General features: G+C 68.8%; 79 protein-coding genes, 1 tRNA gene and 1 pseudogene. 18 read left to right on the top strand and 63 right to left on the bottom strand.

Going from position 1 to position 82859, the window contains the following annotated elements; genetic code table 11:
• Positions 1-374: 374 nt before the first annotated feature.
• The 16 genes from N788_RS04965 to N788_RS05040 all read right to left on the bottom strand — a co-directional run bounded on the left by N788_RS04965 (position 375) and on the right by N788_RS05040 (position 14684).
• Complete coding sequence (locus tag N788_RS04965) at positions 375-2525, bottom strand: secretin N-terminal domain-containing protein (protein ID WP_034221825.1); 2151 nt, start codon at positions 2523-2525, stop codon at positions 375-377.
• A 27-nt stretch (positions 2526-2552) separates the two neighbouring features.
• Positions 2553-3179 (bottom strand): hypothetical protein, encoded by a 627-nt coding sequence (locus tag N788_RS04970; protein WP_034221837.1) that lies wholly within the window; start codon positions 3177-3179, stop codon positions 2553-2555.
• Positions 3176-3781 carry a hypothetical protein gene (locus tag N788_RS04975; protein ID WP_152560380.1) on the bottom strand — a complete coding sequence of 202 codons (606 nt, stop codon included), beginning with the start codon at positions 3779-3781 and terminating at the stop codon, positions 3176-3178. The genes N788_RS04970 and N788_RS04975 overlap by 4 nt, the downstream gene beginning before the upstream one ends.
• Positions 3778-4830: a hypothetical protein gene (locus N788_RS04980; RefSeq protein ID WP_034221843.1), complete on the bottom strand. Its 1053-nt coding sequence runs from the start codon at positions 4828-4830 to the stop codon at positions 3778-3780. The genes N788_RS04975 and N788_RS04980 overlap by 4 nt, the downstream gene beginning before the upstream one ends.
• Complete coding sequence (locus N788_RS04985; protein ID WP_034221845.1) at positions 4769-5848, bottom strand: type II secretion system protein GspK; 1080 nt, start codon at positions 5846-5848, stop codon at positions 4769-4771. Before N788_RS04985 ends, N788_RS04980 begins: the two co-directional genes overlap by 62 nt.
• Positions 5845-6438 carry a type II secretion system protein gene (locus tag N788_RS04990; RefSeq protein ID WP_034221848.1) on the bottom strand — a complete coding sequence of 198 codons (594 nt, stop codon included), beginning with the start codon at positions 6436-6438 and terminating at the stop codon, positions 5845-5847. The genes N788_RS04985 and N788_RS04990 overlap by 4 nt, the downstream gene beginning before the upstream one ends.
• On the bottom strand, positions 6435-6854 hold the full coding sequence (locus N788_RS13785) for a prepilin-type N-terminal cleavage/methylation domain-containing protein (protein WP_160171909.1): 420 nt from the start codon (positions 6852-6854) through the stop codon (positions 6435-6437). Before N788_RS13785 ends, N788_RS04990 begins: the two co-directional genes overlap by 4 nt.
• Complete coding sequence (locus N788_RS05000; RefSeq protein WP_051924377.1) at positions 6844-7263, bottom strand: prepilin-type N-terminal cleavage/methylation domain-containing protein; 420 nt, start codon at positions 7261-7263, stop codon at positions 6844-6846. Before N788_RS05000 ends, N788_RS13785 begins: the two co-directional genes overlap by 11 nt.
• Complete coding sequence (gene gspG / locus N788_RS05005; protein WP_034221851.1) at positions 7232-7681, bottom strand: type II secretion system major pseudopilin GspG; 450 nt, start codon at positions 7679-7681, stop codon at positions 7232-7234. The genes N788_RS05000 and gspG overlap by 32 nt, the downstream gene beginning before the upstream one ends.
• A gap of 19 nt (positions 7682-7700) precedes the next feature.
• Positions 7701-8897, bottom strand: a complete 1197-nt coding sequence (locus N788_RS05010) for a type II secretion system F family protein (protein WP_034221854.1) — start codon at positions 8895-8897, stop codon at positions 7701-7703.
• A gap of 4 nt (positions 8898-8901) precedes the next feature.
• On the bottom strand, positions 8902-10626 hold the full coding sequence (locus N788_RS05015) for a GspE/PulE family protein (protein ID WP_051924378.1): 1725 nt from the start codon (positions 10624-10626) through the stop codon (positions 8902-8904).
• A 76-nt stretch (positions 10627-10702) separates the two neighbouring features.
• The gene (locus tag N788_RS13790; RefSeq protein WP_051924379.1) at positions 10703-11386 is read right to left on the bottom strand and encodes an SAM-dependent methyltransferase; all 684 of its coding nucleotides are present in this window, start codon (positions 11384-11386) and stop codon (positions 10703-10705) included.
• Between the two features lie 3 nt (positions 11387-11389).
• Complete coding sequence (locus N788_RS05025) at positions 11390-12760, bottom strand: pyridoxal-phosphate dependent enzyme (protein WP_034221857.1); 1371 nt, start codon at positions 12758-12760, stop codon at positions 11390-11392.
• 119 nt (positions 12761-12879) lie between these two features.
• Positions 12880-13098 carry an HP1242/YdcH family protein gene (locus N788_RS05030; protein ID WP_034222050.1) on the bottom strand — a complete coding sequence of 73 codons (219 nt, stop codon included), beginning with the start codon at positions 13096-13098 and terminating at the stop codon, positions 12880-12882.
• Between the two features lie 267 nt (positions 13099-13365).
• A complete protein-coding gene (locus N788_RS14935) occupies positions 13366-14316 on the bottom strand; it encodes an OmpA family protein (RefSeq protein ID WP_034221860.1) in 951 nt (316 codons plus the stop codon).
• A 2-nt stretch (positions 14317-14318) separates the two neighbouring features.
• The gene (locus N788_RS05040; protein ID WP_034221863.1) at positions 14319-14684 is read right to left on the bottom strand and encodes a hypothetical protein; all 366 of its coding nucleotides are present in this window, start codon (positions 14682-14684) and stop codon (positions 14319-14321) included.
• 102 nt (positions 14685-14786) lie between these two features.
• Between N788_RS05040 and N788_RS05045 the strand changes: the two genes are divergently transcribed.
• Positions 14787-15920 (top strand): PilT/PilU family type 4a pilus ATPase, encoded by a 1134-nt coding sequence (locus N788_RS05045; protein ID WP_034221866.1) that lies wholly within the window; start codon positions 14787-14789, stop codon positions 15918-15920.
• A 9-nt stretch (positions 15921-15929) separates the two neighbouring features.
• On the opposite strand, the gene maiA is transcribed toward N788_RS05045, so the two are convergent.
• The 5 genes from maiA to hppD form a co-directional block, all read right to left on the bottom strand.
• Positions 15930-16598, bottom strand: a complete 669-nt coding sequence (gene maiA, locus N788_RS05050) for a maleylacetoacetate isomerase (RefSeq protein WP_034221868.1) — start codon at positions 16596-16598, stop codon at positions 15930-15932.
• A 145-nt stretch (positions 16599-16743) separates the two neighbouring features.
• The gene (locus N788_RS05055; RefSeq protein ID WP_034221871.1) at positions 16744-17739 is read right to left on the bottom strand and encodes a fumarylacetoacetate hydrolase family protein; all 996 of its coding nucleotides are present in this window, start codon (positions 17737-17739) and stop codon (positions 16744-16746) included.
• A gap of 28 nt (positions 17740-17767) precedes the next feature.
• Entirely contained in the window at positions 17768-18391 is a 624-nt protein-coding gene (locus N788_RS05060; protein WP_051924380.1) for a hypothetical protein, read from the bottom strand.
• Positions 18391-19686 (bottom strand): homogentisate 1,2-dioxygenase, encoded by a 1296-nt coding sequence (hmgA, locus tag N788_RS05065; protein WP_034221874.1) that lies wholly within the window; start codon positions 19684-19686, stop codon positions 18391-18393. Before hmgA ends, N788_RS05060 begins: the two co-directional genes overlap by 1 nt.
• A gap of 19 nt (positions 19687-19705) precedes the next feature.
• A complete protein-coding gene (gene hppD, locus N788_RS05070; protein ID WP_034221876.1) occupies positions 19706-20791 on the bottom strand; it encodes a 4-hydroxyphenylpyruvate dioxygenase in 1086 nt (361 codons plus the stop codon).
• 83 nt (positions 20792-20874) lie between these two features.
• On the opposite strand from hppD, the gene N788_RS05075 reads away from it, so the two are divergent.
• Both N788_RS05075 and N788_RS05080 read left to right on the top strand, forming a co-directional pair.
• A complete protein-coding gene (locus tag N788_RS05075) occupies positions 20875-21324 on the top strand; it encodes a MarR family winged helix-turn-helix transcriptional regulator (protein WP_034221878.1) in 450 nt (149 codons plus the stop codon).
• 14 nt (positions 21325-21338) lie between these two features.
• Positions 21339-22592 (top strand): threonine synthase, encoded by a 1254-nt coding sequence (locus N788_RS05080; protein ID WP_152560381.1) that lies wholly within the window; start codon positions 21339-21341, stop codon positions 22590-22592.
• A 123-nt stretch (positions 22593-22715) separates the two neighbouring features.
• Here the strand turns inward: N788_RS05080 and N788_RS05085 are convergent, their stop codons facing one another.
• From N788_RS05085 to N788_RS05095, 3 genes are all read right to left on the bottom strand, one after another.
• Entirely contained in the window at positions 22716-24332 is a 1617-nt protein-coding gene (locus N788_RS05085) for a peptide MFS transporter (RefSeq protein ID WP_034221879.1), read from the bottom strand.
• A gap of 98 nt (positions 24333-24430) precedes the next feature.
• Positions 24431-26014, bottom strand: coding sequence for an AbgT family transporter (locus N788_RS05090; RefSeq protein ID WP_034221881.1), 1584 nt, complete (start codon positions 26012-26014; stop codon positions 24431-24433).
• A gap of 61 nt (positions 26015-26075) precedes the next feature.
• Positions 26076-26942: a tryptophan 2,3-dioxygenase gene (locus N788_RS05095; protein ID WP_034221884.1), complete on the bottom strand. Its 867-nt coding sequence runs from the start codon at positions 26940-26942 to the stop codon at positions 26076-26078.
• A gap of 131 nt (positions 26943-27073) precedes the next feature.
• On the opposite strand from N788_RS05095, the gene N788_RS13795 reads away from it, so the two are divergent.
• From N788_RS13795 to N788_RS05120, 5 genes are all read left to right on the top strand, one after another.
• Positions 27074-31153 carry a DUF11 domain-containing protein gene (locus N788_RS13795; RefSeq protein WP_051924381.1) on the top strand — a complete coding sequence of 1360 codons (4080 nt, stop codon included), beginning with the start codon at positions 27074-27076 and terminating at the stop codon, positions 31151-31153.
• 116 nt (positions 31154-31269) lie between these two features.
• Positions 31270-32343 carry a pyruvate dehydrogenase (acetyl-transferring) E1 component subunit alpha gene (gene pdhA, locus N788_RS05105; protein WP_034221887.1) on the top strand — a complete coding sequence of 358 codons (1074 nt, stop codon included), beginning with the start codon at positions 31270-31272 and terminating at the stop codon, positions 32341-32343.
• Position 32344: 1 nt separating this feature from the next.
• A complete protein-coding gene (locus N788_RS05110; RefSeq protein WP_034221890.1) occupies positions 32345-33325 on the top strand; it encodes an alpha-ketoacid dehydrogenase subunit beta in 981 nt (326 codons plus the stop codon).
• Positions 33326-33334: 9 nt separating this feature from the next.
• Positions 33335-34717 carry a dihydrolipoamide acetyltransferase family protein gene (locus N788_RS05115; RefSeq protein ID WP_034221893.1) on the top strand — a complete coding sequence of 461 codons (1383 nt, stop codon included), beginning with the start codon at positions 33335-33337 and terminating at the stop codon, positions 34715-34717.
• Complete coding sequence (locus N788_RS05120) at positions 34717-35106, top strand: VOC family protein (RefSeq protein WP_034221896.1); 390 nt, start codon at positions 34717-34719, stop codon at positions 35104-35106. Before N788_RS05115 ends, N788_RS05120 begins: the two co-directional genes overlap by 1 nt.
• A 12-nt stretch (positions 35107-35118) precedes the next feature.
• Here N788_RS05120 and N788_RS05125 read toward each other — a convergent pair whose 3' ends face one another.
• Positions 35119-35439, bottom strand: a complete 321-nt coding sequence (locus N788_RS05125; protein WP_338022627.1) for a hypothetical protein — start codon at positions 35437-35439, stop codon at positions 35119-35121.
• 137 nt (positions 35440-35576) lie between these two features.
• Positions 35577-36761: pseudogene (locus N788_RS05130) on the bottom strand (tryptophan--tRNA ligase); the annotation flags it as partial.
• Positions 36762-36865: 104 nt separating this feature from the next.
• Between N788_RS05130 and N788_RS05135 the strand changes: the two are divergent.
• Complete coding sequence (locus N788_RS05135) at positions 36866-37651, top strand: hypothetical protein (protein WP_034221901.1); 786 nt, start codon at positions 36866-36868, stop codon at positions 37649-37651.
• 64 nt (positions 37652-37715) lie between these two features.
• On the opposite strand, the gene N788_RS05140 is transcribed toward N788_RS05135, so the two are convergent.
• From N788_RS05140 to N788_RS05200, 12 genes are all read right to left on the bottom strand, one after another.
• Positions 37716-37856 carry an entericidin A/B family lipoprotein gene (locus N788_RS05140; RefSeq protein WP_034221905.1) on the bottom strand — a complete coding sequence of 47 codons (141 nt, stop codon included), beginning with the start codon at positions 37854-37856 and terminating at the stop codon, positions 37716-37718.
• A gap of 99 nt (positions 37857-37955) precedes the next feature.
• A complete protein-coding gene (rocF, locus tag N788_RS05145; protein ID WP_034221908.1) occupies positions 37956-38876 on the bottom strand; it encodes an arginase in 921 nt (306 codons plus the stop codon).
• Entirely contained in the window at positions 38873-39271 is a 399-nt protein-coding gene (locus tag N788_RS05150) for a rhodanese-like domain-containing protein (protein WP_034221911.1), read from the bottom strand. The genes rocF and N788_RS05150 overlap by 4 nt, the downstream gene beginning before the upstream one ends.
• Positions 39272-39348: 77 nt before the next feature.
• On the bottom strand, positions 39349-41766 hold the full coding sequence (locus N788_RS05155) for a two-component system response regulator (protein ID WP_244444089.1): 2418 nt from the start codon (positions 41764-41766) through the stop codon (positions 39349-39351).
• Positions 41767-41774: 8 nt separating this feature from the next.
• Positions 41775-42209 carry a response regulator gene (locus N788_RS05160; protein ID WP_152560382.1) on the bottom strand — a complete coding sequence of 145 codons (435 nt, stop codon included), beginning with the start codon at positions 42207-42209 and terminating at the stop codon, positions 41775-41777.
• 68 nt (positions 42210-42277) lie between these two features.
• Positions 42278-48364, bottom strand: coding sequence for a PAS domain S-box protein (locus tag N788_RS13800; RefSeq protein WP_051924383.1), 6087 nt, complete (start codon positions 48362-48364; stop codon positions 42278-42280).
• An 18-nt stretch (positions 48365-48382) separates the two neighbouring features.
• Positions 48383-48458: transfer RNA gene (locus N788_RS05175), tRNA-Thr, on the bottom strand.
• Between the two features lie 32 nt (positions 48459-48490).
• Positions 48491-49147, bottom strand: a complete 657-nt coding sequence (locus N788_RS05180) for an SPOR domain-containing protein (RefSeq protein ID WP_034221920.1) — start codon at positions 49145-49147, stop codon at positions 48491-48493.
• A complete protein-coding gene (locus N788_RS05185) occupies positions 49144-49896 on the bottom strand; it encodes a type III pantothenate kinase (RefSeq protein ID WP_034221923.1) in 753 nt (250 codons plus the stop codon). Before N788_RS05185 ends, N788_RS05180 begins: the two co-directional genes overlap by 4 nt.
• Entirely contained in the window at positions 49893-50858 is a 966-nt protein-coding gene (birA, locus tag N788_RS05190) for a bifunctional biotin--[acetyl-CoA-carboxylase] ligase/biotin operon repressor BirA (protein WP_034221926.1), read from the bottom strand. Before birA ends, N788_RS05185 begins: the two co-directional genes overlap by 4 nt.
• Positions 50855-51466 carry a glycerol-3-phosphate 1-O-acyltransferase PlsY gene (plsY, locus tag N788_RS05195; protein WP_034221929.1) on the bottom strand — a complete coding sequence of 204 codons (612 nt, stop codon included), beginning with the start codon at positions 51464-51466 and terminating at the stop codon, positions 50855-50857. Before plsY ends, birA begins: the two co-directional genes overlap by 4 nt.
• Before the next feature lie 42 nt (positions 51467-51508).
• Positions 51509-53320, bottom strand: coding sequence for a DegV family protein (locus N788_RS05200; RefSeq protein ID WP_034221932.1), 1812 nt, complete (start codon positions 53318-53320; stop codon positions 51509-51511).
• A 155-nt stretch (positions 53321-53475) separates the two neighbouring features.
• On the opposite strand from N788_RS05200, the gene N788_RS05205 reads away from it, so the two are divergent.
• Both N788_RS05205 and N788_RS05210 read left to right on the top strand, forming a co-directional pair.
• Positions 53476-53730 (top strand): hypothetical protein, encoded by a 255-nt coding sequence (locus tag N788_RS05205; RefSeq protein WP_152560383.1) that lies wholly within the window; start codon positions 53476-53478, stop codon positions 53728-53730.
• A gap of 55 nt (positions 53731-53785) precedes the next feature.
• Entirely contained in the window at positions 53786-54541 is a 756-nt protein-coding gene (locus N788_RS05210; RefSeq protein WP_425476476.1) for a M90 family metallopeptidase, read from the top strand.
• Here N788_RS05210 and N788_RS05215 read toward each other — a convergent pair.
• From N788_RS05215 to N788_RS14940, 7 genes are all read right to left on the bottom strand, one after another.
• A complete protein-coding gene (locus N788_RS05215) occupies positions 54538-55884 on the bottom strand; it encodes an ATP-binding protein (RefSeq protein WP_051924393.1) in 1347 nt (448 codons plus the stop codon). The genes N788_RS05210 and N788_RS05215 overlap by 4 nt on opposite strands.
• Before the next feature lie 45 nt (positions 55885-55929).
• Positions 55930-56610 carry a response regulator transcription factor gene (locus N788_RS05220; RefSeq protein ID WP_034221944.1) on the bottom strand — a complete coding sequence of 227 codons (681 nt, stop codon included), beginning with the start codon at positions 56608-56610 and terminating at the stop codon, positions 55930-55932.
• Between the two features lie 48 nt (positions 56611-56658).
• Positions 56659-57045 carry a PepSY domain-containing protein gene (locus N788_RS05225; protein ID WP_034221949.1) on the bottom strand — a complete coding sequence of 129 codons (387 nt, stop codon included), beginning with the start codon at positions 57043-57045 and terminating at the stop codon, positions 56659-56661.
• 129 nt (positions 57046-57174) lie between these two features.
• Positions 57175-58086 carry an arginine deiminase-related protein gene (locus tag N788_RS05230; RefSeq protein WP_034221952.1) on the bottom strand — a complete coding sequence of 304 codons (912 nt, stop codon included), beginning with the start codon at positions 58084-58086 and terminating at the stop codon, positions 57175-57177.
• On the bottom strand, positions 58083-58571 hold the full coding sequence (locus N788_RS05235) for a YbhB/YbcL family Raf kinase inhibitor-like protein (protein ID WP_084695901.1): 489 nt from the start codon (positions 58569-58571) through the stop codon (positions 58083-58085). Before N788_RS05235 ends, N788_RS05230 begins: the two co-directional genes overlap by 4 nt.
• A gap of 37 nt (positions 58572-58608) precedes the next feature.
• Positions 58609-59586 (bottom strand): tRNA dihydrouridine(20/20a) synthase DusA, encoded by a 978-nt coding sequence (dusA, locus tag N788_RS05240; protein WP_034221956.1) that lies wholly within the window; start codon positions 59584-59586, stop codon positions 58609-58611.
• 70 nt (positions 59587-59656) lie between these two features.
• A complete protein-coding gene (locus N788_RS14940; protein ID WP_211250682.1) occupies positions 59657-59992 on the bottom strand; it encodes a DUF6522 family protein in 336 nt (111 codons plus the stop codon).
• Between the two features lie 148 nt (positions 59993-60140).
• Between N788_RS14940 and N788_RS05250 the strand changes: the two genes are divergently transcribed.
• On the top strand, positions 60141-60914 hold the full coding sequence (locus N788_RS05250; RefSeq protein WP_034221970.1) for an SDR family NAD(P)-dependent oxidoreductase: 774 nt from the start codon (positions 60141-60143) through the stop codon (positions 60912-60914).
• A 9-nt stretch (positions 60915-60923) separates the two neighbouring features.
• Here the strand turns inward: N788_RS05250 and N788_RS13805 are convergent, their stop codons facing one another.
• Both N788_RS13805 and N788_RS13810 read right to left on the bottom strand, forming a co-directional pair.
• On the bottom strand, positions 60924-61493 hold the full coding sequence (locus N788_RS13805; RefSeq protein ID WP_051924384.1) for a hypothetical protein: 570 nt from the start codon (positions 61491-61493) through the stop codon (positions 60924-60926).
• A 66-nt stretch (positions 61494-61559) separates the two neighbouring features.
• On the bottom strand, positions 61560-62039 hold the full coding sequence (locus N788_RS13810) for a copper resistance protein NlpE (protein ID WP_051924385.1): 480 nt from the start codon (positions 62037-62039) through the stop codon (positions 61560-61562).
• A gap of 134 nt (positions 62040-62173) precedes the next feature.
• On the opposite strand from N788_RS13810, the gene N788_RS05265 reads away from it, so the two are divergent.
• Positions 62174-62845: an energy transducer TonB gene (locus tag N788_RS05265; protein WP_034221972.1), complete on the top strand. Its 672-nt coding sequence runs from the start codon at positions 62174-62176 to the stop codon at positions 62843-62845.
• 70 nt (positions 62846-62915) lie between these two features.
• Positions 62916-63677, top strand: a complete 762-nt coding sequence (locus N788_RS05270) for a MipA/OmpV family protein (RefSeq protein ID WP_051924386.1) — start codon at positions 62916-62918, stop codon at positions 63675-63677.
• On the opposite strand, the gene N788_RS05275 is transcribed toward N788_RS05270, so the two are convergent.
• The 6 genes from N788_RS05275 to N788_RS05300 all read right to left on the bottom strand — a co-directional run bounded on the left by N788_RS05275 (position 63662) and on the right by N788_RS05300 (position 68957).
• A complete protein-coding gene (locus N788_RS05275; RefSeq protein ID WP_034221975.1) occupies positions 63662-64408 on the bottom strand; it encodes an HAD family hydrolase in 747 nt (248 codons plus the stop codon). The two genes, N788_RS05270 and N788_RS05275, sit on opposite strands and share 16 nt — an antisense overlap.
• The gene (locus N788_RS05280; RefSeq protein WP_034221978.1) at positions 64405-65004 is read right to left on the bottom strand and encodes a hypothetical protein; all 600 of its coding nucleotides are present in this window, start codon (positions 65002-65004) and stop codon (positions 64405-64407) included. The genes N788_RS05275 and N788_RS05280 overlap by 4 nt, the downstream gene beginning before the upstream one ends.
• 60 nt (positions 65005-65064) lie before the next feature.
• Entirely contained in the window at positions 65065-65943 is an 879-nt protein-coding gene (locus tag N788_RS05285) for a DMT family transporter (protein WP_034221981.1), read from the bottom strand.
• Positions 65944-65967: 24 nt separating this feature from the next.
• On the bottom strand, positions 65968-66378 hold the full coding sequence (locus N788_RS05290; protein WP_034221984.1) for a hypothetical protein: 411 nt from the start codon (positions 66376-66378) through the stop codon (positions 65968-65970).
• Between the two features lie 107 nt (positions 66379-66485).
• Entirely contained in the window at positions 66486-66956 is a 471-nt protein-coding gene (locus N788_RS14945; RefSeq protein WP_034221987.1) for a DUF4124 domain-containing protein, read from the bottom strand.
• A gap of 3 nt (positions 66957-66959) precedes the next feature.
• Positions 66960-68957, bottom strand: coding sequence for a S9 family peptidase (locus N788_RS05300; protein ID WP_084695898.1), 1998 nt, complete (start codon positions 68955-68957; stop codon positions 66960-66962).
• A 186-nt stretch (positions 68958-69143) separates the two neighbouring features.
• Here N788_RS05300 and N788_RS05305 point away from each other — a divergent pair, with 186 nt between their 5' ends.
• Both N788_RS05305 and N788_RS05310 read left to right on the top strand, forming a co-directional pair.
• Positions 69144-70799, top strand: coding sequence for an ABC1 kinase family protein (locus tag N788_RS05305; RefSeq protein WP_084695899.1), 1656 nt, complete (start codon positions 69144-69146; stop codon positions 70797-70799).
• Positions 70800-70927: 128 nt separating this feature from the next.
• Positions 70928-71404 carry a PA2169 family four-helix-bundle protein gene (locus N788_RS05310; protein WP_051924387.1) on the top strand — a complete coding sequence of 159 codons (477 nt, stop codon included), beginning with the start codon at positions 70928-70930 and terminating at the stop codon, positions 71402-71404.
• Positions 71405-71464: 60 nt separating this feature from the next.
• Here the strand turns inward: N788_RS05310 and N788_RS05315 are convergent, their stop codons facing one another.
• The 5 genes from N788_RS05315 to N788_RS05335 form a co-directional block, all read right to left on the bottom strand.
• Positions 71465-72295 carry an EcsC family protein gene (locus N788_RS05315; protein ID WP_051924388.1) on the bottom strand — a complete coding sequence of 277 codons (831 nt, stop codon included), beginning with the start codon at positions 72293-72295 and terminating at the stop codon, positions 71465-71467.
• Positions 72296-72306: 11 nt separating this feature from the next.
• Entirely contained in the window at positions 72307-72588 is a 282-nt protein-coding gene (locus N788_RS05320) for a putative signal transducing protein (protein ID WP_051924389.1), read from the bottom strand.
• Between the two features lie 80 nt (positions 72589-72668).
• Positions 72669-73406 (bottom strand): TonB C-terminal domain-containing protein, encoded by a 738-nt coding sequence (locus N788_RS05325; protein WP_034221990.1) that lies wholly within the window; start codon positions 73404-73406, stop codon positions 72669-72671.
• 189 nt (positions 73407-73595) lie between these two features.
• The gene (locus tag N788_RS05330; protein WP_034221992.1) at positions 73596-74306 is read right to left on the bottom strand and encodes a hypothetical protein; all 711 of its coding nucleotides are present in this window, start codon (positions 74304-74306) and stop codon (positions 73596-73598) included.
• Positions 74307-74566: 260 nt separating this feature from the next.
• Entirely contained in the window at positions 74567-74887 is a 321-nt protein-coding gene (locus N788_RS05335; RefSeq protein WP_034221994.1) for a putative signal transducing protein, read from the bottom strand.
• Between the two features lie 225 nt (positions 74888-75112).
• Between N788_RS05335 and N788_RS05340 the strand changes: the two genes are divergently transcribed.
• Positions 75113-75484, top strand: a complete 372-nt coding sequence (locus N788_RS05340) for an SH3 domain-containing protein (RefSeq protein WP_034221997.1) — start codon at positions 75113-75115, stop codon at positions 75482-75484.
• A 6-nt stretch (positions 75485-75490) separates the two neighbouring features.
• Here the strand turns inward: N788_RS05340 and N788_RS05345 are convergent, their stop codons facing one another.
• Positions 75491-76633, bottom strand: coding sequence for a fatty acid desaturase family protein (locus N788_RS05345; RefSeq protein ID WP_034222012.1), 1143 nt, complete (start codon positions 76631-76633; stop codon positions 75491-75493).
• A 4-nt stretch (positions 76634-76637) separates the two neighbouring features.
• Positions 76638-77738 (bottom strand): ferredoxin reductase, encoded by a 1101-nt coding sequence (locus N788_RS05350; protein ID WP_051924390.1) that lies wholly within the window; start codon positions 77736-77738, stop codon positions 76638-76640.
• 92 nt (positions 77739-77830) lie between these two features.
• On the opposite strand from N788_RS05350, the gene fabR reads away from it, so the two are divergent.
• Positions 77831-78469: an HTH-type transcriptional repressor FabR gene (gene fabR, locus N788_RS05355; protein WP_034222018.1), complete on the top strand. Its 639-nt coding sequence runs from the start codon at positions 77831-77833 to the stop codon at positions 78467-78469.
• Positions 78470-78512: 43 nt separating this feature from the next.
• Here the strand turns inward: fabR and N788_RS05360 are convergent, their stop codons facing one another.
• The 3 genes from N788_RS05360 to N788_RS05370 all read right to left on the bottom strand — a co-directional run bounded on the left by N788_RS05360 (position 78513) and on the right by N788_RS05370 (position 82614).
• A complete protein-coding gene (locus N788_RS05360; protein ID WP_034222021.1) occupies positions 78513-79037 on the bottom strand; it encodes a P-loop NTPase family protein in 525 nt (174 codons plus the stop codon).
• A 193-nt stretch (positions 79038-79230) separates the two neighbouring features.
• A complete protein-coding gene (locus tag N788_RS05365; RefSeq protein WP_211250683.1) occupies positions 79231-81651 on the bottom strand; it encodes a PAS domain S-box protein in 2421 nt (806 codons plus the stop codon).
• A gap of 180 nt (positions 81652-81831) precedes the next feature.
• Positions 81832-82614, bottom strand: a complete 783-nt coding sequence (locus N788_RS05370; RefSeq protein WP_034222025.1) for a TSCPD domain-containing protein — start codon at positions 82612-82614, stop codon at positions 81832-81834.
• Positions 82615-82859 lie beyond the last annotated feature (245 nt).

Consider the following 82859-nt stretch of genomic DNA (forward strand, 5'->3'; position numbering starts at 1 on the left):
TCGCGGAGACCAGCAGGCCGGCGATGGCGCCAGCAAGCAGCTTCTTGTTCATGGACATTTGTTTGTTACTCCCAAGCTTAGGAATTAATCGGAACAGCCTTATCCACCCGTGGACCGCCCAGCGCCCGCATACACGTGCCGGCGCCGACACCTGGACTGGTTGGTTGCTCCGGGAGGAGGGTCTTCTTGACCCCCTGCCCCGGCACAGCCCCCAGCCCGATTGCGCATGCTTTTGCACTGCACAGCCCCGGACGTCCGGCGATGCTAATACGGGGGTATTACAGGGTCAATGCTTGCCCTGCCATAACCGGAAACCATGCAGATCGCCCGCTCCGGGGCCGACGGACGGCTCCCGGGAACCGACCGTCGGGGGTTCAACGCTCCCCGTTCTCGAAGCGGCTTCGCACCGCGTCGGTGATTGCGCGGGCCTGGCTGGCATCCTCGATGACGTAGGGGGTGATCAGCATCAGCAGCTCGGTCCGGTTTTCCTGGTTTCGCGCGTTCTGGAACAGCTTGCCCAGCACCGGAATATCGCCCAGCCCAGGCACCTTGGAGACGCCCTGGGTCGTGGACGAGGAAATCAGCCCGCCCAGCAGCATGCTCTCCCCGTCCTGCAGGCTCAGGCTGGTCTGCAGGCGCCGGCTGAAGATGCTCGGCGAGGAAATGTCGCTGGTATTGGTCTGGGTCGCTTCGCTGACTTCCTGCGAGATCTCCAGGTCCACGCGCTGGCCGGAGTGCACCACGGCGCTGAGTTCGAGCAGCACGCCGGTCTTGCGGTACTGCACCTGCTGCAGGATCGAGGCGCCGCCGTTGCTCGGCAGGTCCGGCGCGGTCGCCTGGCTGGTGATGATCGGCACTTCCGAGCCGACGTCGATGCTGGCGCTCTCGCCACTCTTCACCATCAGCCGTGGCGTCGACAGGATGGAGACGCGGCTGTCCTCCGAGAACAGGTTGATCATCGCCCGCACCTGGCCCGAGGACGAGATCGGCGACCAGACCACGCCCGAGGTATTGGGCTCGGCGTCGGCATTGAAAGTCAGCCCGCCGCCGAAGTTGTTCAGCCCGACGTTGCGCAGCGCCCATTCGACGCCATGCTCGAACTCGTCGGTGAGGGTGACTTCGGCGATGGTGACTTCGATCACCACCTGACGCGCCGGCTGGTCCAGCCGGGCCAGTACGCCCTGGATCGCGCGCCAGCGCTGGGCGTCGCCCTGGAAGACGATGACGTTGCGCACCGGGTCCACGGCCAGCTGGCCGGCCTCGCTGGAGATCACCGACGCCTGGTTCGCGTTCCGGCTGCTTCCGGCCGTGCGTCCCGATGCGGAGCCGCCGGTGCTGCCGGTACGGCCACTGGTCGTCGGTTCGTTGCGGGCGGCGGTCTGCTGGTTGCCGCCGGACGGCGAGGCGCCCAACAGGGCCTGCAGCACCGGCAGCAGCGAATCGACCGTGGTGTGGCGCGCCGAATAAATGAAGACCCCACCGTCGCCGGCATTTTCGTCACTGGGCTGGTCGATGCGTTCGACCCAGTCGCGGGTCGCCGCCAGCGCCTGGTCGGACTCGCTGAAAACGATGAGCGCGTTCGCCGAGGGCACCGGCACGAAGGTCAGCACGCCCGAACCGCTGCCGCCCTGGCGCACGGAATAACCCTGGGCCGTCAGCACCGAGGTCAGCTCCTCGGCCAGCACATCGGCGCCGAGGTAAAGGGGATTGATGCGCAGCGACTTCTTGTTGCGCAGCGACACGCGGTCGAGCAGGGCGACCGCCTCCATCGCCGCCTGCACCGAAGCCGGCGGCCCGCTGATCAGCAGGGCGTTGGCCTCGATCATTTCGGTCAGGGTCACCTGCGAACCATTGCCGAACAGGGCGCGCACCTGGGCCGCGACCCGGCCCGGCTCGCTCACGTCCAGCGGCATCGCGACGAACACCGGGCGTTCGCCCGACGGCACCTCGGGCAGCGCGCGGGCGGTGATCAGGCGCGGCGGCTCGGCGGACTCTTCACCGCCGGGCAGGAAACGCAGCACGCCGCCGTCCTCGACCACGCGCACCTGGTAGCGCTTGAGCACTTCCTCGGCGATTACGTAGACGCGGTGCGGGGGCTCGGGCTCGACCAGGCGCAGGCTGACCAGCTCGCTGCGGCTGCGCACCGATTGGTCGATGTCCAGCGAGAAGCCCAGCACGGTACCGAAGACCTCGTTGATGAACGCACCCAGGGTGACGCCGTCCAGCGTCAGGGTGACCGGTTCGCTGGTGCGCATCTGCGGCAGTTCGCGCTTGTCCACCGTGCGCACCGGCGCCGTGCCCACCGTCGGGCCGGATTCGACCCGCGGCCGGCTGCGGCCGTCGTCGTCGTCGGCCGGCAGTTCGTCGGCCTGACTTTCGGCCTTGGGCGCGCGCAGCGGCTCCGGGAAAACCGGTGGCTGCACGGTCGCGCAGGCGCCCGCAAGGACCGCGACCAGGGCGGCGGCAAGGACCAGGCGCAGCTGGACCAGGCCGGGCGAACGCGGGGAATCGGGAGTTTGCTTCATGGAAATCAGAACCTGCATGGCTGGCGGTCAGCCCCCCGTGGACGACGGACGGCGGGACTTGAATTGATCGGAACCTGAATTCGGAACGGTCTGGCGGGCCCGGCGTTGACCGGGTTCGCGCTGGGGAACGCCCTGGGTGGCACGATTGTTGACGCGATTCTGCGCGCGATTGCTGGTGCGGTTGCCGCCACGGCGGTCCGGCGCGGCGTCCGGCGCGGCATCGACGATGTCCACCAGCAGCTCCCTGCTTTGGGGGGTGCCGGCGGCGTCGACCCACTCCACCCTGTCCGGATGGATGGCGGTCACCGTGCCGCCTTCCGCCAGGCTTTCGTCCTGGGCCACCCGCACGACCGCGTCGCCCTGGGTGAACAGGGCGAAGAGGCGATCACCGACGGCGACCACGCCGACCGGACGGGCCGTAACCACCGGCGCCTCCGGGGACGCCGCGGCGTCGCTGCCCCAGGGGGACCGGGCCGACCAAAGCGTCGCCGCGGCCGTCGTGTCGGTGGCCTCGATCGTCGGCAGCTGCCAGGACATCGCATCGCCGGCGCGCTCCGGCGCCGACGAGGGGCCCTTGCCCACGGCGAAATAGGCCAGGGCGCCGACCAGCAGGGGCGCCAGGAAAGGCAGTGTCTTGCGCAGGCCGGGCGTCATGCCGGATCTCCCTGGGCCGGCGCATCGGCGTCGACCCCGGCGGCCTTGCGGTAGTAGGCCCGGACCACCAGCGAAACCTGGGTCTGGCGGCCCTGGCTGATGTCCACGCGTTCGACCTGGATCCACGGCAGCCCGCCGGAAAGCGAATGGAGCAGCATCGACATGCGGCCCGGCGGCACCTGGGCGTCCAGGCGCGCAACGACCTGCCAAAGCGCCGGATGCCCGGGCACGTCGAGCGTGGTTTCGGCGCGCACGCGCGCCTCGGCCAGGCCGGCGGACGCCGCCTGCCCCGCCAGCCAGGCCTGCAGTTCGGCCTGGGCAAGTCCCGCGCTGGCAACCTCCGGCAAGGTGGCTTCAACGGCGGCCAGGGCGGCTTCGGCCTCGACCGCGCGCTCGGGCCAGGCCGATTCCCGGCCGGCCTCCTGCAGCCTCGCCAGCAGGTCGGCGTCGCGCGCGTACTGGGCCATCGTGGCGTCGCGGCCATCGGCCAGGCCGAACACGAAGTGCAGCCCAAGCACCACCAGCACGACCAGCGCTCCCAGGCGCAAGCGGCGGTTCTGGCGCCATTCGGCGATCATCTGCTCGAGGCGTGCACGCATCATTCTTCGCCGCCTTCACCCGGACGGGCCAGGTCGAAATCCAGCTGCATGCCGGCGCCGTTGGGCATCGGGTTGGCGGCGACATCGGCCAGCACCGGATGCGCCTGGAAGGCGGACACGAAGCGCCGGGGGTCGGCCTCGGCCGACTGCAGCCCGACCTGGAGGCGGTCGCCTTCCCGGCGCCATCCGACCAGACGGGTATCGGCCGGCAGCGGCCCGATGACCTCGGCCACCAGATGGTAGTCGTTGTCGGCGGCCGCCAGCGACTGGTAGGCCTGGATGCGCCGCATGGCCGCGTCGGCGCGCTCGCGGGCCTCGAGCAAGGGCGTGGCCTGCGCGCGCAGTTCCGCCAGGCGCTGGTCCAGCCGCCATTGGCCGAATCCCCAGCTCGCCTGGGCCGCCAGCTGCCAGCCCAGGCCCAGCGCCACCAGCCCGATGCCGGCGACCCAGGCCAGGCGCTCGAGCGCCGCGGGCGAACCCGGCAGCCCGGCCGGCCGGTCGCCCCAGGGGCGATCCGCCCAGGCGATGGCCTCGGGCTCGGGCACGACGACATCGTCGATGGCCAGGCCGGCGGCTCGCAGGAAACGCGCCCAGGCCGCGGTATCGGGACTGGCGGGCCACCATTGGCTCGCGCGCAGCTCGCCGTCGCGCCAGACCTGGCCCTCGACGCCGCGCATCATCGCCAGCAGCCTGGGACCATCGGCCGCGGGCGGTGCACGCAGCAGGGTCTCGGGAATCCAGCCGGCATCCCCCTCGAGCAGGCCGGCCGTCGGTTCCGGCCAGACCCAGGCGTGGGCCGTGCCGCCGGTCCAGGCCACGTGGTGCAGCGCACCCGGTGCCGGCTCCTGCCGGCGCACGGCGACGGCCGCCGCGGCGGCACGCTGCCGCGGCGCCAGCTGGGCGAAGTCCAGCCGCCGGTAGTGGCAGTCGGCACGCGCAACGACCCACTGCACCGGCCCCAGGGCGCCGCCGGCGTGCAGGACGCGCGCTTCAGGGTCGCCCAGTCGCCGCGTCGGCGAAAAGAGCGTGGTCAATCGTTCGCGGAGGGTCATCGGTATCAGGACGTGTGACTTGGTAAGCGGCGAGGAAAACCCAGGGCGCCTGGCCGTCGGCCATGGGCGTCAATCGTACATGGATGCGCCATGCGGCGCCGGAATCACCCCAGAGGGTCAGGCGCAGGTCATCGGAAGGCGCGTAGCGATAATCGGACACCGGATCGCCCGGCAAGACGACGCCAAGCAGGGACTGCACTTCGCTGCTCGACCGCAGCGCCGATTCGCGCCGGCGCTCGAGCAGGATCTCGCAGGTCGCCGGGCAGCCGGGCAGCACCAGCGGCAGCAGGTCGGCCGGCGCGGTGTTGAGGTTCAGCGGGCCGGCGTAGAAGGTCGTCGCCTGCTCGCTGGCGACCTCATGGCGCAGGCCGGAGCGTTCATCCCAGCCCAGCACGCGGTCCAGCTCGACCGGGGCCAGCAGGCGGCGATTGGGCGGCGGCGGCCGGCCGGCACGCTCGTAGTCGCGGGCTTCGGCGCCGTTGAGGTGCCGCAGGTCGTCGTGGTCGATGTAATCGAGCAGGGCATCGCGCAGGCGCGGCGCTTCGCCCTCGCCCACGTCCCAGGCGGCCAGCAGGCGATCGAGGAAGTCGGGGGTCGGCCAGGCGACGGACACCAGGCCGGCTTCGTCCTGGACCGCGAACCGGGTGCCGGCCAGCCCGGCGTAGGCGCTGCCGTCGAGCGCCAGCTCGCCGCCAATGGCGTCGCGGGAGAACGCACCGAATTCTTCCAGCCCGCGCAGGGCCCGCTGCTCCGCGCCCAGGGCCTGGACCGGCAGTCCGGCGACGGTCTTGTCGCGGGTGGCCGCCAGGTAGATGAGGGTTTCGCGGGTGCCGAGCATCGCCAGCTGCTGTTGGACCCCGGCGCGGTCGCGCTGGGCATCGGCCACCTGGTCCAGGGCCCATAGCGTCAGCAGTCCGGCGACGATGGCGATGGCCGCCAGCAGCCACAGCACCAGCGCCAGCACGAATCCGCCCTGCCCGGCCCGGGCGCGGCACCGGCGGTGGCCGCGAAGGCTCACAGGCCCACCGTCCCGGGATCGAGCGGCCGCAGCAGGATCGGCAGCCTGGGGTCGGCCAGCAGCGGCACCATCCAGTCCACGCTGCCGTCGGCGGTCAGGGCCCGCAGCCGCACCATGCGCGGCAGGACGATGCTGTCGTTTGCTTCGGGGATGAACCGGTCGGTCCATTCGCCGCCGGGTGCCAGGTATTCGAACCGTGCCTCGTCCAGCGGGCCGGGCATGACCGTGATGTCCTCCCACTCCGGGTCGGCGTAGTGCAGGGCGTGCCCGCCGTCCACCGGCTCGAGCCACCAGCGCACCCTCGCGACGCCGCGCGTGCCAACCGGCTGCAGGGTGACCAGCACCAGCGAATCGGCCCGCCCTTCCATGCGACCGAAGGCGTCGGGCAGGTCGGCCATCGCGCCGGCCACCGACTCGCGGAACCAGTGTTCCTGCAAACTCGACACCCGGGCCTCGGACTGATGCCGCAGCAGGCGGACGCGCAGGTCGAGCGACTGATGCAGCGCCTGCATCAGCAAGGTGACGATCAGCGCCACGATGACCAGGGTCACCAGCGCCTCGAGCAAGGTGAAACCGCGCGACCGGCTCACATCTGCACCGGCTGCCGGGCCTGGCGCCAACCGACGCGGCGCACCGGCAATTCGCGGCGCAGCACGTCGTCGTGCCAGAGCTCGAGCTCCAGTTGGTAAAGACCGACGTCATACAGCCCCGGCTCGAGGTAGCCGGTGGCGCCGGGACGGACCGGCTCGACCAGCTCGCTGGTCCAGCGCAGCTCGTAGTCGCCCAGCGGCACGCTGCCTTCCGGCGCCTGCATGGGATTGACCTGTTCGATCCAGGCCATGGCGTTGCGCAGTGCGGTGTCGTCCTCGCGCGCCTGTTCGGCGCGGTTGACCATCTGCACGGACTGGGTCATCGCCGCGAACAGCGCCATGCCGCCGGCCGCCAGGATCGCCAGGGCGACGATGGCTTCGAGCAGGGTGAAGCCGCGGACGCGATCAGGGCGCACGGGCAACTCCGCAGGCAGGCGCGAGCAGTTCGACGTCTTCGCTGGCTCCGCGACCTTGCACCCGCAGCACGCTGCCACGACACAGGCCGTTGGCCTCGACACGAATGGCTTCCAGGGGCGTCACCACCCAACCATCGGGCAGCGCCAGGTGCGCGGCCAGGGCGTTGACGTCGCCTTCGGCGATGTCGATGCGCCGGCCTTCGCTGCGGGCGATCCGCGGCAGGCGCTCGAGCTGGCGATGCACTTCGTCGCGTTCGCCGCTACCCGCGATCGCCTGGTAGGTGCGCTCCATGCGCGGCACCACCAGTGCCGTGACCATGGCCAGCAGGGCCAGCACGATCAGCAGCTCGAGCAGGGTGAAACCCTGCCGGGTCCGGTCAGCCGCGCGGAAGGAAACCGATGTCGGCATCGATGCCCTCCCCGCCCCGCTGGCCGTCGGCGCCGAACGAATAAAGCGCGAACGGCATGCCCTCGGCGCCGGGCATCGAGTACTGGTAGGGATTGCCCCAGGGATCGAGCGGCGCCGGCTCGTCGAGGTAGGGGCCGTTCCAGCGGCCGCGCAGGCGCTCGTCCTGCGGCGGGTTGTAGAGCACGTCCAGGCCCTGGCTGGCGGCGGGGAAACTGCCGACCTCGAGCCGGTAGGTTTCCAGCGCGCCGCGCAGCATCTTCACCTGGGTCTCGGCCACCTGCACCTTGGAGGTGTCCACGCGGCTGAACAGGCGCGGGCCGACCAGGCTCGCGATCAGGCCGATGATGACCAGCACGACCAGCATCTCGAGCAGGGTGAAGCCCCGGGAGGGTCGATGGGAGGGACGAATGTTTCGCATGGTGACTCCGTGTAACGCGTCAGAGGGGGACTTCGTTGACGCTGGTGATGGCCAGGATGATCGCCGTGACGATGGTGCCGATGACGATGCCGATCAGGATGATCGCCAGCGGCTCGACCAGCTGCAGCGAGCGCTTCATGCGGTCCCGGCCGGTGGTCTCGTAGAGCCGGGCCAGGGCCGCGAGCAGCTTGGGCAGCTCGCCGCTGGCTTCGCCGACCGCCACCAGGTCGTAACCGGTGGGATTGAGCGCCCGGTGCTCGCGCAGCGCCGCCGACAGCGTGGCGCCGCCCTTCACCGTGCCGGCGACCTGGGCCAGGCGGGCGCGGAGAAAGCCCAGGCGGACCGAGTTGGCGGCCAGTCCCAGGGCCCGGATCAGTTCGACCCGGCCGGTCAGCAGCGCCGACAGCGTGCTGGCCCAGCGCCCCACCTCCGCTTCGACCAGCCATTCGCCCAGCACCGGCAGCCGCACCGCGCGCTCTGCCAGCGTCTCGACCAGGTCGCGGCGGCGCAAGGCCGCACGCAGCGCCAGGGCCAGGGCCACCGCGCCGGCCGCCACCAGGTACCAATGGTCGGAGAACCAGACGCCGGCACCGATCGTCCATCGCGACAGCGTCGGCATGTTGTCGCCGTGCTGGGTGAGCAGGTTGCCGAAGCGCGGCACCACCCACAGGAAGATGATGGCGACCGCGGCGATGCCGGAGAACACCAGCACCGCCGGGTAGACCAGGGCCGAACGCATCTCGCTGCGCACGCGCTGGTCGTATTCGAATTGTTCGACGCCACCGCGCAGCGACTCGGCCAGGCGGCCGGTGGCTTCGCCGGCCTCGACCAGCTGCAGGAAATATTCGGGCAAGGGCAGCCGGGCCGCGCGGAAAGCCACCGAGAAGGGATCGCCTCGGCGCACGGCTTTCTCCATGCCGTCGAACACCCCGGTGATCTGCGGGTGGTGGCTGGACTTGGCCAGCGACGACAGCGCCGTCACCAGCGTCACCCCGGCCTCGAGCAGGGTGGTGAATTCCTGCAGCACCAGCTGCAGCTCGCGATGGGACGCCTTGCCGCGACGCCGGCGAATGCCGGATTCGGCCTGTTCGGCCAGGGACAGCGGCGTCAGCCCCTGGCCGGACAGCTGCCGCGCCGCCTCGCGTTCGCTGCGGCTTTCAACCACGCCGGAAACGGCCTGGCCGGATTTGTCGATGGCCTGGTACTTGAACTGCATGGGCTCAGGCGTCCGCGGCGATTCCGCCGGTGACGCGCACCACCTCGTCGACCGTGGTCAGGCCCTGGCGCGCCTTGAGCAGGCCATCCTGGCGCAGCGTGCGCCCGCCCTGGGCGTCGGCCAGTTGGCGCATCTTCTCCGCGGTGGCGCTTTCGAGCACCAGCTCCTGCATCTCGGGCGTGACATCGACCAGTTCGTAGATGCCCAGGCGACCGCGGTAACCGGTGCCGCGGCAGCGCGGGCAACCCACGGCGCGCACCCAGTTCGGCGCCGGCGCGCCGGCATCGAGCACCGGCGTGACCAGCCTTTCGACGCCCGGCAGCACGCTGGCCGGTTCGCAGCAGTCCGGACAGACCCGGCGCACCAGGCGCTGGGCCTGCACGGCGCGCACGCTGGTGGCGACCAGGAAGGGCTCCAGGCCCATGTCCACCAGCCGGGTGAAGGCGCTGACCGCGTCGTTGGTATGCAGGGTGCTCAGCACCAGGTGGCCGGTGAGCGCCGACTGCACGGCGATTTCCGCGGTTTCGAGGTCGCGGATTTCGCCGATCATGATCACGTCCGGGTCCTGGCGCAGGATGGCGCGCAAGGCCCGGGCGAAGCTGTAGCCGATGTCGGCGTTGGCCTGGATCTGGGTGACGCCCTGGACCTGGTATTCGACCGGATCCTCCACCGTGATGATCTTGCGGTCGCGCTGGTTCATTTCCTCCAGCGTGCCGTACAGGGTGGTCGACTTGCCCGAGCCGGTGGGACCGGTGACCAGCACGATGCCGTGCGGTTCGCGGGCCCAGCCGCGGAACATGCCCAGGTCGCGGGTGGTGAAGCCCAGGTTTTCCAGGCTCAGGTCCTGGCGCTCCTTGGGCAGCAGGCGCAGCACCAGCGACTCGCCGTGCACGGCCGGCACCGAAGAGGCACGGATGTCCACTTCCTGGCCGCTGACGCGGGTGCTCAGGCGGCCGTCCTGGGGCAGCCGTCGTTCGGCGATGTCCATGCCCGAAATCAGCTTCACCCGCGAGGCCACCGCCGGGTAGCGGCTCATCGGCAGCGTCAGCCGGGTGTGCAGGATGCCGTCGATGCGCAGCCGGACGTGGAAGACCTGGTCTTCGGGTTCGATGTGGATGTCGGAGGCGCGCTGGTCCATGGCCTGGGCCAGCACGTTGTTCACCAGCTCGATGACCGGGGCTTCCTCGGCCAGTTCGCGCAGGTGGCTGACGTCGTCGTCGCCGGCCTCGTCGCCGCCGCGCTCGGCGCGGGCGGCGAGGTCGAGCAGGCGGTCGAGGTCCTGGTTGCGGGCCAGTCGCCACTGCCAGCCCGGCGCGAGGCGGCGACCGAGGATCTCGTCCAGGGTCGGGTCGAGCGGGTCACGGGCGACGACCAGGACCTCGCCTTCGGGCGATTTCCAGCCGGCGACACCGTTGTCCACCCACCAGTCGGGCACCAGGCCGCTGGCCTCGGCGACGTCGTGCAGCGCCGCGGAATCAGCCGGCCACTCGGCGCCGTCGAGCATCGGCATGCCCAGCTGTTCGGACAACACGGGCAGCAGGGACTCTTCGGACAAGGCACCCAGGCGCACCAGGATCGACCCGATCCGGCCGCCGAACTGCTGCTGGAAGGCCAAGGCCTTGCCGATGTCGGCGCGCGTCGCCAGCTGGCGCTCGACCAGCAGGTCGCCGAGCCGGCGTGACGACGGCTGCAGCGCGGGATCAAGGGCGGTTGCAGGGGCTGGGGACATGGCTTCTTGCGGGTTCAAAGGCAGGCGGAGCATAGCAGTTCACCTGCGCCGGCCCGGGCCGGCGAAGCGGCGGCGTTCAGCCCCGGCGGTGCCGGAACGCCAGCATGCGCTGGGCCCTGGGATGGCCCCAGTCGCCGATGTCCTGAACCTGCAATCCACATAGACCCGCCATCCATTCGTATTCGGCTACCGACTGGTGAAACGGATCAAGGTCGTAATGCGTGCACACGCCGCCGGGGGAATGTTCGACCGGATCGGTCCAGGCCGGCCCCGGGGCGCCGAAATGGGTGGCGTAGAACACGCCGTCGGGCGCCAGGGCCGCCGCCACTTCCTTCAGGCAGCGCACGATGGCGTCCATCGGCAGGTGGGTGAACAGCGACAGCGCCAGCCCCCGGTCGAAGGGCTGCCCGAACCGGGAGATGCGGAAGCCGTCGTCGACCAGCAGCCGGGCGTCGCGGTCGGCCAGCCCCGCCAGCTCGAGTTCGCGGCGGCCGGCTTCGATCAGCGAGGCGTTGATGTCCAGGCCGTGGTACCGGCCCGGATCGAGATAGCGGACGAAATGCACGCCGCCGCGCAGCGCCCCGCAGCCCACGTCCACGAACCGGTGTCCCGGCTGCAGGCCCTGCGAACGCAGGAAATCCAGCTGCAGCCGGCCCAGTTCGTCCCACAGGCCGCCGACGAACTGGCGGTGCTCGCCGCGGGCGATCTCCTGCTCGGTCAGCTGCCGGCCGTAGAGGTTCATTTCGGTGCCGCCGGCCATGGCTCAGGCAACCCGTCGGCGCAGGTAGTTGAGCAGGTCGATGCGGGTGATCAGGCCCAGGAACCGCTTGCCGTCCACCACGATGGCCACCTGGCCACGGTCGAACACGGGCAGCAGCGCCTCCATCGGCTCGGTGACCTGCAGCAGCGTCAGCTCGGTGACCATGGCGCTGGCGACGGTGTCCTTGAAGCGCTCTTCCTTGCCGTAGACGTGCATCAGCACGTCCGACTCGTCGACGATGCCCACGATCGATTCGCCGTCCATCACCGGCAGCTGCGAGACGTCGTACATCTTCATGCGCTGGTAGGCCACGTGCAGGGTGTCGTTGGGACCGACCACCACCGTGTCGCGCTGGGCGTAGGGGCGCAGGATGAGGTCGCGCAGGTCGTTGTGGACCTCGCGCTCGAGGAAGCCGTTGTCGAGCATCCAGTAGTCGTTGTACATCTTCGACAGGTATTTGTTGCCGGTGTCGCAAACAAACACCACGACCTTCTTGGGTTCGGTCTGTTCGCGGCAGTACTTCAGCGCCGCCGCCAGCAAGGTGCCGCTGGAACTGCCGCCCAGGACGCCCTCCTTGACCAGCAGTTCGCGTCCGGCCAGGAAACTTTCCTTGTCGGAAATCGCGTAGGCCTTCTTCACCCGCGAGAAGTCGGAGATGTCGGGCAGGAAGTCCTCGCCGATGCCCTCGACCAGCCAGCTGCCGGACTTGGTGCTCAGCACGCCCTCGTTGATGTACTGGGTGAGGATCGAGCCGACCGGGTCGGCCAGCACCAGCTCGACGTTTGGCGCCACCTTGGCGAAGTAGCGCGACAGGCCGGTCATGGTGCCCGAGCTGCCGCAGCCGAACACGATCGCGTCCATGTCGCCGTTCATCTGCGCCCAGATCTCCGGGCCGGTGCCCTGCTCGTGCGCCGCCGGATTGTCCGGGTTGCCGAACTGGTTGATGAAGTAGGCGCCCGGGGTTTCGCTGGCGATGCGGGCGGCCATGTCCTGGTAATAGTCCGGATGGCCCTTGGCGACGTCCGAACGGGTCAGCACGACTTCGGCGCCCATGGCGCGCAGGTTGAATATCTTTTCCCGGCTCATCTTGTCCGGCACCACCAGCAGCAGCCGGTAGCCCTTCTGCTGCGCCACCAGGGCCAGGCCCAGGCCGGTATTGCCGGCGGTGCCCTCGACGATGAGCGCGCCCGGCTTCAGGTCGCCCCGGGCCTCGGCCGCCTCGATCATCTTCAGGCCGATGCGGTCCTTGATGGACCCGCCCGGATTCATGCACTCGAGCTTGAGGTAGAGCTCGCACACCCCGGTATCGAGGTGCTGGGCCTTGACCATCGGCGTGTTGCCGATGAGTTCGAGTACGTTGGCATTTGCCGTCATGGAAGGGAACCGGGCGGATTTTCGGGCCCTGATTCTAGCAGTGCGGCCTTCACGCGGTGCCCGGAGAGTGCGGGCGGCGGCGACCCGACGAGGTGGGCCGCCGCCGCCGCAGCGGTAACTCAGTGCCGGCGTTGGTCGAACATCCGGGTCAGGCGGTCCTTGGCGTTGAGCTTTTCTTTCTTCATGCGCGCCAGCGAGGTGTCGTCCAGGGGCAGTACGCCGAGTTCGGCGTCGAGCACCTTCTTGTCGAGTTCGCGGTGGCGGTGGTAGAGCTGCCGGAATTCCGGGTCGCTCTTCATCAGCGCATCGAGTTCCTGTTGCGGTTGCCCTTCAAACATCGGATTGACCTCCTCCATAAAACGCGAACGCCCCGGGCGGGAAGACCGGGGCGTTGCGGATCGAGACAGGGGTCAGGTCGCTTTCGCGGGCGGCGCCTCCACGCGACGCGCGCACATCCGGACCGGAGGCGACACGTTCGGCGGGGGCGAGGTCTGCTTTCATCGGCCTGGCTCTTGAAGTCCCGGTGGCATCAGGCCGCCGGGAATTTGAACCTACTCCCCCTGTTCGGGGGTCGCAACCCTCACTTCAAGTTATTGTTTCTACGACTAATTTACGATGACTTCGACCCGGCGGTTGCGGGCCCGGCCAGCGGCGCTGGCGTTGTCGGCGATCGGGCTGGACTCACCCTTTCCGGTGGCCCGCAGACGGCCGCTGTCGATGCCTGAATCGCTCAGGACGCGCATCACCGCCTCGGCCCGGCGCTGCGACAGCGCCTGGTTGGCGGCCGTGCCACCCTGGCTGTCGGTATGGCCTTCGATCCGCACCGTGCCGCTGCCGCCCAGACGGGCGGCCAGGGCCCGCAGGCTGGCCTGGGCCTGGGCCGTGAGGGTGGCGCTGCCGCTGCCGAAGGCGTCCCCGCCCAGCGTATAGATCTGGCGTCCGCCCTCCTGGCGCAGGGGCGGCGGCTCGGCGTCGGTGATGTCGTCGGCGGCGATGGCGGCGGCCAGCTCGGCCTCCTGGCGGGCCAGTTCGGCTTCCCGGGCCCGGGCGGCCGCCAGCTTGCGGGCCTGGGCGGTCTCGGCTTCCGCCGCCTCCAGGGCCGTCACGCGCGCCGTTTCGGCCTGGGCGAGCTCGCGTTCGATGGTCTCCTCGCGGGCCAGCGCCTGCAGGCGCAGCCGCTCCGACTCCCGGCGGGCCCGTTCGGCCTCGCGGCGGCTGGCTTCGAGCATGATCTGGTCGCGCTCGCGGTCGAGCTGGTCGGCCTGGCCGGCCAGCAGTTCGGCTTCGGCGGCCAGCCGGGCGGTTTCCAGGCGCACCCCGGCCAGGGCGAGCTTGTGCTCACGCTGGCTGCGGCGGGCGTCGCGGGCGTCGGCAAGGGCCTGCCGGGCCTGCAGGCGCTCGAGTCGGGCCAGGCCACCCAGCGAGGGGTCGGTTTCCAGCGACTGCAGCTCGGCCGCCAGCGCGGCGACGGCGTCGTCGTGCTCGTTGGCCGCGACCAGGGCAGGAAGCAAGGCCAGGCCGGCCAGCAGCAAAAGTGTCAACAGGCGGGCGCGCATGGTCAGTCCTCCTCGTTGACCAGCAGCCGCCGGCGCAGGTCGGCGTTGCGGGCGGCCCGGCTTTCCACGGACTCCCGGGCGGCGTCGAGCCGCGCCTTGGCGTGGGCCAGGTCGGCATTGGCGGCCGCGGCTTCGGCCAGCCGCAGCTTGTCGGACTTGCGCCGGGCATCACCGGCGGCCAACCATTGGCGGCGGGCCTGTTCCAGCACCTGGGCGGCTTCGCCACGCGGCTGGGCGGACTGGGCGGCGAGCACGGCGCGTTCGGCGGCAGCCAGCGCCGCATCAACCTCGTCGGCGGCTGCGCTGGTCGTCGCAAACAGGGAAACAAGCAGCAGTACGAGCAGCGCGGATTGGATTTTTTGCGGCATTAGTGTCATAAGGCGGACTCGCGGGTGAGCGTTTCGGCGAAGCCATTGTAGCCATGCCGGGCCACCTATCGGGACCGAACCAGGGGATCCAAGGATACTGACATGGACATCGGCTATTTCCTGAAGCTGATGACGGAAAAGAACGCGTCGGACATGTTCCTGACCACCGGCGCGCCCGTCTACATCAAGGTCGAAGGCAAGCTCTACCCGCTTGGCAATACCGGCCTGCCCGCCGGCATGGTCAAGAAGATCGCCTATTCACTCATGGACGAGGGCCAGGTCCCGGCCTTCGAGCGTGACCTGGAATTCAACATGGCGATCGCGGTCAAGGACACCGGGCGCTTCCGCGTCAACGTGTTCAAGCAGCGCGGCGAAGTGGGCATGGTGATCCGTGCGATCAAGTCCGAGATCCCGGGCATCGACCAGCTCAAGCTGCCGCCGGTGCTCAAGGACATCGTCATGGAGCAGCGTGGCCTGGTGCTCGTGGTCGGCTCGACCGGCTCGGGCAAGTCCACCACCCTGGCGGCGATGATCGACCACCGCAACGCCAGCACGACCGGTCACATCCTCACCATCGAGGATCCGATCGAGTTCCTGCACAAGCACAAGAAGTCCATCGTCAACCAGCGCGAAGTCGGCCTGGACACCCACGCCTTCCACAACGCGCTCAAGAACGCCATGCGCGAGGCGCCGGACGTTATCCTGATCGGCGAGATCCTTGATGCCGTGACCATGGAATCGGCCATCGCCTTCGCCGAGACCGGCCACCTGTGCATGGCCACCCTGCACTCGAACAACGCCGACCAGACCCTGGACCGCATCCTGAACTTCTTCCCGGAGTCGGCCCACAAGAACGTGCTGATGAACCTGGCCCTGAACCTCAAGGCGATCATCAGCCAGCGCCTGGTGGTCGGCAAGGACGGCAAGCGCCTGCCGGCGGCCGAGATCCTGATCAACACCCCGATGATCCGCGACCTCATCCGCCGCGGCGAGGTGCACGAGATCAAGGAAGCGATGGACAAGTCGCTGCAGGAAGGCATGCAGACCTTCGACCAGTCCCTGTTCCGCATGTACAAGGAAGGCAAGGTCGAACTGGAGGAGGCGCTGCGCAAGGCCGACTCCCGCGACGGCCTGGCCCTGAAGATCCGGCTTTCGGAAGGCGCCACGGGCGAACACGACCCCTATGCCGACATGTACGGCGGCGGCGGTCCCGGCAGCGAAACCCAGGGCTACTGAGGTCCCGGCTCAGCCGCCGGGCGGCGCGTCCGGCTGCTTTTCCGGCCGGGCCGCGTCGAACGCGTCCATCGAAAGGCACTCGGCCGTGATCCGGCGGATCGTCCGGTAGGGCGCCATGTCCACGCCGAATCGTTCGGCGTTGAAGACCTGCGGCACCAGGCAGCAATCGGCCATCGTCGGCACGTCGCCGTCGCAGAAGGCACCGGTGGACGGGTTGTCGCACAGGGTGTCCTCGAGCGCGTCGAAGCCCACCTTGATCCAGTGCCTGACCCAGGCCTCGCGCTCGGGCAGCGGCACGTTCCAGGTGTTCTCGAAAAACTGCAGCACGCGCAGGTTGTTGAGCGGGTGCATGTCGCAGGCAATCATGTGGGCGAGGGCGCGCACGCGCTGGCGGTCGCGGGCCGTGGCCGGCATCAGCGGCGGCGTCGGCCAGGTTTCGTCCAGGTACTCCATGATCGCCATCGACTGGCGCAGGATGCGGTTGCCGTGCAGAAGCACGGGCACCAGTTCCTGCGGGTTGAGGTCGCTCAGGGGCGGTTTGTGCTGTTCGCCGCCATCGCGCACCAGGTGCACCGGCACGGTCTCGAAGGGCATGCCCTTGAGGTTGAGTGCGATGCGCACGCGGTAGGCGGCGCTGGAGCGCCAGTACGAGTACAGCCGGATCGAGCCCGCGTTCATGGCGATTGCTCCCCTCCCCTCCTGCCTGGCCCAAGCATACGCCCGGCCGGCCTCCTGTGCGTAGGAGCGCCTTCAGGCGCGAATCTGTTCTTTGCCGGAGGCAAAGTCAAAAGATTCGCGCCTGAAGGCGCTCCTACAGTAATCTTCAGGCCTTCTGGATGCGCTGCTCGATGGCTCCGAAAATGCTGCGGCCATCCTTGTCGTTCATCTCGATGCGCACGGTGTCGCCGAAGGCCATGAATGGCGTGCTGGGCTTGCCGTCGCGCAGGGCCTCGACCGTACGCTGCTCGGCGAAGCAGCTGGCGCCCAGCGAGGTGTCCTCGTTGGCGACCGTGCCCGAGCCGACGATGGTGCCCGCCGACAGCGGCCGGGTCCTGGCGGCATGGGCGACCAGCTGGCTGAAGTCGAACTGCATGTCGACGCCGGCCTCGGGTGCGCCGAACCACTTGCCGTTGACGTGGGTCAGCAGCGGCAGGTGCAGCTTGTTGTCCTTCCAGGCGTCGCCCAGTTCGTCGGGCGTGACGAATACCGGGCTGAGCGCCGAACGCGGCTTGGACTGCAGGAAGCCAAAACCCTTGGCCAGTTCGCCCGGGATCAGGTTGCGCAGCGATACGTCGTTGACCAGGCCGACCAGCTGGATATGACCTGCGGCTTCGGCCGGGGACGCGCCCTGGGGCACGTCGTCGGTCACCACCACGATCTCGGCCTCGAGGTCGATGCCGTGGGCCTCGTCGGCCACCAGCACCGGATCGCGCGGGCCGTAGAAGCCGGCGCTGACCGCCTGGTACATCAGCGGGTCGGTGTAGAAGCTCTCGGGCACCTCGGCGCCGCGGGCCTTGCGCACGCGCGCCACGTGCGGCAGGTAGGCGCTGCCGTCGACGAACTCGTAGGCGCGCGGCAGCGGCGACGCCAGCTGGGTGAAGTCCACCGCGAACACCGGTTCGCCGTTCACGGTGTCCGGCGTGCCCGCTTCCAGCGCCTCATAGACGGCATTGAGCCGCGGCGCCAGGTTGGACCAGTCTTCCAGCGCCCGCTGCATCGTCGGCGCGATGCCGGTCGCCTTGACGGCGCGCGCCAGGTCGCGCGACACCACGATCAGCGTGCCGTCGCGGCCGCCTTCCTTGAGTGAACCCAGTTTCATTCCGTTACTCCTGTTGTCCCGGCGCAGCTCAGCTGCAGCCTTCCACGTAAAGAACTTGCGGCAGCTGGCCCATGCGCCAGCCGGTGATCGTGCCCGCCGGGTCGACTTCGAAAACCAGGCGGGTCTCGCCGTCCCCTTCGGGCGACACCACCAGGTAGCGACCGCCTTGGACGTACTTGTGCGGCATCTGTTCGACGCGCCCGGCGAAGGCCGCGACGACGTCGTCCGCCGATGCGCCGACCGTGAAGTCGCCCGGGGCCGCGAACCGGTCCGAGGCGACGTCGTAACGACGAAAGCCGCCTTCTTCCATCATGAAGGCCACGTCGTAGCCATCGGGCGGCACCGGATCGGGCATCAGGTAATAGCAGCTGGCGCCTTCGCCGGGCGGCATCGCATCCAGCGGATGACCCCAGGCGATGCGGACCTGTTCTTCATCGGCACCGAAGACCGCGGGCCCGAAGCCGCCAAAGTGCACGACCTCGGGGTCGTGGCGGACCACATGCGCGACGGCGGCCGCGGATGCGCTAACCGGCGCCGGGGTGGCTTCGACCGGCTCCGGCGGCGGCACCGCCGGCAGCGTCGGGGCGGGTTCGGCGCAGGCCAGCAGCGCAAGCGCCAGGGCGCCCGGCAGGATCGAACGCATCAGGCGCATCAGCGCTTCTCCGGATTGAAATGTTTTGCCAGGCCCTGCCAGCAGGCCTGGTAGTCGCGCTGGCGGTGGCCGGCGTCCAGGGCCTGGGCGGCGGGCCGGATGACCTGGCGCGATTCGAACATGAAGGCCATGGTGCCGGTGATGACGTCGGGCTTGGACAGGTCGGCGTTGGAGGCCTTCTCGAACGTCGCCGCATCGGGGCCGTGGCCGGTCATCGCATTGTGCAGCGAACAGCCGCCCGGCACGAAGCCTTCTGCCTTGGCGTCGTAGGCACCGTGCACCAGGCCCATGAACTCGCTGGCGATGTTGCGGTGGAACCAGGGCGGCCGGAAGGTGTCCTGGGCCACCAGCCAGCGCGGCGGGAAGATCACGAAGTCGATGTTGCTGGTGCCCTCGGTGTCGCTGGGCGAATGCAGCACCAGGAAGATCGACGGATCCGGATGGTCGTAGCTGATCGAGCCGATGGTGTTGAAGCGGCGCAGGTCGTATTTGCACGGCGCGTAGTTGCCGTGCCAGGCGACGACGTCCAGCGGGCTGTGGCCGATGTGCGCGCGCCACAGGCTGCCCTGGAACTTGGCCACCAGCTCGAAGTCGCCCTCGCGGTCTTCCCAGGCCGCCACCGGCGCCAGGAAATCGCGCGGGTTGGCCAGGCCGTTGCTGCCGATCGGCCCCAGGTCGGGCAGCCGGAACATGGCGCCGAAGTTTTCGCAGACGTAACCACGGGCCGCGCCGTCGGGCAGCGAAATGCTGATGCGCAGGCCGCGCGGGATCAGTGCGATTTCCTGCGGCTCGACCTCGAGCACGCCCAGCTCGGTGGCGATGCGCAGCCGGCCCTGCTGGGGCACGATCAGCAGCTCGCCATCGGCGTCGTAGAAATAGCGGCCGTCCATGTTCTTGTTGGCCGCGTACAGGTGCACGCCCATGCCGGTGCCGGCCCGGCAGCCGCCGTTGCCGGCCATGGTGAACAGGCCGTCGAGCCAGTCGGTCGGCGCCGAGGGCATCGGCAGCGGGCTCCAGCGCAGCTGGTCGGGGGTGACCGGACCCTGGCCGAAGTCGTTGTGGAAGCCGGCGTGGGCCAGCTCGGCGAACGGACCGTGCATCGCCGCCGGCCGGATCCGGTACAGCCAGCTGCGCCGGTTGCTGGCGCGCGGCGCGGTGAACGCCGTGCCGCTCACCTGCTCCGCATAAAGGCCATAAGGCGCCTTCTGCGGCGAGTTGCGCCCGACCGGCAGGGCGCCCGGCATGGCTTCCGTCGCGAACTCGTTTCCAAACCCACTCTGGTAGCTCAGGCTCATGGCGCCGTTCCCGTCCTGGTCAGAGCACGCCGCGGCGCATCTGGTCGCGTTCGATGGATTCGAACAGGGCCTGGAAGTTGCCCTCGCCGAAACCTTCGTTGCCCTTGCGCTGGATGATCTCGAAGAAGATCGGCCCGAACGCGTTCTGGGTGAAGATCTGCAGCAGCTTGCGCTGCTTGGTCTCTGGGTCGGCGTCGATCAGGATGCTGTTCTGGCGCAGGCGGGCGACGTCTTCGCCGTGTTCCGGGATGCGCTGGTCGATCACGTCGAAGTAGGTGTCCGGGGTCTCCAGGAACTTGACCCCCGCCTTGTGCATGGCTTCCACCGAGCTGTAGATGTCGTCGGTGAACAGCGCGATGTGCTGGATGCCCTCGCCCTTGTACTCGCGCAGGTATTCGTTGATCTGGCTCTTCTCGTCGCTCGACTCGTTGAGCGGGATGCGCACCACGCCGTCGGGCGCGGTCATCGCCTTCGACAGCAGGCCGGTCTTGGCTCCCTTGATGTCGAAGTAGCGGATCTCGCGGAAGTTGAACAGCTTCTCGTAGTAGTCCGACCACTTCTGCATGTTGCCCATGAACAGGTTGTGGGTCAGGTGGTCGATGAAGGTCAGGCCAAACCCCTTGGGGTGCTGGTCCACGCCCGGGATCGGCGCGAAGTCCGCGTACAGGTCGTCGCGGCCGTCGTCGACCAGGTACAGCATGCAGTCGCCGATGCCCTTGACCACCGGCGCGTCGACGGCGCGGGTGTCGGCGCGGTGGTCCTGGCGTTCACCGCCGTTGGCCAGCACGTGCTTGAGCACTTCGCCCGAGGGCTGCTTGAAGCGGATCGCGAAACCGCAGGCCGACGGACCGTGCTGGGCCGCGAAATCCGAAGCGAAGGAGTCGGGCGACTCGTTGAGCAGGAAGTTGATGGTGCCCTGGCGGAACAGGGTGATCGGGCGGTGCTTGTGCGTGGCGACGGCCGTGAAGCCCAGGTTGCGCAGGTACTGCGCCATCGACTCGCCGCGATCGGCCGGCGCGGCGAACTCAACGAATTCGAAGCCGTTGATGCCCATCGGGTTTTCGAAGGTGGTGGGCTGCATGCCCAGGTTGGGTTGTGCGCTCATGGGAAACCTCCGGAGGACCGCTTGCATGGGGAAGACGTCCGTTATAGTTTCACTTGAAACCATTTGCAAGCTGCGGAGCCGCAATGCCTGAACGCGACATCCTGGACCTGGAGCATTTCCTGCCCTACCGGCTTTCGGTGCTTTCGAACCGGATCAGCCAGGACATCGCCCGCCTGTACGCCGACCGCTTCGGGCTGGGCGTGACCGAGTGGCGCGTGCTGGCCGTGCTGGGCCGCTACCCGGGCCTGTCGGCCAGCGAACTGGCCGAGCGCACGGCGATGGACAAGGTCGCGGTCAGCCGCGCCGTCGCCAGCCTGCTGGCCGACGGCCGCATCACCCGCGACACCCACGACGCCGACCGCCGCCGGTCGGTGCTCGAACTCTCCGACGAGGGCCAGCGGGTCTACGCCGAGGTGGCGCCGGCCGCCCTGGCCTATGAGCGCCGCCTGCTCGCCAACTTCGCCGCCGAAGACCGCGCCGCGCTGTCGCGCCTGATCGATCTGCTGGGCGACGCCGAACAAAGCACCCACTGAAGGACCGTCCCCGCATGGGCTACCTGCGCTGCCTGCAAGGCATCGGTTCGGGCATTGAGTACCCGCCCGAGCCGCCGATGAACCTCGACCCGGCCGACGGCCGGCCGGTGCAGATGGTCCTGGACCTCGAGCGCCTGGCGCGAGAGAAACCCGGCGCCGCCTGGTACGACCCTGGCCGCCGCGACATGTGGCGTTTCGGCGCACTGATGCCGCTGGACATCGCCGACCCGGCCGATGCCGCCCACGTCGTCGCACTGGGCGAAGGCCACACGCCCCTGCTCGACTACGGCGACCACCCGGTCGCCGCGGCCGCCGGGCTGAAGCTGCAGGTCAAGGACGAAGGCCAGGCGCACCCCGGCTTCGGCGCCAATCCGACCGGCAGCTTCAAGGACCGCGGCATGGCCATGGTGGTGGCGATGGCCCGTCGCGCCGGGCTGCAGCGCCTGGCCGTGCCGACCCAGGGCAATGCCGGCGATTCGCTGGTGCGTTATGGCCTGGCCGGCGGACTGCAGGTCGTGGTGGCGATGCCCGACGACACGCCCATGCCCATCCTCGGCCAGGTGGCCGCGATGGCCCACCTGTACCCGGACCGGATCCGGCTCGAACTGGTGAAGGGCACGATCCGCGAGGCCGCCGCGAAGCTCAAGGCGGACTACTGGCCCCAGGGCTGGTTCAACTGCGCCACGTTCCAGGAACCGGGCTGGCGCATCGAGGGCAAGAAGACCCTGGGCCTGGAAATGGCCGAGCCACCGCCGGGCGAAAGCCGCTGGTCCCTGCCCGACGCCATCGTCTATCCCACCGGCGGCGGCACCGGCGTGCTGGGCATGTGGAAGGCCTTCGACGAGCTCGAGGCCCTGGGCCTGGTCGATTCACGCCGGCCGAAGATGATCTGCGTGCAGTCGGAAGTCACCACGCCGCTGGTGCGCGCCTTCGACGCGGGCGCGGACGACACCCAGGCCTTGCCGCAAACCGGGCCGACGCTCTGCACCGGCCTGAACGTGCCGGCCGGCGTCGGCCAGTTCCGGGTGCTGCAGATCATCCGCGCCAGCGGCGGTGCCGCGGTCGCCGTGGCCGAAGCCGATACCGCCCGCGAACTGGCCACGGTCTGGCGCGAGCGCCGGCACTGGTTCTCCCCCGAAGGCGCGGCCTGCCTGGCGGCGCTGCCCCAGCTGCTCGACCGCGGGCTGCTGCGCAAAGGCGAACGCATCGTCGCCGTCAACACGGGCTCGCTTGAAAAGTACCTGCCGGCGCTGCGCCACCTGCTCTGAGCCGGGCGCCATGCCCCAAAAAAGAACGGGTGCGGTTCCCGTGGGGAATCCGCACCCGTTCCTGGCCTGTTGCCGCCGGTCCGCCTGAGCCTGGATACAGACTCACGGCGGGCCGGCCGGACCTCAGGGCTTGCGTTCCCCGCGCGTGTCGGGACCGGTCGCGGCCGGCTCGCCGATCGCCCCCTCGCCCGCCAGCGCGTGGTCGACGCGCCCGATCAGCTCCTCGTGCATCAGGCGGCGGACCAGCGGCGCGATAACCATCACCGCCACGCCCACGCCAATGGCCACCCAGCCAATCTGCGTGTACACCTCGACCACCTGGTCGGTGCTGCCTTCTTCGGCGCCGCTGGCGGTTGCGCTTGCGATCAGGCCGCCGATGAAGTTGCCGGCGGCGCTGGCCAGGAACCACGTGCCCATGATCAGCCCGGCCATCCGTGCCGGCGCCAGCTTGGTCATGGCCGACAGGCCGACCGGCGACAGGCACAGCTCGCCCATCGTGTGCAGCAGGTAGACCAGGAAGATGAAGATCACCGGCGTCAGGCCACTGCCGCTGGCGGCCACGCCCGCGACGAGCACGAGGAAGCCCGCGCCCAGCTGCACCAGCCCGAGTCCGAATTTGGCGGGCGTCGAGGGCTCGAGGTTGCGCCTTGCCAGGATCAGCCAGAGCCAGGCGAACACCGGCGCCAGGAGGATGATGTAGATCGAGTTCAGGGACTGGAACATGCCCGGGGGCACTTCCCACCCGAACAGCGTGCGATCGACATGGCGATCGGTGAAGACGTTGAGCGACGAACCCGCCTGCTCGAACAAAGCCCAGAACAGCGGCTGCAACGCGATCAGGAAAAGTGCGGCCAGGATGCGGTGGCGTTCGATGCGATCAAGTTTGATCACCGCCGTGACGATGATGTAGATCAGCACGCCCAGGCCGAACAGCCCGAGCAGCCAGCCCACCAGCGACTGGTACTGCACCATGAACCAGACCACGACGACGCCAAGCAGGCCGGACAGGTAGACCCGCCATTCCAGCGACACGCCCCCGACCTTCTCGGCGAGCCGTTCGGGATTGGGCGCTTCGCCACGACCCATCAGCGCCGGCCGACCCCATATGAACACGATCAGGCCAAGCAGCATGCCTACGCCGGCTGCGCCGAAGCCCCAGTTCCAGCCCCAGACGGCACCCAGGTAGCCCACGAGGAGCGAGCCGAACGCCGCACCCACGTTGATGCCCATGTAGAAGATCGTGAACGCCGGGTCGCGACGGATGTCGCCTTCGCCATAGAGCTGGCCGACCATCACCGAGATGCTGGACTTGAGGAAGCCCACGCCCATGATGATGAAGGCCAGGGCAAGCCAGAAGAGGTTGATGAACAGACCGCCCTGCATGTCCGCCGCGGCGAGCTCGGGGTACTGCGCGGGGCCGGGCCCCTCGAACGCCATCAGTCCGTGGCCGATCACCAGCAGGATCGCGCCGAACTGCACGGCCCGCCGCTGACCCAGGTAACGGTCGGCCAGGTAACCGCCGATCACCGGCGTGATGTACACCAGCGCGGTGTAGGCACCGTAGATGACGTACGCCTTCTCCTCCGAAAACAGCCAGTGCTGCATGAGGTAGAAGATGAGGATGGCGCGCATGCCGTAATAGGAGAAGCGCTCCCACATCTCGGCGAAGAACAGCACGTACAGGCCGCGCGGGTGGCCGAGAAAGGTCTTGGCCTCGGCAATATTGGGTTGAGTGGCCACTGGCTTGCTTACTCCCCTGGGTAATCAAAATGAAACAAGGCGCGAAGGTGTAACCGCTGGGGGCCGGCGGCGTCAAACCGCGCCGGCCCCGTTCAGTTTCAGCCGCCTGCCGGGTAGGTGAAGCTCGAGCCTACGCCCAACGGGATGCCCAGGGCCCAGAAGCCGATCAGGAATGCCGTCCAGACGATCAGCAGCGTGATCGAATACGGCAGCATCAATGCCAGCAGGGTGCCGACGCCGGCGCCCTTCACATATTTCTGGCAGAACACCACGATCAGCGGGAAGTACGGCAGCAGCGGCGTGATGATGTTGGTCGAGCTGTCGCCGACGCGATAGGCCGCCTGGGTCAGGTCCGGCGAGACGCCCAGCTGCATCAGCATCGGCACCATGATCGCGCCGATCAGCGCCCACTTGGCCGAGGCCGAACCGACCATCAGGTTCACGAAACCCGACAGCAGCACGATGCCCACCAGCGTCAGCGCCATTGGCAGGCCCATCGCCTGCAGCAGGTTGGCGCCCTTGATCGCCATCAGCACGCCCAGGTTGGACTGGCCGAAGGCGTAGATGAACTGCGCCGCGAAGAAGGCCATCACGATGTAGTAGCCCATGCCCGACATCGCCTTGGCCATGCCGGCGATGATGTCGCGGTGGCTCTTCACCGTGCCCGAGACATAGCCGTACACCGCGCCCGGGATCAGGAAGAAGATGAAGATAAGCGCCACGATAGAGCGCATCAGCGGCGCCGTGAACGCCAGCAGCGGATGCGTGCCCGGGGCCAGCGTGGCCGGGTCGGCGCCCCAGGACGTGTCGGCGGGCAGCAGGGTCAGCACGAACAGTCCCACCGCGATCAGCATCGCCACCATGGCCCAGACCAGGCCTTTGCGCTCTTCGGGCTTGAGCGGGCTCATCTTGGGCATTTCGCTGGTGTCACCGTCCACCGGCGTGGCCGTCAGGCGCGGCTCGATCACCTTGTCGGTGAGGAACCAGCCCACCAGCATGATCAGCACGGTCGAGCTGGTGGTGAAGAAGTAGTTGTTGAGCGGATTGACCTCGTAGGCCGGGTCGATCAGCTGCGCGGCCGCCTGGGTCAGGCCGGCGAGCAGCGGGTCGAGGCTGGACGGCACGATGAAGGTGGCCGAGAAGCCGCCCGAGACGCCCGCGAAGGCCGCCGCGATGCCCGCCAGCGGGTGCCGGCCGGCGGCGTAGAAGATCACCGCGCCCAGCGGGATCACCAGCACGTAGCCAGCGTCCACGGCGACATGGCTGAGCACGCCGACGCCGATCAGGGCCGGGGTCAGCAGCGACTTCGGGGTGACGCTCAGCATCGCCCGCAGCGCCGCGTTGATGAAGCCGGTGTGCTCGGCCACGCCCAGGCCCAGCATCGCCACCAGCACCACGCCCAGGGGCGCGAAGGTGACGAAGGTATTGACCATGCTCGCCATGAAGGCGGTCAGGCTGGTGCCGCTGAGCAGGTTGACGATCTCGACCGGATTGCCGCTGCGCGGGTCGATCTCGGCGAAGGCCATGTTCGACATCAGCGCCGACACCGCCCAGGTGACCAGCATCAAAATGAGGAACAGCACCGCCGGGTCGGGCAGCTTGTTGCCGACGCGCTCGACCAGGTCGAGGCTGCGGGCGATCCAGCCGCGCTTGGCGATATCGGGCGGGGTGGCTTGGCTCATGGTGGCTCCGGGCAAGGGACGGACAAGGTCCGGAGAGTAGCAGCCCGCCCCGCCGGATGCCTCAGCCCGGCTGGCCCAGCACCGTGCGTACTTCGAAGAGCTCGGGGAAGAAGGTCAGTTCAAGCGCTTGCTTGAGAAAGCCGACCCCGGAGCTGCCGCCGGTGCCCCGGCGGTAGCCGATGATGCGCTCGACGGTCTTCATGTGGCGGAAGCGCCAGAACTGGAAACTGGCCTCGACGTCCACCAGCTGCTCGCAGGTGGCGTAGGCCTCCCAGTGGGTGTCGGTGTCTTCGTAGATGGCCTTGAACACCGGCACCAGGGCCGGCTCGCGTTCGTGCGGCCTCGACCAGTCGCGCTCAACGCAGCCGGCCGGGATGGCATAGCCCTTGCGGTGCAGGTGGCGCAGAAATTCGTCGTAGAGGCTCGGCGCATTCAGCACGGCCTCGAGCTCGGCGGTGGCCACGGGGTCGTGCGAGAACACTTTCACCATGTCGGCGTTCTTGTTGCCGAGCAGGAACTCGACCAGCCGGTATTGCAGCGACTGGAAGCCCGAGGCCGGACCCAGGATGTCCCGGAACTGCAGGTAGTCGGCGGGGGTGAGGGTCTCGAGCACCGACCACATTTCGGTGAGCTGGCGCTGGATCTGCTTCACCCTGGCCAGGATCTTCTGCATCGGCCCCAGTTCATCGCCCTGCAGGCAGGCCAAGGCGGCCCGGAGTTCGTGGATCAGCAGCTTCAGCCACAGCTCGGAGACGTGGTGCTGGACGATGAACAGCATCTCGTCGTGATGTGGCGGATCCGACAGCGGCTTCTGGGCCGACAGCAGGGTATCGAGCTGCAGGTAACCGCCGTAGGTGAGGCGGTCCTTGAGGTCGGTGGTGATGCCCTGTTCGAGGGCGCGCTGGTTCGGGGGCTGGGACACGGGCATTCCCGGGGATTTGCTGTGGTGCACAAGGGTAGCCGGCCCGGGCCGTAACACCAAAGCAATATGAAACCCGCTACCATTCCGGCGCCAGGGCCGGCCATCGGCCTTTTGCGTCTTTTTCAGGGGAAAACCATATGAAGCTTGCGCCGCACGTGCCCGTGCTGCTCGCCCTGTGCCTGTCGGCCGGGGTGGCCTCGGCCCAGGTGTCCCTCACCGGACCCGCCTATACCCAGGATTTCGACAGCCTCGCCAATAGCGGCAGCGGCCACACCGCCCTTCCGGCGGGCTGGCTGCTCAGCGAATCAGGCACCAACGCCAACGGTCAGTACCAGGCCGGCAACGGCAGCGGCAATTCCGGCGACAGCTACAGTTTCGGCGCGACCGGAAGCAGCGAACGCGCCCTGGGCGGCCTGCTCAGCGGCTCGCTGAACCCGACCTTCGGCGCCTGCTTCACCAACAACGTCGGCAATACCGTCACCGCCCTGGACATCGCCTACACCGGCGAGCAGTGGCGCAGCGGCACCGCCGGTCGCATCGACACCATCAACTTCCAGTACAGCCTCGACGCGACCGGCCTGGCCGACGGCAGCTGGATCGACGTGGATGCGCTGGACTTCAACTCGCCCAACACCGTGGGCACCGGCGCCAAGGACGGCAACGACGCCGCCAACCGCGCCGCGGTCGCCAGCCAGATCGCCGGACTGGCCATCGCCAATGGCAGCGGTTTCTGCATCCGTTGGACCGACTTCAACGCCTCCGGTTCCGACGACGGCCTGGCGGTGGACGGTTTTTCGCTGACGCCGGTGTTCCAGCCGCCGGGCGCCGACCTGTCGGTGGGCGTGTCGGTGGACAACAATCCGGCCACGGCCGGCGGCACCATCCAGGTCCGCACGCGGATCGAGAACCTCTCGGCCATCGACAGCGCGCCCTACACACTCCGGCAGGACAACCTCGGCGAACTTACTTACGCCAGCGGGGAGATCGGATCCATCGTCGGCGACTATCGCGCCGGCTGCAGCATCTCGACACCCAGTAACGTCCTGAGCTGCAGCGCGGCCACCGGGGCCGGGCCCAACTCGGGCTACACCGTCACGCTCGGCTTCAACATCGCCGCCGGCGCGGTCGGCCCCCTTGTCTTCGACGCCGGCTTCACCGCGTCCGAGGGTGACACCGTGCCCGGCAACGACCGTGATGTCCTGGTCGTGCCGCTGGCGGGCCAGTCTTCGGACATCGCCGTCAGCCTGGCCGACAGCGTCGACCCGGCCGTGCCCGGCAGCAGCCTCACCTACACCGCCACGGTCACCAACAACGGTCCGGGCCGCACCTATGGCATGAGCCTGAGCCTGCCGCTGCCGGCCAATACGACCTACGTCAGCTCCACCTTCGACCCCGCCCTGTTCGACGCCTGCGACGTGCAGGCCGGCGTGCTCGAGTGCACCGGCGCCCAGTTCGTCAGCAGCGGCGCCAGCGGCAACGTGACCCTGGAAGTGCTGGTGGATGCCGGCTTCCTGGGCAACCTGTCCACGACGGCGACCGCCGGTTCGCTGGTGCCCGACCTGGTGCCGGCCAACAACAGCGACACCGAAACCACCCTGGTCGAAATTCCGCGCGTCGCGATCCACACCGTCCAGGGCGCGGGCACCCAGTCGGCGCTGCTCGGAAGCCTGGTCGAAGTCGAGGGCATCGTCACCGCCCAGCGCTTCAACAATGGCTTCTTCCTGCAGACCGTGCCGGGCCAGGAAGACGGCAATCCGGCGACGTCCGAAGGCATCCTGGTGTTCACCGGTTCCGCGCCGCCGGCGTCGGCCGCCGTGGGCAACCGCGTGCTGGTCACGGGTACGGTCGAGGAGTACCGCTCGTCGTCCAACCCGCACCAGGGTTTCGTCACCGAACTGATCAACCCGACGATTTCGGTCGTCAGCAGCGGCAATGCGCTGCCGGCCGCGGTGGAGATCACCGCGGCGATGATGGATCCCTCGTTGCCGGTCGAGACGCTTGAATACCTCGAAGGCATGCGCGTCTCCGTCGGCCGCCTGGTGGCCACCGCGCCGACCGAAGGCAGCATCGACGAAAACGACGCCCTGGCCTTCCCGAACGGCACCTTCTGGGGCGTGGTCGAAGGCATCGAGCGCCCGTTCCGCGAGCAAGGCGTCGGCGTACAGGACCAGTCCCCGCCGCTGCCCGCCAATACCCCGCGTTTCGACACCAACCCCGAGCGCCTGCGCGTGCAGAGCCGCGGCCAGATCGGCGCCAGCCCGCTGGTGCTCGACAGCGGCGCGATCGTGACCGGCCTGGTCGGCGTGCTCGATTACGGCTTTGGCACCTACATCCTGATGCCGGACCCGGACGCACCGGTGAATGTGCAGGGTGGCTCCGGCCCCCGGCCGGTGGCGGAAGCGGACGCGTCCGAATTCACCATCGCCGGCGCCAACATGCTGCGCTTCTACGATGACGTCGACGACGCCGGCGGCGACGTGCCGCTGACCCCGGTGGCGTTCGAACGCCGGCTGGCCAAGGCGTCGCTGGCCATCTGCGACTACCTGCGCACGCCCGACATCATCGGCGTGGTGGAAATGGAAAACCTGCACGCCCTGCAGATGCTGGCCGACCGCGTCAACGCGACCTGCGCCGACGGCCCGAACTACGTGGCCTACCTGCAGGAAGGCAACGACGTCGGCAAGATCAACATCGGTTTCCTGGTGGACACCACCGAAGTCGGCCCGGGCATCCCCCGCGTGCAGGTGCTGTCGGTCACCCAGTACGGCAAGAACGCCCTGATCACCAACCCCAACGCCAGCACCTCGACCATGAACGACCGGCCGCCGCTGGTGCTGCGCGCCGTGGTCAACGCGAGCAACGGCGCCAGTGCCCCGGTGACGGTGATCGGCAACCACCTGCTGTCGCTGATCGACATCAACGACAACGACCCCGGCTCCAACGGCTACGCCAGCAACGGCCAGCGCCGCCGCGTGAAGCGGGCCGAACAGGCGGTGTTCCTGGCCAGCCTGGTCGAGCAGTTCCAGCAGGCCGACCCGGACGACCGCATCGTGCTGCTGGGCGACTTCAACGCCTTCGAGTTCAACGATGGCTACGTCGACGTGATGGGCATCATCACCGGCCGCGAGGCCGCCAACGACGCCGTGCTGGAGCATCGCGACAGCCCGGTCACGGTGCCGCTGACCAACATGACCACGGTCACCGACGCCGCCGACCGCTATTCGTACTCCTTCGAAGGCAATGCCCAGGTGCTCGACCACATCGTGGTCAACCAGGCCCTGCTGGACACGGCGCCGGTGCGCACCGACCATGCCCGCATCAACGCCGATTTCGCGGTGGACAGCTTCGGCGATGAAACCATGGCCGTGCGCATGTCCGACCACGACCCGGTGGTGCTGTACATCGGCGACGTCGCCTTCGTCAGCACCGACCTGGCGGTCAGCGCCTCCGGTCCGGCCAGCGCCATCGCCGGCGAGCCCATCCCGATGCAGGTCACGGTGAACAACCCGGGCCCGGCGTCGGCCACCGACGTCCTGGTCAGCCTGGCCTTCGACGCCGAGCTGCCCTCGCTGGGCGTGACCGCCCCGGCCGGCTTCGCCTGCGGCCCGGTCACGGTCGCCGCCGGCCAGACCACCGTCGACTGCGCCATCGCCGAAATGGCCCCGGGCAGCGCCGGCTTCGACCTGCTGGTCTCGACCGACCTGGCCACGGTGGTCCCGGCCGGCGGCCTGAGCCTGACGGCCCGGGTCGAAACCACCCGCACCGACGGCAACCCGGCCAACAACCTGGCCGTCGCCACCGTGCATCTGGTGCCGCCTTCGGCCAACCTGGCCCTGTACGTGGCGGAACTGCCCGACCCCAACCGTCCGGCGCGTGAAGGCATCGTCGGGCTGCTGGTCCGCAACAACGGTCCCAACGCCGCGCCCGGCACCTGGCTGGAGTTCACCGTGGGCACCAACGTCCAGGACGTCATCCCGCAGCCTGCGGCCGGCTGGACCTGCCACCTGGCCTCGACCAGTCGCAGCGCCCAGACCTTCCGCTGTGAATACGCCGGCGGCTACGGCGATGGCCAGGCGGACGTGGTCCGGTTCCGGGTGCAGGCACTGAGGTCCACCACGACCGCCTTCAGCGCCCGGACCGGCAGCGCCGCGAACGACCCGGTGTCGCGCAACAACAGCGTCAGCGGCAGCTTCCGGATCGGCATCGGCTCCCGGTAAGCAATACGGCACCGTAGGTGACAAAGGGCGCGGCCATGGCCGCGCCCTTTTCTTTGGCGCAGCTTGCACTGGCCCGCTGCGGGCTGCTATCAAGCCCTTCTGCCACGGAGGATCGAATGAGTACCGTCGCCACCTTCGAAATCGAATATCTTCAATACCTTGCGCCCGATGGGCGGCTGGTGCGTGAAGACCTTCCCGATTTCGCGAAAGACCGCCGCAACCTCGTCGAACTGTTCAAGCACATGCTGCTGGTGCGCACCTTCGACACCAAGTCGGTGGCCCTGCAGCGCACCGGCAAGCTCGGCACCTACGCCAGCTGCCTGGGCCACGAGGCCGCGCACATCGGCATCGGCAGCGCCATGCAATACGACGACGTGCTGGCGCCCAGCTACCGCGAATACGGCGCCCAGTTCATGCGCGGCGTGAAGCCGCGCGACGTGCTGATGTATTGGGGTGGCGACGAGCGCGGCAACGATTTCTCCGGTCCGCCCCACGACTATCCCTGGTGCGTGCCCATCGCCACCCAGTGCCTGCACGCGGCCGGCGCGGCGCTGGCCTTCAAGCTGCGCGGCGAACCGCGGGTGGCGGTCACCTGCGTCGGCGACGGCGGCAGCTCCAAGACCGACACCTACGCCGCCATCAACTCGGCCGGCGCCTATGCCCTGCCCTTCGTGCTGTGCATCATCAACAACGGCTGTGCGATCTCGGTGCCGCGCAAGGCCCAGACCGGCGCCCGGACCCTGGCCCAGAAGGGCATCGCCGGCGGCCTGGACTGCGTCCAGGTGGACGGCAATGACATCATCGCCGTGCGCGCCGCGATGGACCATGCGCTCAAGCGCGCCCGCAACGGCCACGGTGGCAGCGTGCTTGAACTGGTCACCTACCGCCTGTCCGACCACACCACGGCCGACGACGCCCGACGCTACCGCGACGACGCCGAGGTCAAGGAAGCCTGGGAGCGCGAACCGATGTCGCGCCTGCGCACGTTCCTGATTTCCGAAGGCGTCTGGAGCGAGGCCGAAGAGGCCGAGTGGAAGGAGGAATGCGGCAAGCGCGTGGACGAGGAGGTCAATGCCTACCTCGAAACCAAGGTGCAGCCAGTGGAGGCCATGTTCGACTACCTCTACGCCGAACTACCCGCCGACCTGGAAGCCCAGCGCGCCGACGCGATCAAGTGGGAGGGCCGCTGATATGGCCGCCATCACGCTGATCGAGGCGATCACCCAGGCGCTGGCCTGGGAAATGAAGCATGACGACACCGTGCTGGTGATCGGCGAAGACGTCGGCATCAACGGCGGCGTGTTCCGGGCCACCGCGGGCCTGCAGCAGACCTTCGGCGACCAGCGCGTCATCGACACCCCGCTGGACGAAACCACCATCGCCGGCCTCACCGTCGGCCTGGCCTCGCAGGGCATGAAGCCCGTGGCCGAGGCGCAGTTCGACGGCTTCATGTACCCGATGGTCGACCACATCGTCTGCCACGCGGCGCGCTTCCGCTACCGCACCCGCGGCCGGCTGACCTGCCCGATGGTGCTGCGCGTGCCCTGGGGCGGCGGCATCCGCGCGCCCGAGCACCACAGCGAGGCCAACGAGGCGATCTTCACCAACGTCCCCGGCCTGCGCGTGGTGATGCCGTCGTCACCGCAGCGCGCCTACGGCCTGCTGCTGGCCGCCATCCGCGACCCGGACCCGGTCATCTTCATGGAGCCCAAGCGCATCTACCGGCAGTACAAGGAAGAGGTGCCCGACGACGGCGAGGCGCTGCCGCTGGACGTGTGCTTCCAGCTGCGCGACGGCGACGACCTGACGCTGGTCACCTGGGGCGCACAGGTCAAGGAAACCCTGGAAGCGGCGGAGAAGCTGGCCGAGGACGGCATCAGCGCCGAGGTCATCGACGTCGCCACGCTCAAGCCGCTGGACTTCGACACCATCCGTGAATCGGTGGCCAAGACCGGCCGCTGCGTCATCGTGCACGAGGCCGCGAAGACCGCGGGCTTCGGCGCCGAGATCGCCGCGCGCCTGGCCGAGGAATCCATGTACGACCTGCTGGCGCCGGTCGAGCGCGTCACCGGCTACGACACCCACATCCCCCTGTTCCGCCTCGAGATGAAGTACCTGCCGAGCGTGGACAAGATCGTCGCCGCCGCCAAGCGCACGCTGGCGGCCGGCTGAGGACTAGCGATGAGCGAAAAGAAACTCTTCAAGCTGCCCGACCTGGGCGAAGGCCTGCCCGACGCGGAAATCGTCGAGTGGCTGGTCAAGGAAGGCGAGACCATCAAGCTCGACGAGCCGCTGGTGTCGATGGAAACCGCCAAGGCCGTGGTCGAGGTGCCCTCGCCGTTTTCCGGCAAGGTGACCCGCCTGGCCGGCAAGGCCGGCGACGTCATCGAAACCGGCAGCTGGCTGGTCGAGATCGAAATCGACCCGTCCCTGCCCCAGCGCGCCGACGCCCAGGACACGGGCCACGCCCACGGCCACAAGGGGGCCGGCAAGCCGGTCCCCAACGAAGCATCGCGCGATGACGGGGACGACCTCACCGTGGTCGCTTCGGACGAGGGCGGCGAAATCCGCGAACAGCCCGCCGGCGACGACGGGAAGAAGTCCGCCGACGCCGGCACCGTGGTCGGGGCCATGCAGAGCTCCGACGCCGTGCGCAGCGAACAGGCGGTCGCCGTCGGCGGCGTGCGCGCCATGCCTGCCGTGCGCGCCCTGGCCAGGAAACTGAAAGTCGACCTGGCGCGCGTCAGGCCCAGTGGTACCGACGGCGTGGTCACGGCCGCTGACGTGAAAAAAGCCGCGGCGGATGGCAGTGCCGCCCAGGCGCCTGGTGGCGGTCGTGCCGCGGCCGCGCAGTCGCCCGCACGATCCGCACCGGCCCCGGCTCCGTCGCCCGGCCGTCCGGCACCGGCCAGGGCCGACGCCGCGCTCGACGTGGACGAACCCATCCGCGGCGTGCGCCGCAACATGGTCCGCACGATGTCGCAGGCCCATGCCGAAGTCGTGCCGACCTCGCTGATGGACGACGCCGACATCCATGCCTGGGCGCCGGGCGAGGACATCATGGCGCGCATGATCCGTGCGATCGCCGTGGCCTCCGAGGCCGAGCCGGCGATGAACGCCTGGCTCAACGCCAAGGAGGGCACGCTGCGCCGGCATGCCCGCGTGGACGTCGGCATCGCCGTGGACTCGCCCGATGGCCTGTTCGTGGCCAACCTGCGCAATGCCGAACGCCTCGAACCGCACCAGGTGCGCCAGGCCATCAACCGCATCCGCGACGGGGTCAAGAACCGCTCGCTGCCGCCGGAAGAGCTGCGCGACTACACCATCATGCTGTCCAATTTCGGCGTCTTCGCCGGCAAGTACGCCACGCCGGTGGTGGTTCCGCCCTGCGTGGCCATCATTGGCGCCGGTCGCCTGCACCACGCGGTGGTGCCGGTGCTGGGCGGCCTGGAAACGCATCGGATCATGCCGATCTCGCTCACCTTCGACCACCGCGCCGCCACCGGCGGCGAGGCCGCGCGTTTCCTGCGCGCCCTGCTCGACGATCTCCAGCGCGCGCGCTGATGGCGCATTTTAGCCGCCTCGCCGGTTTCATCATTGACTGCGAAGGCGGCTCGTTGGGAGCGGCTGCCGATTTCTGGAGCCAGGCATTGGGTCTGCCGGTGACCGACCCCGACGAAGGCGGCCTGGACAAGTACGCCCGCCTCGACGGCACCCGGCTGGGCCTGCACATCGAGGTCCAGAAGGTGAAACACCCTTCGCGAGTGCATCTGGACGTGGAAAGCGACGACATCGAAGCCGAGGCCCGCCGCCTGGTCGCGCTGGGCGCCGTGGAAGTCTCGCGCCCGCACGATGGCCGCTGGATCGTGCTCGAAGCACCGACGGGTCACCGCTTTTGCGTGGTGCGTTCGCGCGAGCGGCTCACCCGGGCCAACGCCAATGCGTACCCCTGATCGGCCTTCGGCCTAGCCTGCCGCCGGGCGCTTGAAACGCTGCCCGCGCCACGCCCACGCTGCGGCCAGCACGATCAGGAAGGCCTTGTAGGCCAGCAGGCTGGCCAGCACCTGGCGCCAGATCGGCCCCGCTTCGATGTCCGTGGCCGCGGTTGCGAAGCCCCAGCGGCCGGCCAGGAACGCAGCCGTGAAAGCCAGCACCAGCGCAAGCAGGTCAAAGCGTCGACGCGCCGGGGATTTTTCCATCGTCCTGGGGTAGAACCAGAACAGCACGCCCAGGATCGCGAACCACGGCAGGAACAGGATCAGCGCGAGATCGGCGATGTCGGCCATCAGGCGTCCTCCTGCGCGAAGGCCGACAGCGCGGCGGTGGCCTCCGAAAGCGCCACCCCCGGGGCCAGCATGCCCACGCGGGTCTCGCCCAGCCAGAGCGCTTCGTCCTTCTGATGCAGGCCGGCGGCGCCTTCCAATTTCAGTCGCGCCACCAGCACGCCGGCCTCGCGCGGCGATTCGAAGCCGCCGCCGGTCAGCAGCTCGTCACCCGCGCCGTCGACCAGCTTGAAGTGGAAGCGGCCATCCTTTTCGCGGTACTGCTTGAACTGGGGACGTCCCGCCCTGGCGGGGCTTGCGGCCTTGGTGCCCGCCTGCTCGCGCAGGTCGCGCAAGCCCACCGCCCGGCGCAGGTCGGTCATCAGCGGCCCGGCAATGGCGCGTGCCTTCGCCGCGCCCGCCCGCAGCACGTCTTCGATGTGGTCGGGCCGCGCCATCAGGGCCTCGTATTTCTCGCGCAGCGGCGACAGCTCCTGGTCCAGGCGTTCGAACAGGGCCTGCTTGGCCTCGCCCCAGGCGATGCCCTCGGCGAAGTCACGAGCGAACTGTTCGGATTGCGCCGGCGTCGCGAACGCCTGGTGCAGCTGGAACAGCGCCGAGCCTTCCGTGTCCTTGGGCTCGCCGGGCGCGCGCGAGTCGGTGACGATGGAGAACACCAGCTTCCTTAGCATCTCGCGCGGCGCGAACAGGGGGATGGTGTTGTCGTAGCTCTTGCTCATCTTGCGACCGTCCAGGCCCGGCAGCGTCGCGACGTTTTCCTCGATGGCGGCTTCCGGCAACACGAAGTGCTCGCCGTAGAGGTGATTGAAGCGGGCGCCGAAGTCGCGGGCCATCTCGATGTGCTGCACCTGGTCGCGCCCGACCGGCACCGAGTGCGCCTTGAACATCAGGATGTCGGCAGCCATGAGCACCGGGTACATGAACAGGCCGGCGCTGATGCCGGCGTCCGGGTCTTCGCCGGCTTCGTTGTTCTTGTCCACCGCGGCCTTGTAGGCGTGCGCACGATTGAGGATGCCCTTGCCGGCGACGCAGGTCAGCAGCCAGGTCAGCTCGGGAATCTCCGGGATGTCCGACTGCCGGTAGAACCAGACCTGGTCGGGGTCGAGCCCGCAGGCCAGCCAGCTGGCGGCGATTTCCAGGGTCGAGCGCTGCACCCGGGCCGGGTCCTGCACCTTGATCAGGGCGTGGTAGTCGGCCAGGAAGAAGAAGCTCTCGGCCCCGGGCTGGCGGCTGGCGGCCACGGCCGGGCGGATGGCGCCGGCGTAGTTGCCCAGGTGCGGGGTGCCGGAGGTGGTGATGCCGGTAAGGACGCGGGTGACGGTCATGGCGTGGCGGTCTGGGAAAACCCGGCAAGTTTACCGTGTCACCGGGGCCAACCCCGTTTCGCGCCCGGGAACGTTGCATTCCCACACCGAACAAGGAGCCCGCCATGAGAACCCTGCCCACCCTTCTGCTTGCCCTGGCCGCCCTGGCCAGCCTGCCTGCCTGCGCCCGCCAGGCGCCCCTGGTCGACCTGCAGGTGCACGACCTCGAGCGCGGCCACGCCCTGCCCTGGCACCCGCATCGCGGCCGCCATTACATCGAAGGCCAGCCTGGCCACCGCTACAGCCTGGTGCTGCACAACACCAGCGGCGAGCGGGTCCTGGCGGTGGTGTCGGTCGACGGGGTCAACGTGATCAGCGGCGAAACCGCCGGCACCGGCCAGTCCGGCTACGTGCTCGGACCCTGGCAGCGCCTGGAGATCAAGGGCTGGCGCAAGAACCTGTCGGAGGTCGCCGAATTCCACTTCACCGCCCTGCAGGACAGCTACGCGGCCCGCACCGGCCGCCCCGACAATGTCGGCGTGATCGGCGTGGCGGTGTTCCGCGAACGCCAGCCGCCGGCCTGGCAGGCACCGGCGCCGATCGCCCGCTCGCGCCAGGAGGCGTCCGGCAAGCCCGGGGCGTCCGCCGATGCCGCCGCGCCGTCCGCCGGGTCGCGCCACATGCCCGAGTCGCTGGCGCGCCAGCAGGTGGGCACCGGCCATGGCGAACGACGCCGGGACGCCGCCACGGTGACCACCTTCGAACGCGCGAGCCGCTGGCCAGCGCAGCAACTCTCGCTCTACTACGACGGCAGCCAGGCGCTGGCAGCCCGCGGGATCCTTCCCCGTCACTGGCCCCTGCACGAACCGGCGCCGGAGGCCTTCCCGATCGGGTTCGCACCCGACCCGTGAATCACACGACGAAAAAAGGCCGGGCATCGCTGCCCGGCCTTCGTCCACTGGAAACACAGTGGTGTCAGTTCTTGGCTTCTTCCGCCGCTTCCTCGAGCTCGTCGCCGGCCTTGGAGACATCCTTGCCGAAGCCTTGCACGGTATTGCAGCCGGAAAGCGCGAACGCGGCCAGCAAGGCCGCCAGCATCCAACGGGTACGTGACATGGGACTCTCCTGTGGGTTGATTGCGCCCTGAGTCTATCCTTGGCCGCCCGGCTGTCAATCACCGGTGCCGCAGGTTTCACGGATGATTCACGCCCCGGTTCAGTCGCGCATCAGCGTGGACTTGCCGAACAGGCTTTCGACCAGGTCCACGGCCAGCAGCCCGGTCTTGTTGTGGTCGTCGAACGCGGGATTGAGTTCGACGATGTCCAGCGACGCCAGCCGACCGGTGTCGGCGATCATCTCCATCACCAGCTGCGCCTCGCGATAGTTCGGGCCGCCCGGCACGGTGGTGCCGACGCCGGGTGCGATCGAGGGATCGAGGAAGTCGACGTCGAAGCTCACGTGCACGTGGGTCTGCTCGTCGATGCCCTCCAGTGCCTCTTCCATCGCCCGCTTCATGCCGAATTCGTCGATGTAGCGCATGTCGTAGATGTCGAGCCCGTACTCCTTCACCAGGCGCTTTTCGCCCTGGTCGACCGAACGGATGCCGATCTGGCGGATCTGGTCGGGCTGCATCGCCGGCGAATCGCCGTCGAGATGGGTGAGCGGGCGCGGTCCGACGCCGCACAGGCAGGCCACGGGCATGCCGTGCACGTTGCCCGAGGGCGTGACGTCGCTGGTGTTGAAATCGGCGTGGGCATCGAGCCAGATGACGCGCAGCTTCTTGCCGGTCTCGCGGCAATGGCGGGCCACGGCGGTGATGCTGCCCAGGCCCAGGCAGTGGTCGCCGCCCATCAGCACCGGCAGCCGGCCCTGGCCCAACTGGTCGCGCACGGCGTCCATCACCAGGCGGTTCCAGGCCACCACCTGCTCGAGGTGGCGGTAGCCATCCACCGGCGGCAGCCACGGATTGGCCGGGCCCGACAGGTTACCGGTGTCGATGACCTCCAGGCCGCGCCCACGCAGGGCCTCGGCCAGGCCGGCGACGCGCAGGGCTTCCGGGCCCATCACGGCGCCGCGGTGGCCCGCTCCGATGTCGGTGGGCGCGCCGATCAGCGCAAGGGTTTTGGAATGGCTCATTTCGCATCCTTTTCGTCGCCCGGAATCACCACCGGGCGGTCTTCTTCCTGCCAGCGCAGCCAGCTGCCCTGGATCTGGCGGACCTCGAAGCCCGCGTCCTCCAGGATGCCCTGGGCCGTGGTCGCCCGCTTGCCGCTGCGGCAATAGACCAGGACCCAGCGATCCCGGTCGAGCTCGTCGAGCCGGGAAGCCAGCTGGTCGTGCGGGATCAGCACGGCGCCCGGCAGGTGGCCCTGGGCGAACTCCTCGGGGCTACGAACGTCGAGCAGCAGCGGTGCATCGGCGCGGGCGGTGATTTCGGCGACCGCCGCCGGCGATACCGCAGGGCGGCCCGCGACGGCGGCCATCGGCAACGCGGCGAGCAGCAATAGGCTATGGCAAATGAAGCGGCGCATGGCGTCGGCTCCTGTGAAGCAGGGTGCACAGGATATTCCCACGCTGGCTGGCTGGCCACCTGGACGATGGCCGGCGTTCAGTCGCGGGGAAAACGCGCCTCGATCTCGACGGCCGGGGCCGGCCGCCCGAAATGGTAGCCCTGCAGCTCGTCACAGCCCATTTCAAGCAGGAAATCGGCCTGTTCCTGGTTTTCGACGCCCTCGGCCGCCACCACCATCTTCAACTCGTGCCCGACCGCCACGATGGTGCGGGCGATGGCGGCGTCGGCGGCATCGCCGGGCAGGTCCTTGACGAAACTGCGGTCGATCTTGAGTTTGTCCAGCGAGAACTGCTTGAGGTAGGCCAGGCTGGAATAGCCGGTGCCGAAGTCGTCCAGCGAAAGCGATACGCCCAGTGCCTTGATCTCGGCCAGCCGCCCTTTCACGCGGTCGACGTTCTCCATCAGCGAGCTTTCGGTGAGTTCGATCTCGAGCATGCCCCGGGGCACCTGGTGGCGCTCGATGGCCTCGCGCACGCGGTCGACGATGTCCGGCCGCTGCAGCTGGTGCGCGGAGAAGTTGACGGCCACGGTGAACCCTTCACGGCCCTGGTCGTGCCAGGCACGAAGCTGGCGGCAGGCCTCGTTCAACACCCACAGACCCAGTTCGGGCATCAAACCCAGGGATTCGGCGATGGGGATGAAGCGTCCCGGAGGAACCGAGCCCAGGTCGGGGCTGTTCCAGCGCAGCAGGGCCTCGAAGCCGGTGATGCGACGACTGCCGGCAGCAAGCTGTGGCTGGTAGTGCAGCTGCAGTTCGTCGCGCGAGACCGCCTCGCGCAGGCGTGCGCCCAGCACCAGGCGATCCTCCAGCTCCTGCATCTGCAGGGTGGAGAACTCGCAGACGGTGTCGCGACCCTCGCGCTTGGCCCGGCTCATCGCGGCTTCGGCCCGGCGCAGCAGGTCGGCGCCCGACTCGCCGTGGTCGGGCGAACGGGCGATGCCGATGCTGGCCGTCAGGTACAGGCTCCAGCCGTCGCCTTCCAAGGGCCTGGCCACGGCCTGCCGGAGCGCTTCCGCCACTTCGAGCACACGCTCCCGGGCTTGGCCGGCCACCACGGCGACGAACTCGTCACCGGCGAAGCGGGACAGGTAGCCCGGCCCCCCCAGCACGTCGCTCAGACGCGTCGCGACCACCCGCAGGGCCTCGTCGCCGATGATGTGTCCCATCGATTCGTTGATGGCGTGGAAGTGGTCGAGGTCGATGAACAACAGGGACACCATGGCGCCCTCTCTTTCAAGCAACCCGGCGATGGCGGCTTCCAGGATCGGGTAGAGCGGCAGCGAGGTCACGGCATCGTGGTTGGCGGCGTAGGCGAGTTCGGCTTCGACCTGCCGGCGCTCGGTCAGGTCGTTGAGGATGCCCACGAAGTGCGTGATCGTGCCCTGCTCGTCGCGCACCGGCGACGTGAACAGATGGTTCCAGAACAACTCCCCGTCCTTGCGGAAGTTGCGCAGGATGACGTTCGATTCGCGGCCTTCCGCCAGCGACCGGCGCAGGATCTTGAGCTCTGGCTGCCTGGTTTCCGCGCCCTGCAGGAAGCGGCAGTTGCGGCCGACCACCTCTTGGGCATCGTAGCCGGTCAGGGATTCGAAGGCGCTGTTGACGTAGATGATCGGCAGGTCCGCGGCCTGGGCATCGGCAATGATGATGCCGTTCATGCTCGACTCGACCGCCCGCTGCAGCAGCTGCATCCGCTCCTGGGTGGAGCGTTGTTCGGTGATGTCGTGCGCGATCACCATGCGGCAGGCCTTGCCGTCGAGCTCGAGGGCATGGCCGGTGATATTGACCCACACCAGGCTCCCGTCCTTGCGCCGGTGCCGCCAGATACCCGCGCCGCCGGACTGCTCGTCCCGTTCGTCCAGATAGGCGCGCAGGCGCTCCGCCTCGTCCGGGTCACGGATGTCGAAAATGGTCATCCCGAGCAACTCGTCCCGGCTGTAGCCATAACTGGCCACCATCGCATCGTTTGCCGCGACGAACCGGTGACTGCTGATTTCGTAGACCCAGGTCGGGAAGGGATTGAGCTCGAACAACTGCCGGTAGCGGCGCTTGCCGTCTTCGATCTGCGCGACCTGGCGCGCACGTTCGGCGGCATAACGCAGGGACCGCGCCAGTTTCTCGGCGTCGATGTTTCCCTTGACCAGATAGTCCGAGGCACCGGCGGCCAGGGCCTCGCGGTCGACGTCGGGATTGCCCTGGCCGGTGAGCATGATCACCGGGCGATGCGCGCTGCCCTCGGCCACGGCCAGGCGCACCAGGTCCATGCCGTTGTCCGGGCCCAGGTGGTAGTCCACCAGGAAAACGTCGTGCAGGTTCTCCCGCAGGGCCTTGGCCCCTTCGGCCAGGGTGGCCACCCAGTCGAGCTCGAATCGACCCTGGGGAAAGTCCGCCAACAGGTCCCGCAGGATCAGGAAGTCCTCCTCGTCGTCGTCGACGACCAGCACGCGGAGCACGGCGTCATTCAATGCCGGTTTCCCTCCGCCTCGGGCGGCAGGTCGACCACCTGCAGCCAATAGGTGCCCAGGGTCTGCACGACCTCCAGCAGGGCCGTGAACGTCACCGGCTTGGTGATGAAGGAATTGACCCCGTCCCGGTAGCTCCGCACCACGTCCTCTTCGGCCTTGGACGTCGTGAGGATCACCACCGGGATGCTGCACAGGCGCGGGTCGGCCTTTATCTCGCGAAGCACCTCGCGGCCATCCTTGCGCGGCATGTTCAGGTCCAGCAGCACCAGGCCGGGCATCGGATAGGCTTCTTCGTCGGCGAACCCACCCCGGCGATGCAGGTAGTCGAGCAGCTCCTCGCCGTCGTTGACGAAACGCAGGGGATTGCCCACCCGGCATTCGGTGAACGCCTCCTGGGTCATCAGGCGGTCGTCAGGGTCGTCATCTGCCATCAGTATGGTGATGGGTTGGCGCGGCAAGTTCATCACTCGACGGGGTCCTGAGGCTGACGTGCCTGACTTTACGGTTCGGACAGCGGATTGGCCAGCGTTCCCCTATCCGCCGGCTGCCGTTCGGGCAGCCGGATGACGAAGCTGGCGCCTTCCCCGGGACGGCCTTCGGCCTGGATGGCGCCACGATGGCGTTCCACGATCCGGCGCACGATCGCCAGGCCAATGCCGGTACCGTCGTATTCCTGTCGGCCGTGCAGGCGCTGGAACGGGGCGAACACCTTTTCGGCGTGGCGCGGCTCGAAGCCGATGCCGTTGTCGATGAAACGCAGGATCCAGCCCGGACCGTCCATGCCCGCCTCCTTTTCGGCCTCCACGCGGATCACCGGGGGCCGGTCCGGGGACCGGAACTTGAGTGCATTGGAGATGAGGTTCTGGAAAAGCTGGCGCATCTGGGTGGCATCGGCCTCGATAACCGGCAGCGCACCGGCCTCGACGCGACCGCCGCTGGCTTCCAGGCTGGTCTCGAGGTCGTCGACGACCCCTGCCAGCACCGCGTCCAGCTTTACTCGCGTGAACGGCTTGCTGCGTGCCGCGACCCGCGAATAGGCCAGCAGGTCGTTGATCAGGACCTGCATGCGGCTTGCCGCCTTGCAGGTGCGGTCCAGGTAGTCCCGGGCTTCCGCCGTCAACGCGTCCGCATGGCGTTCCTGCAACCGGTCCGCAAAGGCCCGGATCTTTCGAAGGGGTTCCTGCAGGTCGTGCGATGCAATGAAGGCGAAATCCTGGAGTTCGCGGTTGCGGGCGTTGAGGTCGGCCAGGGTCTGGCGCAGGGCGGCCTCGGACTGCAGCCGCTGCGTGATGTCGCGACCGACGGCGTAGACGAGGCCATCTTGGGCGGGCGCCGACATCCACTCCATCCAGCGCACCTCGCCGGCCTTGCTCACGTAACGGTTCACGAAGCTGGTCTGCACCTTGCGTCCCTGCCCAAGCTCGTTTGAACGCTCGCGCGTGGACGGGGCATCGTCGGGATGGATGAAATCGAGGATCGGCCTGGCCAGCAGCTCCTCGCGGCTGTAGCCGGTGATGTCGGCCAGCATCTGGTTGACCTGCACCCAGCGACCGCTCGCCGGGTCGTAGACGACAAAAACCTCGAGCGACATTTCGAAGAAACGGTCGCGAACCTGCAGCCGTGCCAGCAAGCGGGCGCGTTCGATGGCGATGACCGCCATCTGCGAGAACTGCAGGGCCACCTGTTCGTCGTCCTCGCTGAACTCCCCGCGGTATTTGTCGCTCAGCTGCAGGATGCCCAGCGTCTTGCCGTCGCTGCCAACCATCGGCACCGCCAGCCAACCGCGCATCGGCGGGTGCCGCGCGGATTCGGCACCGAAGTTGCGCCAGCCCGGGTGCGCCTCGAGCTCCGCCTGGGTCATGCGCATTGGCTGCTGGCGTTCACCGACCCTGACGTAGATGCCACTTCCATCGATGGGTACGTCATAGTCGCGCCATTGCGCATACTTGTCCGAGAGCGACACGGCGTTGAGCAGCTGCGAGCGCCCGTCGCCGGACTCGACACTCACCACGGCCTGGTGCGCACCGATGATCTCGCGGGCCCGGTCCACCAATTGCTGGTACAGCGTCGCCTCGTCCAGGTCCCGGTTCACCGAAATCGACGCCTCGCTGAGCCGGTGCAACTGGCTGCTCAAGGCCTCGGCGCCGTCGAGCGCCTCCGACAGGTCCCGCTGGTGCTTGCGCAGGAGGCTGATGTCCTGGGCGATGCCGAACACGCCGGTCACCCGGTCACCAACGACGATGGGCAGGTTGGTCACCCGCAGTTCGACCCGCTGGCCGTCGCTGGCGAGCCCGGTCATCTCGTAGGTGCGCGCTTCCCCGTGGGTAGCCGCGGTGAAATGCGCGCGCACGACCCCGCGCTCGGACTCCACCACCAGGGAATCGAAGCGCTTGCCCAGAACGTCCTCCGGCCGCAGCCGGGCCAGGCGCTGGAACTGTTCGTTGACCTCGGTGAAGCGACCCTCCAGGTCGAGTGAATAAACGGCGTCGGGGTGCTCGTCGAACAGCGACCGGAACCGCTGCTGGCTGTTGCTGATCGACTGGAAGGCGGCATCGTGCTCGATCGCCACGGCGCAAAGCGCGGCCAGGCCGTCGATCAGTTTCAGTTCGTCTTCGTTTGGTTCGCGAACTTCGGAATAATAGGTAGCGAACGTCGCGACGACGCGTCCATCGGAAGCCTTGACGGGCGTCGACCAGCAGGCCTTGAGTCCGTGCGCCTGCACCAGGCGCCGGTAGCCTTCCCAGAGCGGGTCGTTGTCGATGTCGGCGACGACCACCCGCTCACCGCGGTAAGCGGCCGTGCCACAGGAACCGGCCCTGGGCCCGATGGCCAGCCCGTGGATGGCGGCGTTGTACTCGGCCGGCAAGTTGGGCGCCGCGCCGACCAGCACGTGCTCGCCGCTCTCGTCGAGCAGGAGGATCGAGCTGACCGCGCCGGGGATCTGGCGTTCCGCCAGGCGCACGATCGCCATCAGGCCCTCCCCCAGCGGGCGCCGGGCGGCGATACCGGCAAGGATGAGGCGCTGGCCGTCTTCGAGTTCCTGGGCGCGTTTGCGCTCCGTGATGTCCTGGACACTGCCGGCCAGCTTCCAGGGCCGGCCCTGCTCATCCTTGAACAGCCGCGCCCGCTCGTGCACGTAACCGACGCCCCCGCCGGGCAGCACGATGCGGTGTTCGATATCCAGCTCACCCTCGCCCGCCAGCGCCCTGGCCTGTGCCGCTTCGACACCCGCGAGGTCGTCGGGGTGCACACGGGCACTGAAGGCCTCGTAGTTGCCGGCGAAGTCGCCGGCCTTTACCTGGAAGATCCGGTAGACCTCGTCCGACCAGCGCAATACGTTGTTCGGGATATCCAGCTCCCAGGCTCCCATGCGGGCGATCAACTGGGCGCGTTCGAGGCTGGCCCGTGCTTCGGCCAGTGCCGCCGACTGGCGACTGGCTTCGGTGACGTCGCGGGCGACGGCGAACATCATGCGCTCGCGCGCCGACCACACCGCCGACCATTGCATGGACACCACCCGTCCATCCTTGCGCACCACGCGATTGCGGAAGTCCACCGTCGGCTGCCCGGCCAGGACGGCCGCGCCTTCGCGCAGGGTGTGGGCGCGGTCATCGGCGTGCGCCAGGTCGTAATACGCACGGCCAACCAGTTCAGCCGGCGTGTATCCCCAGACCGCCTCCGAGGCACCCGACACCTGGGTGAAGCGACCATTGGCGTCGAGCACGCAGATCACGTCCAGCGAGTTCTCCAGCACCAGCCGGTTCATCACCAGCGACTGTTCGAGCCGTCGCGACAGCTCGCGCAGTGCGTTCTGGGCGTGCTGGCTGTCGGTGGTGTCCTGGATCGCGCCCGAGGCCGCCACCGCCTCGCCGGCGGCATTGCGCACCAGGGTGCCCAGTTCACGCACGTGGCGGGTTTCCCCGTCCGGCCGCAGGATGCGGTACTCGACTTCCAGGTCGGACTCCTCGCCGGCCAGCAGCCGGCGCCTGGCCTGCTGCAGCCGCTCGCGGTCCTCGAAATGCACGCGTTTCGCCAGCTCGGCGAAACTCCGGATTTCATGCGTCGTGCCCAGGCCGAAGATCGACTGGGCTTCCGGGGAAAGCCGCAGTTCGCCGGAGTCGAGCAACAGTTCCCAGCTTCCGAGCCGGGCCATGCGCTGGGCGCGCTCGGACGCCGCGCGCGCCTGCCTCGCGGTGTCTTCGGCATGCTTGCGCGCGGAGATGTCCTGGAAGTACACCGCCAGGCCCTGGGGATGCGGATAACAGCGGGCGAAGAACCAGCCGTCGAGCGGCGGGAAATACACCTCGAACTCCCCCGCGCGCCGCTGGCTGACCGCGGCACGGAATTCGCGCTCGATGACCGTCCCCTGCGCTTCCGGGAACGCCTCCCAGACGCTGCGCCCGACGAGCTGGTCACGGCTGCGCGCCATGAGCTGTTCAGTGCGGGCATTGACGAAAACGAAGCGCCAGTCGCTGTCGAGCGTGTAGAACGCGTCGCTGATGCTCTCGAACACCGAGGACAGTTCCTGTTCGGCCTCCTGCAGGGCCGCCCGGGCGATCTCCGCGGCCTCCACCTGCCGGCTGAGCTCCTGGCCCCGGCGCTCGGCAACCGCCGCGCGCTCCCGGGCCAGGCTGGCCAGGCGCAGTGCCAGTGCCACCAGGCCACCGGTGATCAGGCCGGTGAAAAGCAGGATGTTCGCCAGGGGCGTGGCTTCGGATCCGGCCGACCAGACCTTCAGGTCAACGTCCGCGCCGGATACCGGTACCGGGCGCTGAAGCGGACTGCCTCCCGGCGGCGGCGTCCCACGGGAATAAAGCAGCATGTCGCCGTAGCTCAGTTCCACGGCGTTTTCGACGGCGACATCGTCCAGCGCACGTGCGAACAGGTTTTCGTAGCTCACTACGCCGACCAGGAACCCCTGGAGCTGGTTGTCCCGGCGGACGGGTGCCACCAGAAGCTCGCCAACGCTGCCATTGAACAGGACCAGCGGCGGTGACTGGACTAGTGCACCCTCACGCCGCACGCGTTCAAGAAGCTGGCGACGCAGTGGGTCGGCATCAAGCTTTCGCCCGACGACATTGACCCTGTCGCTGCTGCTCTCAAACTGCCGTCTGACGACGGCATCCGGGCCTACCCATACCAGGTTGACCAAAGACTGGAATTCGTTGAGATGGATTTGCGCATCCAGGTTGAAGGCCGCCAGCCGCGCCGGCTCGTCGGACGCTTGCGACATCCGGAATGCCGTACGGCGCAGCGCATCCGCGCGCGCCGCGACGCCACCGAGGATCGCCTTCTCCACCAGCTCCGACTGTCGCAGTCGTAGGGCGTCGCGGCTGGCCTTGCTGTCCCGGTCGATCTGGAACCAGACCAGGATGGAAACGGCGACGGCCGCCGCAGCCACTGCCAGAGGCATCCAGCCGGCACGTGCCTGCAGCGCCCTGCGATGCTCGGTGCCGGCGGCAACCAGCGCGACCCCGGTCATCAGCAGGGCCAACGAGGTCAGCAGGGCCATCGGCGTGTAGCCACTCCAACCGCGCAGCGCGGGAATCTGCAGCACGTAGCCCGTGAGCACGATCACCGCGATCATCGCAATGACGAACCCGCAGGCCCAGGTCGCCGACCAGCGCGCGGTGCTGGCCGTTGTGCCAGACGGAGCCAGGGCAATGCCGAGGCAGGCCAGCAGGTAGGCCGTCGCGGCATTGGGGGCCATGCGGCCGGGCTCCGCACCCTCGGCGACGATCACGTGCGTCAGCAGCCACTCGCCGGTGCCCAGGGCTAGCCCGCCGTACTCCTCGGCCAGGCTGGCCAGGCACAGCAGCACGACCGGAGCCAGGGGCACCAGCGCCATGTTGCGATGGCCCGAAGCCAGCAGCCGAAGGGAGCCGGCGATGAGCAGCGCGATCAGCGCGGAGTTGAATTGCATCGGCACGTGGTCCGTGCCGCCCTGCACGATGTACGGAATTTCCAGCGTCCACCCCGCCATCACCAGCAGCCCGATCCCCGCCAGCGACGCGGCGCAGAACCGAAGCACGCGCAGCGGGCGCTGCACGAGGTCGCGCGTCATCAGCCACGCCCCCAGGCCCAGGTAGGCCAGCGAGGGGCCGATGCCCAGCGCCACGCTTCCGGGCGCCGCATCGAAGACCTCGACCAGGCACAGCCCGCAGAACGCCACGAGGAAGCCGCCGAGGGATCGCGCCAGCAATCCCACGACCACCGTTCCGGTACCGAGGCTCGCGCCCAGTCCGATCGCAGCGGCCAGCGCGGCCAGCCACGGCGACGGACTGCGCAGCCCGTCCGCCACCTGCGCCGGCCAGGCCAGCCAGAGCAGGGCGAGGCAGGCGAAGGCCACTGCCCAGGCCAGGCGCATCGCGGGCCGGCGGTCGGCCCGCAGTAACGCCCCGGCAGCCACCAGCAGCGGTGCCAGCAAGGACAATGCGCCGGGCCAGCCCGAAGGCAGGGTGTCTGTCTGGGCCAGCCACTCGACCAGCACGACCGGCAGCGGCAGCCAGGCCAACCAGGGCAGGACACGCGCTCCCCGCGCCCGCGCGGCTTCGATGACCTGGTTCCCGTTGCGATCACTCGCCATGCGTGATGCGGGCCTCGATGGTGCCGGCTCCCGGAATCGAACCGGGGACCTACCGCTTACAAGGCGGTTGCTCTGCCTGCTGAGCTAAGCCGGCGTTTCAGGGATTCTAGCGGGAAGCCGCACCGGCTAGTCGCATTCACCGCTGCGGGCTTCGATGTCCCGAGGCTGACCCAGCGCCGCCGACCAGTCCAGTCCTGCGTCGCCCACCAGGTCGATCCACCACTGCGTGGCCTGTTCGGTGCGCGGCTCCAGGCGCGCGCTGAAGCCTTGCGCGGCGATTTCCTCGCGGCGCTTCTCGGCATTGTCCAGTTCGTTGAACAGGCCGAGGGAAACGGTGTTTTCCTGGTCGCCGGCGGTCACCACGTAATAGTCGCGCACGCCGCGGGCGGCCAGCTGCCGGGCCGCGGCCAGCGCCTGTTCGCGGCTGCCCGACGCCGGCAGGAAAACGCGGTAGCCGCGCACCTGGGTGGCAGGCACTTCCCGGTACTGGATGCGCGCCGCCAGCGGCGTCAGTGCATTCATCGCCGCACGCAGTTCGGCCGGCGTGCCGAACGGACCCAGGCTCAGGCACACCGGGCTGTCAGGCATCGGCAGCGGCACGCCGGCCAGCTCGGCGGCATCGGCCGGGGCCGGGGCTTCGGCCTCGCCGAGCAGCACCAGGCCACCGACGCCGGACTCCAGCGACGGCGGCGGGCTGGCGACGGGCGATTCGTGCGCAAACCACCACAGGGCCACGGCAAGGTTCATGCAGGCCAGCAGCACCACGAGGTTCCTGGTGATCATGACGCCGTTGCTCCCACGTTCTCGGCGTAGACCGCCAGTCCTTCCAGCACCAGCGCAGGCGCCGGCTCGACATCCAGTTCAAGTGCCGCGGCCAGCCGTTGGCCACCGCCGCCTCCGACCAACACGACCGGGGCCGTGCCGAGCAAGCGGGTCGCTTCGCGCTGGCTGCGCTCGACCAGGCCGGCCGCCGCGCCCAGGCTGCCGCCGGCCAGCGCATCGGCGGTGTCGGCAGCGAACGCATGCGCCTCGCCACCCGCATAGGCCAGGGCCGGGAAGCGGGCCGCCAGTGCCGCCCGCATGTGTTCCGGGCTGGGGGCGATGACGCCGCCCCGATGCAGGCCGTCGGCGTCGAGCAAATCGACGGTGAGCGCGCTGCCCGCCGACACCAGCAGCCAAGGCCCCGGGCCGCGTGCGCGCGCGGCCAGCAGCGCCAGGAACCGGTCCACGCCCAGGCGCGAAGGTTCGGCGTAGGCGATGCGTACGCCGGCCGCCTCGGCAAGGGTGCGCACGCGCTGGGCCGGGCAGCCGTGGCTGGCCAGCTGGCCGGCGACGGCCGCGGTGACGTCCGGCCCGGCGACCGAGGCCAGCCAGCAGGTGTCGCCCTGGCGCAGTTGCGCCAGCCAGGGTTGCAGGGTGGCGGGGAAGTCGGTGGCGCCATGCGACCAGGCCTGGACATCGCCCAGCTCGCCGGAGGCTGGCCAGGCGGCCAGCTTCAGGCGGGAATTGCCGAGGTCGAGCAGCCAGTTCATGCCGCGCGAAGGCTCGTTTCGCCGGCATGGCAGCGCTGCTCGCCGTCGGCAGTGCGCAATCGCAGCGCGCCCTCGGCATCGATGCCCAGCGCAATGCCGTCGATGGGCCGGCCGGCGTGTTCAAGCCGCACCGGTTTGCCGGCCAGCAGGTCCAGGCGGGCCCAGGTGTCCTGCCACGGCGCCAGCCCCTCGGATTCGAAGCGTGCCAGCAGCGGCACCAGGGCATCGAGCAACGCAACGCAGAGCTCGGTTCGACGCGGTGGCGTTGGCGACAGCGCGGCCAGGTCGCACCAGGGCTGGTCGATGCCGGCGCCGGCCGAAGCCGGCATCGCCACGTTCAGCCCGAGGCCGACCACCACCTGCAGCGGTCCGGCGGCGTCACCGCGGATTTCCACCAGGATTCCACCCAGCTTTCGACCGTCGGCGAGCAGGTCGTTCGGCCACTTCAGGCCGACGCGATCGAATCCCAGGCGGTGCAGCGCCTGGGCGGTGGCGGCGCCGACGGCGAGGCTCAGTCCCTGCAGCGCGGCAACACCCGTGTCGAACCGGCGCGACAGGCTCATGTACACGTGCGCGGCCAGCGGCGAGGCCCAGGGTCGGCCTCGCCGACCGCGACCGGCGGTCTGGCGCTCGGCGAGCCAGGCCTGCACGCCCTGCTCCGGTGCCGGCTGGCGCAGGGCCTGGGCATTGGTCGAGTCGGTCTCGAAGTCGAGCGTCAGGCCAGCCAGGTGCGCGCGGGCATCCGCCGAAAGCCCGGCCAGCAGGCTTTCGGCGTCGACCAGGTCCAGCGGACGCGCCAGCGAGTAGCCGTTGCCGGGCGTGGCGAGTACGTCGACGCCGGCGGCGCGCAGGACCTGGATGCGCTTCCAGACCGCACTGCGGGTGATGCCCAGTTCGGCGGCCAGGTCGGCGCCCGAAGCCGGCCCGCGGGCCAGGCGCATGAGCAGGGTGCGCGTGCTCATGCCCGGCTCCGGCGCAGCAGGCGCGCGCGTTCGAAGCGCGGTTCGGTGCCGGCACGCAACCGTGCCAGGTTGCCGCGATGGGTGAAGACCAGGAACAACGCCAGCACGACCACGAACGCCAGCCGCTCCGGGGCACCGCCGGTCGCCAGCGCGAGCGGCACCAGGGTGGCGCCGGCAATGATCGTGGACAGTCCGACGAAACCCGTGGCCGCCAGCACCAGCAGCCAGGCTCCGATCAGCACCGCCACCGCGATCGGCCACAGCACCAGCAGCGCACCGACCAGGGTGCCGGCACCCTTGCCGCCGCGGAACCCATGGAACACCGGATAGACATGGCCCAGCACCGCGGCCGCCGCCGCGGCGTAGGGCAGCCAGGCGACGCCGGCACCAAAGCGCAGCGCCAGCCAGGCCGCCAGCGCGCCCTTGCCCACGTCCACCAGCACGGTGCCCAGGGCGAATCTCCAGCCCTGGGTGCGCAGGGCATTGGTGCCACCGGCGTTGCCGCTGCCCTGGGTCCGGATATCGACGCCACGCAGTTTGCCCAGCAACAGGCTGCCGGACAGCGAACCAAGCAGGTAGGCAAGCAGGATGAGGACCGCGACGATCATGCCGGCATTATGGGCCACGCCCACGCAGCCGTCAGTCGCGGCCTAGTTTGCCGGCTGCAGGGAAACCACCAGCGCCCCGGGCCCGGCGTGCGCGCCGACCGCCGAACCGGTCTCGACCAGCCACGACTGCTCGGGTGCCAGTCGTTCGCGCAGCGCATCGAGCACCCGCTGGCCATCGGACGCGGCATCGCAGTGGCCCACCATCAGGCGCAGCCGCACGCCCGTCGGCGCGCGCCGGGCCACGTAGGCCGCATAACGCTCGGGCACGCGGTGCTTGCCGAACAGGCCGGCGACGACGCCGAGCTTGCCACTGGCCTTGACCCGGGCAATCGGCGTCAGCCCCAACCACTCCGCCGGCGCCTTGGCCCAGGACGGGATGCGGCCGCCACGCACCGCGTGGCTGATGTCCCGCGCCAGCGCCCAGGTGAGCGTCAGCGGCTTGAGCCGTTCGAGCTCGGCGAGAATCTGCGCTGGCGTGGCGCCCGCCGCGGCCAGTTCGCCGGCCCGTATCACCAGCAGGCCTTCGCCGGTCGAGGCATTGCCGGTGTCGAAAACGTGGGTGCGGTCCGGATGGCCGCGCTGCGCCGCCGTTTCCGCCGACTGCAGCGTGCCCGACACCGCCCGCGACAGGCCGACGTAGACCAGTTCGCGGTGGTGCGAGAGCAGGAATTCGAACTGCCGGCGGAAATCACCCGGCGGCGGCTGGCTGGTGCGTGGAAGCACCGCTTCGGTGCGCAGCTTGCGGTAGAACTCCGCCGTCGACAGGCCGACCTTGTCCAGGAAATCCTGGTCACCGAAATTCACCCGCGCCGGCACCATGTGCACGTTCAGGCGCTTCATCTCCCCGGCCGGCAGGTCGGCGGCGCTGTCGGTGATGATCGCCACGCCGGCGGCGCCCGCTGCGGTGCGGGCCTGGGCGTGCATGTCGTCGGCCTTGGTGTTCTCCACCCGGCCGAAGCGGCCGGCGGTGTCGAACAGCTGGCAGGGTTCGGACACGTGCGCATGCAGCCGCAGGCGCGACGTGCTGCCCGCGATCACCACGCATGAAGCGCCCAGGGCGTCGACCGCGTCGCGCAGCCCGGCGCGATCCATGCCCTCGCCCACCAGCAGGCATTCGCTGCACCAGCGGTGTTCGGGATCGGCCTCGGCAAGTTCGCCGTGGACCTGGGCGGCCTCCAGGTCGCCGGGCAGGTCGTCGGCAAGCCCCGATGCATCCACGGCGCCGGAGGCGATGAACTCGTGGATCCCTTCGAGCAGGTCGACGAATCCCTGGGCGCCGGCGTCCACCACCCCGGCCCTGGCCAGCACCGCGAGCTGGGTCGGCGTCGCGGCCAGCGCCTGGCGGCTGCGCTCGAGCGCGTCCCGGAACCACCGGGCGAGATCGCCGTCGGCAGCAGGCTCCAGGCCGTCGGCAAAGGCACTGATGACGCTCAGGATGGTCCCCTCGCGCGGATCCGAGAGCGCCTGCCGGGCCGAGGTCGCACCGGCCCGCACCGCCCGTGCCAGCGCCGGCGGCTCCAGGGTGCGGGCGTTGCCCGCCGCCTCGGCGACGCCGGTGAGGAACTGCGCCAGGATGGCGCCCGAATTGCCCCGGGCACCGTCGACCGCGTCCTCGCCGACCCGCCGCAGCAAGTCGCCGGCCCCTTGCCCGCGCCGGCTCAATGCACCGGTCAGCACGCCGCCCAGGGTGAAGGCCAGGTTGCTGCCGGTGTCGCCGTCGGGCACCGGGAAGACGTTGATCTTGTTGAGCATCTCGCGCTGGGCGATGACCCGGCGGGCACCGGCGATGAGCGCGCGGCGCAGGGCCGGGCCACGAATCAGCGGGCTGGGAAAGGTCAGGTTGGCGGCATTCATGTGCCGCCGGAGTCTGCCCGAACGCACGCGCTTGTCCATGCTGCAGTGCCGCAAAACGGGCACTGGCGGCCGCCGGCGCAATCGGTAGAATCGGGTGCAACCTTTCGGCATCCCCGCGCATCCCTCAGGGTGTCCCGCCACTGCAGGTGTCGTCCATGTTTCGTATCGCGCTAAGCCTCAGCCTCTTGTTCGCCGCCGCCACGATCCAGGCGGCCGAGCCGGCACCCGCGACGGCCGAGTCGGGTTCGTGTGCGAAAGCAGCCACCGAAGCCGAAAAGCCGGTCGAGAGCAGCGTCGGCGAGACCAGCCCCGCGCCGGGCGCCACCGCCCCGGTCCGTCCACGCAGCAGCGGCGCCTCCGGTCGTCCCGCCCCGCGATGGAACTCCCTGCTGCCCGGCATGATCCGCTGACCCGGCAGGACGTGCCCGGCAAGGTCGCGGCCCGCACGCATCGGGCATGAAATCCCTGTTCCGGCGGCTTCGCGCCGCCAAGTCCGCCCCGACGCTGTCGTCCGACCAGTGCGATGCGCTGGCGCGGTCCCTGCCCTTCCTGGCACGCCTGGCGCCGGACCGGCGTACGCGGCTGCACGCGCTCGTCGCCCGATTCCTGGACGAAAAAACCATCACCCCGCTGCAGGGCCTGGCGCTCGATCCGCAGCAGCACCTGCAGCTGGCGGGGCTGGCTTGCCTGCCCTTGCTCGAATTCGGCGCCGAAGGGCTTCACGGCTGGCGCCAGGTGCTGGTGTATCCGGGCGCGTTCCGCGTCCGCCGGCGCCACCACGACGAGGACACCGGCGTCGTCGCCGAATGGACGGAAGACCTCACCGGCGAGGCCTGGGACCAGGGCCCGCTGGTGCTGAGCTGGGACGACATCCAGGCCGAGCTGGCCGAACCCGAGGCAGGCTTCCAGCTGGTGGTGCACGAGATGGCGCACAAGATCGACATCCTCGACGGCGCCATGGACGGGACGCCGCCGCTGCCGGCGGCGTGGCAGCGCCAGTGGGCCCGCGACTTCCAGGCGGCCTACGACGCGTTCTGCGCGCGCGTGGATGCCGGCGAGGACACCGCCATCGACGCGTACGCCGCCGAGGCGCCCGAGGAATTCTTCGCCGTGGCCAGCGAGTACCATTTTTCGGCACCGGCGCTGCTGGCGCGGGAAATGCCGGCGGTGGCCGGGCACCTGCAGCGTTTTTACGGCGAGTCGCCGATTCCCGGCGGTTAGTACGCGGGGGGGATGCGGACGCTGAAACGGGCGCCGCCGAGTTCCGGGGCCCGGGTGACCCTGAGTTCACCCAGGTAGGCAGTGACGATGTCCTGCACGATCGCCAGGCCGACGCCGTGGCCCTGCACGCGCTCGTCGCCGCGGACACCACGCTGGAGCAGGCGATCGACGCGCTCGGCCGGGATGCCCGGGCCATCGTCGTCGACGATGAAGTTCACGCCGGCCCGGCGCTCCGGCGGTGCCGGCTCCACCGACACCGTCAACAGCACGCGCTTGTCGGCCCACTTGAAGGCGTTCTCCAGCAGGTTGCCCAGCAGTTCCTGCAGGTCGCCCAGCTCGCCGTGGAAGCGCGCGGCCGGATCGATGTCGAATTCGCAGAACACGCCGCGCCCGGCGTAGACCTTTTCCAACCCGGCGACGATTTCCTCGGCACGCGGCTCGATTTCGATCGGCGCCGAATACAGGGCATGGCCGGTGCGTGCGGCGCGGGTGAGCTGGTAGGTGACGATCTCGTTCATGCGCTGGACCTGGGCCGCGACCTCGGAACGCAGTTCGGCATGGCTGGCGTCCGCATCGAGCCGTGATCGCAGCACGGCCAGGGGCGTCTTGAGGCTGTGCGCAAGGTCGGACAGCGTGTTGCGGCTGCGGTCGAGATGGGTCCGCTCGCTTTCGATCAGGGCATTGATGGCGTGGGTGATCGACTCGAGCTCACGCGGATGCCTGCCCGAGAGCCGCTGGCTTTCACCCTGGCGCACGCGCCCGAGCTCGCGCTCGACGTTGCGCAAAGGCAACAGGCTCCAGCGCAGCACCAGCAACTGCACCATGGTCAGCAGCAGGGCCGCGAGCAACAGGTTGCCCCAGAGCGCCGCCCGGTAGATGCGAATCTGGTTCTCGATCTGCTGCGCGTCCTCGAACACGCTGAAGGTCAGCGGGAAGTCGTCGGCCGGGACCCAGATCACGCCGATGGAATACCCGTAGACGCTGTTTTCCATGCCCGATGCGTCGACGATGCGCAGCGGGCCCTCGAAGCGGCGCTCGCCCGGCTTCAGGAATTCGACCGGCGGCAGTGACCGCCCCAGGGACGACGCCGATTCCCAGCGCAGGCCTTCCCCGCGCACCGTGGCATAAAGCCCGCTCCGGGGCGTCAGCAGGCGACTGTCGGGCGGGATTTCGGGCGAAATGAAGTCGCGGGTCCGGTCCAGCTCGCTGTCGCGGATGTAGCTGTTGGCCAGGTTGGCCAGGCGCTCGCGCAGGGCGTTTTGCGCCGTGGCCACGAAGGCCCGGTCGAGCGCGAGGCCGGTCAGGCCCAGGAAAGCGACCAGCGCAAGGCTGGCCGCCAGCATCTGCCGGGCCTGCAGCGACAGCGTGCGCCAGGCGCGCACGCCGGACTACTCGTCGCGCGGGATGGCGAACCGGTAGCCGCGACCGCGCACGGTTTCGATCGGCTTGATCTCACCGTCGGGGTCGAGCTTCTTGCGCAGGCGACCGATGAAAACTTCGAGCACGTTCGAATCGCGGTCGAAGTCCTGCTGGTAGATGTGCTCGGTCAGGTCGGCCTTGGACACCAGCTCACCGGCGTGCAGCATCAGGTACTCGAGAACCTTGTATTCGTAGCTGGTCAGGTCGACGCCGGAGCCGTTGACGCTGACGGTCTGCGCCGACAGGTCCAGGCGGACCGGGCCGCAGTCGAGCGAAGGTTTGGACCAGCCGGCGGCGCGACGCAGCAGCGCGTTCATGCGGGCCAGCAGCTCTTCGACGTGGAAAGGCTTGACCAGGTAGTCGTCGGCGCCGGACTTGAGGCCCTCGACCTTGTCCTGCCAGCTCGAGCGCGCGGTCAGGATGAGGATCGGGAACTTCTGCCCGGCTTCGCGCAGGGCCTTGACCAGGTCCATGCCCGACATCTTGGGCAGGCCCAGGTCGATCACGGCGATATCGAAGGGAACTTCCCTGCCGTGGTACAGGCCTTCCTCGCCGTCACCAGCGGTATCCACGGCGAAACCTTCGCGCTTGAGTCGCGCGGCAAGGGTTTCACGCAGCGGGGCTTCATCCTCGACCAGCAGAACGCGCATGGCGTCTCCTTCAACAGGGGAATGGCCCGGTGGGGCCAGGGCAGGGGTTCAATCGTCGCGACGACGGGGTGTTGGTGCTTCGGGTTCGCGAGCGTCGGGGCGGGTTTCGGGGGCGCGCTGGCTCGGCGGCTCGGGCCGGGCACGTTCGCGCAGCATCAGGCTGCGGCGGTCGGTACGCGGCGGCGGGCGGACTTCGGGCTTGCGCTGGTCGTGCAGTACCCGCACCCGGCCGTCGGGCGTGAGCACCTTGATCCGGTAGACGTCTTCGCCGCCGCGCTGCATGCGGTCGGCGCGAAGCACCTGGCCACCCTCGCGCTCGACTTGGCGGATGCGTTCGCCCATTTCCGCCTTCTGCTCACGCGCCTCTTCGGCCGAGACAGGCAGCGCCAGCGCGAAAGCGGCAAAAAACAGCAAGGGGCGAAGGGTGTTCAGCATCGGCGGGAGGATAGCTCCGAGTGGGTGGACCGGCTAGCCGGAAGACGCGGCAGAGTCTGGTCGCCGGGCAGTGAATCCGGTATGAACCCTAAGCGCGTCAATAACTTGTACCTGAACAAGGCCGGCTTGTCAGTATATTTCGGCGACACAGCAGCGCAGGGAGCCGCCGGCCTTCTCGACCTCGTCCAGGGGCACGGGGGCCAGTTCGAAGCCCGCCCCCGCCAGGCTGGCCCGCTGCGCCGGGTCCAGCGCGTCCGCGCCGGCCTGGCTGATGCGTAACCGGTCGTCCCGCAGGGCGATGCAATTGCCGGCGAAGGCCGCCTTCTGGGCGGCCGTCAGGCGGACGACGTGGGGGGCATACAGGCTGGCCAGGGCCTCGGCCACGCCCGGGTCGGCGAATCCCGATGGCGCCACCACCAGGGCGCGCCCCGCCAGCACGCTCATCACCACGTTGGCGTGGTATTCGCCGGGAGCCAGGTCGAACAGCAGGGTCGCCCGAAGTCCCAGCGCCTCATGCAGGGCGCGGGCACCCGGCTCGTCGCAGCGTTCCCCCAGGCCGGCGTAGGCCAGCCCGCGGGCACGGTCGATCACCACGGAGCCGGTGAGTTCGCAGACGCCCGGCTGGGCGCGCAGGTCGATTTCCCGGCGGCCAAGCAAGCCGGTGAAGAAACCGCGGATATCGGCGCGTCCGGCTTCACGCTGGCGCACCGGGTGGCGCATGCGCCCCACGAGCACGATGCCCGGCCCGGTGGCGAAAACGTTGTTCGGGAACAGGCCATCGGGCGCGTCCGGATCACCGGGGAAACACACCACGGGCAGGTCCTGCGCCAGCGCGGCGTGCAGCGCCCGGTGCTGGGCCGACGCCCGCAGCGGGTCCACGGCCACCGACAGGTCCATGTAGGCATTGTCGCTGGCCGATTGTTCGGCCAGGACAAAGCCATCCGGCGCGACCAGGAAGGCTGCCCGCGCGCAGGCCGGGCCGAAGTCCGGCGCCAGGCCCCGCGCAAAGGCCAGGAAGGCCTGGCTGTCGCGGGTGATCATCCTTCGCCCCGGTTCTCGTAGGTCGCGGTGATCGAGGCCCGGGCCAGGGTATGGAAGTGCAGGTTGAAGCCGAACACCGCGCCGGAGTCGTCGGGACCGACGTCCAGGCGATCGGTGTCGACCGCGAACACGGTGAAGACATAACGATGCCTGCCATGGCCCGCCGGCGGCGCCGCGCCGCCGTAGCCAACGCTGCCGAAGTCGGTTCGACCCTGCACCGCGCCTGCCGGCAGGTCGTGCCCACCGGGATGGCCCGCGCCCGCCGGCACTTCGGTCGTGTCCGCCGGCAGGTTGGCCACGGTCCAGTGCCAGAACCCGGAGCCGGTCGGGGCATCCGGGTCGAAGCAGGTGATCGCGAAACTGCGGGTGCCCGCCGGCGCACCGCTCCAGCGAAGGTGCGGCGACGTATCGCCCATCGCCTTGACGTGCAGGTCCGGCAGCGTGTCGCCGTCCTGGAAGCTCGCCGATTTGAGTTCGAATGCCATGTGGGAGTCCTCCATGCGCCTGGATAGGACGCCCATGCTAGCCGGTGCGCGTGGCCTCGAGCGCGCGCTCGACCACCGACCAGTCGGCACCGGGTCGCGGCGCCCCCTCGCTGAGCACCTGGCGGAAAATCCGTCCGCCCGGCTGTCCGTGGAACAGGCCCAGCCAGTGCCGCGACTGGTGCTTGAGCGCGACGCCGCGCGACAGGCAGCCTTCCACGTAGGGCCGCATGGCCACGAGCAGTTCCTCCCGGCCGCGCGGCGGCAGGGCCGGTTCGAACAGCGCCCGATCCATCAGGTGCAGGCGATACGGCTCGTGGTAGGCCGCGCGTCCGATCATCACGCCGTCCACCTGCCCAAGCACGTCCTGGACGTCCGTGACCGTCGCCAGGCCGCCATTGATCTCCACCCGCAGGTCGCTGCGCTCGCACTTGAGCCGGTAGACCCAGTCGTATCGCAGCGGCGGGATTTCGCGGTTTTCCTTCGGACTGAGGCCCTGCAGCCAGGCCTTGCGGGCATGGACGACGAAATGCGTGCAGCCAGCCGCGGCAACGCTGTCGACGAAGGCGCGAAAGACGTCGTAGTCCTCCATTTCATCCACGCCCAGCCGGCACTTCACCGTCACCGGGACCCCGGCCGGCGCGGCGGCGATCATCGCGGCCACGGCATCGGCCACCAGCGCAGGCTCCTTCATCAGGCAGGCGCCGAATCGCCCCGCCTGCACGCGGTCGGACGGACAGCCGACGTTGAGGTTGATCTCGTCGTAGCCCCAGTCGGCGCCAATGCGCGTGGCCTCGGCCAGGTGCGCGGGATCGGAGCCGCCCAGCTGCAGCGCCACCGGGTGTTCGACCGGATCGAAGCCCAGCAGCCGCTCGCGATCCCCGTGGATCACGGCCTGGGCATGCACCATCTCGGTGTACAGACGCGCATGCGGCGCCAGCAGACGGTGGAAGACGCGGCAATGCCGGTCGGTCCAGTCCATCATCGGGGCAACGCTCAGGGAAGGGGACGACGACACCCGTGGCCAGCCTTGGAACGGTGTGGGGCGCGCAGTTTAGGCCGCCGGCGGCGACCACGGCCAGCCAGGCTCAGCCTGGCGGCATCGGTCGGCCGTCGGCGTCGGTGACCAGGCGGAAGCGCTGGCCGGCATAGTAGAAGGTGAACCGGAACAGGCCCGCGTCCTCGCCGGTGCCGCGTTCGCAGAGTGTGGCGATGCGCCGGTCGGCCACCATCGCGGGCACCCGCGCCGGATCCAGTCCCAGGCCCGCGGCCACCGCGGTGGCGTCAACGTCCACCGGCGCGACCGGCGTCGGCGGGGCGGGCTGGGGGTCCGGGCAGGCATCGACGCCGGCCGCGTCCAGCGCTTCGGCGACGCCGCTGCGCTGGTGCGAGTCGAAATCATTCCAATCAATGACCATGGCCATGGCGAATCCTCCCTCGTTGCCCGGCAGGTTGGCGCCCGCGGCCGGCGGTCGCCCTGACCTGGGTCAGGCCCGGGCCGAATGACACAGGTCAAGGTCGCTGGACCCCAGCCGGTGCAATCTGACGGTAAGCCACCCCGGGAGACAGCCCATGGACCGCGTCACAGGCAAGACTTGCATCGTCACCGGCGCTGCGCTGGGCATCGGCCGCGCCTGCGCCGAACGCCTGGCCGAAGAAGGCGGCGCCGTCGCGCTGTTCGACCTGCACGACAACGAGGGCGAAGCCGTAGCCGCGGCCATTCGCGAGCGCGGTGGCCGGGCCCGCTACTGGCACGTGGACGTCAGCGACGAACCGGCCGTGAAGCGGGCCATCGACGACGTCGCCGCCGAGTTCGGCGGCGTCAACGTGGTCGTCAACAACGCCGGCATTTCCGGTTCAACGAAGCTGACCCACGAAATCACCGAGGCCGAGTGGGACAAGGTGCAGGCGGTGAACGTGAAGGGCGTGCTGTTTTGCTGCAAGCACGCGATTCCGCACCTCAAGGCCGCCGGCGGCGGCAGCATCATCAATCTTTCGTCGATCTATGGCCTGGTCGGCGCGGCCGACGTGCCCGCCTACCACGCCTCCAAGGGCGCGGTGCGGCTGATGAGCAAGACCGATGCGCTGTGTTACGCCGCCGATCGCATCCGCGTGAATTCGGTGCACCCGGGCTACATCTGGACCCCGATGGTCGAAAACCACCTCAAGGCCAGCGGTGCCACCGACATCGAGGCAGCCCGCCGCGACGTCGGGGCGCTGCATCCGCTCGGCCACATGGGCGACGTCGACGACATCGCCTGGGGCGTGGTTTACCTGGCCTCGGACGAGTCGAAGTTCATCACCGGCGCCGAGCTGGCGATCGACGGCGGTTACACCGCGCGCTGAGTCCGGCGATCAGCGGCCGTTGCCCTTGCCGCCTTTGTTGCCCTTGTCGGGCTTGCCGCCGCCTTGGCCGCGGCCCGGCGGCGGGCCCTGCTCGCGACCGTCCCGGGAACCCCCGGACGCCTTCGGGCCACCGCGCCCATGCATGCGGTCGTGGCCCTTGCCGACCTTGCCCTTGAGCGCGTGGAACGCGTCCGAACCGGGTTTGATGCCCAGGCGCTGGGCCACGACGCCCCACCCCTGGCCGCGGTTGTGCTGGTAGTAGTCCGCAACCTCCAGGCAGGGGCGCCCCAGCTGGTGGGCGATGGCACAGGCGTAGTAGATGTCGCCGGGCGCCCACCCCCGGTCGTAATAAAGATCGCGCACCAGCACGCGCGGCGCACCGAAGCTCACCACGACGTCGTCGATGAAGCCATCGGTGTTGCCTCGCGCATACACGTTGATGTCACCCAGCCGGGTATCGACCCAGGCATCGCCGGTCCGGGGGCTGAATCCGACGGCGATGTCGTCGACCAAAGCCTGCGCACCGGTGGAAGCGGCAAGGCCGAAGGCCAGCGTGGCTGCGAATAGCTTGCGGTTCATGGGTGGCTCCCTGGTGAGACGATTCGGCGCTGATTCTGCATCAGCCAGGTGAACGACCGCGAAACCCTAGATCCGCTGCAGCCGGTGGCCGATGCCGTCGGCACGCGGCCGGCCCTGGCCGTCGAGCAGCTCCAGGCTGCCGTCGGGTTGCAGCTGGTACCACTGGTCGGCGCCGTCGGGATCGAGCCGGAACACGGTGGCGGTGCCGTTTTCGGTGCCCTGCCGACCCTCGCGCCATGCCCCGGCGAGCGTGAACTGGTTGCCGGCGTCTTCGCCCAGGTAGGTTTCCTCGAGCTCGAAGTCCTGGTTGCCGTCGTCGTCGCGACGCAGCGTCAGCCGGGTCCGGATGCCGTCGCAGTCGCTGCAGGGCAGCACCCCCTGCCAGCTGCGTTCGAAAGGCTCGTCGGAGGGTGGCGCCACGACGGCAGCCAGCGCAGGGTCGACGGCCTCCTCTTCCCTGTCTTCGCGCTCCAGGCCGCAGCCGGCGAGCGCCAGCGGCAGCGCGAAAATGAACACCCACTTAGCGGGGATCGTGATCGAGGCCATGGAACACATCCTAACGCTTGCGCGCCGCCGCTACCCGGGTGCACTTTCAAGACATACGACGGACGGCGACAGCCAACCCCACCGGCGGCGCCGACACGTTCAAGACCCGTGCCACCCACCGAAGGAGGTGTCCCATGGTCCGCAGCCTGCCGTCGTCCCACCCCACCCCGCCCTGGCAACGCATCGATGCCAAGCGCATCGCCGGCTCCAGCCTGGCCATCTGCGTCCACGTGGTCGTACTGGGCGCGCTGATGTTTCCCAACACCTGGTCACCGCCGGCCAAACCGCCGCGCGCGGAGACGATACCCGTGCTGGTCGAGCCCCTGCCGCCGGTCGACATTCCCCCGACCACGCCGCCGCCGGATCCGCAGCCGGTGACCGAGGTTCGTCGCATCGAACCGCGGCCCATCGTGGAAACGATGCCGGTGCCGGACATCGACAGCACGCCGGTGTTCGAGCAGGGCGAAATCGAGGCGCCGCCGGTCGTCACCGGCAACAGCGAGCCCACCGACTTCAACCCTGGCCCGCCGGCCGTCATGACCCTGGCCTACGACATCGCCCCGGCGCCGCGCTATCCGCGCCCTTCCCTGATCGCCGGCCATGAAGGCACGGTGACCCTGCGCGTGCTGGTGGACGAAACCGGCCAGCCGCAGGAGGCATCCATCGAAAACAGCAGCGGTCATCGCGCCCTCGACCAGGCCGCGCGGACGCAGGTGCTGCAGCACTGGCGCTTCCACCCGGCCCAGCGCCAGGGGCGCGCGGTCGCCGCCTATGCCCTGGTGCCGATCGTGTTCAGCCTGCCCTGACGCTGGACAATCACGCCGGTTCGACGGATCGTCACCGACAGTGACGCTTCGTCGAACCGGAGTTCCCCCCATGCCCTTCCGTCTCCCCCTGGCCCTCGCGCTCGCGCTCGGCATCCCCGCGGCGCCGGTCCTGGCGCAGGACGGGCCCGACCCCCAGCCCCGCTGGACCGTCGGCCTGCTGGCGATCGAGCGCGACGCGCCCTACCGACAGCTCGACGAAGACCTGCTGGTGGTGCCGCTGGTGCGCTTCGAGGGCGAGCGCTTCTACCTGCGGGGCCTGCGCGGCGGCGTGGTCCTGGCGGAATCGGGCGGTTTCGAGTTCGGTGGTTTCCTGCAGGCACGCGGCGACGGCTATGACGCCGCCGATTCGCCCTACCTGGCCGGCATGGCCGATCGCAAGTTCTCGCTCGACGCCGGTGTCGCGGCCAGCTGGCGGGTGGCGGGCGTTGGCCAGTTCGAGACCTCGCTGGCGACCGACATGCTCGACCGCAGCGGTGGCCAGGAGGCGGAGGTTTCATGGACCGGCCTGGTGCGCGCCGCGGGCTGGCAGATCCTGCCTTCGCTCGCCCTTCGCTGGCAGAGCCAGGACATGGTCGACTACTACTACGGCGTGCGCGCCGGCGAAGCGATCGTTGGCCGGCCGGCGTATGCGCCGGGCTCGGCGCTGTTTCCGGAAGTGTCGGTGCTGGCAACGCGCCCGCTGGGTGAGCGCTGGCAACTCTTCGCGCGCGCCGGCCACACCTGGCTGCCGTCGGAAGTAACCGACAGTCCGCTGGTGGACCAGGACGGCCGGACCTCGGTGCTGGTCGGACTCGGCTACACCTTCGACTGAGCCCGGCGGGCCTCGAGCAAGCCGATCGCCCCGGGCACTTCGGCGGCGGTCTGCGCCACCTCCATGTGCGTGGCGTGGTCCGGGCCCAGTCCGTGCTCGAGTTCGTGCGCCCAGGTCACGTGGTAGGGCATGTGTACGCCCCAACCGCCCAGGCGCAGCACCGGCTCGATGTCCGAGCGCAGTGAGTTGCCGACCATGACGAAGTCGCGCGACGGCAGCGAGAATTCACCCAGCACGCGACCGTAGGTGTCGGCGTCCTTCTCGGAAACGATCTCGATGCGCTGGAACAGGTCGGCCAGGCCGCAGGCGCGGACCTTCGCCTCCTGGTGGAACAGGTCGCCCTTGGTGATCAGCACCACGGGCCGGTCGCGCGCCACCGCCTCGACCGCGGCGCGGATGCCCGGCAAGAGCTCGACCGGATGCGACATCACTGCCTTGCCCAGCTCGACGATGGCGTGGATGTCGGCCGCGCCGATGCGCTGGCTGGTCAGGGCGATGGCGGTTTCCACCATCGAAAGCGTCATGCCCTTGGCGCCGTAGCCGAAAAGCTTGATGTTGCGGCGCTCGGTCTCGAGCAGGCGCTCGTGCAGGCCGGCATCGGCCAGGTCCACATAGCGCCCGACGATGGTCTCGAATTCGGCGTGGGCGGCGCGGTAGAACCCTTCGCTGTGCCAGAGCGTATCGTCGCCGTCGAAACCGACCAGGCCGAAGCCCGAAGCCTGCGGCGTCACTGGCCCACCGGCTGGTCGAGCGTGGGATCGCTGCCGCCAATGATCACGCTGCCGATGCGCATCTGGTAGATCGCGTCATGCGGCTTGCCGAAGATCTGGTCGGTCGCCTCGGCCAGGGCCGGGCCAGCGCCGCCACGCATCAGGTAACCCGCGCACTCGGCACCCATGGCGGCCGACGCTTCATGCCGATGGTCGCCCAGGCCCAGGCCGGTGATGCGCTGGGGTTCTTCACCGAGCGCAACCAGTGCGCGCACCTCGGTTTCGGGCCCCGGACGGACGTGCCAGGCCGTGGCTTCCGGCGCGGTCATCAGCAGGGCCACGGGTCCGGGCACGGCGATGTCCACGCGGCGAATCATTTCCCGGCCCGGTTCGGCGCCTGGCGTCGGCGTGCCGCCGTCGATGACGAACAGGCGCGCGGCCAAGGGGAGCCGCAGGCCCTGGATCCGGCAAGGACCCCAGTCCGACCCGGCGACGAAGGTTTTCGCCGCGGCCTGGGCATCGTCGGCCGGCCCGGTGGCCGGCGCCGGTTCTTTCCCGCCGCAGGCGGTCAGCAGGCTGGCGGACAGGAGGACGGCGAGGGGCAGGCGTTCAGACATGCGGAATAACCCGGGAAACAAGTGAAGCCGAAGCATAAACCCTTCGCCACGGACCCGGGCTCAGCCGGCCGGGCGCTGCCCGAGCACGCGCTCGCGATGCACCAGGTAAAGACCGCTGGCGACGATGATACCGGCGCCGAAGAAGGTCCAGCCATCGGGCAGCACGCCCCAGATCAGCAGGTCCAGGCCCAGGCCCCAGGCCAGGGCGCTGTACTCGAACGGGGCCACGACCGAGGCTTCGCCGGACCGGAACGCTTCGGTGATCGCCACCTGGCCCAGGAACCCGGTGACGCCGACCCCGGCGATCACCCAGGCGTCGCTCGCCCGCAGGGGCACCCAGCCCGGCCAGGCCAGCGCCGACGCGCCCACGGCCGTCATCACCAGCATCCAGAACACCATGCTCTGGCCGCTGTCGGTGCGATGCAATATCCGCACGAGGATGGCCGACAGGGCATACCCGGCGGCCGCCACGACCACGGCCAGCCCGGCCCAGCCGAACAGACCCTCGCCGGTCGGCCGCAGCACCACCAGCACGCCGACCAGGCCCAGGCCGATGGCCGTCCAGCGCCGCGGGCCGACCGTTTCACCCAGCATCGGCACCGACAGCGCCGTGATCAGCAGCGGCGCCACGAAGAAGATCGCGTAGGCGCTGGTCATGGGCATCTGGCGCAGCGCGAACGCGAAGGCCGAGAGCATCACGATCGACAGTGCCGCACGCAGCAGGTGCAGCCGCCACCGCACCTTCATCAACCCCATCACCGAACCGGTGGCCGCCACCCAGGCCAGCACCAGCGGCAGCCCGGACAGGCCGCGCAGCGCCGCCACCTGCATCGGCGGATAGTGGCCGGCCAGTTGCTTGAGGCCGCCGTCCATCAGCGAGAAAAAGCCGACGGCCAGCAGCATCGCGACGATGCCGCGAAGGTTGGAGGGAGCGTGCATCCGGCCATTATCGCTCCGGGGGCGTCACCTTGCGCAGGCCCGGGCGACTTTTGCGTCCAGCTCGGAGCGTTGCTGGAAATCGAGCTTGTTCCAGAGCCGGTCGCGCAGGTCGTCGGCCTCGCGCCGGGCCTTCTCGCAGCGCTGGCGGCGAAGGTCGGCGGCGCTGGCGCGCCGGGGGGCTGGCCGGCGCGCGGTTTTCGCCGGCGCCTGCGGGGACGGCTGGCTGCGCGGGCGCGAAGATGCCTGCGACTTCGGCGGCGGCGGCGCCGACCCGGGCTTGATCGGCTGCACCCAGGCCTGGCGGGCACCTTCGGCGCAGGGAAGCGTCTGGTAGCTGACGGCTCCCGTGGCCCCCACGCATTTGCGCAGGTCGGTTGCGGCCGGCGGCGCCGAAGCCAGCAGCAGGGGGATCAGGACGACGGAAACGAGGGGCATGGCGGGCTCCTGGCGGAGGTGCCAGTGCACCGCAGCGTGCCTTCGGCAGGCATCGGCGGACTGCCCGAGGTGCCGCCCGAAGCCTTCGCGTCAGGCGTCGGGAAAAATCATCGTTCGTACACGTGTGCGCACTGCGCGACCACCCAGTTGCGCAGCTCGGCCTGCTGGGCTTCGGTCAGGCGCAGCCATTCCTTTTCCAGCGCGGCTTCGGAAAATTCGTGCGCCTTGGTGCAATCACTCTTGATGCGCGTCCGGTTGCCGGCCTCTTCTTCCGCCAGGGCCTTGGCCTCGGCCTCGAGCCGTTGCTGTTCGGCCAGGCGTTCGGCTTCGGCCTGGCGCGCCTGTTCGGCCGCACGCCGCGCCTCCGCCTCGGCCAATGCGGCGCGCGCAGCGAGCTCTTCGACACTGGGGCCGGCCTCGGGCGTGGCGTCGCGTTTCCACACCTGGGTGCTGCCGGCCGGACACGGCACGGACAGGATGCTGACCGCACCCTCCTTGTCCGTGCATTTGTACAGGGAGTCGGCCGCGGCCGGCGCGGCCAGTCCCAGGCAACAGAACGCGAGCAGTAACCGGCGCATCGCTTATTCCGCCGGCGCAGCGTCTGCCGGCGACGCGTCGGCAGGCGTCGCCGTTTTCAGGTGGGTATCGAGGAAGGCAAGGATCCGGCCATAGCCCTCGATCTGGTTCTTCTTCTTGGAGAACCCGTGGCCCTCGTCGTCGAACACCACGTATTCCACCGGCACGCCGTTTTTCTCCACCGCCGCGACGATGTCGTCGGACTCGGGCTTGATCACGCGCGGGTCGTTGGCCCCCTGCAGCACCATCAGCGGCACGTTGATCTTGTCGGCGTGGAACAGCGGCGAGGTTTCGATCAGGAAATCGCGCTGGGTCTCGGGGTTGCCGATTTCCTGATAAAGCGCTTCGCGGAAGGATTCCCAGTACGGCGGGATCGACTCGAGCGTGCGCAGCCAGTTCGAGACACCGAAGATGTTCACGCCCACCTTGAATTCCCCGGGCTGGAAGGCCAGGGCCGAGAGCACCATGTAGCCGCCGTAGCTGCCGCCGATGATGCCGATCCTGTCGTCGTCGACGTAGTCCAGGCTCTGCAGGTACTTCTTGGCTTCGACCGTGTCCCAAAGCGGCTCGCGGCCGTGCTTGCCGTCGTCGGCGGCGAAGAAGGTCTTGCCATAGCCCGAGCTGCCGCGGTTGTTGATTCCCAGCACGACGTAGCCGTGGTTGGCCAGGTACTGGATCAGCGGCGAATGCGCGCGGGTGGTCTGGCCACCCGGCCCGCCGTGCACCCAGACCAGGGCCGGCACCGGGTTGTCGGCGTTGGCCTGGTGCGGCTTCCACAGGATGTTCGGGATCGGCATGCCGTCGAAGCTGTCGAAGCGCACCACGCGCGAATCGACCAGGTCGGCCGGATCGATGGCCGGGTTGAGCGAGGTCGTCAGCTGTTTCGGTTCGCCGCCTGCGGCGAGGTCAAGCACGTACAGGTCGTTGGGCTGGCGATCGCCGTTGAGGTAAAAGGCCAGCTTGTCCTCCGAGCGCGAGACCCGCAGGTTGCGCACTTCGCCGGCCGGGAAATCGGGCAGCGCGACTTCCTCGCCGGTGGCGGTTTCGAACAGCTGCACGCCGGTGCTGCCATCGACGTTGGTGGCCACGGCCAGGTAGGTGCCGTCGTGCGAGAGCGCCGCGTCGACGATGTCCCAGTCGGCCGAACGCACGGGCTCGTGGGCCCAGGTCGCCAGGTTCACCCGTCGCAGCCCGGCGAATTCGCCGCGATCGTTGGCGGTGTAATAGAGCCACGCGCCGTCGGGGCTGAAGGCTTCGGCCGCGAACTGCGCCTGGCCTTCGTGCTCGGACACCTTGGTGACTTCACCGGTGGCGAGTTCGACCACGTGCAGGTCGCTGTCGTTGGTGGTGTGGGTCTCGCCCAGGGCCAGCCAGCGGCCGTCGGGGGAAATCTCGCCCGGCTCGTAGCCGGCTTCGTTGCGGTAGACCAGTTCGCGCTCGTAATCGTCGGCGTCATAGCGATAAACGTCGAAGAAACGCGGGTCCCGTTCATTGCTGATCACGAAGAACGACTGGCCATCATGGCCAAACCCCATGAACCCGGCCTTGAGGTTTTCGCCCGGCGTCAGGTCGCGTTCGCTGCCGTCGGCTTCGATCACGTACAGGTGGTCGAGTTCGTTGCCGCCCTGGTCGCGGCTGACCAGCACGCGGTCGTCGTTCGGGAAGAAGGCCTCGCTGTAGATGTTGTCGGTGTCCGAGTTCGTCACCGCGGTCCACTCGCCACCCTGTGCCGGCATCGTGTAGGCATTCCAGACGCCGGACTTGTTCGACGAGAACAGGATCCGCGACTCGTCGGCGCTGAAGGACGCGCCACCGACACCCGTCGACTCGACGAACTCCTCGATGTCGTACTGTCGCGAAGGCCGCGCCACGGTTTCAGCCGCCGTCTTCGCCTCGGTACCGGTGCCCGGGGAAGGAGCGGGCGATTGCTGGCAGGCCGCCAGCCCCAGCGACAGCGAAACGGCGATAGACAGGGTCAGGGCAGTACGGGAAGCGACGGACATGGGCGGGCTCCAGGGGCGTGAAGGCCCCAATCTACGCCGCCCGCCGTGGTCCCGCGAGCGGCAGCGGCGGGGCCGGCCGTCCCGTCCAACCTGAACGGCACGCGCGCCGTTCCTTGCCCTGTTCAGGTTCGACGGGCCAGCATCCAGGGGGTACGCCGCCCCGTCGGCACCAAGGGAGCCACCCGGATGTCAGAGGCTAGCCGCCTGGCCGCGATCAGCGCCTTCCTGCTCAAACACCGTGCTTCGCCGGTCTTCCGGCCCCGCAGCGAACAGCCGCCCGGCGTCGAGCCGGTGGATGCCAGCGAGGATGCGGAAGCCTTCACCCGCGACCTCGAGGCCCTGGGTCCGACCTTCGTGAAGCTGGGCCAGATGCTGTCCACGCGCCCCGACCTGGTGCCACCGGATTACCAGCTGGCCCTGGCGCGTTTGCAGGACGATGCCGAGCCCACGCCGGTGCCGCTGATCACCCGCGCCATCGAGGAAGAGCTGGGAGCGCCGATCGGCAAGCTGTTCAGCGAATTCGATCCGGTGCCGATCGGTACGGCATCGTTCGCGCAGGTGCACCGGGCCGTCCTGCCCAGCGGCCGACGTGTCGCCGTGAAGGTGCAGCGGCCGGACCTGGCGGCGCGGGTGGACACCGACCTGGCGGCGGTCGAACGGCTGATCCGTTCGCTGGGCCTGGTGAGCAAGGCTGGCGAACGCTACGGCTTCCACGACTGGCTCGACGAGTTCCGGGCCACGGTGCGGGCCGAGCTCGACTATCGCCAGGAAGCCGACAACCTCGAAACCTTCCACGAACGCCTGGCCGGGTTCGAGCGCATCGACGTGCCGCTGCCGGTCTGGGACTACACCCGGCGCCGGGTGCTGGTGATGGACCACGTCGACGGCATCCAGGTCACCGCGATCCCGGACGTGCTGCGCACCGAAGTCGACCTGGCGCCCCTGGCGCACGACCTGGGCAAGGCCTACCTGGACCAGGTCTTCGTGCACGGGCTGATCCATGCCGACCCGCACCCGGGCAACGTCAAGCTCACGCCCGACCACCGGCTGGCGCTGCTCGACCTGGGCATGGTCGGCTACGTGCCGCCACGCCTGCGCGACCAGCTGCTCAAGCTGGTGGTGGCGACCATCGACGGCCGCGGCGAACAGGCCGCGGAAACCTTCATCCACATGGGCACGCGTCTCGAGGATTTCGACGAGCCGCGTTTCTCGCGCGAGGCCGCACGGCTCGTGGCGCGCTTTTCGTCCGCGACCACCTGGACCGAATCCGAAGGCGGCTTCCTGCTCAAGCTGGTGGAGCTGGGTGGCCGCTGCGGCCTCAAACCGCCGGCCGAGCTGACCTTGCTGGGCAAGACCCTGCTCAATCTCGAAGCGGTGATCCTGGCACTCGACCCGGAGGCCTCGCTGCGCGAAGTCCTGCGACGCCACATGCACGGCATGCTGCGCGAACGCACGCTGGGCACGCTCGATCTGGGCCGCCTGGCGACCGAAGTACTTGAGGTGCAGGAACTGGTGCGCGAAGCACCGCAGCGCATCTCGGTGCTGCTGCGCACCCTGGCCGACAACCGCTTCCGCGTGCACCTGGCCGGCCTGGAAGAGGCCTACCTGATACAGAGCATGCAGAAGATCGCCAACCGCATCACGGCCGGCGTCTTCGCCGCGGCACTGGTCGTCGGCGCCGCCCTGATCATGGACGTCGATACGCGGCACACCGCCTTCGGCTATCCGGTGCTGGCCCTGCTGATGCTGTTCGTCGCGGTGATCCTTGGCGTTGCCTTGTTGCTCAGTTCGCTTCTCGGTGACCGGCGTTCGCGACCGAAAGCCGAGAAGGACCCGCTTTGAATTCACACTGATAACGCGAGATTCAGCCGGGCGACGCTAGCCTTCCCCGTGCTGCAGGAGAACCATTCGTCGCAACAAGAGATCACCCTGCAGGCAGATCAACGGCCGAAACAAAAGGAGAAATCCTGATGACGACCAACAACCCCGAACTCCGCCAGGAAAAGGTGGAAACCCTCAACGAACTCATCCAGGCGACGCGCGACAGCGCCGAGTTCTATGCCGACGCGGCCAAGGCCGTGACCAATCCGCAGTTGCGCAGCCTGTTCGGCGAGATCGCCGAATCCAAGCAGGGCCTGGTGGGCAGCATGTCCCGCGAAGTGCGCGCCGAAGCCGGCGAGCCCGCGACGGAAGGAAGCCTGCGTGGCAGCCTGCACCAGTTTTATTCGACGGTGCGCGCCGAGATGGCGAAGGAGCACGGCGACTATGCCTACGTCTCCCAGCTCGAGAAGAGCGAGGATCGCCTGATGGCCGCCTTCCATGACGTCATCAAGCGCGACGACGCGCCCAAGGCGGTCAAGGAATCGCTGCTCAGCTACCTGCCCAAGGTGCAGCAGCACCACGACACCATGCGCGAGCGCAAGTGGGCCATGGAGGCCCGCCACTAGGGACGCGGCACCCAAGCAAGGCAGGGACGCCCGGACGGGCCCGCGAAAGCGGGCCCGTTGTCATTTCTGCGGCCGGGGTGCCAACGAGGCGTAAGCCGCCCGCACCTCATGGATGCCATGCACGCGCTCGAGCCTGCGGACCACGAAATGCCCGCGCGCGACCGACTGGAAATGATTGATGAAGATCAGGTTGAGCGTGGCGCCGGTGGCCGCGCCGATCAGGGGTGCGGCCTGAGCCAGCGCTTTTTGCGTAACCGGTATCGAGAATCGGCTGGCAATGCCGTTCACCAGCTGCACCAGCGCAGGCGCCGTGCCGGTGCCCATGCCGCCGGCGACGTAGCGCGTGGCTGCAGTGACTTGTTGGGCCAGCGCCGCCCGCGTTGCGAAGTAGCCCGATTCCGCGCCGTCGTCGTCGCTGCGGCGACCGCCCAGGGCCAGCACTTCCAGGCAGGCCAGGCGGGTTTCCGGGTCGCTGGCGGATTCGCCCTCGCTGCGGGCGATGTCGGTGATCGAGCGCAGCATCGCGGCGGTCGTGACCGGCAATTCCACCAGCAGCCCGGGCAGCCCGAAGAACCCACCAATCGCACCCGTGCCGGCGACGGCGAACTTGTGCAGGCGCGGGCTGGCGACCTGGCCGGGGGTTTGATCGCGCAGCGTGCGCCGCGCCGCCTCGAAGGCCGTTTCCACCGCCTTGTGGCTGGCGCGATCCACCAGCCGCGCAGCGGGGCCGGGCAAGCGCGCCATCAGGCCTTCGATCGGTGCGCCGATGACATTGGCCAGCTGCATCGCCAGCCCCGGGGATTCAAGCAGCCGTTTTGCCTGGGCCAGCTCGGCCTGGGCTTCCGGGGGCAGCGGGCGCAGGATTTCAGTCTTGGGGGGCTTGCTGGCCATCCGGCGCGCAGTCAGGCCAGGAGGTCGAAGTCACGATCGGGCGATTGCATCGCCAGTCGCTCAAGCTCGGCTTCATCGGGAATGTCGCCGGACTCCCAGTCGGCAACGACCGCGCGGGCACGTTCGAGATCGTCTTCGAGCACCATCACCTGCACCACGCCGATGGCCGGCAGTTCGCCGGCGGCGCCGAGCAGCCCGGCGCCGGTCACCCGCGCGGGGATGCCGGCGCTGTGCAGCAGGTCGCAGACCAGCTGGGCGTCGATGAGGTTCTGGGCGTCGTAGGCAGCTTTCACGATGCTGGGAGCATGCCTGCATCAGGGTGGCCCGCGCCAGCCCAGGCGCGTCGCCCGCCGGCGCCGGCGGGCGACGCGCTTCAGGAACCCGATGCGCCGCCGACCGGCGCCTTTAGGCTGGCCAGGCGAATGCCGTCCGTGTCGGCCGTGCGTGAGGCCGACTGCGTGGCATCGGCCTTGATCTGGTCGCAAAGCCTGGCGCGGCCCGGCGGACAGAACGTCACCGGCACCCGCCAAACCGTCGAGACCGGCGCGCCGTCGACTTCCTCGATCACCGGACGCCAGTGCTCCATCACCTTCATCACTTCTGCGACGAATTCGTCACGGTGGGCCTGGGAGCGCTCGAGTTTGCGGCCCCCATGCCAAAGCGAAATGTCATGCAGTCCGGAACGTTCCACGTCGACCCGCCCATCGGCAGTGAGCTGCATCTTCATCACCACGCGCGCACCGTAGCCGCGCTGGGCCGCCCGCATCGGATAGCGCGGCGGATGGAACATCGGCTTGCTCGCCTCGATGGCCAGGGCCTCGGCGCTGACGCTGTCGTCACTCTCCGGCGTAAAGCGCATCTTTACGTCCAGGGTCGTGCGGCTGCTGGCCGGCTGCCCGTTCACCTGTGCCGGCTCGAACTCGACGTCCTTGACGGCGGCCTCGGCGATGCGGGCCAGCGACTCGGGAAGATCGCCCACCGCATCGGCGGCAACCACGCGACCTTCGGCGCTGACATCAACGCGTACCTGGACCGGACGTTCGAAGGGCTTGTCCTTGGCGGCCACGGGCAAGGCGACCGCCAGGGCGAGTGCGATGGCTAAGGATTTCATGGGTGACTTTCCACCAGGGTGAGGAATCGACCCCGACTGTAGCGGCCAAGAAATGGGGTGCCCACCACCGGGCGAAATTTTCTCTCGCCCCATGAACGTCAGGCTGAACAACGCGTAGCACTGCTTGCCGATGTAAGCATCACTGCCCTCGCCTGCCCCTGCGGATTCGCAACCCGGCAGCCGGTGACCTCAGTCGCAGGCATCGCGGATCGCATCCCCATGCCGGCGAAGACCATCGTGCGTAACCAGCCTCAGTGGCTGGGCCCGATAGCGACGATCCGCTTCCCTGGCGGCCTGGCATGCAGCCGCATCCTCGCTGGCTTTCCGGCGGCTGGAATTGCCCGGGGATGTTTGCGTGTATTGGACCCTCGGGCGCGTGGCGAGGCGGACACGCGGCCGGACCGGTTCATGCTCGGGAGTAACCGCGCGGCGCCACGCCTCCCGACTATCGGCAGGACAGGGCGCGGACTGGAAGCTGGCGAGCCCGGCGCTGTCGACACACTTGTGGAGCCAGTTTCCCGCCGGCGGCCGGTGCGCGGGTGGGAGATCCGGCTCCGGGGACTCGGCGGGGCCGGACGCAGCAAGCACCGCGGGCGCCGGGCGCTGCGGCAGCGGCGCGGGTTCCGGTCGACTGGTGGAGACGGCGACGTAGCCAGCCGCTACCAGGATGGCGAGTGCGCCGGCTCCGCCCAGGAGTTTGGCGAACGGCGGATCGACTTCCTGGAGGCGGCCCCGCGGATCGCGGCGAAGCTCCGGTTTCCCGAACAGCGCAAACGCAGCCATCACCACCGCCAGGCCCATGAAAAGCAGCGCCAGGCCCCGCTCGCCACGGCCTGTCATGGCGCCGGCAATGGCCAGGTCCACGAACGCCATGCCCAGCAGCAACCAGAAACTCTTCATCCACCCGCTCCCCCGGTTTTCCGGGGAGGCTAAACCGGGCGGCCGCGCCTGGCGACGCGGAAATTTCTCAGTCCTGGGCCCGGATCAGCCGTCCGCTTGCCTCAAGGGCTGGCATACCGCGCGTTGCTGCATGTCGACCGGCAAGGCCTTGCCGTCGATGTCGATGCCCAGCAAGGCAAGGCGCTCGAGCATCTGTCCGGCGATGGCGGTCAGCAGCAGGTTGATATTTCGGAAGCCGTGGAGCGAAACCGCTGGGGGATTCAGGCCTTGTCGCCGGCTGCGTCGGTCAGGTCGAAGACCGGCACGCTGGCCTCGATCTCGTGGGGTTCGTCATCGATGGCGACGCTGAAGCCGTCGTCGTCATTGTCGGCCGGTGCGGTTTGCCATTCGTGGACCAGCTGGCGCGCTTCCGCGGCTTCTTCGTCTTCCACCACCACGCGCACCTGGCGGGTAGCCGGCACGCCGGCCTCCGGGTCGGCCATGTTCGGGCCGAAGATATGCGCGGCGATGCCAGCGGTGACCAGGAGGTCCTGGACCAGCTGGGCGTCGAGCTCGCTTTCGGCGACGTAGATCGGCGTCATTCCGGTGCCTCGGGCAGTAGGTCCGGTTTCACATTCCGGGCCTTTCCCGCCGCCGAAACTGTGAACCAGTTCACACTTTCGCCGGTTTTCTGGCGGGTGGTGGCCTGGGGCTGACCAGCGGGCCGTGGTGTCGCCCACCTGCGCGGCGGATGCTTCCCCGGCGCCTTGGCCGTATCCTGAAGGCCTTCGACTCCGACCCCGGAGCGCCCAGGTAAACGCCCCAGGATGTCCACGCTCAAGGCCATCAACGCCACGGTCACCGGTTCGCAGGAAGGCCCCGACGCCATCCCGCTGACCCTCAAGCCAGGCGACGTCGTGCACGTTCGGCACCCGCACCCGGATCGGCCCGGCTACGTCTGGGCCGAAGACGGCCAGCTCAGCGCCGGCTGGATGCCCATGGACCTGGTCGACACCAATGCCGGCCAGCCCCAGGCCAGGGCCGAGTACTGCAGCGCCGAACTCACCGTGTCGCCGGGCGACACCGTGCGGCTGATCTGGGAAGACCCCGCCCACGGCGCCTGCTGGTGCGAGGACCGGCACAGCGAACGCGGCTGGATCCGCAACGAGCACCTGCGCTTCGAAGTCCCCAAGGACTGAACGGGTTCAGCGGGTCACGGCCAGGCCGGCGCCCGGCGTGTCGGCCGCGGCTTTCGCCCGGCTCGGCAGCGCATGGCGCAGGATGCGCCACAGCACCTGGCCGAACTGCCGGGGCAGCGAACCGGTGTTGTAGTGCTGGCCATAGCGCGCGCAGATGGCGCGCACCTCCACCGCCATCGCGGCGTAGCGGTTGGCCGGCACGTCCGGGAAAAAATGGTGCTCGATCTGGTGGCTCAGATTGCCCGACAGCAGATTCAGCAGCCGGCCGCCGGCGATGTTCGACGAGCCGCGCAGCTGCCGGAGGTACCAGGCGCCGCGGCTTTCATTGCGCACCGATTCACGCGGGAAGGTTTCCGCGTCAGCCGTGAAGTGACCGCAGAAGATGATCAGCCAGGTCCACAGGTTGCGCAGCACATTGGCGACCGCGTTGCCCACCAGCACGGTCAGGAAGAAGGGGCCGGCCAGCAGCGGGAAAAAAACGTAGTCCTTGAGCACCTGACGGCCCATCTTGCGGCCGACCGGGCGAAATTCGCGCAGCACGTCCCGGGCCCTGGTCTTGCCGGCGAACCAGCGGCCCAGGCGCAGGTCCTGGATGGCGATGCCCCACTCGAACAGGACGGCGAACACCACCGCCACCAGCGGCTGGGCCAGGTAGAACGGCCGCCAGCGCTGCTCGGGGAAGATGCGCAGCAGGCCGTAGCCGATGTCGTCGTCCATTCCACGCACGTTGGTCCAGGTGTGGTGGCGGAAGTTGTGGGTCTTGCGCCAGTTGTCGCTGGTGCCGGCGATGTCCCATTCGTAGGCCTGGCCGTTGAATGCCGGGTCGTTCATCCAGTCGAACTGGCCGTGGATGACGTTGTGGCCCAGCTCCATGTTTTCGAGGATCTTCGAGAGCGCCAGCGACAGCACGCCCAGGGTGCCGGCGATCCACAGCACGGGCGTGTAGAACGCACCGGCGATCGCAGCCAGCATCAGCAGTGCACGGCCGGCGAAGCCAAGGTAGCGCACGGCCGCGAACACGGCGCGGATGTAGTCGGCGTCGGCCTGGCCAATGGTGGCGACGGTGCGTGCGCGAAGGGCGTCGAGCTCCGCGGCGAAGGCGTCGAGCTCTTCGGCTGACAGGGCGCGGTTGCGGGGCGTCGTATTCATCGGATCACAGGTCCAGGACAAGATCGCTGCGGGCACTGGAAACACACAGGCGCAGGGCGGAAACGGGCTCGTGCTCGACGTCGCCAGTCAGCAGGTGGCGGGTGCTGCCGGCGGACTTGGCGCAGGCGCAGGTATTGCACAGGCCGCGGCGGCAGCCCGACGCGGGTGACAGACCGGCGGCTTCCAGGGCATCGAGCAGCGATTGGCCACGCGGGACCTGCAGGGTCTGGCCACTGCGGGTGAGCGTCAGGGCCACGCTGCCGCTGTCGCGGGTGTCGGCGACCGGCGGCGAAAAGGACTCGGCGGCGAAGCTGGCGGCCGTGCCGGCGAGCAGTTCGCGCGCCGTGGCCACGAAGCCGTCCGGGCCGCAGGCCAGCACATGCGCCGGCGTCCCGCGCCAGGTCGCCAGCTGGTCGGCGTTGAGCCGTCCGGTCGACTCGTCGTCCGCCTCGGCGCTGTCGCGGGTGAGCACAAAGCGCACGTCGAGCGAGACATGCCGCGCGGCGATGGCGCGCAGCGCATCGACGAAGCAGCGTTGTTCACGGCGGCGGGTGAAATACAGCAGCGTGGTCGGTCCCGGATCGGCCTGCGCGGCGAGGTCGGCGAACAGCGCCATCATCGGCGTGATGCCGCTGCCGGCGGCCAGCAGCAGTCGCGGCAGGCCATCGCCGGGGGGCAGCGCCAGGTCGCCGAAGGCTTCGCCCAGGCCCAGCACGTCGCCGGCCTTGGCGCGATCACAGAGGTGGGCGCTGACCCTGCCGCCCTCGATCTTCTTCACGGTGATCCGGAAGCAGCCGTCTTTTCCCGGCGCGGCCTGGGGGCTGTAGCTGCGGACCAGGCGGCGCCCGTCGACCTCGACCCCGATGTTCAGGTGCTGCCCGGGCGCGAAACCGCGGAAATGGCGGTTGGGCTTGATCAGCAGGCTGACCGCGTCCGCGGCGGCCGGCTCGCGGGCCAGGATCCGGCCCAGCGGGCGGTTCCAGGTCCAGGTCGGGGCAACCCGGGCGGCCCAGAAGTCGAACAGGGCCGGGGAAACCAGGGGCGCACGGCGCCGGCGCCCAGGGGGCGGGAGAACGGGCGGGACGGCGGTCGGGTCGGGGCGCATGGCCGGGAGTATACAGGTCCGCATACGCGTGTCTATACAGTTGTATATGCAGAGACGCTTATGATGGCGCCCTACCCCGACCCGGCCTGCCCGTGACGCCCCATTCCTCCGACGCCGCCGCCGACCTGCACCCCAGCCGCCGCACGGCGATCACCCAGGCCGACCTGCTCGAGGCGGCGCTGCGCCTGATCGGCCCGCATCGCAGCGTATCCAGCCTGGGCCTGCGCGAAGTCGCCCGCGAGGCGGGCATCGCGCCGAACAGTTTCTACCGCCAGTTCCGCGACATGGACGAACTGGCCGTGGCCCTGATCGACGTCGCCGGCCAGTCCTTGCGCAAGATCGTCGGCGCCGCCCGCCATCGCGCCGAAGCCGAACGCGGCATCGTGCGCGGCTCGGTCGAAGCCTTCATCGAGCAGGTACGCGCCGACGACAAGCTGCTGCACGTGCTGCTGCGCGAAGGCACCGTCGGCTCCGACGCCTTCAAGCGCGCAGTCGATCGCGAGCTGAGTTTCTTCGAAGAGGAATTGCAGGCCGACCTGATCCGCTTCGGCGAACTGCGCAATCAGCCACTGGCCGAACCCGCGCTTGCCGCCCGCGCCATCACCCGCCTGGCCTTTGCCATGGGCGCCACCGCCCTGGACCTGCCGCCCGAGCGCGACGCCGAACTCATCGACCAGCTCACGACGATGGTGCGCATGATCCTGGTGGGCGCACGGAGCCTGACGAAATAGGGATCGAACCGGCGAGCTATGGTGGCCCGGGCGGGAGCCCGGGTCATTGCTTGAGGTGATCCGCCATGTCCCTCAACGCCTTCAAGCTTCGCGACACGCCGCTATTGAGGTCGTCCGCAAAACCGCGAAGCCCGGCCGGCAACTCGGGCCCAGCCACCAGCGTGGCGCTCATCGCCACGCAATTGATTGCATTGCGCAACTCGTGCAAAGACGCGTCCACACCTTCATGGGCCGATTTCCCAGGGTCCGGCCACAACAACCGAAAGCTCGCCCGGGCTATCGACGCCGCAAGCTTCAGGTCGGCCGATCCCCGCGGTATCACCTGTGACGTGCAAAGCAGAAGGCCAAACGTCGCCTCATCCCGCGAGCCCACTTCGACCAGCCAACCGACGCCGGCCCCGGCGTCCTGGGACGGATACGCCCCGACAACGTCTTGCTCGGGAAGCGCCTCCTCGCACCATTCGATCGGCGCCCGCGTCTGCGTTGATTGAACCAACGTGAGCGATTCGGGATGCAAGGGCGCGAGCAGCCGCCAGACACCCTCCAGCCATTGATCGAGCGCGGCCACCCCCGGCCTGGAGCCTGCGGCGGAAGACATTGTTGGCTGTGGACCGAAGTCATTCATACCGAGGCATCCCCTCAAGGCCCAACCCGACGGCGAGTATCCGGCTTTCGTCGGCCCCGTCGTGCGAAGTATGCACGGGCAGGGCTTTCATGGGCGAGCCGCCCCTGGGCGGCCAGCGCTGGTCCCGCGGGGCCTTCTAGGGGTCGCAAGCGGCGAGCAGGCATTGCTTGACCATCGTCTGGTCATAGGGCTTCTGCAATACCTGGACGCTGTCGTCAAACGCATGCTCGGCGATCAGGGCGTCACGATCCGCTCCGGAGGCGATGATGATCCGCAGCGCCGGACGCTCGCGTCGCAAGGTATTCACCAGCTCGATGGCTGAGCCGTCGGGAAGCGTGAGGTCGGCGATCAGCATGTCCGGCGACTCCGCCGTCAGGATGGCCGCCGCTTCCGCAAGCGACCCCGCTTCCAGGACCCTCCCAACCCAATCCTTCGCCATCTGCGCCAGCGCCTTCCGGATGATGGCTTCGTCTTCAAGGATGAGTAGCGTGACGTGCTGCAGGGATGCCTGCCCGGAGACGGCCCCTTGACCTGGCTTCTGTGCACCGTCCACGGCGCTATCGAGCAGGCGCCGCACCTTGTCGGCCAGCTGTTCGCGGGAATAGGGCTTGGACAGCAACTCGACGTCGTGGTCGAGCCGACCGGAATGAACGATCGCGTTTTCGGTATAGCCCGAAGTGAAAAGCACGTTGAGGCCGGGCTGCTTTTCCCTGGCCAGACGCGCAAGCTCCACGCTGCGAAGCTTGCCCGGCATCACCACGTCGGTGAACAGGAGATCGACCGCAACGCCGCTGTTGATGACGGCCATCGCGTCCTCGGCGTTGCCGGCCTCCAGAACCTTGTATCCAAGTTCGCCGAGCATTTCGACGGCCGTGGACCTGACCGTCTGCTCGTCCTCGACAACGAGGATCGTCTCCGTTCCTCCGAGCGTCGCCAATGCCCGGGGCACGGGCGCCGCCTCCTCCGCGCGCGTCCGGGGCAGGTAGAGGCGGACCGTCGTACCCTGGCCTTCTTCGCTATAGAGCTTGACGTGACCGCCCGTTTGTTTGACGAAGCCATAGACCATGCTCAAGCCCAGCCCCGTGCCCTGGCCGGGGGCCTTGGTGGTGAAGAACGGGTCGAAGACCTTCTTCTGGAGGTCCGGGCTCATTCCCCTGCCGGTGTCGGTCACGGCAAGCATCACGTACTGACCGGCGCGCACGTCCTCGTTGTCCGCCGCGTAGCGATCATCGACGAAGGCGTTGCCGGCTTCGATGGTCAGCTTGCCTTCGCCATCCATCGCGTCGCGGCCGTTGATGGCGAGGTTGAGGATGGCGTTTTCAACCTGCACGGGATCGACCAGGCAGTTCCACAGTCCGGCCCCCACCACCGTTTCGATCTCGATGCGCTCGCCGAGCGAACGGGTCAGCATGTCGCTCATGCCGCGCACCAGCCTGCCGATATGGGTCGGCTTGGGCTGCAAGGGCTGTTGCCTGCCAAAGGCCAGGAGCTGGGACGCGAGTTTTGCTCCGCGCTCGACCCCTTCCAGCGCATGGTTCAAGCAGGTCTGCGCACGCTCGTCCGTGCCGATATCGCGCTTGAGCAACTCGAGGTTGCCGCCGATGACTTGAAGCAGATTGTTGAAGTCATGCGCGATTCCGCCGGTCAGCTGACCCACCGCTTCCATTTTCTGGGATTGCAGCAGTTGGCTCTCGATCTGTCGGCGTTCTTCGAGTGCTTGTTCGACCCTGGCCTGCAGCGCTTCGTTGAACGCGTTCAGGGCTCCCCTGGCCTTGAGCTCCTCGGAGATCTCCCGGGCCTCGATGACGGTCCCGACGATCTTCCCGGTCTCGTCGCGCATCGGTGAGGCGGTGAATCCCACCGGATAAAAGCTCCCGTCCTTGTGGACGAACACCTCTTCGCCCTGGGTCTGGTAGTTATCGGGAAAGGCGCGATCGATTTCGCACTCACTCAGTGGAAAAGGACGGCCATCGGGATAGGTGTGATGGATGACGTCATGCAGCGGCCGACCCTGGGTTTCCGCCAGGGTGTAGCCCGTCATCTGTTCAGCGGCCTTGTTCATGAACACGCAATGCTGGCGATCGTCCATCAGGAAGACCGACATGGTCGTGTTGTTCAGGATCGCGTCAAGGCGGGCCGTGACGCGCTTGAGGTCGCGTTCGGTTTGCTTCTGCTCGGTGACGTCACGGATCGCCGCAAAGAACAGGGGCTCTTCGTCGGTCCGGACCAGCTGCAGCTGGACGGAAACATCATAAAGCGACCCGTCTTTCCGACGATGCACCGTCTCAAAGGACAGCACCTCGCGCCTGCCCTCGAGAAGGGGCGCGACAAGGCCAAGGAAGGTCTCGCGCTTGAAACTGGGCTTGAGATCCCACGGCGTGAGCTGCTCCAGCTCTTCCAGGGAATAGCCCAGGTTCTCCCGCGCACCCCGGTTGACGAGGACGAACCTGAAATCGGTCGACGAGAAGAGATAGGTTTCCGCAGAGGAATCTTCGACGATCTGCCCGAGACGCTCGCTGGTCATCTGGGAGGCGGGGCGTTGGGCCTTGCCGTTCAATTCAATTCCCCACTTCGGTCGGCTCACCGAGCCGGTTGACCATGGCGGGGGTGGCGCCGCTGCCCGGCATCCTCAGAGACGGGCAGCGTCAGCTATCGACCCCGATAGCTTCCCCGCGCCGATCGTAGCAACGGGCACGACAGACCGGCAATGACCCCCTTCGCCCCCGGGGTCAGTCGCTCAACCGCACTTGCTGTAGCCGCAATTGAGGCAAGTGGCGCAGCCATCCATCAGCACGGTGGCCTTGGTGTTGCACTTGTTGCACATGGTCGCGCTCGGCGGGAAGGAAGTGCCCTCGCCGGTGACCTGCACCGCCTCGTCGGCGCCCTTGGCGCCTTCGGTGCGGGCACCGGCGGGGGCGGCAGCTTCACCGGACTTCTTCTTGGCGCGGGCCTCGTAGGCGGCGCGCTTTTCCGCGATCAGGCGCTTCTGCTCCTCGCCCAGCTCCGGGTCGAGGATCATGCCGATCGACTTGAGGTGCTCTTCGACCACCGAGCCGATCTCGGCGACGATCGAGGGCATGTACACGCCGCCGGCCTTGAAATAGCCGCCGCGCGGGTCGAACACCGCCTTCATTTCGTCCACCAGGAAGGTGACGTCGCCACCCTTGCGGAAGACGGCGCTCATGATGCGGGTCAGCGCCACGATCCACTGGAAGTGGTCCATGTTCTTGGAGTTGATGAACACTTCGAACGGCCGGCGCAGTTCGTGTTCGGTGCCCTGGTTGAGCACGATGTCGTTGATGGTCACGTACATCGCGTGCTCGACCAGCGGCGACTTGATCTTGTAGGTGGAACCGATCAGCACCTCGGGGCGCTCGACCTTCTCGTGCATCTGCACGATGTTCGATTCCGGCTCCGGCGCGGCCACGGGGGCGATCACCGGCGCAGCGCTGGCCTTGGCCTTGTCTTCCGGCTTCTGGACGCTGTAGCCCTTGATTTTCTTGCTGATCTTGATGGCCATCTGAATTTCTTTCCGCTTATGCACAACGTTGGATTCTTTGCCCGGAGCCCCCCGCCGCTCGGCGGCGGGGGGACGGGGTACGACAATCGGGACAGCCGCTAGGCTTTAGCGCTTCCTGGCAACCTTTCGGGCCGTCTTCTTGCGGGCCGCCTTTTTCGCGGCGACCTTCCTCTTGGCAGTGGTCTTCCTGGCCGCTGCCTTCTTCTTCACGGCAACCTTCTTGCCGGCGACCTTGCGCTTGGCCG

This window comes from Arenimonas donghaensis DSM 18148 = HO3-R19, from assembly GCF_000743535.1.
Lineage (GTDB): Bacteria > Pseudomonadota > Gammaproteobacteria > Xanthomonadales > Xanthomonadaceae > Arenimonas > Arenimonas donghaensis.

Coding starts and splice junctions, on each gene's coding strand:
- N788_RS05300 (WP_084695898.1), bottom strand. CDS start 68,957: ATGTCCGTCGCTTCCCGTACTGCCCTGACCCTGTCTATCGCCGTTTCG.
- N788_RS05250 (WP_034221970.1), top strand. CDS start 60,141: ATGGACCGCGTCACAGGCAAGACTTGCATCGTCACCGGCGCTGCGCTG.
- N788_RS05090 (WP_034221881.1), bottom strand. CDS start 26,014: ATGAGCCAAGCCACCCCGCCCGATATCGCCAAGCGCGGCTGGATCGCC.
- N788_RS05115 (WP_034221893.1), top strand. CDS start 33,335: ATGAGCGAAAAGAAACTCTTCAAGCTGCCCGACCTGGGCGAAGGCCTG.
- N788_RS05330 (WP_034221992.1), bottom strand. CDS start 74,306: ATGAAGAGTTTCTGGTTGCTGCTGGGCATGGCGTTCGTGGACCTGGCC.
- N788_RS05290 (WP_034221984.1), bottom strand. CDS start 66,378: ATGCCCCTCGTTTCCGTCGTCCTGATCCCCCTGCTGCTGGCTTCGGCG.
- N788_RS05315 (WP_051924388.1), bottom strand. CDS start 72,295: ATGGCCAGCAAGCCCCCCAAGACTGAAATCCTGCGCCCGCTGCCCCCG.
- N788_RS04965 (WP_034221825.1), bottom strand. CDS start 2,525: ATGAAGCAAACTCCCGATTCCCCGCGTTCGCCCGGCCTGGTCCAGCTG.
- N788_RS05310 (WP_051924387.1), top strand. CDS start 70,928: ATGACGACCAACAACCCCGAACTCCGCCAGGAAAAGGTGGAAACCCTC.
- pdhA (WP_034221887.1), top strand. CDS start 31,270: ATGAGTACCGTCGCCACCTTCGAAATCGAATATCTTCAATACCTTGCG.
- N788_RS05160 (WP_152560382.1), bottom strand. CDS start 42,209: ATGGCAGATGACGACCCTGACGACCGCCTGATGACCCAGGAGGCGTTC.
- N788_RS13810 (WP_051924385.1), bottom strand. CDS start 62,039: ATGGCCTCGATCACGATCCCCGCTAAGTGGGTGTTCATTTTCGCGCTG.
- N788_RS05150 (WP_034221911.1), bottom strand. CDS start 39,271: ATGCGCCGCTTCATTTGCCATAGCCTATTGCTGCTCGCCGCGTTGCCG.
- N788_RS05055 (WP_034221871.1), bottom strand. CDS start 17,739: ATGAAACTGGGTTCACTCAAGGAAGGCGGCCGCGACGGCACGCTGATC.
- N788_RS05120 (WP_034221896.1), top strand. CDS start 34,717: ATGGCGCATTTTAGCCGCCTCGCCGGTTTCATCATTGACTGCGAAGGC.
- N788_RS05095 (WP_034221884.1), bottom strand. CDS start 26,942: ATGCCCGTGTCCCAGCCCCCGAACCAGCGCGCCCTCGAACAGGGCATC.
- N788_RS05225 (WP_034221949.1), bottom strand. CDS start 57,045: ATGCTGAACACCCTTCGCCCCTTGCTGTTTTTTGCCGCTTTCGCGCTG.
- N788_RS05285 (WP_034221981.1), bottom strand. CDS start 65,943: ATGCACGCTCCCTCCAACCTTCGCGGCATCGTCGCGATGCTGCTGGCC.
- N788_RS05125 (WP_338022627.1), bottom strand. CDS start 35,439: ATGGCCGACATCGCCGATCTCGCGCTGATCCTGTTCCTGCCGTGGTTC.
- N788_RS05205 (WP_152560383.1), top strand. CDS start 53,476: ATGTTTCGTATCGCGCTAAGCCTCAGCCTCTTGTTCGCCGCCGCCACG.
- N788_RS14935 (WP_034221860.1), bottom strand. CDS start 14,316: ATGCGCGCCCGCCTGTTGACACTTTTGCTGCTGGCCGGCCTGGCCTTG.
- N788_RS05045 (WP_034221866.1), top strand. CDS start 14,787: ATGGACATCGGCTATTTCCTGAAGCTGATGACGGAAAAGAACGCGTCG.
- N788_RS05325 (WP_034221990.1), bottom strand. CDS start 73,406: ATGAAATCCTTAGCCATCGCACTCGCCCTGGCGGTCGCCTTGCCCGTG.
- N788_RS05220 (WP_034221944.1), bottom strand. CDS start 56,610: ATGCGCGTTCTGCTGGTCGAGGATGAAGCCCCGCTGCGTGAAACCCTT.
- N788_RS04980 (WP_034221843.1), bottom strand. CDS start 4,830: ATGACCCTCCGCGAACGATTGACCACGCTCTTTTCGCCGACGCGGCGA.
- N788_RS05340 (WP_034221997.1), top strand. CDS start 75,113: ATGTCCACGCTCAAGGCCATCAACGCCACGGTCACCGGTTCGCAGGAA.
- N788_RS13800 (WP_051924383.1), bottom strand. CDS start 48,364: ATGGCGAGTGATCGCAACGGGAACCAGGTCATCGAAGCCGCGCGGGCG.
- N788_RS14940 (WP_211250682.1), bottom strand. CDS start 59,992: ATGGCCATGGTCATTGATTGGAATGATTTCGACTCGCACCAGCGCAGC.
- N788_RS13795 (WP_051924381.1), top strand. CDS start 27,074: ATGAAGCTTGCGCCGCACGTGCCCGTGCTGCTCGCCCTGTGCCTGTCG.
- N788_RS05370 (WP_034222025.1), bottom strand. CDS start 82,614: ATGGCCATCAAGATCAGCAAGAAAATCAAGGGCTACAGCGTCCAGAAG.
- N788_RS05025 (WP_034221857.1), bottom strand. CDS start 12,760: ATGACGGCAAATGCCAACGTACTCGAACTCATCGGCAACACGCCGATG.
- N788_RS05040 (WP_034221863.1), bottom strand. CDS start 14,684: ATGCCGCAAAAAATCCAATCCGCGCTGCTCGTACTGCTGCTTGTTTCC.
- N788_RS05015 (WP_051924378.1), bottom strand. CDS start 10,626: ATGTCCCCAGCCCCTGCAACCGCCCTTGATCCCGCGCTGCAGCCGTCG.
- N788_RS04970 (WP_034221837.1), bottom strand. CDS start 3,179: ATGACGCCCGGCCTGCGCAAGACACTGCCTTTCCTGGCGCCCCTGCTG.
- N788_RS05135 (WP_034221901.1), top strand. CDS start 36,866: ATGAGAACCCTGCCCACCCTTCTGCTTGCCCTGGCCGCCCTGGCCAGC.
- maiA (WP_034221868.1), bottom strand. CDS start 16,598: ATGAACGCGGGCTCGATCCGGCTGTACTCGTACTGGCGCTCCAGCGCC.
- N788_RS05305 (WP_084695899.1), top strand. CDS start 69,144: ATGTCAGAGGCTAGCCGCCTGGCCGCGATCAGCGCCTTCCTGCTCAAA.
- N788_RS05350 (WP_051924390.1), bottom strand. CDS start 77,738: ATGCGCCCCGACCCGACCGCCGTCCCGCCCGTTCTCCCGCCCCCTGGG.
- N788_RS05110 (WP_034221890.1), top strand. CDS start 32,345: ATGGCCGCCATCACGCTGATCGAGGCGATCACCCAGGCGCTGGCCTGG.
- N788_RS05335 (WP_034221994.1), bottom strand. CDS start 74,887: ATGACGCCGATCTACGTCGCCGAAAGCGAGCTCGACGCCCAGCTGGTC.
- N788_RS05030 (WP_034222050.1), bottom strand. CDS start 13,098: ATGTTTGAAGGGCAACCGCAACAGGAACTCGATGCGCTGATGAAGAGC.
- N788_RS05060 (WP_051924380.1), bottom strand. CDS start 18,391: ATGCGCCTGATGCGTTCGATCCTGCCGGGCGCCCTGGCGCTTGCGCTG.
- N788_RS05280 (WP_034221978.1), bottom strand. CDS start 65,004: ATGTCTGAACGCCTGCCCCTCGCCGTCCTCCTGTCCGCCAGCCTGCTG.
- rocF (WP_034221908.1), bottom strand. CDS start 38,876: ATGAGCCATTCCAAAACCCTTGCGCTGATCGGCGCGCCCACCGACATC.
- N788_RS04975 (WP_152560380.1), bottom strand. CDS start 3,781: ATGATGCGTGCACGCCTCGAGCAGATGATCGCCGAATGGCGCCAGAAC.
- N788_RS05075 (WP_034221878.1), top strand. CDS start 20,875: ATGCCTGAACGCGACATCCTGGACCTGGAGCATTTCCTGCCCTACCGG.
- N788_RS13805 (WP_051924384.1), bottom strand. CDS start 61,493: ATGAACCGCAAGCTATTCGCAGCCACGCTGGCCTTCGGCCTTGCCGCT.
- N788_RS05215 (WP_051924393.1), bottom strand. CDS start 55,884: ATGCTGGCGGCCAGCCTTGCGCTGGTCGCTTTCCTGGGCCTGACCGGC.
- hmgA (WP_034221874.1), bottom strand. CDS start 19,686: ATGAGCCTGAGCTACCAGAGTGGGTTTGGAAACGAGTTCGCGACGGAA.
- N788_RS05270 (WP_051924386.1), top strand. CDS start 62,916: ATGCCCTTCCGTCTCCCCCTGGCCCTCGCGCTCGCGCTCGGCATCCCC.
- N788_RS05200 (WP_034221932.1), bottom strand. CDS start 53,320: ATGAATGCCGCCAACCTGACCTTTCCCAGCCCGCTGATTCGTGGCCCG.
- gspG (WP_034221851.1), bottom strand. CDS start 7,681: ATGCGAAACATTCGTCCCTCCCATCGACCCTCCCGGGGCTTCACCCTG.
- N788_RS05080 (WP_152560381.1), top strand. CDS start 21,339: ATGGGCTACCTGCGCTGCCTGCAAGGCATCGGTTCGGGCATTGAGTAC.
- N788_RS05010 (WP_034221854.1), bottom strand. CDS start 8,897: ATGCAGTTCAAGTACCAGGCCATCGACAAATCCGGCCAGGCCGTTTCC.
- N788_RS14945 (WP_034221987.1), bottom strand. CDS start 66,956: ATGCGCCGGTTACTGCTCGCGTTCTGTTGCCTGGGACTGGCCGCGCCG.
- N788_RS05140 (WP_034221905.1), bottom strand. CDS start 37,856: ATGTCACGTACCCGTTGGATGCTGGCGGCCTTGCTGGCCGCGTTCGCG.
- N788_RS05000 (WP_051924377.1), bottom strand. CDS start 7,263: ATGCCGACATCGGTTTCCTTCCGCGCGGCTGACCGGACCCGGCAGGGT.
- hppD (WP_034221876.1), bottom strand. CDS start 20,791: ATGAGCGCACAACCCAACCTGGGCATGCAGCCCACCACCTTCGAAAAC.
- N788_RS05265 (WP_034221972.1), top strand. CDS start 62,174: ATGGTCCGCAGCCTGCCGTCGTCCCACCCCACCCCGCCCTGGCAACGC.
- N788_RS05230 (WP_034221952.1), bottom strand. CDS start 58,086: ATGATCACCCGCGACAGCCAGGCCTTCCTGGCCTTTGCGCGGGGCCTG.
- N788_RS05235 (WP_084695901.1), bottom strand. CDS start 58,571: ATGGCATTCGAACTCAAATCGGCGAGCTTCCAGGACGGCGACACGCTG.
- N788_RS05180 (WP_034221920.1), bottom strand. CDS start 49,147: ATGATCACCAGGAACCTCGTGGTGCTGCTGGCCTGCATGAACCTTGCC.
- N788_RS13790 (WP_051924379.1), bottom strand. CDS start 11,386: ATGGCCGGCGGCACCGAAATGAACCTCTACGGCCGGCAGCTGACCGAG.
- birA (WP_034221926.1), bottom strand. CDS start 50,858: ATGAGCACGCGCACCCTGCTCATGCGCCTGGCCCGCGGGCCGGCTTCG.
- N788_RS05185 (WP_034221923.1), bottom strand. CDS start 49,896: ATGAACTGGCTGCTCGACCTCGGCAATTCCCGCCTGAAGCTGGCCGCC.
- plsY (WP_034221929.1), bottom strand. CDS start 51,466: ATGATCGTCGCGGTCCTCATCCTGCTTGCCTACCTGCTTGGTTCGCTG.
- N788_RS05345 (WP_034222012.1), bottom strand. CDS start 76,633: ATGAATACGACGCCCCGCAACCGCGCCCTGTCAGCCGAAGAGCTCGAC.